The 85,920-nt window shown below is 62.7% G+C and carries 79 protein-coding genes, 9 tRNA genes and 2 pseudogenes; 39 read left to right on the top strand and 51 right to left on the bottom strand.

The window, feature by feature from the left end:
• Positions 1-340: 340 nt before the first annotated feature.
• Positions 341-724, bottom strand: a complete 384-nt coding sequence (locus tag AC19YT_RS17150; RefSeq protein WP_011077871.1) for a YfeK family protein — start codon at positions 722-724, stop codon at positions 341-343.
• Between the two features lie 239 nt (positions 725-963).
• Here AC19YT_RS17150 and AC19YT_RS17145 point away from each other — a divergent pair, with 239 nt between their 5' ends.
• From AC19YT_RS17145 to AC19YT_RS17120, 6 genes are read left to right on the top strand one after another with little or no spacing between them, the layout of a single operon-like run.
• On the top strand, positions 964-1,908 hold the full coding sequence (locus AC19YT_RS17145) for a PDR/VanB family oxidoreductase (protein ID WP_500610680.1): 945 nt from the start codon (positions 964-966) through the stop codon (positions 1,906-1,908).
• Between the two features lie 50 nt (positions 1,909-1,958).
• Positions 1,959-3,290: an aromatic ring-hydroxylating dioxygenase subunit alpha gene (locus AC19YT_RS17140; protein WP_500610679.1), complete on the top strand. Its 1,332-nt coding sequence runs from the start codon at positions 1,959-1,961 to the stop codon at positions 3,288-3,290.
• Positions 3,280-3,813, top strand: coding sequence for an aromatic-ring-hydroxylating dioxygenase subunit beta (locus AC19YT_RS17135; protein WP_500610678.1), 534 nt, complete (start codon positions 3,280-3,282; stop codon positions 3,811-3,813). The genes AC19YT_RS17140 and AC19YT_RS17135 overlap by 11 nt, the downstream gene beginning before the upstream one ends.
• Positions 3,813-4,406: a cysteine hydrolase family protein gene (locus AC19YT_RS17130; protein WP_095111092.1), complete on the top strand. Its 594-nt coding sequence runs from the start codon at positions 3,813-3,815 to the stop codon at positions 4,404-4,406. The genes AC19YT_RS17135 and AC19YT_RS17130 overlap by 1 nt, the downstream gene beginning before the upstream one ends.
• The gene (locus tag AC19YT_RS17125) at positions 4,403-5,212 is read left to right on the top strand and encodes an SDR family oxidoreductase (RefSeq protein ID WP_011077867.1); all 810 of its coding nucleotides are present in this window, start codon (positions 4,403-4,405) and stop codon (positions 5,210-5,212) included. Before AC19YT_RS17130 ends, AC19YT_RS17125 begins: the two co-directional genes overlap by 4 nt.
• Before the next feature lie 46 nt (positions 5,213-5,258).
• Positions 5,259-6,494: a dienelactone hydrolase family protein gene (locus AC19YT_RS17120; RefSeq protein WP_011077866.1), complete on the top strand. Its 1,236-nt coding sequence runs from the start codon at positions 5,259-5,261 to the stop codon at positions 6,492-6,494.
• A 293-nt stretch (positions 6,495-6,787) separates the two neighbouring features.
• Here AC19YT_RS17120 and AC19YT_RS17115 read toward each other — a convergent pair whose 3' ends face one another.
• From AC19YT_RS17115 to AC19YT_RS17105, 3 genes are all read right to left on the bottom strand, one after another.
• Positions 6,788-7,780 carry an AraC family transcriptional regulator gene (locus AC19YT_RS17115; protein WP_011077865.1) on the bottom strand — a complete coding sequence of 331 codons (993 nt, stop codon included), beginning with the start codon at positions 7,778-7,780 and terminating at the stop codon, positions 6,788-6,790.
• Between the two features lie 3 nt (positions 7,781-7,783).
• On the bottom strand, positions 7,784-8,797 hold the full coding sequence (locus AC19YT_RS17110) for an AraC family transcriptional regulator (protein ID WP_176465174.1): 1,014 nt from the start codon (positions 8,795-8,797) through the stop codon (positions 7,784-7,786).
• Between the two features lie 323 nt (positions 8,798-9,120).
• Entirely contained in the window at positions 9,121-10,377 is a 1,257-nt protein-coding gene (locus AC19YT_RS17105; RefSeq protein ID WP_011077863.1) for an OprD family porin, read from the bottom strand.
• Between the two features lie 378 nt (positions 10,378-10,755).
• Here AC19YT_RS17105 and antA point away from each other — a divergent pair, with 378 nt between their 5' ends.
• From antA to AC19YT_RS17065, 8 genes are all read left to right on the top strand, one after another.
• Positions 10,756-12,159 carry an anthranilate 1,2-dioxygenase large subunit gene (gene antA, locus AC19YT_RS17100; RefSeq protein ID WP_500610677.1) on the top strand — a complete coding sequence of 468 codons (1,404 nt, stop codon included), beginning with the start codon at positions 10,756-10,758 and terminating at the stop codon, positions 12,157-12,159.
• A gap of 2 nt (positions 12,160-12,161) precedes the next feature.
• Positions 12,162-12,653, top strand: a complete 492-nt coding sequence (gene antB / locus AC19YT_RS17095; protein ID WP_011077860.1) for an anthranilate 1,2-dioxygenase small subunit — start codon at positions 12,162-12,164, stop codon at positions 12,651-12,653.
• A gap of 18 nt (positions 12,654-12,671) precedes the next feature.
• A complete protein-coding gene (gene antC / locus AC19YT_RS17090; RefSeq protein ID WP_011077859.1) occupies positions 12,672-13,697 on the top strand; it encodes an anthranilate 1,2-dioxygenase electron transfer component AntC in 1,026 nt (341 codons plus the stop codon).
• Positions 13,698-13,802: 105 nt separating this feature from the next.
• Positions 13,803-14,963 carry an ABC transporter substrate-binding protein gene (locus AC19YT_RS17085; RefSeq protein WP_095111087.1) on the top strand — a complete coding sequence of 387 codons (1,161 nt, stop codon included), beginning with the start codon at positions 13,803-13,805 and terminating at the stop codon, positions 14,961-14,963.
• Between the two features lie 64 nt (positions 14,964-15,027).
• Positions 15,028-15,939 (top strand): branched-chain amino acid ABC transporter permease, encoded by a 912-nt coding sequence (locus AC19YT_RS17080; RefSeq protein ID WP_016502303.1) that lies wholly within the window; start codon positions 15,028-15,030, stop codon positions 15,937-15,939.
• 10 nt (positions 15,940-15,949) lie between these two features.
• The gene (locus AC19YT_RS17075; RefSeq protein WP_500610676.1) at positions 15,950-16,969 is read left to right on the top strand and encodes a branched-chain amino acid ABC transporter permease; all 1,020 of its coding nucleotides are present in this window, start codon (positions 15,950-15,952) and stop codon (positions 16,967-16,969) included.
• Positions 16,966-17,715, top strand: coding sequence for an ABC transporter ATP-binding protein (locus AC19YT_RS17070; RefSeq protein WP_500610675.1), 750 nt, complete (start codon positions 16,966-16,968; stop codon positions 17,713-17,715). The genes AC19YT_RS17075 and AC19YT_RS17070 overlap by 4 nt, the downstream gene beginning before the upstream one ends.
• Positions 17,708-18,394: an ABC transporter ATP-binding protein gene (locus AC19YT_RS17065; protein ID WP_011078047.1), complete on the top strand. Its 687-nt coding sequence runs from the start codon at positions 17,708-17,710 to the stop codon at positions 18,392-18,394. The genes AC19YT_RS17070 and AC19YT_RS17065 overlap by 8 nt, the downstream gene beginning before the upstream one ends.
• 188 nt (positions 18,395-18,582) lie before the next feature.
• Here AC19YT_RS17065 and AC19YT_RS17060 read toward each other — a convergent pair whose 3' ends face one another.
• The 13 genes from AC19YT_RS17060 to AC19YT_RS17000 form a co-directional block, all read right to left on the bottom strand.
• Positions 18,583-19,200, bottom strand: coding sequence for an NIPSNAP family protein (locus AC19YT_RS17060; RefSeq protein WP_095111085.1), 618 nt, complete (start codon positions 19,198-19,200; stop codon positions 18,583-18,585).
• A gap of 2 nt (positions 19,201-19,202) precedes the next feature.
• Positions 19,203-20,381, bottom strand: a complete 1,179-nt coding sequence (locus AC19YT_RS17055; RefSeq protein WP_500610674.1) for an alpha-hydroxy acid oxidase — start codon at positions 20,379-20,381, stop codon at positions 19,203-19,205.
• 118 nt (positions 20,382-20,499) lie between these two features.
• Positions 20,500-21,777 carry an OprD family porin gene (locus AC19YT_RS17050; RefSeq protein WP_500610673.1) on the bottom strand — a complete coding sequence of 426 codons (1,278 nt, stop codon included), beginning with the start codon at positions 21,775-21,777 and terminating at the stop codon, positions 20,500-20,502.
• 216 nt (positions 21,778-21,993) lie between these two features.
• Positions 21,994-22,494 (bottom strand): flavin reductase, encoded by a 501-nt coding sequence (locus AC19YT_RS17045; RefSeq protein WP_095111082.1) that lies wholly within the window; start codon positions 22,492-22,494, stop codon positions 21,994-21,996.
• Positions 22,495-22,513: 19 nt separating this feature from the next.
• Entirely contained in the window at positions 22,514-23,473 is a 960-nt protein-coding gene (locus AC19YT_RS17040) for a PDR/VanB family oxidoreductase (RefSeq protein ID WP_095111081.1), read from the bottom strand.
• Between the two features lie 79 nt (positions 23,474-23,552).
• The gene (locus AC19YT_RS17035) at positions 23,553-24,293 is read right to left on the bottom strand and encodes an SDR family NAD(P)-dependent oxidoreductase (protein ID WP_500610672.1); all 741 of its coding nucleotides are present in this window, start codon (positions 24,291-24,293) and stop codon (positions 23,553-23,555) included.
• A 10-nt stretch (positions 24,294-24,303) separates the two neighbouring features.
• Positions 24,304-24,783, bottom strand: coding sequence for an aromatic-ring-hydroxylating dioxygenase subunit beta (locus tag AC19YT_RS17030; protein ID WP_095111079.1), 480 nt, complete (start codon positions 24,781-24,783; stop codon positions 24,304-24,306).
• Positions 24,784-24,794: 11 nt separating this feature from the next.
• Positions 24,795-26,072, bottom strand: coding sequence for an aromatic ring-hydroxylating oxygenase subunit alpha (locus AC19YT_RS17025; RefSeq protein WP_095111078.1), 1,278 nt, complete (start codon positions 26,070-26,072; stop codon positions 24,795-24,797).
• Between the two features lie 47 nt (positions 26,073-26,119).
• Positions 26,120-26,650 carry a nuclear transport factor 2 family protein gene (locus AC19YT_RS17020; RefSeq protein WP_095111077.1) on the bottom strand — a complete coding sequence of 177 codons (531 nt, stop codon included), beginning with the start codon at positions 26,648-26,650 and terminating at the stop codon, positions 26,120-26,122.
• A gap of 15 nt (positions 26,651-26,665) precedes the next feature.
• Positions 26,666-27,025 carry an IacB protein gene (locus tag AC19YT_RS17015; RefSeq protein ID WP_095111076.1) on the bottom strand — a complete coding sequence of 120 codons (360 nt, stop codon included), beginning with the start codon at positions 27,023-27,025 and terminating at the stop codon, positions 26,666-26,668.
• A gap of 28 nt (positions 27,026-27,053) precedes the next feature.
• On the bottom strand, positions 27,054-28,226 hold the full coding sequence (locus tag AC19YT_RS17010) for an acyl-CoA dehydrogenase family protein (protein WP_500610671.1): 1,173 nt from the start codon (positions 28,224-28,226) through the stop codon (positions 27,054-27,056).
• A gap of 27 nt (positions 28,227-28,253) precedes the next feature.
• Complete coding sequence (locus tag AC19YT_RS17005; protein ID WP_500610670.1) at positions 28,254-29,366, bottom strand: amidase; 1,113 nt, start codon at positions 29,364-29,366, stop codon at positions 28,254-28,256.
• A 274-nt stretch (positions 29,367-29,640) separates the two neighbouring features.
• On the bottom strand, positions 29,641-29,955 hold the full coding sequence (locus AC19YT_RS17000; protein ID WP_500610669.1) for a hypothetical protein: 315 nt from the start codon (positions 29,953-29,955) through the stop codon (positions 29,641-29,643).
• 202 nt (positions 29,956-30,157) lie between these two features.
• Between AC19YT_RS17000 and AC19YT_RS16995 the strand changes: the two genes are divergently transcribed.
• The 8 genes from AC19YT_RS16995 (at position 30,158) to AC19YT_RS16960 (ending at position 39,036) form a co-directional block, all read left to right on the top strand.
• On the top strand, positions 30,158-31,309 hold the full coding sequence (locus AC19YT_RS16995) for an ABC transporter substrate-binding protein (protein WP_500598295.1): 1,152 nt from the start codon (positions 30,158-30,160) through the stop codon (positions 31,307-31,309).
• A gap of 89 nt (positions 31,310-31,398) precedes the next feature.
• A complete protein-coding gene (locus tag AC19YT_RS16990) occupies positions 31,399-32,436 on the top strand; it encodes a branched-chain amino acid ABC transporter permease (RefSeq protein WP_095111072.1) in 1,038 nt (345 codons plus the stop codon).
• Positions 32,433-34,235, top strand: a complete 1,803-nt coding sequence (locus AC19YT_RS16985) for a branched-chain amino acid ABC transporter ATP-binding protein/permease (protein WP_095111071.1) — start codon at positions 32,433-32,435, stop codon at positions 34,233-34,235. The genes AC19YT_RS16990 and AC19YT_RS16985 overlap by 4 nt, the downstream gene beginning before the upstream one ends.
• Positions 34,235-35,026 (top strand): ABC transporter ATP-binding protein, encoded by a 792-nt coding sequence (locus AC19YT_RS16980; protein ID WP_095111070.1) that lies wholly within the window; start codon positions 34,235-34,237, stop codon positions 35,024-35,026. The genes AC19YT_RS16985 and AC19YT_RS16980 overlap by 1 nt, the downstream gene beginning before the upstream one ends.
• A 57-nt stretch (positions 35,027-35,083) precedes the next feature.
• Complete coding sequence (locus AC19YT_RS16975) at positions 35,084-36,070, top strand: ketopantoate reductase family protein (RefSeq protein ID WP_500598298.1); 987 nt, start codon at positions 35,084-35,086, stop codon at positions 36,068-36,070.
• A 23-nt stretch (positions 36,071-36,093) separates the two neighbouring features.
• The gene (locus AC19YT_RS16970; protein ID WP_500598299.1) at positions 36,094-36,858 is read left to right on the top strand and encodes a class II aldolase/adducin family protein; all 765 of its coding nucleotides are present in this window, start codon (positions 36,094-36,096) and stop codon (positions 36,856-36,858) included.
• A 15-nt stretch (positions 36,859-36,873) separates the two neighbouring features.
• The gene (locus AC19YT_RS16965; protein WP_500610668.1) at positions 36,874-38,445 is read left to right on the top strand and encodes a methyl-accepting chemotaxis protein; all 1,572 of its coding nucleotides are present in this window, start codon (positions 36,874-36,876) and stop codon (positions 38,443-38,445) included.
• 114 nt (positions 38,446-38,559) lie between these two features.
• The gene (locus AC19YT_RS16960) at positions 38,560-39,036 is read left to right on the top strand and encodes a MarR family winged helix-turn-helix transcriptional regulator (protein WP_095111067.1); all 477 of its coding nucleotides are present in this window, start codon (positions 38,560-38,562) and stop codon (positions 39,034-39,036) included.
• 7 nt (positions 39,037-39,043) lie between these two features.
• On the opposite strand, the gene AC19YT_RS16955 is transcribed toward AC19YT_RS16960, so the two are convergent.
• Positions 39,044-39,925 (bottom strand): EamA family transporter, encoded by an 882-nt coding sequence (locus AC19YT_RS16955; RefSeq protein WP_500610667.1) that lies wholly within the window; start codon positions 39,923-39,925, stop codon positions 39,044-39,046.
• A gap of 115 nt (positions 39,926-40,040) precedes the next feature.
• Here AC19YT_RS16955 and AC19YT_RS16950 point away from each other — a divergent pair, with 115 nt between their 5' ends.
• The 5 genes and pseudogenes from AC19YT_RS16950 (at position 40,041) to AC19YT_RS16930 (ending at position 44,299) form a co-directional block, all read left to right on the top strand.
• A complete protein-coding gene (locus tag AC19YT_RS16950; protein WP_095111065.1) occupies positions 40,041-40,823 on the top strand; it encodes an AraC family transcriptional regulator in 783 nt (260 codons plus the stop codon).
• Positions 40,824-41,074: 251 nt separating this feature from the next.
• On the top strand, positions 41,075-42,082 hold the full coding sequence (locus tag AC19YT_RS16945; RefSeq protein WP_500610666.1) for an acyltransferase family protein: 1,008 nt from the start codon (positions 41,075-41,077) through the stop codon (positions 42,080-42,082).
• Between the two features lie 334 nt (positions 42,083-42,416).
• Positions 42,417-42,515, top strand: a pseudogene (locus AC19YT_RS16940) (hypothetical protein); the annotation flags it as partial.
• Positions 42,512-43,426 carry a hypothetical protein gene (locus AC19YT_RS16935; RefSeq protein ID WP_500610665.1) on the top strand — a complete coding sequence of 305 codons (915 nt, stop codon included), beginning with the start codon at positions 42,512-42,514 and terminating at the stop codon, positions 43,424-43,426. The pseudogene AC19YT_RS16940 and the gene AC19YT_RS16935, both read left to right, overlap by 4 nt.
• A gap of 171 nt (positions 43,427-43,597) precedes the next feature.
• On the top strand, positions 43,598-44,299 hold the full coding sequence (locus AC19YT_RS16930; protein WP_500610664.1) for a hypothetical protein: 702 nt from the start codon (positions 43,598-43,600) through the stop codon (positions 44,297-44,299).
• Between the two features lie 151 nt (positions 44,300-44,450).
• Here AC19YT_RS16930 and AC19YT_RS16925 read toward each other — a convergent pair.
• Positions 44,451-44,527, bottom strand: a tRNA-Val gene (locus tag AC19YT_RS16925).
• A gap of 183 nt (positions 44,528-44,710) precedes the next feature.
• Here AC19YT_RS16925 and AC19YT_RS16920 point away from each other — a divergent pair.
• Positions 44,711-45,994: an NAD(P)/FAD-dependent oxidoreductase gene (locus AC19YT_RS16920; RefSeq protein WP_500598302.1), complete on the top strand. Its 1,284-nt coding sequence runs from the start codon at positions 44,711-44,713 to the stop codon at positions 45,992-45,994.
• A 191-nt stretch (positions 45,995-46,185) separates the two neighbouring features.
• Here AC19YT_RS16920 and AC19YT_RS16915 read toward each other — a convergent pair.
• From AC19YT_RS16915 to truA, 12 genes are all read right to left on the bottom strand, one after another.
• Positions 46,186-46,262: transfer RNA gene (locus tag AC19YT_RS16915), tRNA-Asp, on the bottom strand.
• Between the two features lie 99 nt (positions 46,263-46,361).
• Positions 46,362-46,438: transfer RNA gene (locus tag AC19YT_RS16910), tRNA-Asp, on the bottom strand.
• 52 nt (positions 46,439-46,490) lie between these two features.
• Positions 46,491-46,566 (bottom strand) — tRNA-Val (locus tag AC19YT_RS16905).
• A gap of 122 nt (positions 46,567-46,688) precedes the next feature.
• Positions 46,689-47,453: an SDR family oxidoreductase gene (locus tag AC19YT_RS16900; protein ID WP_500598304.1), complete on the bottom strand. Its 765-nt coding sequence runs from the start codon at positions 47,451-47,453 to the stop codon at positions 46,689-46,691.
• Positions 47,450-48,661 (bottom strand): O-succinylhomoserine sulfhydrylase, encoded by a 1,212-nt coding sequence (locus tag AC19YT_RS16895; protein ID WP_500598306.1) that lies wholly within the window; start codon positions 48,659-48,661, stop codon positions 47,450-47,452. The genes AC19YT_RS16900 and AC19YT_RS16895 overlap by 4 nt, the downstream gene beginning before the upstream one ends.
• 66 nt (positions 48,662-48,727) lie before the next feature.
• Positions 48,728-50,233, bottom strand: coding sequence for an amidophosphoribosyltransferase (purF, locus tag AC19YT_RS16890; RefSeq protein ID WP_095107703.1), 1,506 nt, complete (start codon positions 50,231-50,233; stop codon positions 48,728-48,730).
• A 41-nt stretch (positions 50,234-50,274) separates the two neighbouring features.
• Positions 50,275-50,832, bottom strand: coding sequence for a CvpA family protein (locus tag AC19YT_RS16885; protein WP_095107702.1), 558 nt, complete (start codon positions 50,830-50,832; stop codon positions 50,275-50,277).
• A 99-nt stretch (positions 50,833-50,931) separates the two neighbouring features.
• Complete coding sequence (locus AC19YT_RS16880) at positions 50,932-51,561, bottom strand: SPOR domain-containing protein (protein WP_095107701.1); 630 nt, start codon at positions 51,559-51,561, stop codon at positions 50,932-50,934.
• Positions 51,545-52,852, bottom strand: a complete 1,308-nt coding sequence (folC, locus tag AC19YT_RS16875) for a bifunctional tetrahydrofolate synthase/dihydrofolate synthase (RefSeq protein ID WP_500610663.1) — start codon at positions 52,850-52,852, stop codon at positions 51,545-51,547. Before folC ends, AC19YT_RS16880 begins: the two co-directional genes overlap by 17 nt.
• Positions 52,849-53,769, bottom strand: a complete 921-nt coding sequence (accD, locus tag AC19YT_RS16870; RefSeq protein WP_095107699.1) for an acetyl-CoA carboxylase, carboxyltransferase subunit beta — start codon at positions 53,767-53,769, stop codon at positions 52,849-52,851. The genes folC and accD overlap by 4 nt, the downstream gene beginning before the upstream one ends.
• A 266-nt stretch (positions 53,770-54,035) precedes the next feature.
• Entirely contained in the window at positions 54,036-54,659 is a 624-nt protein-coding gene (locus AC19YT_RS16865) for a phosphoribosylanthranilate isomerase (protein ID WP_095107698.1), read from the bottom strand.
• 63 nt (positions 54,660-54,722) lie between these two features.
• Positions 54,723-55,547 carry a tRNA pseudouridine(38-40) synthase TruA gene (gene truA / locus AC19YT_RS16860; protein ID WP_095107697.1) on the bottom strand — a complete coding sequence of 275 codons (825 nt, stop codon included), beginning with the start codon at positions 55,545-55,547 and terminating at the stop codon, positions 54,723-54,725.
• Positions 55,548-55,754: 207 nt separating this feature from the next.
• Between truA and AC19YT_RS16855 the strand changes: the two genes are divergently transcribed.
• Positions 55,755-56,414: a M24 family metallopeptidase gene (locus AC19YT_RS16855; protein WP_500598311.1), complete on the top strand. Its 660-nt coding sequence runs from the start codon at positions 55,755-55,757 to the stop codon at positions 56,412-56,414.
• 60 nt (positions 56,415-56,474) lie between these two features.
• Here the strand turns inward: AC19YT_RS16855 and AC19YT_RS16850 are convergent, their stop codons facing one another.
• The 7 genes from AC19YT_RS16850 to leuC form a co-directional block, all read right to left on the bottom strand.
• A complete protein-coding gene (locus AC19YT_RS16850; protein WP_500610662.1) occupies positions 56,475-59,030 on the bottom strand; it encodes a FimV/HubP family polar landmark protein in 2,556 nt (851 codons plus the stop codon).
• 193 nt (positions 59,031-59,223) lie between these two features.
• Positions 59,224-60,234 carry an aspartate-semialdehyde dehydrogenase gene (locus AC19YT_RS16845; protein WP_095107694.1) on the bottom strand — a complete coding sequence of 337 codons (1,011 nt, stop codon included), beginning with the start codon at positions 60,232-60,234 and terminating at the stop codon, positions 59,224-59,226.
• 148 nt (positions 60,235-60,382) lie between these two features.
• A complete protein-coding gene (asd, locus tag AC19YT_RS16840) occupies positions 60,383-61,495 on the bottom strand; it encodes an aspartate-semialdehyde dehydrogenase (protein WP_095107693.1) in 1,113 nt (370 codons plus the stop codon).
• A 66-nt stretch (positions 61,496-61,561) separates the two neighbouring features.
• Complete coding sequence (gene leuB / locus AC19YT_RS16835; protein ID WP_095107692.1) at positions 61,562-62,644, bottom strand: 3-isopropylmalate dehydrogenase; 1,083 nt, start codon at positions 62,642-62,644, stop codon at positions 61,562-61,564.
• A 62-nt stretch (positions 62,645-62,706) separates the two neighbouring features.
• Entirely contained in the window at positions 62,707-63,468 is a 762-nt protein-coding gene (locus AC19YT_RS16830; protein ID WP_500610661.1) for a class I SAM-dependent methyltransferase, read from the bottom strand.
• 134 nt (positions 63,469-63,602) lie between these two features.
• Entirely contained in the window at positions 63,603-64,247 is a 645-nt protein-coding gene (gene leuD, locus AC19YT_RS16825; protein ID WP_095107690.1) for a 3-isopropylmalate dehydratase small subunit, read from the bottom strand.
• A 10-nt stretch (positions 64,248-64,257) separates the two neighbouring features.
• Entirely contained in the window at positions 64,258-65,676 is a 1,419-nt protein-coding gene (leuC, locus tag AC19YT_RS16820) for a 3-isopropylmalate dehydratase large subunit (protein WP_500610660.1), read from the bottom strand.
• Positions 65,677-65,830: 154 nt separating this feature from the next.
• On the opposite strand from leuC, the gene AC19YT_RS16815 reads away from it, so the two are divergent.
• Positions 65,831-66,730, top strand: coding sequence for a LysR family transcriptional regulator (locus tag AC19YT_RS16815; RefSeq protein WP_500598316.1), 900 nt, complete (start codon positions 65,831-65,833; stop codon positions 66,728-66,730).
• Between the two features lie 56 nt (positions 66,731-66,786).
• A complete protein-coding gene (locus tag AC19YT_RS16810; RefSeq protein ID WP_500610659.1) occupies positions 66,787-70,065 on the top strand; it encodes a PAS domain S-box protein in 3,279 nt (1,092 codons plus the stop codon).
• Positions 70,066-70,217: 152 nt separating this feature from the next.
• On the opposite strand, the gene AC19YT_RS16805 is transcribed toward AC19YT_RS16810, so the two are convergent.
• The 10 genes from AC19YT_RS16805 to gltX all read right to left on the bottom strand — a co-directional run bounded on the left by AC19YT_RS16805 (position 70,218) and on the right by gltX (position 76,055).
• Positions 70,218-70,664, bottom strand: a complete 447-nt coding sequence (locus AC19YT_RS16805) for an Hsp20 family protein (RefSeq protein WP_095107686.1) — start codon at positions 70,662-70,664, stop codon at positions 70,218-70,220.
• Between the two features lie 116 nt (positions 70,665-70,780).
• Positions 70,781-71,740 (bottom strand): tRNA dihydrouridine synthase, encoded by a 960-nt coding sequence (locus tag AC19YT_RS16800; RefSeq protein ID WP_095107685.1) that lies wholly within the window; start codon positions 71,738-71,740, stop codon positions 70,781-70,783.
• 31 nt (positions 71,741-71,771) lie between these two features.
• Positions 71,772-72,248 (bottom strand): acyl-CoA thioesterase, encoded by a 477-nt coding sequence (locus AC19YT_RS16795; RefSeq protein WP_500598321.1) that lies wholly within the window; start codon positions 72,246-72,248, stop codon positions 71,772-71,774.
• 49 nt (positions 72,249-72,297) lie between these two features.
• Positions 72,298-73,131: an alpha/beta fold hydrolase gene (locus AC19YT_RS16790; protein WP_500598323.1), complete on the bottom strand. Its 834-nt coding sequence runs from the start codon at positions 73,129-73,131 to the stop codon at positions 72,298-72,300.
• Positions 73,132-73,160: 29 nt separating this feature from the next.
• The gene (locus AC19YT_RS16785) at positions 73,161-73,700 is read right to left on the bottom strand and encodes a TetR/AcrR family transcriptional regulator (RefSeq protein ID WP_095107682.1); all 540 of its coding nucleotides are present in this window, start codon (positions 73,698-73,700) and stop codon (positions 73,161-73,163) included.
• 179 nt (positions 73,701-73,879) lie between these two features.
• Positions 73,880-73,955: transfer RNA gene (locus AC19YT_RS16780), tRNA-Glu, on the bottom strand.
• 79 nt (positions 73,956-74,034) lie between these two features.
• Positions 74,035-74,110, bottom strand: a tRNA-Ala gene (locus AC19YT_RS16775).
• A gap of 53 nt (positions 74,111-74,163) precedes the next feature.
• Positions 74,164-74,239: transfer RNA gene (locus AC19YT_RS16770), tRNA-Glu, on the bottom strand.
• Between the two features lie 78 nt (positions 74,240-74,317).
• Positions 74,318-74,393, bottom strand: a tRNA-Ala gene (locus AC19YT_RS16765).
• A gap of 180 nt (positions 74,394-74,573) precedes the next feature.
• A complete protein-coding gene (gene gltX / locus AC19YT_RS16760) occupies positions 74,574-76,055 on the bottom strand; it encodes a glutamate--tRNA ligase (RefSeq protein ID WP_095107681.1) in 1,482 nt (493 codons plus the stop codon).
• Between the two features lie 232 nt (positions 76,056-76,287).
• On the opposite strand from gltX, the gene AC19YT_RS16755 reads away from it, so the two are divergent.
• Both AC19YT_RS16755 and AC19YT_RS16750 read left to right on the top strand, forming a co-directional pair.
• On the top strand, positions 76,288-77,337 hold the full coding sequence (locus AC19YT_RS16755; RefSeq protein ID WP_500610658.1) for an HlyD family secretion protein: 1,050 nt from the start codon (positions 76,288-76,290) through the stop codon (positions 77,335-77,337).
• On the top strand, positions 77,327-78,877 hold the full coding sequence (locus AC19YT_RS16750; protein WP_095107679.1) for an MDR family MFS transporter: 1,551 nt from the start codon (positions 77,327-77,329) through the stop codon (positions 78,875-78,877). Before AC19YT_RS16755 ends, AC19YT_RS16750 begins: the two co-directional genes overlap by 11 nt.
• A gap of 115 nt (positions 78,878-78,992) precedes the next feature.
• On the opposite strand, the gene uvrB is transcribed toward AC19YT_RS16750, so the two are convergent.
• Positions 78,993-81,008, bottom strand: a complete 2,016-nt coding sequence (gene uvrB, locus AC19YT_RS16745) for an excinuclease ABC subunit UvrB (protein WP_500610657.1) — start codon at positions 81,006-81,008, stop codon at positions 78,993-78,995.
• Positions 81,009-81,322: 314 nt separating this feature from the next.
• Here uvrB and AC19YT_RS16740 point away from each other — a divergent pair, with 314 nt between their 5' ends.
• Positions 81,323-82,519 carry an amino acid aminotransferase gene (locus AC19YT_RS16740; RefSeq protein ID WP_095107677.1) on the top strand — a complete coding sequence of 399 codons (1,197 nt, stop codon included), beginning with the start codon at positions 81,323-81,325 and terminating at the stop codon, positions 82,517-82,519.
• A 57-nt stretch (positions 82,520-82,576) separates the two neighbouring features.
• Here the strand turns inward: AC19YT_RS16740 and AC19YT_RS16735 are convergent, their stop codons facing one another.
• Positions 82,577-82,810 carry a hypothetical protein gene (locus tag AC19YT_RS16735; protein WP_500610656.1) on the bottom strand — a complete coding sequence of 78 codons (234 nt, stop codon included), beginning with the start codon at positions 82,808-82,810 and terminating at the stop codon, positions 82,577-82,579.
• Positions 82,811-83,056: 246 nt separating this feature from the next.
• On the opposite strand from AC19YT_RS16735, the gene AC19YT_RS16730 reads away from it, so the two are divergent.
• From AC19YT_RS16730 to AC19YT_RS16710, 5 genes and pseudogenes are all read left to right on the top strand, one after another.
• A tRNA-Asn gene (locus AC19YT_RS16730) sits at positions 83,057-83,132 on the top strand.
• A gap of 87 nt (positions 83,133-83,219) precedes the next feature.
• Positions 83,220-84,107 carry a ParA family protein gene (locus AC19YT_RS16725; protein ID WP_500610655.1) on the top strand — a complete coding sequence of 296 codons (888 nt, stop codon included), beginning with the start codon at positions 83,220-83,222 and terminating at the stop codon, positions 84,105-84,107.
• Positions 84,104-84,359, top strand: a pseudogene (locus AC19YT_RS16720) (DnaB-like helicase N-terminal domain-containing protein); the annotation flags it as partial. The gene AC19YT_RS16725 and the pseudogene AC19YT_RS16720, both read left to right, overlap by 4 nt.
• Before the next feature lie 153 nt (positions 84,360-84,512).
• The gene (locus AC19YT_RS16715) at positions 84,513-85,151 is read left to right on the top strand and encodes a replicative DNA helicase (RefSeq protein ID WP_500610681.1); all 639 of its coding nucleotides are present in this window, start codon (positions 84,513-84,515) and stop codon (positions 85,149-85,151) included.
• Positions 85,148-85,669 (top strand): hypothetical protein, encoded by a 522-nt coding sequence (locus tag AC19YT_RS16710; RefSeq protein ID WP_500610654.1) that lies wholly within the window; start codon positions 85,148-85,150, stop codon positions 85,667-85,669. Before AC19YT_RS16715 ends, AC19YT_RS16710 begins: the two co-directional genes overlap by 4 nt.
• A gap of 19 nt (positions 85,670-85,688) precedes the next feature.
• Here AC19YT_RS16710 and AC19YT_RS16705 read toward each other — a convergent pair.
• Positions 85,689-85,920, bottom strand: a 232-nt coding sequence (locus AC19YT_RS16705; protein WP_500610653.1) for a hypothetical protein, incomplete at its 5' end; no start/stop codon positions are given.

Genomic DNA, 85,920 nt, shown 5'->3' with positions numbered 1-85,920 from the left:
AGCGTTGGGATGTGAAACGCGCCAGGCAGCGGGGCGCGGCGGCATTGTGCCTAGTTGCGGGGGAGGATTGAGGGGGGGTGGAGCGTTTAAATATGAGGCCTACATAAATTAGAGAAACGCCCTACACGACCTGTTAGTTAGGTGTTGTAACCGCCAGCACTTCCCCGCCTAAGTGCCCAGGCCTAGGCGGTTAGCAAGGGACCTGTAAATACCCAGCGTGCGTAGGTGTTGGGTAAAGGCTGCTGGTAGCAAACGGGCTCTCCCGCGCGGGGGTACGCAGCCGCCCCACTAGGTGTTGCGCCCGGCACCCTTTACGGCCGAGCGCGGGTCAACCCGCTGGCTACTGAGCGCGCTGCCTGTGCAACTCGGTGTTCAACCAGGTGCCCGCTGGTTGCGAGCCCGTTGGGCAACGCACTTGGTAAGGCTTGCCGCTCATGCTGCTTTGGGTGGCGGCCAGTTCAATAAAATCCTCGGCGCTGTTGATCCGTTTCTTGCCTTCCAGGTAGGTCAGTTTTTTTTGCAAATGCTCGCGCGCCTGCGGGGCCGGGTAGGCGGTGCCGTTGCGCACGAACTGGCAGCCGCTGTGCTCGACAAAGTCCAGCAAGCCTGTGATCTCGGCGCGCACCGGCGGCGCCACCTCGGCCTGGGCGGCGCCCATAACGAGCAGAAGCCCGGCAGCGGCCCCCAGCCGCCATTGTCCCCAGCCACTGTTGAATGCCTGCATGTTCGTTCCTCCGTCAAAAAAATGCCGACTTTAGCCGCTGCATAGCCGCCCGCCAATACCTCCCCCCTATGGGCACCTGGGCCAGCTCCCACAGTGATGAGTGCCCCCAGCCCTGGCGCGCATTTACGCAAAATGCGGCTAACGACTTGCCGATATCGGCTTTTTCGCCCCGCGCGCCGTGCCTACAGTGAGGGCGACTTCAACGGCGGGCCCTGCTCGCCCCGTTTCAGGAATCGTGCATGCCCAGCCTGTCCTTGCGTATCGAACGAATCGACCCGCTCACCCCGCGCATTCGCCGCCTGATCCTGGTGGCGGATGCCCAGCAGCCCCTGCCCGGCTTCACTCCAGGGGCGCACATCGAGATCCAGATTGCGGGCAGCAAGCCCCAATGGCGCGCCTATTCCCTGGTCAACCTGCCGGGCCGCGCCCACTACGAGATCGCCGTACAACTGGAAGAACAGAGCAGCGGCGGTTCGCGCTGGATCCACCAATTGCAGGTCGGCCAGCCGCTACAGGTGCGGGCACCGAAGAATCATTTCCCCTTGGTGACGCAGGCGAGCGACTACCTGTTGATCGCCGGCGGCATTGGCATCACCCCGATGCTGGGCATGGCCCGTGCGCTTGCCGCCGGCCAGCAGCCCTTCACGCTGCACTACGCCGGGCGCGAGGCCCAGGGCATGGCGTACCTGGAAGAAGTCCGGGCCCTGGGCAGCGCCCACTGCTGGATCAGCGGCGGCGACCCGGCGCGGCGCCTGCCCCTGGCCAGCCTACTGGCCACCCCCCACAACGGCCGCCAGCTCTATGTGTGCGGGCCCAAAGCCCTGATCGCCAACGTGCTGCACAGCGCCCGTGAGTTGGGCTGGGACGACAGCCACGTACACAGCGAATTGTTCACCGGCAGCCTCGACGCCACGGGCGATACCGGGTTTGAAGTGGAACTGCGCAGCAGCGGCATCACCCTCCAGGTGCCTGCGGGCAAGAGTGTGCTGGAGGCCATGCTCGACGCCGACCTGGACCCGCTGTTCGATTGCCGCCGTGGCGACTGCGGGGTCTGCGTGGCCCAGGTGCTCGAAGGCAGCGCCGAGCACCGCGACATCTGCCTGTCAGTGCGCGAGCGCAGCGACGGCCGTTTCTGCACCTGTGTCTCGCGCGCCTCCAGCGCTCGGCTGGTGCTCGACTTGTAAGTGCGTGGCCACCCCACGCGCCTGTTTATGGCTGGTTAAAAGGAGACACCATGATTCCCACGAACGAACAGATCGCCGCCCTGGTGCGCGATGACAGCGTGCACAAAAGCGTCTACACCGACCCTCAGTTGTTTGCCCTGGAAATGCAGCGTATCTACGGCCAGGCCTGGATCTACGTGGGTCACGAGAGCCAGGTGAAAAACCCCGGCGACTACCACGCCACCCGCATCGGCGATCAGGACGTGATCCTGGTGCGTGGCGCCGACAAGCGCGTCAACGTGCTGTACAACCGCTGCCCGCACAAGGGCGCCAAGCTGGTAGCCGAAGGCGACGGCAACGTCGGCAAGTTCTTCCGCTGCCCGTACCACGCCTGGACCTTCAAGCTCGACGGCCAGCACCTCTCGGCACCGCTGAAAAACGCCTTCGAGGGCACCTGCTTCAACCCCAGCCACCCGGATTTCTCCATGGTGGGCCTGGCACGGGTCGACAGCTATCGCGGCTTCGTGTTCGCCAGCCAAAGCCCCCATGGGCCGGACCTCAAGGGCTTTCTCGGCGGCGTCATCACCTCCATCGACAATCTCTGCGACCGCTCGCCGGTGGGTGAAGTGGAAGTGGCCGGCGGCATTTTCCGGGTGGTGCAGCGCTCCAACTGGAAGGTCTTCTACGAGAACCTGCACGACACCATGCACGCCCGCGTCACCCACGAATCCTCGGTGGACGCGGCCCGCAGCGAGGCGCAGAGCCTGGGCGAGATGCCGTTCGAGCTGCTCATCATGGACGGCAACGGCGAGCCCTACGACTTCTGGGAAAAACTCGAACTGCGCGCTTACCACAACGGCCATGGCTACATGGAAGCGATCTTCGACCCAGCCGCCGCCGAGCGCGACGAGGTGTCCAAGGCCCACTTCGAGTGCCTGAGCGCGGCCTATGGCGAAGAACGCGCCCGTGCCATCCTGGGCATGAACCGCCACAACACGGTGATCTACGGCAGCGGCTCGCCCCATACCGTGTTCATGCAGTTTCGGATCATCCGCCCGATGGCCGTGGACCAGACCCTGGTGGAAATCCAGACGTTCCGCTGCAAAGGCGCGCCGGATGCGGTGTTCGACCGGGCGCTGACCTACGCCAACGTCATCAACTCACCCTCCTCCAACGTCATGCCCGATGACGTGGAGGTCTACGCCCGTTGCCAGGAAGGCAACATGACCCGCGGCGGCGAATGGATCAGCCAGCATCGTTATGCCGGCACCGACCAGGGGCTGCCCGACGGCGCAATCTCCACCAACGGCACCAGCGAGCTGCCCATGCGCAACCAGTTCGCCGCGTGGAAGCACTACATGACCGCCACCCTGATCGCCAAGGAGAGCACCCATGCTGTTTGATCGCACCTTCGACGTCGCCACGGACAACCTGGCCCCGGCCCACGTGCCCGGCGACACCCTGCGTGAGCTGGAACAGTTCCTCTACCGCGAAGCGCGCCTGCTGGACGAGCGGCGCTTCTGGGAATGGGACCGCTTGTTCACCGACAGCGGCATGTACTGGGCGCCGCAGCAGCACGGCCAGGCCAACCCGTTCGAGCATATTTCGCTGTTCTGGGAAAACCGCATGCTGCGCGAGGTGCGCATCCGCCGCGTGGAAAACCCGCGCAACTGGTCGCAACAACCGCCCACCCGCACCGCCCACCTGGTGGGCAACGTGATGGTCGAAGGCCTCGACCGCCAGGGCCTGCTGGTGGTGAGCGCCTCCTTCCAGGTCAGCGAATGGCGCCTGGTGCAACGCCAATTGGCCGGGCGCTATACCTACAAACTGGCCAGCCAGGAGGGGGGCGGCTGGAAGATCCAGCTCAAGCGCGTCGACCTCATCAACTGCAACGACGTGTTCGCCAACCTGGAGGTATTTGTCTGATGGGGCGCCCGACCGTTCTTGCCCTGCACTACCAGAACGACGTGCTGCACCCCGACGGGCGCATCCGCGTCGGCCTGGCCGCCGACGACCCGGCCCGCGCCACCGTGCTGGACGCGGCCATGCGCCTGCAACACGGCGCCCGCGCCCGGGGCTGGCCGATCATTCATGTGCGCGTGGCCTATCGCCCGGACTACGCCGACCTGGTGCAGAACGCGCCGATCCTGCGCGCCGTGGCGGCCAGCGGTGCGGTGCGCGAAGGCACCTGGGGCGCGCAGTTCCACGACGCCCTGCAACCCTTGGCCAGCGCCACCGAGTTTGTCGTCACCCACACCCGCATCAACGCCTTCTACGGCACGCCCCTGGACACCCTGCTGCGCCAGCTCGACGCACGCCAATTGCTGGTGGCGGGCGTAGCCACCCATTCGGTGGTGGAAAGCACCGTGCGCCATGCCGTCGATTGCGGTTTCGAGGTCACGGTCCTGGCCGATGCCTGCGCCGCCGCCAACCCTGAAACCCACCGCGCAGCGCTGCAGAGCATGAGCCTGATCGCCACCCTCAGCGATGTCGCCAGCACCCTGGGGGATCGGCCATGAAGCCCCTGCCGACTGCCGACCTGCAAGGCCAGGTGGCGATCGTCACCGGCAGCACCCAGGGCCTGGGCACCGACATTGCCCGCCAACTGCTGCGTGCCGGCGCCAGCGTCACCTTGGTGGGACGCAACCGCGACACGGGCGCGGCCCTGGCCGAGGCATTGGGTGAACGCTGCCGTTTTGCAGCCTGCGACGTCGAGCGCGACGACGATATCGATGCCTGCATCGCCGCCACCCTGGCCGCGTTCGGCCGCCTCGACATCCTGGTCAACAACGCCTGCGTGTATGACGACCAGGGGCTGCTGTCGGACCGTGCGCAATGGCTCAAGACCCTCAACGTCAACCTGGTGTCGGCGGCGATCTTCGTGCAAAAAGCCGCGCCCCACATGACGGGCGGCGGCACGGTCATCAACATCGGCAGCACCGGCGGCAAGTTCGGCGCCGCTGGCCGCGCCCTGTACCCAGCGTCCAAGGCCGGGCTCCTGCAACTGACCCGCAACCTCGCGGTGAGCCTGGCGCCGGCGGCGATCCGGGTCATCAGCGTATCGCCGGCCTGGACCTGGTCGCCCTCGGTGGCCAGCCTCAGTGGCGGCGATGTGGCCGTGGCCGACCGGATCGGTGCTACCTTTCACCCGCTCGGGCGCGTGGGCCGCGGCGAGGAAATCGGCCAGGTAGTGGCCTTCCTGTGCAGCCAGGGTGCGTCCTGGATCACCGGCGTCGATATCCCGGTGGACGGCGGTTTCTCGATCCTCGGCCCCGACCAGGGCCTGTCGCCACGCACCTGGTTCGAGCGTTTGCGTGACCAGTAGGCAACTAAAACAACAACACCTGATGAGTCGAAAACGAGGTAACACCATGGGCAAGATGATGAAGGTACAGGCCAGCGACGGCAGCGGCAGTTTCAGCGGTTACCTGGCGCTCCCCGCCAGCGGCAAGGGGCCGGGGGTGGTGATCGGCCAGGAGATTTTCGGCATCAATGCCAACATGCGCGAAGTGGCCGACCTCTACGCCGAAGAAGGCTACGTCGCCTTGGTGCCAGACCTGTTCTGGCGCCTGGAACCCGGGGTGGACCTGGGCTACACCGAAGCCGACTTCGCCCGCGCCATCGACCTGTTCCAGCGCCTGGACATAGACAAGGCCGTCGAGGACATCGACGCCAGCTTCAAAGCCCTGCGTGAGCTGCCCGAGGTCGAAGCCAGCGGCCTGGGCTACGTGGGTTTCTGCATGGGCGGCAAGCTCGCCTACCTGACCGCGACCCGCACCGACGTGGCCTGCGCGGTGGGCTACTACGGCATGGGCATCGAGCACCTGCTGGACGAAGCCGAGCGCATCAAGGGCCACCTGGTGCTGCACTTCGCCGAACAGGACGGCTACTGCGACGCCAATGCCCGCGCCCTCATCAGCCAACGCCTGGGCGCGCGGCCCAACGTCGAGATCTACACCTACCCCGAGGTGGACCACGCCTTCGCCCGCCACGGCGGCATGCACTACAACAAACCCGCCGCCCTGATGGCGCACCAACGCAGCATCGCCGCGCTGAGGCAGGCCATCGGCCCGCACTACAACCTGTCCGCACTGTGGGAAAAACACATCGAGTTTGAATTCGCCGTGCGCGATGTTCCGGCGACCATGGCGACCATGGTCGCCGAGCCCTACGTCAACCACATTCCCACCATGACCGGGGGCGTGGGCTACCGCGAACTGAGCCGCTTCTATCAGAACCATTTTGTCCACGCCAACCCGCCGGACATGAAACTGGTGCCCATCTCCCGCACCGTGGGGGCCACGCAGATAGTCGATGAATTCGTCATGTGCTTTACCCACACCAGCGAAATCGACTGGATGCTGCCCAACGTCGCCCCCACCGGCAAATACGTGGAAATCCCCATGCTGGGGGTCATCAAGTTCCGCGGCGACAAGCTGTGCCATGAGCACATCTACTGGGACCAGGCCAGCGTCCTCGTGCAAATCGGCCTCCTCGACCCCACCGGCCTGCCGGTGGCCGGGGTAGAAACGGCGAGGAAACTGCTCGACGAACAACTGCCCTCCAACACCCTGATGGGCAAATGGGCGGACAGCGCCGAACGCTAGCGCCAGCCTTCCCCGTAAAGGCTGGCAAACGCTGTGGGAGCGGGCCTGCCCGCGATGGGTCCAGTAGCGGCAATACATTTGCTGCGGCTGATAGGCCGCCATCGCGGGCAGGCCCGCTCCCACAATTGAACGGTGCGGTGGCTGGGATTTAATTTTTCCTCTGTGGGAGCGAGCCTGCTCGCGATGGGCGGCACTGAGTAGCGGTGACGAATGATCGGTGTAAGACCGTTGCTCCCACAATTCAGTGAGGGTGATAGCGCAATGTGCGGCCAGGCCACCGCGCCCCCGGTCACTTACTGGGCAATAGTCTGGTGCGGCAGCTCGCCGAAGCGTTCGCGGTAGTAGCGGGCGAAGCGGCCGAGGTGGGCGAAGCCGTGTTCCAGGGCGACTTCGGTGATGCTCAGCTCGCGGCCATCGCGCAAGCGCTCGCGCACGGCTTCGAGCCGCAGGTTGCGCAGGCGCTCCATGGGGGTTTGCCCGTAGCAGCGCTGGCACAGGGTGTTGAGGCTGCGCACGCTCATCCCCGCCGTGGCCGCCAGCTCGGTGAGGGACAGCGCTTCCCCCAGGCGGCTGCGCATCAAGCCTTCGATCTTGTGCAACTGGCGCAACGCCTGGCGCTGGGCCGGGGACCCGGCCAAGGCCAAACCTTCGACTTTCGGCGGGTGGGTGAGCAAAAACAGCGGCAGGCTTTCTTCCAGGTGCCGCAGCCAGTGGCCATGGGCCGGTTCGCCGGCGCTGGCCCCCAGTTGTTCCAGCAGGTCATCCACCAAACGTAGCCAGCCACGGGCCTGGCCCGTGTCGAGCCGGTAGGCTGGCGGCAGGCTGAAATCGGCGGCCAGCCCACCTTCGTCCACCAGCCGTTCCTGCATCAGGCGCAACAACGCGCGCGGCACCTTGAGCAATAGCTGTTCGCAACCGCGGTGCCACACCAGCCGCGCCTGGCGGTTGGGCGAGAGCACCGCCACCTGCCCCGCTTCCAGCTCCAGGGCCAAGCCGTCGCATTCGATACTGGCGCGCCCGCGCAGGGGCATTTGCATCAGCACGAAATCGGTGAACGGCCGGGGCCGCACCTCAACCTCCGCGCCATAACGCAACACAAACAGTTGGCAGCGCCCCACTTGCGCGCGAAAGAACGCCGTATCGACCGTGCCTGCGCGCCAACTCAGGTCGTGCTCGACCAACTCACGGGCCAGCAGCCGATGGCTTTCCTGGCGCGATTGGCTGGTGAACACCGGCGTTTGGCACAGCCGCGACAGGTCGAGCCCCGCCCCCGCTAACCCGGCCATGGCTCAAAGCGACCGGTTGCGGCGGGCTTCGTTGCGTTGCAGGGTGCTGCTGGGCGTCTCGTCGAACAACTTGCGGTACTCGCTGGAGAAACGGCCCAGGTGGTTGAAGCCCCAGCCCATGGCGATCACCGAAATATTGCGCGCCGAGTTGTCTTCGAGGATTTCCTGGCGTACGGCGTCGAGGCGGTACTTTTTCAGGTAGGCCATGGGCGACATGCCGAAGTATTTCTTGAAGCCTTCGAACAGCTTGAACCGCGACACCCCGGAGATCGCCTCGATGTCCTCCAGGTGCAGCACCTCGCGGGCGTTATCGTGGATGTACTGCTTGGCGCGGATCAGGTAGTGCGGCAGCTTCACGCCGAGCACGTCGCGCAATTCGTCGGAGTAGTTGTTGGGCTGGGCGAGGATCAAGCCCTTGATAAGCGAACTTTCGATATCACGGGTGAAAAAGGTCTGGTCGTACAGCTCGCGGCTGCGCTCCAGTTCGCCGATGAAATAGCGCGCCATGCGCCACCAGGACGCAGACGCGCCGTTGACCGCGTCCATCACCGGCTCGAACCGCAGGGGCGTTTCCAGGGGCCGTTGCAGCATGTCTTCCAGGGATTTGCGCATGGCCGCGCGGGTGATAACCACCTGCACCTTGCGGCAATCGCCATTGATGGTCAGTTCCTGGTTTTCGTGGGGCGAGACGATGATTGCGCTGTCGCGGTCGGAGGTCACCTGGCAGCCGTCCTTGCTCAGGTGCTGCTCGCCCACCAGGGGCAGGCTGAGGCTGTAGCTGTTGAGGTGTTCGACGTCTTCGATGCCCACCGTCACGTCCGTGCCGTACTCGATCACCCCCAGGGTGGTGGACATCGACTTGAGCACATTGGCGCTGTGATGGAACTGGATGCGGTTGGGGTACTGGGTCTTGAGCAGGTGCGGCCCGCAGATCCCGGCCATCCACTGTCGCGCGCCATTGAGGTCATAGCGCTCTATACGAATGTCTCGAACATGCACATCAAGGCTTGTACTCATCACGGGGCACCCACGGCTGTTTGCTGTTTTTTTGTACGCGCTCTGACGGCACGTCTTACGGTCAAACAGCAATCTTCATGCCGCGTGGGGCGCCGCGGGGCCCTTGCGAAATATGCGGATATCATTCAGCGACTAATCGGCCAGCGATAGCACAACGCCAGGAATTCCCGCTTCCCCACGCGCCCCAAACCACACAGTGGCGCTGCAAAAATGCACACAGATGAGCCGCCGGTGCGCCGGGCAGGTATCCCCCAGCGGCGGGGTTGGGTATTACCTGCCCAGATCGGCCGGCGGGTGTTACCCCACCGGCCGGCGGCACCGGTTTACCAGAATTTCCAGGTGTAGGTGGTAATCAGGCGGTTTTCGTCGAAGTCATTGCCGTGGCGGAACTTGACGTTGATGTTGCGCAGCTCTACGCCGAGGTTCTTCAGCGGCCCCTCCTGGACCACGTAGGAGAGGTAGATATTGCGCTCCGACTCGCTGTTGTCGCTCAGGGCGCCGCGGTCGATATCGCTGCCACGCATGTACCGCGTCATCAGGCGCAGGCCCGGCAGGCCGAGGCCGGCGAAGTCGTAGTCATAGCGCGCCTGCCAGGATTTTTCGTTGGGCTTGACGAAGGCAACCGCCGACCAGTTCACCAGGTACGGCTGCGGGGCGTAGCCATTGAGGGTGGGGAACGTGCTGTCGCCGAGCATGCGCTGGTAGCCCAGGCCAAAGGAGTGGGCGCCCTTGCGTAGGGTGGTCATGGCGCCGTAGGAGCGGTTGTCGATGCGCCCATAAAGGGCATCGCCGTCTTCCTTGTTATTGAAATAGCGCAGGTCGGTCTTGAGCGCATAGCCACTGCCCAGGTCGGCCAGGTAGGTGGCGCCCAGGTAATGCTGGCGGTAGATGTCTTCCAGTTGCCCGTAAAAGTAGGTGCCGGTCAGGGCCGGCGTGAAGGCGTAACTGGCGCCACCGAAGTTCAAGCCGTCACTGCGCCGCTGCACATCGGGGCCGTTGAACAGGTACATTTTTTCGCTGTTGGAGGATTCGCGGCCGCTGATTTCGGTGAAGCGCCCGCCGGTCAGGGTGAGTTTGTCCACCTCCTTGGATTCGATCAGCGTGCCGTGGTAGGTGGTCACCAATTGCCGCGAATCGTCGGTGTAGGCCACCGGCAGCGTGGGCCGGTGTTCGCCGTATTTGAGCTCGGTCTTGGAATAGCGCACTTTCGCCGTGTAGCCGCCGCGCCCGTAGTCGGTGGCCTGCTCCTGGCGGCGGGTGCTGTAGGGGATGATGCTGTCCGGGCCGCGGCCGCCACCGCCGTCGAGCCGGTAGGCGTATTGCATCGAGGCGTCGAGGGCAAATTGCAGGGTGCCTTCGGTGTAGCCGGAGTTGAAGCGCAGGTCAAAACCCTGGGTCCAACTGCCGACCCGGGAGTTCTTCGGGTTGTCACCCTTGAAGTCGCGGTCGATATAAAAGTTACGCAACCCCAGGGCCAACTGGCTGTCTTCAACGAAGTCCGCCTGGGCCAGCATCGGGGTCATTAATGCCGCCAGGCTGGCCGTTTGCATACCACGGGTAAACCAACTCGCTTGAAACATAACTTATCCCTCTCTTTTAATGTGCGGGCACATTAAGTAGCGGTGCGACCAAAGTAGCCGCCCCAATAGTTGGCAGTTGTTTCTTTATTAAATTTTTAAGCATGAGTCGTTCGGGTCGATGCCGGGCCGGCCACTGGGCAAACCCGCATCGCCAGTGATTAAGCGCCAATGGCGCCAGACTCTCTAGCCTGTTAATTCGAGACTCGTATCCAGTTACTTGGCGTTATCGCCCACGGCCAGGGCCGCGCCGGGCGGCCAATTTTATGGCCTGTGTTCACCGATAAAGCGGATAGACCCAACCCCCCGCAACTTATTTAATGCAGGCACAGCGTATTTATTGAATGCACGAATTAGCCCGATGCAACGAGGTATCGATTAATGAGCAGTGCAAGAAGCGTCGAACAATGGAAAAACTTTATTGAAGGCTGCCTGGACTTTCGCCCCGCCGACGGCGTCTTCCGGATTGCCCGGGATATATTCACCGAGGCGGACTTGTTTGATCTGGAAATGGAGTTGATCTTCGAGAAGAACTGGATCTACGCCTGCCACGAAAGCGAAATCGCCAACAAGCATGACTTCATGACGATGCGCGCCGGGCGCCAGCCGATGATTATTACCCGCGACGGCGAGGGCCAGCTCAATGCCCTCATCAACGCCTGCCAGCACCGCGGCACCACCCTGACCCGCGTCGGCAAGGGCAACCAGTCCACCTTCACCTGCCCGTTCCACGCCTGGTGCTACAAAAGCGACGGCCGCCTGGTCAAGGTCAAAGCCCCCGGCGAGTACCCCGAAGGGTTCGACAAGGCCACCCGTGGCCTGAAAAAAGCGCGCATCGAGAGCTACAAGGGCTTTGTGTTCATCAGCCTCGACGTCGACGGCCAGGACAGCCTCCAGGAATTTTTGGGCGACGCCAAAGTGTTCTTCGACATGATGGTCGCCCAATCACCCACCGGTGAGCTGGAGGTGCTGCCGGGCAAATCGGCCTACACCTACGACGGCAACTGGAAGCTGCAAAACGAAAACGGCCTGGACGGTTATCACGTCAGCACCGTGCACTACAACTACGTGGCCACCGTGCAGCACCGCCAGCAGGTCAACAACGAAAAAGGCCTGACCAGCGCCGACACCCTGGACTACAGCAAGCTCGGCGCCGGCGACAAGGAAACCGACGACGGCTGGTTCGCCTTCCACAACGGCCACAGCGTGCTGTTCAGCGACATGCCCAACCCCAGCGTGCGCCCCGGCTACGCCACCATCATGCCGCGCCTGCTCCAAGAGTACGGCCAGGGCAAGGCGCAGTGGATGATGCACCGCCTGCGCAACCTGAACATCTACCCCAGCATGTTCTTTCTCGACCAGATCAGCTCGCAGTTGCGCATCATCCGCCCGATTGCCTGGAACAAGACCGAGATCAACAGCTTCTGCCTGGGCGTGGTGGGCGAGTCGGATGCCGACCGGGAAAACCGCATCCGCCAGTTCGAGGACTTCTTCAACGTCTCCGGCATGGGCACCCCCGATGACCTGGTGGAGTTCCGCGAAGCCCAGCGCGGCTTCCAGGCACGCCTGGAGCGCTGGAGCGACATCTCCCGGGGCGTGGGCAAATGGGTCGAAGGCCCCACGGCCAACAGCGAAACCATCGGCATCTCGCCGGCGTTGACCGGCACCGAGTTCACCCACGAGGGCCTCTACGTCAACCAACACGGCAACTGGCAGCGCTTTTTGCTCGAAGGCCTGGCCCGCAAGGCCGAGCAAGAGCAACCGTTGAAACTGCGTGAGGTGTGAACATGAATTCGCAACTGCAATACCGCGTCGAGCAATTTCTCTATCGCAACGCCGAGGCCTGCGACGCCCAGGACTGGGACACCTACCTGTCGATGTTCAGCGACGACAGCGAATTCCACCTGCCGCAATGGGACTCGGAGCACGAGTACACCCGCGACCCGAAACGGGCCATGTCGCTGATCTACTACCCCAACCGGGGCGGCCTGGAAGACCGGGTGTTCCGCATCCGCACCGGCAAATCCGCCTCCACCGTGCCCATGCCGCGCACCCTGCACCTGCTCAGCAACGTGCGCATCGCGCCGCTGGCCGACGATGAGTTGGAGGTGCAAGTCAACTGGCACACCCTCTACTACCGCCTGCAAACCGCCGAGCAGTTCTTCGGCCGCGCCACCTACCGCCTGCGGCCCGATGGCGAGAGCTGGAAGATCGCCCGCAAGCACGTGCTGCTGCTCAACGACACCATCAATTCGGTGCTCGATTTCTATCACCTCTGACTGGCGGAAGTCTGGATCATGAGCCACAAGGTCGCCTTCAGTTTTGCCGACGGCAAAACCCTGTTCTTCCCGGTACAGAGCCACGAAATCCTGCTCGATGCGGCGTTGCGCAACGGCATCAACATCCCCCTGGACTGCCGCGAGGGCGTGTGCGGCACCTGCCAGGGGCGCTGCGAATCGGGCCAGTACAGCCAGGACTATGTCGACGACGAAGCGCTGTCGGCCGAAGACCTGCGCCAACGCAAGATGCTCACCTGCCAGACCCGGGTCAGCTCCGACGCCGCGTTCTACTTCGACTTCGCCTCCAGCCTGTGCAATGCCCCAGGGCCAGGCCGGCTCAAGGGCATCGTGCGCGCGGTGGAGCAGGTTTCGCCCAACACCGCGATCCTGCACCTGGACGCCGGCGCCGATGGCCAGCAACTGGATTTCCTGCCCGGCCAATACGCCCGCCTGCAAATACCCGGCACCCACGGCCAGCGCTCGTACTCCTTCGCCAACCGCCCTAACAGCGGCAACCAGTTGCAGTTCTTGATCCGTTTGCTGCCCGACGGGCTGATGAGCAACTACATCCGCGAACGCAGCCTGATCGGCGACGAAATCCTGCTGGAAGCGCCCCTGGGGGCCTTCTACCTGCGCCACGTCGACAAGCCGCTGGTGTTCGTCGCCGGCGGCACCGGCCTGTCGGCCTTTTTGGGCATGCTCGACGAAATCGCCGAGCGCGGCGGTTGCGGCCACCCGGTGCACCTGTACTACGGCGTGCGCAACGCCGCGGACCTGTGCGAAACCCAGCGCATCGCGGCCTACGCCGAACGCATCCCGGGCTTTCGCTTCACCCCGGTCATCAGCGACCCCAGCCCGGACTGGCACGGCAAGCGCGGCTACATCACCGAGCACTTCGACCTGGCCGAGTTCCGCGACCAGGCCCTGGACATGTACCTGTGCGGGCCGCCGCCGATGGTCGAGTCGATCAAGCAATGGCTCGACACCCAGGCCCTGGACCAGACCCGCCTGTACTACGAGAAATTCACCCAGAGCAACACCTGACACGGGAAGCCACCCCCACAACACATTCCAGGCGCCCGAAATTTTTTACTGCCCTCCACTAATAACTACAGCCCGTGCGATGCGGGCTTCACTAAAGGCGGCACTATGAAAAAACAACTCGTGGGTACACTCCTGGCGGCCAGTTGCCTGGCCAGCCTTGCGGCCCAGGCCCAAGACCCGGTGCGCATCGGCTTCATCACCACCCTCTCCACCCCGGCCGGTTACCTGGGGGAAGACTCGCGCGATGGCTTTCAACTGGCCATCGACCAGGAGGGCGGCAAGCTCGGCGGCGTACCGGTGAGCCTGCTGGTGGAGGACGATGGCCTGCAACCGGCGCGCGCCAAGCAGATCATCGACCGCATGAGCCTGGACGGCATCTCGCTGTACACCGGGGTGATCTTCTCCAACGTGCTGGCGGCGGTGGTCAACACCGCGACCAAGGACGGCTTCTACATCAGCAACAACACCGGCCCCTCCAGCCTGGCCGGCAAACAGTGCAAGCCCCACTACTTCGTGGCCTCGTACCAGAACGACACCATCCACGAAATGGCCGGCGTCGCCGCCAACGACCTGGGCTACAAGAAAATGGTCATCCTCGCCCCCAACTACCAGGGTGGCCGCGATGCCCTGGAAGGCTTCAAGCGCACCTTCAAGGGTGAAGTCACCGAGATCTACACCAAGCTCAACCAACTGGATTTCTCGGTGGAGCTGGCCCGGGTGCGCTCCTTGGCGCCTGACGCGATTTTCCAGTTCCACCCTGGTGGTGCCGGCATCAACTTCGCCAAGCAGTACGGCAGCTCGGGCCTGAACAAGAGCATCCCGATGGTGGTGCCGGTGTTCTCCATGGACGAACGCATGCTCGCCGCCACCGGTGATGTGGCCAAGGGCATGAACATCGTCACCCTGTGGAACCCCGGCTCCACCAACCCGGCCAACCAGGCCTTCGTCAAGGCCTTCAACGATAAGTACAAGCGCGTGCCCACCGTGTACGCCGCGCAAACCTACGACACCGCCCGCCTGATCGGCGCCGCCCTGAAAACCGTGGACGGCAACCTCAAAGACCCCGAGGCCTTGCGCAGTGCTCTGCGCAACGTCACGTTCGACTCGATCCGTGGCGACTTCGCCTTCGGCAAAAACCAGCACGCGGTCATCGACTGGTATTTGCTGCGGGTAGAGGCCGATGCCAACGGCAAGTTGGTCCAGGTGCCGGTGCAGACCATCGCCAAGGCGCAAGTGGACAGCTTCGCCGCCGAGTGCGCGCTGTAAGCCGACCTTCCGGTCCCGTGCCTGGCGGCCTTACCCGCCAGGCACCTTGCGTAGGATTCCCCGCATGCTGCTACTCGAACAAATCCTCAATGGCCTGCAATACAGCGCCCTGCTGTTTTTGCTGGCCTCCGGCCTGACGCTGATCTTCGGCATCATGGGCGTCATCAACCTGGCCCACGGCGCCTTCTACATGGTCGGCGCGTTCTGCGCGGCCTACACCGCGTCGCTGAGCGGCTCGTTCTGGCTCGCCGGGTTGGCGGCGGTGATCGGCTCGGCCCTGTACGGGCTGCTGATCGAAACCAGCATCATGCGCCGCCTCTACAACCGCGATCACCTCGACCAGGTACTGGCCACCCTGGCGGTGGTGTTCTTCACCAACGAGTTAATCACCGTGCTGTTCGGCCGCAGCCCACCGGCCATGCCCACGCCCGAGTGGTATTCGAGCTTCGTCGAAGTGCTGCCGGGGTTGATGTACCCGGTCAGCCGCTTGCTGTTCATCGCCGCCGGGGCCGTGGTGGCGATCGCCATGTGGCTGCTGATAAACCACACGCGCCTGGGCATGCTGATCCGCGCCGGGGCCGACGACCACGAAATGGTCGGCGCCCTGGGGGTGAACATCGCACGCCTGTACACCCTGGTGTTCGTGTTCGGCTGCGTGCTTTGCGGCCTCGCCGGGTTCATGGCCGCACCCTTGCTGTCGGTGGAAATCGGCATGGGTGAAAAGGTCTTGATTACCACCTTCGTGGTCATCGTGGTCGGCGGTGTCGGCTCGGTGCGCGGCGCCCTGGCCGGGGCCTTGCTGATCGGTATGGTCGATGGCCTGGGGCGCGCGTACATCCCGCAATTGCTGGACCAACTGTTGCCCGCCGAAGTCAGCGGCACCCTGAGCGGCGGGCTGATTTCCGCCAGCGCCTACATCGTCATGGCCGTGGTGTTGCTGGTCCGCCCCCGCGGCCTGCTGCCCGCCCGTGCCTGAGGAGAACCCCATGTCCCGTCGAGTCCTGATCGACCTGCTTTGCCTGGCGACGTTCGCCCTCCTGCCGCTGCTGGCCTCGCTGCTGCACGAACCCTTTCTGGTCAGCCTGTTTACGCGCCTGGCGATCTACGGCATGGCCGCCGCCAGCCTGGACCTGCTGATCGGCTATGGCGCGATGATTAGCTTCGGCCACGCGGCTTTCTTCGGCCTGGGCGGCTACGTGGTGGGGGTGATCGGTTTTCACACCTCCCAGGCCTTGCCGCTGTGGGGCTGGGACGGTTCCAACAGCGCGCTGCTCGTTTGGCCGCTGTCGCTGCTGGTGTGCGCGCTGTTTGCCGTGGTGGTGGGCTACCTGTCGCTGCGTACCAGCGGGGTGCAATTCATCATGATTACCCTGGCGTTCGGCCAAATGCTCTATTTCGTCCTCAGTTCGCTGTCGTTGTATGGCGGCGACGACGGCATTTTGCTCAGCGAGCGCAACACCCTGCCGGGCATCGACCTGGATAACCCGGTGCAGTTCTACTACCTGTGCCTGGGCCTGTTGGTGGCTTGGCTGCTGTTCTGCCGGCGCCTGGTCAATTCGCGTTTCGGCTACGTGCTGCGCGGCCTCAAGCAAAGCGAACGGCGCAGCATCAGCCTGGGCCTGCACCCGCTGCGCTATCGCCTCGGGGCGTTTGTCATCGCCGGTGTCGGGGGGGGCCTGGCGGGCATTCTCTGGGCCAACTACGCGATGTTCGTCAGCCCGAACATGGGCGCCTGGCACAAGTCCGGCGAACTGATGGCGATGGTCATCCTCGGCGGCGTCGGCACCCTGCTGGGGCCGGTCCTCGGCGCCGCCGTGTACCTGGGCCTGGAACAGGTGCTCAGCCTGTGGACCGAGCACTGGCTGCTGATCTTCGGCCCGTTGCTGCTGGTGGTGGTGCTGTTCGGCAAAAAAGGCCTCTACGGCTTGCTGCTCAGCCCCTGGCCATGGCGGCGCAAGCCGTCGGCCGCGCCAACCGCAATCGCCCAACACGAGGTACGCCCATGAACCCGCAACTGTCGGTCCAGGCCCTGGAAAAAACCTTTGGCGCGGTCAAGGCCACCAACGGTGCGAGCTTCGATATCGCCCCGGGAGAACTACACGCCATCATCGGCCCCAATGGCGCCGGCAAATCGACCCTGATCGCGCAGATCGCCGGGGAGATCCGCCCGGACAAGGGGCGCATTTTCCTCAACGGCCAGGACATCACCGACGTACCCGCCCACCAGCGCCCGCGCCTGGGCCTGGCGCGAGCCTTCCAGGTCAGCCAGCTGTACCCGGAATTCACCCTGCTGGAAAACGTCGCGGTGGCGATCGCCGCCCGCGACGGCCAGACCTTCGGCCTATGGAAGCCGCTGGCCAGCGACCAGAGCCTGCTGGCCCCCGCCGCCGACTACCTGGCGCGGGTGGGCCTGGTGGCCCGCGGCCATGCGCAAGTCAGCGCGTTGTCCCACGGCGAGCGCCGGCAACTGGAAATCGCCCTGGCCCTGGCCCAGGAAGCCTCGGTGCTGTTGCTGGACGAACCGATGGCAGGCATGGGCGCCCAGGAGTCGGCGCGCATGACCCAACTGTTGCTCGAACTCAAGGGCCGCTACGCGATCCTGCTGGTGGAGCACGACATGGACGCCGTGTTTGCGTTGGCCGACCGTATCACCGTGCTCGTCTATGGCCAGACCATCCTCACCGGCAGCGTCGAGCAGGTGCGCAACGACCCGCACGTACGCGCCGCCTACCTGGGAGAAGAACATGCTTGAAGTCAGGGGTTTGCAGGCCGGCTACGGCCTGAGCCAAGTGTTGTTCGACATGCACTTGAGCATCGAACAAGGCCAGGTGGTGTCGCTGATCGGCCGTAATGGCATGGGCAAAACCACCACTGTCAAATCGATCATGGGCCTGCTCAAGCCCAGCGCTGGCAGCGTGCTGATCCACGGCCGGGAAATGCGCGGCGCGCCGTCCTACCGCATCGCCCAGGCCGGGTTGGGGCTGGTGCCCGAAGGCCGGCGCGGCTTCGCCAGCCTGAGCGTGCGGGAAAACCTGCTGGCCACCGCCACACGGGGCAAGTGGGACCTGGCGCGGGTCTACCAGTTGTTTCCGCGTTTGCAGGAGCGCCAGGACCAGTTGTCCAAGACCCTTTCCGGCGGCGAGCAGCAAATGATGGTGGTGGCCCGCGCCCTGCTGACCAACCCGCAGTTGCTGATCCTCGACGAAGCCACCGAAGGCCTGGCGCCGATCATCCGCGAAACCATCTGGAGTTGCCTGGCCAGCCTCAAGGCCGAAGGCGAAACCATTTTGGTGATCGACAAGAACCTCAAGGAAATGGCCCGCGTGGTGGACTGCCACCACATCATCGAGAAAGGCCGCCAGGTGTGGAGCGGCACCCCCGCCCAACTGGCCCAGGCGCCGCAGTTGTCACAGCGCTACCTGGGGGTGTGAACAGGGAGGCGGTGCCAAACATCACTCTTGAACTGTGGGGGGCTTGTGTGGGAGCGGGCCGGCCCGCGATGGCGGCTTCTAAGTTGCAAGAAACGTATCGCCTGTACCGGCCCCATCGCGGGCAGGGCCCGCTCCCACTGGGGATGGCCAGCCCCTTCTCCCACCGAGCACCGCGCCTGCCAGGGTGTTTATTGCAACGGCGAAAACGGCGCCGGCAGGTACACGGCCGAGTGCATGTCGCGCAGTTGCGGGCCTGAGTTTTCCGGGGGCCAGACGCCGTCCTGCACCGCGCGGGTACGCACGTCCAGGCGTTGTTCCAAGGAGGCATAAGGCCAGATGTGCAGGTAGCGCGGCAAGCGGCCATCGGTGGCATAAAACGCGGCGTACACCGGCGAGTAGCCAGGCCCGGTGCGTGGCCCCACGGCGTTTTCCCAGCCCTTGAGCGTCGGCGCCAGGCCGGCGGGCACCAGGTCGTAGACGCGCAATTCATAGAACGGCCCATGGCGCCCGGCAGGCAACGGTTGCAGGAAGGGAAACAGCGAATAGTTCTCCACCCGCATATCGGTGAGGTAAGCGTCGATGCCAAAGGCGTCGGCTGTGGCCAGGTAACGCTCGCGCTCGGCCTGGCGTGCGCCTTCGTCGGCAAAGCCGCGCAGCACCGTGATCTGGTTCAGCGGGCCGATTTCCGAGGCCCAGCAGCCCATCAGCGTGCCCCCGGCCTGGGCCAAGCGCGGCTCAAGGCAGGCCATGGCCGAGGTGACGGTGCGCACGCGCACGGTAAAGGTCATCAATTCGTAAAGTTTCATCATTACCTCCTGCGCTCCCACAGGTTGTCGCGGCCCAAGAGGCTGAGGTGGGTGCAGCCCATCAGGTTGAGGGTTTGCACCAGTTCCTGGGTCAACAGATCCAGGGCCCGCCCGGCGCCCGCTTCGCCAGCCACGGCGACGCCGTAGAGGGTGGCGCGGCCCAGCAGCACGGCATCGGCGCCCAGGGCCAGGGCCTTGACGATGTCGCTGCCCCGGCGAATGCCGCCGTCCAGCAGCAGGCTGAGCCGGCCGCGGGCCTGGGGGGCGATGGCGGCCAGGGCGGCGAGGCTGCTCGGGGCGCCATCCAATTGCCGGCCGCCGTGGTTGGACACCACCACCCCATCGAGCCCCAGGGCAATGGCGCGCTCGACGTCCGCCGGGTGCAGCACGCCTTTGAGCAGCAGGCGTTCACCCCATTGGTCGCGTAGGCGCGCCAGTTTGTCCCAGTCGAGCAAGCTGTCCATCTGCCGGCCGATAAACGCCATCGAACCCAAGGCATTGCGTTCGTTGAGCGGCAGGTAAGGCTCCAGGTTGCCCATGCCCGGCAGCCCGGCCGGCCACATCACTTGCTGCAGCCAGCGCGGGTGGCGCAGCACGTCGAGCGTGTTGCGCCACGCCAACTGGCGCGGCTTGGCGAAATTGCGCCGGTCCCACTCGCGGTTGCCCAGCACCATGGCATCGCAGGTCAACAGCAGGGTGCGGCTGCCCACGGCAGCGGCGCGGCGCAGCAGGTCGTTTTGCACACGGTGGTCGCCCATGGCGTAGAGCTGGAACCACAGGTTCACTTCTGGCACCGCCGCCACCAATGCCTCAAGGGAAGTATTGGCAGCGGTGCTCAGGCAAAACGGCAAGCCTCGGGCCGTGGCCGCCCGGGCCAGGTGAATGTCGGCATCGCGGTGCAGCAAGCCGTTGTAGCCGGTCGGCCCGATCAGCAGGGGCACGGGCAACACCCGCCCCAGCACGGCCCGCGCCGTGGCGGGCGGATGGCACGGCACCATGGCGCGGGCGTGCAGGCCATAGGCGCTGAACCCATCGAGGTTGTCGGTGAGGGTCAGTTCATCCTGCGCCCCGCCGCTCAGGTATTCCCAGGCGAAATACGGCAGGCGCCGGCGGGCCATGTCGGCCAGTTCGGCAACGCTGTGGACCCGACTCAAGTCGCGGCCCCGGTAAAAACGACGCATAGGTAATCCTTGGAGGGCGGCGTAAACGCGCCGCGAAAAAAAGCCCGGCAAGAGTGGCCCGGGCGAAGGAAACCGGTGAAGCGCGAGGCTGCCCGATGCGCGGGCAGCACCGGAGCTGTCAGAACTTCCAGGTGTAGGTGGTAATCAGGCGGTTTTCCTCATAGTCCGCGCCCGAGGCCTTGCCGTTGCCGTAGCGGGTTTTCACGTCGATGCGCCGCCATTCAAACCCCACGTCCTTGAGTGGCCCGCTTTGCACCACATAACCAAGGACGATGTTGCGTTCACTCTCGACGTTTTGGTCCAGGTCGTTGCGGCCACGGTCCACGCCGCTGCCACGCAGGTAGCGGGTCATGAATTTGAGCCCCGGCAAGCCCATGCCGGCGAAGTTGTAGTCATAGCGCAATTGCCAGGAACTCTCGTTGGGCTTGACGAACGCCACCGTGGACCAGTTGACCAGGTACGGCTGCGGCGCGTAGCCGTTGAGGGTCGGGAAGGAGGAGTCGCCGAGCATGCGCTGATAGCCGACACCCAGGGCATGGGCGCCCTTTTTCAGGGTGGTCATGACGCCGTAGGACTGGTTGTCGATATCTCCATATAGGGCCTTGCCGTCTTCACTGTTATTGAAGTAACGCAAGTCCGTCTTCAGGCCATAACCGCCGCCCAAGTCATGGTTATAGGTCAAGCCCAGGTAATGTTGCTTATAGATATCTTCCAACTGCCCAAAAAAGTAAGTAGCCGACAAGTTCGGGGTAAATGCATAGGTCGCGCCACCAAAGTTCAAGCCGTCACTGCGCCGCTGCACATTGGGGCCGTTGAACAAGTACATCTTCTCGGTGTTGGAGGATTCGCGCGAACTGATTTCGGTAAAGCGCCCGGCGGTGAGGGTCAGGTTGTCCACGTCCTTGGATTCAAGTTGTACGCCGTGATAGGTGGTAATCAACTGCCGCGAATCGTCCATGTAGGCCACGGGCAACGTGGGCCTTAGTTCACCGATTTTCAGTTCCGTCTTGTTGTAGCGCACCTTGGCGGTGAGCGCCGCGCGGCCGTAGTCACGCACTTGCACGCCCTTGCTGGCGTCATACGGGATGATCGTGTCTGGGCCCCGGCCACCGCCGCCGTCCAGGCGATAGGCGTACTGCGCCGAGAGGTCCAGGCCGAACTGCAGCGTGCCTTCGGTGTAGCCGGAGATCGCGCGAAAGTCGAAGCCTTGGGTCCAGCTGCCAATACGCGATTGCGGCGCGTCATGTTGTTTGTAGTCGCGGTCGATATAAAAGTTGCGCATCCCCAGGCTGACTTGGCTGTCATCAACGAAGTCGGCCTGTGCAACCACAGGTGTGAAGATCCCCATCACGGCCGCAGTGGTGACGCCACGGCTTACCCAGCTCTTCTGGAACATTGAACTTTCCTTCTTTTTTACATGCACACAGGCACGGCTAGTGGAAGCAGATTAATTCAGCAAAAGTGAAACTTCGGCAGTCAATCCGCAGTATTGTTTTTATAACCACTTACTGCAAAAAAGTCGTAACACAGCCATTCGCCATAACAGCGACAACCGCTTTTTTATTTATTCTTGAAACACAACGAACAGGAAAACTCTTATCAACTTACTGCATCAGGAAGTCGCTTTGGAGGCATCTCCCAAACGGTGGTAGGCGCGGTTGAAATACACCAGGCCTTCCTGGCTTTCGCCATTGCGGATACCCAATACCTCGCAATAGAAAATCGTGTGGGAACCCACTTCATGGGCCTGGGCAATGCGGCAGTCGAAACTCACCAGCGCCTCGTCCAGCAGCGGCGCGCCGCTTTCCAGGGTGCTCCAGGAGGCGCAGGAAAACCGTTGCTCGGTGTCCAGGTGACGGTTGGAAAACGCCCCCGAGACTTCCTGGTGCCCGGGCGTCAGCACGTTCACGCTGAGCACACCGTTGCTCTTGAAATGCACGTTGGAAAACGACGAGCGATTCATGCACACCAGCAAGGTCGGCGGCTGGTCGGTGACGCTGCACACCGCCGAGGCGGTGAAGCCGAAACGCCCGGCGGGACCGTCGGTGGTGATGACCGACACCGCGCCACCGAGCATTGCCATTGAGTTACGAAATCCAGTTGTATCGACCATGGTCTTACCCTCCGGTCTATCAGATATCCAGCACCAGTTTCTTGGACTTGGCCCGGGAACAGCACACCAGAATCTGGTCATTGGCGCTTTTTTCGTCGTCGGTGAGGTAGACGTCGCGGTGGTCCGGCTCGCCTTCAATCACGTCGCACAGGCAAGTGCCGCACACGCCCTGCTCACAGGACACTTCAATCTTGATACCCACCGCCGTCAGGGCCTCGACGATGCTTTGGCCTTCGGCCACTTGCACGGTCTTGCCGCTGCGCTGGGCCACCACTTCAAAGCCTGCGCCCGAGGCGTCGACTTCGACCTGGAAGTATTCGCGGTGCACATGGTCGTCCGCGTAGCCCGCGCCCAGGGCCTGGGCGATGACCCAGTCCATGAACCCGGCCGGCCCGCAGACGTACACATGCACCCCGGCCTGGGGCGTGCCCAGCACGCTGCGCAGGTCCAGCTTCTGGGCCTCGCCCTCGTCGTCGAAGTGGGTGTGCACCCGGGCCGCGAACGCCGCGTTGCCCAGTTCATCGAGGAAGGCGCTGCGGCCCCGGGAACGGCCGCAGTAATGCAGCTCGAAATCGCTGTCGCGGGCGTTCAGGGCGTAGGCCATGGCCACCATCGGCGTGATGCCGATACCGCCGCCGATCAGGATCGAGCGCCGCGCCTCGCCCGCCAGGGGGAAGTGGTTGCGCGGCAGGCTGATGTCGATTTCCCGCCCTACTTGCATAAGCTCATGCACCGCCAGGGAACCGCCGCGCGAGGCCGGGTCCTTGAGCACGCCCAAGCGATAGGCGCCGGCGTTGGCCGGGTCGCCGCACAGGGAATACTGGCGCACCAGCCCGGCCTTGAGGTGGATATCGACATGGGCGCCCGCTTCGAAGGCGGGCAAGGCCTGCCCCGACGGGTCGCCCAGGTCGAGGACGACGACACCTTCGCCCTGCTCCTCGCGCTTGCGCACGACGACTTTCAATAATTGATCGCTCATACAGGACCATCCTGAATTCGTTGTCGGGCCGCGCACCTGGGCGCGCCCCGCTGTGGTTGCAAACCTGCAGCCGGCACGCTTAACGCATGAACAGCCCGCCGTTCACGTCCCAGGTCGCCCCGGTGGTGAAGTAGGCGTCTTCGCCGGCCAGTTGCACGACCAGTTTGCCAATGAACGCGGCGTCCCCCAGGCGCTTGACCGGGATGCCCTCGATCAGTTTTTCCAAGCGCTCGGGCGGCACGGCGGCGCGCACCGCCGGCGACTCGATGGGCCCCGGGGCGATGGCGTTGACCGTGACCCCGCTCGCCGCCAGCTCTTTGGCGAAGATCTTGGTCAGGGTGATGATCGCGCCCTTGGACGCCGCGTAATGGGCGCCCGTGGCCGTGCCGCCGTTCTGCCCCGCCAGGGAGGCCATGTTGATGATCCGCCCGTAGCCCTGCGCGGCGAGGTAGCTGCCCAGCACCTGGCAGCCGACAAAGGTGCCGCGCTGGTTGACGCTGACCACCCGGTCGAATTCCTCCGGGCTGATCTGCATCACAGGCGTGGTCATGGTCATGGCCGCGTTGTTGACCAGTACATGCAGTTGGCCCCAATGGGCCACTACTTGCGCCAGCGCCCCTTCAAAATCGGCCTTGTCGGCCACGTCGAGTTTGAGCGCCAGCACCCGCTCGCCGCTGGCGTCCAGTTGCGCGGCGCAGGCTTGCGCCGCCGCCAGCGAGCGGTCGCTTATCACTACCCGGTAACCGGCGCCCAGCAGTTGCTCGGCGATACTCTTGCCCAGCCCCTGGCCGGCGCCGGTGACCAATGCGACCTGTGTCATGGCGTAGCCCTCAGAGGATGTAGCCGATACCCGCCAGGGTGTCGGTGGAGTTGATGAGCTGGATCAGCTTGCGCTGGATCTTGAAGCTGTCGCCGCTGCGCACCAGCTCGAAGGTGACGTCGGCGGTGTACTGCTTGAGCACGTCCTTGCGGAACTCGCGCAGGTTCTGCGCGCACCGCACGGTGACCACGCCCTGCTCGTCGCTGAGCACGCGAAAGCGCGACTGGCTACGCACGGTGCGCGCCCGTGGCGTGGTGGAGATCGACTCGCCGCTGGTCAGGCGCGTGACGCGCAACTGGCGCATGTGGTGGTCGTCGTAGGCGTAGTTGAGGGTGTTCTCGAAATCGGTTTCCAACGGGTCGATGGGGATGATGTAGGTCGCCGTCTCGGTCCACAGCTCCAGCCACGCGGCGAATTCGCCGTGGTCGAGCATGTCCGCTTCCTGCCAGATGAAAGCGCTGACTTGGTTGAGCAATTGCAGGTTGTTCATGGGGTTCTCCGTCACTTGGCCGACATCATCTTTTTCCACTGCTGGTAGCCCGCCCGCATACCGGTTTCGGCGCTCACGTCGCTCACCCGGCCATCGGCGGAGGCTTTCTCGCCCGGCAAACCACGGTTGAGCATGATCCACAGGTCGCTGCCGGCGCTGGCGCCGCGCTGTACGCGCTCCCAGGCTTCGGAGTCGTCCGGGGTGCCAAAGCCCATCGGGCCCTGGAAGTGTTCGTGCAGGCGCAGGCGATAACGGTTGGCCACGGCCGGGCCGCCGTCCATGGTGATGACGGCGTGGTGGATCTCGGTTTCGTTCACCGCGATCGGTTGCAGCACCCGGAAGAACGCCATGGAGCAAGCGATGTTGGGGAACAGGTTGAGGTTGAAGCCCGAACCGCCCACCGCGCGCACGATGCGCCGCACCGCCGCCTCCTCGTGGCCTTCGGCGCGCAGTTGCGCGGCGAGGTCTTCGAAGCGCTCCGGGATCGGCAGCTCGAGGTTGGCTTCAAGGTCCACCAGGTCGGGGATCATCACCATCACGCTGTGGCCGTTGCCCAGGTCTTCGACGTAGCCCGGCCCTTGCACGAAGTCGAACAACTCCAGGGTCTGCTCGTCCACCGAGGACAGGAACGACTTATGCACCAACGGGAAGTGGTAGGCGTCGGTGGTGTTTTCCAACTGGATTTTCCAGTTGCCGGGGAAGCGGAAGCGGTGCTCACCGCCGACTTTCACCGGGTAGCCGGCGCCCTGCTTCATGAACAGGTCGATCCATTTTTTCGCCGCCCCCAGGTAGTCGGCCAACGGCTCGATATCGTCCTTGAAGGTGGCGAAGATCATGCCGTTGTATTGCTCCACCCGCAGGCTGACCAGGGGCAGTTCGGCCTTGTCCAGGCAATCGGCGTAGCTTTCCGGGTGTGGCACACCGCGCAGGCTGCCGTCCAGGGCGTAGCTCCAGCCGTGGTACGGGCAGACGAAGCTGTTGGTCTTGCCCTTTTTGTGTTCGCACACTGTGGCCCCGCGGTGGCGGCAGCGGTTAAGCAGCACGTGCACGTCTTTTTTGCGGTCGCGCACCACGATCACCGGTTGCTTGCCGATGTAGGTGCTCTTGTAGCTGCCGGACTCGGGAATTTCGCTGGCGTGGGCCACCCAGATCCAGGTGCTGTAGAAGATCTTTTCCAGTTCCTCGTCGAACAGCTTGGCGTCGGTGTACAGCGACGTGTGCACGCGGTCGCTCTGGACCAGGTCGGACGGGCAAGCGTCCAGGGTTACGGTGTTTATCAGGTTATTCACGGTCACTCCTCGTCGGCTCGGTTCGCCGACTCTAAGAATTCTGGGGGTCACTGGCCGGGCTTGCCGGGCACGGGCAGGTGCGCGGCGCTGTTCCAGGTGCTCACGGGGCGGCTGAACAGGTTCTCGGTCTGGAAGTGCGCCATGCGCCACTGCCCTTGCTCCCGGGTAAAACGCACCGTCAGGCGGGCGCTGTTGAGGTGCGAGGCCCCCGAGGCGAAGGTCGAGGCCTGCAACATCACCCAACTGGCCTGGGCGCTGTCACCGCTGACCTGGATCAGCTCCGAGGTCAGGAAGTGCACGTTCAGCGAAAAATGCGCAGGCTCCACCATATAAGTGGCGAACATCGCCTTGATCGCCGCGCGCCCCTGATAGCCGCCGAAGCTGTTCTGGTACTTGGCACCCTTGCCTTCCCAGACCGCGTCTTCGGTGAACAGCCCGGCCAGTTCGTCGAGGGGCGAAGCCACGCCCAACTCGTCGCACAGGAACATGTAGCGGTTCATGCAGGCGCGGATCGCGTTCTCGCTTTCCAGTTGCTCCAGGCGCAGCTCCAGCGCGCGAATGTGCTCGTGTGACGACATGGCGACCTCGCAGGCTTAGCGCTGGATAATCAGTTCACGCCCGGTGCGGGCCTCGACCTTGCAGTACTTCCACAGTTTGTACGGGCCATCACCCACCGCCGTGGTACGGAACAGGTTGCAGGCGGCGTGGACGGTTTCGATGTCCGGCACGTCGGCCAGCAGGTAGGTGGTCCAGGGCCAGCCGGCGGACGGGCCGACCATGCTCTGGTCGTCGTCCATGTTGCCCAGCACGGTCACGCCCGGCAGGTCGGCGATGCCGTTCCACATGGCGCCGAACGCCGCCCAGACTTCCAGGGCTTCGGGGCGCGGGGCATCGAAGAAGTTTTGGTTGATGCCGATGCAAAACAGCACACGCAGGGCTTTTTTATCGCTCATGGGGTTCACCGATTCGAGTTGAGAAAAATTACAGGTAGCCGGGCAGCGGCTTGTTGCCGAAGAAAATCGCGCCGGCGTTCTGGTAGGTCATGTCGCCCATGAAGGCGTGCTGGGTAATGACCTGGGTGTCGTTGACAAAGCGCGACAGCGGGCTGGTGCGGTAGACCCCGCTCATGCCCGAGAGCATTTGCGCGGTGCGCGCCACCTCGGCTGCCACGCGGGTGGCGTGGGTCGAGGACAGGCGCAGCATGTTGGTCTGCTCGACGCTCACCGGGTCGCCCGCCAGGACACTGGCCCAGGCATCGTCGATGGCTTGGTAGAACCACGAACGCGCCGCCCGCAGGGAGGCTTCGGCCTTGGCCATTTCGACCTGGGCCAGGGGCCGGTCGGACAACGACGGCGCGCCGGTTACCGAGATGCGCCCGCTGGCCATGCCGCTCAACTCGTCCAGGGCCGCACGGGCCACGCCCAGGCCCACCACCGACAACACCTGAGTGGCAAAAGACAGCGACGGGTAGCGGAAGAACGGCTCGTCCAGGTTGGCCGGGCCGCCGCGCACGAAGGTCCACTCCTCCGGTACCACCACACCTTCGACCACCACGTCGTGGCTGCCGGTGCCGACCAGGCCCAAGACGTTCCAGGTTTCCTCGATGCGCACTTTTTCCCGTGGCATCACCGCCAGGCGTGGCAGGCCAAGCATCTCGCCGTTTTTCGGGCTGATGCCGACGCCGATCAGCGAGGCGCCCATGCAGCCGCTGGAGAACTTCCAGCGCCCGTTGACCTCCAACCCGCCCTCGACAAAAGCCGCAGGTTGGGGTGGAAAGATGCCGCCGGCGAAGACCACGTCGGGCGAGTCGGCGTAAATCTTCTTGATGGTTTCCAGGGGCAGCGCCGCCAGGTACACCGGGCTCATGCCGAAGCTTGCGACCCAACCGGCCGAGCCGTCGGCCACCGAGATGTCTTCGACCATTTGGCAGAACTCGGCGGGCGAGCGCTCGTCACCGCCAAAGCGCTTGGGCACCAGGGCACGGTACACACCGAGCGTGCGAAAGCGCTCGATGATGTCCTGGGAGATGAATTTCTGTTGGTCGAACTCTTCGCTGCGGGCGCGGGTACGGATCTCGGCCAGCAACTGTTGAAACGCTTCATTGGCCGTGATCGGCACGCAACGCTGTTGATTCAGCTCGCTTGGCGCGTTCATGGGTTTCTCCATAGTCAGCATCACGATTTACTCTTCCAGGCGCCGGGCCAGTTCGCGGGCGACTGCGCACAGCAGTTCGTCCGCGCCATGGGCGGCAATGAGTTGAAGGCCTACCGGCAGCCCCGAAGCGCTGTGCAACGGGATGCTCAGGGCCGGGTGGCCGGACAGATTGAAAGCGCGCACCAGGGACGTCATACCCAGGGCGGCGCGGGTGTCGGCCGCATCGGCGACCAGCAAGGGCAAATCGGGCATGGTCGGCAGGGCCAGGATCGGCGTGACGGCCAGGGCTGCGTCCACTTCCGCGGTAAAGGCGCGGCGGATAATGTCGGCATCGGCCAAGGCTTGAGGCGAGGTCAGGCTGGCGGCGCGCAGGCGCTCGGCGACGTCGTTGCCGACATGGCCGGTTGCCAGGAGATGGCCGCAAGCGGCCCAGGTTTCGCCGTTGATGACCGCCATTGCCGCGCCATAAGCAGCGGCCATGCCCGGCAGTGATTGCGCCACCAACGGCCAGCCGCAGCGGGCCAGGGCCTGGCTCACGGCCACCTGAACCGGGGCACAGGCCGCTACGCCGACCACGCCAATGGTCAGGCTGTGGGGCAACTTGGGTGTGGTGAAGGTGGGGTCGATGGCGTGCATCGCCGCGATCAGGCTGTCCATGTCCCGCGCCAGCGGACCCACGCAATCGAGGCTGCTGCGGGCGGGCATCACACCCTGGCGGCTGACACGGCCGAAGGTGGGTTTAAGGCCAAACACACCGCAGCAGGCCGCCGGTATGCGCACCGAGCCGCCAGTGTCGGTGCCCAGGGCCACATCGCACAGCCCCGCCGCCACCGCCGCCGCCGAACCACTGGAAGAACCGCCCGGGATGTAGCCCAGATAACGCGGGTTGGCCGGGGTGCCGGTCCAGGCGTTGAGGCCGGTGGTGCCGAAGGCCAGTTCATGCAGGCTGGTTTTGCCGGTGACCCGCCAGCCCGCCGCCAGCAATGCCGCCACCACCTGGGCATGTTCTGCCGCGGCCGGGGCATCGGCCAATGCACGGCTTGAAGCACGGGTCGGGTAACCGGCGATGTCGATGGTGTCTTTGACCATGACCGACAGGCCGTTTGCTCCTAAGGCTAAATCCTCGACAACGATCGACATGCGTTTGTACCTGTTTGTTAGGTGCCGCCAGAACGGACGACCTGAGCGTGGGGCCCGGGTAATCGCTTAAATCTAAAATCATAATATTTACGTGAATTGTCAATTGAATTTTACCAAATAAAAGAGTGTGTATTTTCGGTGCAAATTTTGCTGTTTCGCACCATCCGCGTGCAGTTTGGTAACACCGGAAAAAGGCCGTAAATCCCCGTAAAATAATATTTTTATTCATATAAATCAGTATGTTAAATAATAAACCATGACCGTTACCGCGCAATTATTCGGAAAAATCCCTAGGGTCTAATTTCGGAAAAAGTTGCCGAACAAAAAAATAATTCAGGGCAAAAACAGGCGTAAAAAACACATAAAAAACAGGCATTTTTTGCCCGTTAAAAAACCCGTTTCCGCGGCCCTCGGCCGCTTTCTTGATCCAGATCAAAGCCTTGTTCGGCCTGGTGTGCTGCCGGTTTTTCAGCGTCCGATGATGGCCTTCCAGTAGCCCTTTTCCGGCCCCTGGCCGCAGGGTCGTCGAGGCGGTGTTACCCCGGTCGCGGTAACAGCCTTTTGCCATGCACCAGGAAATTTCTGGCATGCAATCTGCTTTTGCCCTCAACGCCTTCGACCGATCACCCAGGGTCGCTGGCAGCCTCGCGGCTCGGTAACAGAGCCTGGGCACAGCAACCGTTCACCAAAAAAACAAATAGGGCCGCACCTTGGGCCGTGCTCGCACCCCGAGTGGTCGAGGCGGCTGGCCAATTAGCCTTTTGCAGCGTTGCAACTCTTCGGAGAAAGTCATGTTTTTCAGAAAAGCCGTGTCCACGTTGTTGTTGAGTGCCGCCTGCGCCACCGCTGCGCAAGCCGAAGTGAAAATCGGTGTCATCACCTCCTCCACCGGGCCGATTGCGTTGGTTGGCCTGCCGCAGAAAAACACTGTGCCGCTGCTGCCCACCCAGGCAGGCGACCAAGCAGTGAAGTACATCTCGCTGGATGACGGCAGCGACCCAACGGCCACGGTGAAGGCCCTGAAGAAGCTGATCGACGAAGAAAATGTCGATGCCATCATCGGCCCAAGCGGCTCGCCCAATGCCATGGGGGTGATCCAGTTCGTCGCCGAGGCCGGCGTGCCACTGCTGGCGCCGGTGGGCACCGCCGCTGTGGTGCTGCCCATGACCGAGCAGAAGAAATGGGTGTTCAAGACCACGCAAAACGATGACCTGATCGCCACCGCGCTGTTCGAGCACATGGCCAAGAAAGGCGTGAAGACCCTCGGTTTCATCGGCACCGCCGACCCCTACGGCGAGAACTGGGCCAAGGTCATGGCCGGCCTGGCCGCGCAGCAGAACATCAAGGTCGTGGCCAACGAGCGCTTCCAGCGCCAGGACACGTCGGTGACGGGCCAAAGCCTGAAAATTCTCGCCACCCGCCCCGACGCGGTACTGGTGGCCGCGCCGGGCAGCTCGGCGGTGATGCCGCAGACCACCCTGTTCGACCAGGGCTATCGCGGCCAGGTCTACCAGACCCACGGCGCGGCGCTGCCGGACTTCCTCAAGCTGGGCGGCAAGAAGGTCGAAGGCACCATCCTCGCCGCGAGCCTGATGCTGGTGCTCGATGAGATCCCCGACAGCCATCCGTCCAAGACCATCGCCCGCGACTACACCCAGGCCTACGAAAAACTCAACGGTAGCCAACCGGCGACCTTCGGCGGCAACACCTTCGACGCCGGCCTGCTGCTCAAGCAAGCGATCCCGATTGCCGCGAGCAAGGCCGCCCCCGGCACCCCGCAGTTTCGCGCGGCCCTGCGCGATGCCCTGGAACAAAGCCATGAAGTGGCCGGCACCCAAGGGGTCTACAACATGACGCCGCAAGACCACAGCGGCTTCGACCAGCGCGGCCGCGAGCTGATCGTGGTGAAAAACGGCACCTGGAAGTTGCTGCGCGACAACTAATCGACACCGGTCGCCCTGCCCGCGTGCCGACGCCTGACCCGGGTCGGCCTGCGGGCCTGATATTCAATCGGTAGAAAGAGCTCTCATTTATGAATTTCCAGATAGCCATGCTGCTGGGCCAGGACGGCATGACCAATGGCGCGATCTACGCGCTGCTGGCCCTGTCGATCCTCCTGGTGTTCACCGTGACCCGGATCCTGCTGATCCCCCAAGGTGAGTTCGTGACCTACGGCGCCTTGACCATGGCCACCTTGCAGAGCGGCCACCCCACCGCCCTGGTCTGGTTGCTGCTGGGCCTGACGTTGCTCGACTGCGCCCTCGACCTGTGGGGTGCGGCGCGTTCGAGCCAGGCCTTTCGTTTCCCCCGGCGCGTTGTTTTCAAGCTTGCCTACGCCGCCCTGCTGGCGGTGCTGATCCATACCTTGCCCCTGGCCGAATTGCCGATGGCAGTGCAAGCGCTGCTGACCCTGGCGCTGGTGGTGCCTTTGGGGCCACAGATCTATCGCCTGGTGTTCCAGCCGATTGCCTCGGCCAGCTCCCTGGTGCTGCTGATCGTCTCCATCGCGGTGCACGTGAGCATGGTCGGCATCGCCCTGCTGCTGTTCGGCCCCGAAGGCGCACGCACCCGGCCGTTCTCCGAGGCCGGGCTGGAGTTGGGCCCGGTGACGTTCAACAGCCAGACGCTGTGGGTGCTGGCGGTGTCGCTGGGGTTGATCGTGGGCCTCTACCTGTTCTTCGAGCGCACGCTCTACGGCAAGGCTTTGCGCGCCACGGCGGTAAACCGCATGGGCGCGCGGCTGATGGGTATTTCGCCGACCCTGGCGGGCAAGTCCACCTTCCTGCTGGCCGCCCTGATTGGCACGCTGTCGGGGATTTTGATCGCGCCAATCACCACCCTCTATTTCGATTCCGGCTTCGTCATCAGCCTCAAGGGCTTCGTCGGCGCCATCATCGGCGGCTTGGTCAGTTACCCGGTGGCCGCCGTCGGCGCCCTGGCGGTGGGGTTGATCGAAGCGTTCTCGATGTTCTGGGCCAGTACCTATAAAGAGATCATCGTGTTCACCCTGATTATTCCGTTCCTGCTGTGGCGTTCGTTCACCAGCCGTCATGTGGAGGAAGAAGAATGAACCCACGCTATCTGTTACTCGCCCTGTTGCTGGTGGTGGGCGTCGCGCCGCTGCTGTTGCCGCCCTACTACGTGACCTTGCTCAACTACATCGGCATGTACGCCCTGGTGGTGCTGGGCCTGGTGCTGCTCACCGGCGTCGGCGGCATGACCAGTTTCGGCCAGGCTGCGTTCGTCGGCCTGGGCGCCTACACCTCGGCCTACCTGACCACCGCCGAGCAATTGCCGGGTTGGCTGGCCTGGGCCGCGGTGTCGCCCTGGCTGACCCTGTTGGTGGGCGTGGCGCTCACCGCCTCGGTGGCCCTGGTGCTGGGTGCGCTGACCCTGAAACTGTCCGGGCACTACCTGCCGCTGGGCACCATTGCCTGGGGCCTGTCGCTGTATTACCTGTTCGGCACCCTCGAATCCCTCGGCGGGCACACCGGCGTCGGCGGCTTGCCGTCGGTTTCCCTGTTCGGCCTGAAGCTGGATAAGGGCGAGAACATGTTCTACCTGATCTGGGCCCTGCTGCTGCTCGCCATCGTCATCACCCAGAACCTCCTGAACTCGCGCGAAGGCCGCGCCATCCGCGCCCTCAAGGGCGGCCAGGTGATGGCCGAGGCGATGGGGGTGAACACCTTTCGCTCCAAAATGGTGATCTTCGTCATCTCGGCAGTATTCGCCGCCGTTTCCGGCTGGCTGTATGCCCACACCCAACGCTTCGTCAACCCCACGCCCTTTGGCCTGAACATGGGCATCGATTACCTGTTCATGGCCCTGATCGGCGGCGTGGGCAGCGTGTGGGGCGCACTGCTCGGCGCGGGCATCCTGACCCTGCTCAAGCAATGGTTGCAGGACTGGCTGCCGCACCTGCTGGGCAACACCGGCAACTACGAAATCATCGTGTTCGGCATCCTCATCGTGGTGCTGATGCAGCGCGCACCGGGAGGCTTGTGGCCGTTGCTGATGCGCCTGGTGCCCGCCCGCTTGAAGGTGCGTAACAAGGTGCAGACGGTCGATACCGACGCCGCGCCGCTGACGTGCCGGGAGCTGCCCAAGCACGGCGAGCTGATCCTGGAGGCACGCCACGTGACCAAGCGCTTTGGCGGGTTGGTGGCCAACAACGACATGAGCCTGGAGATCCACTCGGGGGAAATCCTCGCCCTGATCGGCCCCAACGGCGCCGGCAAAAGCACCTTGTTCAACCAGCTCTCGGGTGTCGATACACCGAGCAGCGGCGAGGTGCTGTTCAGGGGCCAGAAGATCAACGGCCTCAACTCGCGGCAAGTGGCGCGCATGGGCATGAGCCGCACCTTCCAGCACGTAAAACTGCTGGGCAACATGAGTGTGCTGGAGAACGTCGCCATCGGCGCCCACCTGCGCGGCCAGCAAGGCGTGATGTCCGCGGCCCTGCACCTGGAGCGGCGCGAAGAAGCGGCCCTGCTCGGCGAAGCCAAGCGCCAGCTCGAGCGCGTAGGCCTGGGCGACTACTTGTATGAAGAGGCCGGCAGCCTGGCCCTGGGCCAACAGCGCATTTTGGAAATCGCCCGCGCCCTGTGCGCCGACCCGTGCCTGCTGCTGCTCGACGAACCCGCCGCGGGCCTGCGCCTGAAAGAAAAAGAAGCCCTCGGCCTGCTGCTCAGCCGCCTGCGCAGCGAAGGCATGGCGATTTTGCTGGTGGAACACGACATGGACTTCGTCATGGGCCTGGTGGACCGCGTGGTGGTCATGGAATTCGGCCAACGCATCGCCCAAGGCTTGCCCGAAGACGTACAGAAGGACCCGGCCGTGTTGGAAGCCTATTTGGGAGGAGTGGAATGATGAACATGCCAGTGCAACCGCAACTCGCGCCGCGCAACCGGGTGGACGATGCCGTGCTCGACATCAAGGGCCTGAGCGTGGCCTACGGCAAGGTCGAAGCCCTGAGTGACGCCAGCCTGACCGTGGGCAAGGGCCAGATCGTCACCGTGATCGGCCCCAACGGCGCGGGTAAAACCACCTTGCTGTCGGCGATCATGGGCGTGCTCGGCTCACGCGGCCAGGTGCATTTCGACGGCAGCCTGCAAACCCTGCCCGAAGTGGAGGTGATGGTTTCCCGTGGCCTGGGCCTGGTGCCGGAAAAACGCGAGCTGTTCACCAGCATGAGCGTGGCCGACAACCTGCTACTGGGCGCCTTCCAGCGCCATCGCCGGGGCGAGCGGAACTACAGCCAGACCCTGGGGGAAATCTACGAACTGTTCCCGCGCCTGTGGGAACGCCGCGAACAACTGGCCGCGACCCTCTCCGGCGGCGAGCGGCAGATGCTTGCCGTGGGCCGGGCGTTGATGGCCAAGCCCAAACTGCTGATGCTCGACGAACCGAGCCTGGGCCTGGCGCCGCTGATTACCCGGGAGATTTTCCGCATCATCACCGCCCTGCGCGAGCAAGGGGTGTCGATCCTGCTGGTGGAGCAGAACGCCCGCGCCGCCCTGCGGGTGGCCGACTACGCCTACGTGCTGGAAACCGGCCAGATCGCCATGCAGGGCCCGGCCCGGCAACTGGCCGACGACCCACGGGTGATCGAGGCCTACCTGGGCCTGGCCAGCAAGCACCAGGAAATGCTCGCCACCTGAGCCACGCCCTACCCCGGCGCCGGCAATGGCGCCGCCTTGTGAACACCCGGAGTCGCGATGAACCCTTCCCCCCTGCGCATCGGCATTGCCGGTGCCGGTGCCATCGGCTGCACCCTCGCCGCCCGCCTGGCGGGCCATGGCCACACGGTCAAAGTCCTGGCCCGTGGCGAAACCCTGGCCGCAATCCAGCGCGACGGCATCCACCTGACCGACCTGGACGGCCACCACCACGTGCAGGTCGAGGCCAGCGACGACGCCGCCAGCCTGGGCGAGCAGGACCTGATTTTTGTCTGCGCCAAGGCCCAGGCCCTGGGCGTGCTGCTGGCGCAACTGCAACCGATGATCGGCGCCGAGACGGTGGTGGTGCCGGTGGTCAACGGGGTGCCCTGGTGGTACTTCCACGGCGAGGGCGGGCGCTTCGACGGGCAGCGGGTCAACGCGGTCGATCCCGACTCGGCGCTCAGCCAGGCCCTGGACCTGCGCCACGTCATCGGTTGCGTGGTGTTCATCACCGCCCACTGCCCGGCCAGCGCCGTGGCCGAGTCCCACACCCCGCACCTGATGATTTTCGGCGAGCCCGACAACCGCCTCAGCCCCCGCCTGGAGCGAGTGCGCGCGCTGGTGGAAAGCGTGGGCATCGAGGCGCGGGCCACCGAGCGCATCCGCGACAACCTGTGGACCAAGATCATCGCCAACCTCACCTCCAACCCGCTCTCGGTGATTACCGGCGCCACCCTGGAACAGCTCTACAGCCTGCCGCAATTGCGTGACCTGGTGAGCAGTTGCCTGCACGAAGCGCTGCTCACGGCCGCTGCCTACGGCGCCCGGGTGAGCATCGACCCGCAGACCTTCCTGGAACTGGGCGCCGCCATGGGCGCGGTGCGCACCTCGATGCTGCAAGACTACGAAAAAGGCCGGGGCCTGGAGCTGGCCGCCATCGGCGACGCCGTCCTGGAACTGGCCGACAGCATGGCCATCCCCATGCCCGTCACCCGGCACCTCATCACCCTGGCCCGCTTTCGCGGCGAACAGGCCCACCCCTGACTCACTGCCACAAGGACTGCGACATGAACCCATCGCCATTGGCCCAACCCCTCACCTGCGACGACGCCGAATGGGCGCTGCGCGTGCAACTTGCGCAGTGCTACCACCTGGTGGATTTCTTCGGCTGGACCGAAACCATTTTCAACCACATCTCCGCGCGCCTGCCCGGCCCGGCCCACCATTACCTGGTCAACCCGTTCGGCCTCAACTACACCGAGGTGACGCCGGCCAACCTGCTCAAGGTCGACCTGCACGGCAAGAAACTCGAAGACTCGCCCTACGACGCCAACCCCGCCGGTTTCGCCCTGCACAGTGCGGTGCACGGCGCGCGGGAGGACATCCAGTGTCTGATCCACACCCACACCACACCTATCTCGGCCATCGTCATGAAAAAGGCCGGTTTCGCCCACCATGACTTCTACGGCGCACAGCTCTACGGGCGCATCGGCTACCACACGTTCGAGGGCATCACCCTGTTCGATGACGAAAAGGCGCGGATGATCGACAGCCTCGGCGACAAGCACATCCTGGTGCTGCGCAACCACGGCATCGCGGTGGGCGAAAGCAGCATCGCCAAGGCGTTCTTCCTGCTGTGGACGGTGCAGCGTGCCGCCGAGATCCAATGCCAGGCCGGCGCCCTGGGCGGTGAGGACAACCCGCTGCCCGAGGCCATCAGCGAAAAATGCGCCGAGCTCACCGCCATGCTTATCCGCGACAGCGGTTTTGCGGTGAAGTTCTTCGACGCCATGGTGCGCAAAATGCGCGCCGAACGCGGCCAGTGCTGGTAATCGCAGGAGCATCGCGTGGCTAACCCAAAGGAACATACCGCACCGGCCCTCGTGGCCGCGCCAGCGGAACTGCCGATTTCGCGCCTGGACACCCGCGGCCACCTGCTGGCCTGCAACGAAGCCTACCTGGCGCTCAGCGGCTACACCCGGGAGGAGTTGCTCAACCAGCCCCACGAACTCATCAACCACCCGCAAATGCCCGCGCTCGTCATCGAGCGCATGTGGCAAACCCTGCACAGTGGCGTGCCCTGGACGGCGCCGGTGATGGGCCGCGACAAACAGGGCCTGAGCTTCTGGCGCACCCTCTATGTGGTGCCGTTGTTCGAGGACGGCCAGTTGAATGCGTTGGGCACGGTGTACCACCCACTGGACCCGGCCACGAGCCTGCGGGCGCACCGCCTCTACCGCCGGCTGAACGACGGCCACGGCCCGCTGAGCGTTGCCCGGCAAGTGCGCGAACACGCCAGCAGCCACGGCATCGCCTGGCTGCTGGGGTTGGCGGTGAGCGGCGCCCTGCTGGGTGGGCAGATCGACCTGGTACCGGGCCTGCTGGTGCTGGGCGGCGTGTTCGCGGCGGCCTGCCAGGGCCGCGCCAAACTGCACGCCGATGGCCGCCGGGTCATGGCCCGGCACGCGCAGGTCTACAGCGATGCCTTGCTGGCGCCGCTGCACGATGACAGCAACGGCATCGCCAGCTGTTTCGACATGGCCCTCAACAGCCAGAACACGCGGATGCGCACGGTCATGGCGCGCATCCAGATCAACGGCGAAACCGTGCGCCAACGGGCACAGGAATCGTCCCACCTGGTGCAAGCCCAGTCGGGCCACCTGCAACGGCAACTCGAAGAAGCCGAGCAATCCGCCGCCGCGGTGGAGCAAATGAGCGCAACCATCCAGGAACTGTCGCGCAACCTGCAACACACGGCCCAGGCCACGCAGGCCGTGGATCGCCTGGCCCGCGACGGTGATGGCCTGTCCGGGCAGAGCCAGCGCTCGATGACCGGGTTGTGCACCTCAGTGGAGGAAATTGGCGAGGCCGTGGACCACTTGGCCGAATCCATCGAGTCCATCAGCGGCGTGGCCCATGTGATCCGCAGCATCGCCGAACAGACCAACCTGCTGGCGCTCAATGCCGCCATCGAAGCGGCCCGCGCCGGTGAGAGCGGCCGTGGCTTTGCGGTGGTCGCCGACGAAGTACGCACCCTCGCCACCCGCACTCGCGAATCCACCGAGCAGATCCAGCGCTCCATCGAGCAGCTACGTGACGGCAGCGCCCTGGCCCTGGCCACGGCACAACGGGGCGAGTCGGCCGCGCGGCAATCGCGCGAGGACGTGACCCAGGTGCAAGCCGCCCTGCGGCGCATCTGCGACGAGGTCGGGCAGATTTCCGGGATGAGTTTACAGATGGCCTCGGCCATCGAAGAGCAAGGCCAGGTGGCCCAGGACATCAACGGGCAGATCGCCCAGATCGTTAGCCTGGCGCAGACCAGCAGCGACCAATCCCGGCGCAGTACCCAGATCGGCGATGAGCTGCATCAACTGGCCAACTCCCAACTCGACCTGGCCCAGCGGTTTCTCCAGGGCTGAGGCGCTCCGCCGCAGTGCCCCAGGCCTGGCGTGCGCTGGTCTTTTGCCGCGGGCAGCGCGACAATGGCGCCCGCGACTCCACCCAAGCTCACCAGAAAGACTACGCCAACCTTTATGACCACCCCGAAAAAGCGCCTGAGCCGATACAACCCCGCCAGTGAGGACTTCAAGAAAGAAGAGTTCCCCTTCTACTGGCTGGCTCGCCTGCATGGACGCTACTCCATGGCCATGGAGAAAGCGCTGAAGAAAATCGACATGGACATCCCGCGCTGGCGGATCCTGTTCATCCTCAAGGAAAACGGCGAATCGAGCATTTCGGAAATCTCCATCCACGCCATCGCCAAGCTCTCGACCATCACCAAAATCGTCTACCGCATGAAAGCCGATGGCCTGGTCGAAACCAACACCTGCGCCAGCGACGGCCGGGTGACCCAGGTTTCCCTCACCGAAACCGGGCGCCATACCATCGAAGAGATCCAGCACGGCACCAGCGACATCTTCCGCACCAGCTTCAAGGGCCTGACCGAAGCACAGATCACCAAGCTCAACGCCACGCTGGAAAAAATCTTCAACAACCTGCCGCAAGACTAAAGCCTGCTCACCCTAGCCTGGGCCGCGCCCACAGCACCCGCCCGGGCCGCGAGCCGATGAACAGCGCCAGCAAAATCAGCCCCATCGAAGCCCAACCCGCAGCACTGGGGCGCTGGCCGAGCATCAGCAGGGAACTGACGATGCCGAACACCGGAATCAGCAGCGACAGCGGCGCCACCCGCGACACCGGGTATTCGCGCAACAACAGGTTCCAACCCCAGTAGCACAGGTGCGTGGCGCCATACACCTGGAAGGCCAGGGAAAACAGCGTGACCCCGTGCAACTGCCCCGGCAGCGCCGTAAAGGGCGCCGCACCGTGCAGCCACCACGTCAGCAGGAACAGCGGCACAGGGGCAAACAGGCTGGCCCACACCACAAACGCAAAAATCTCCCGCACCTTCGACACCTTGATGACCACATTGCCCAGGCTCCAGGCCAAGGCACTGGCCAGCACCAGGGCAAAACCCAGGGCCGTGCCTGGCCCGGCGCCGTCCAGCACGACGCCCACCAGCCCCACCGCCGCCAGCAGCATGCCGAACACCTGGGGCAGTGTGAGGCTTTCGTGGAACAGCAAAACGCCCCACCCCAAGGTGAAGAACGCGCTGAACTGGATCAAGAGCGACGCGCTGCCCGGCGGCACCCCGAGGGCGATCCCCAGGTTAATCAGGGCCCACATAGCGACGCCAAAAATCAACCCATAAGCCGCCAACCAGCGCAGGGCAACCTGCGGCCGCTTGATGAAAAACACCCAGGGCAACGCGGCCAGGGTGAAGCGCAGCGCGGTCAATAGCAGTGGGTCGATGCCGGCAAGGTCGAGCTTGGTGATGGGGAAATTCAGCCCCCAAACGGCCGTCACCAGGACGGCGAGTAGGATGTGTTTTTTCTGCATGGTGGCCTGTGTTTCCCCCGATAGCGAAGCGCAATGGCGCGATACGGCGGGGAATATGCCGTACCAGGAAATGGCCCGCTTTCAGGCCAGGGACAAATACTATTAAAATCAGGCCATGAACAATGCCACCCTCGACCCTGACCAGAACGTAGAGCGCGACGCCGTTGTGACCGCTTGCGAGTACGCCGACGCTCAGTTGTTCGCCGCGCACACCCATCAACGTGGGCAATTCGCCTACGCCGCACGCGGCGTCATCACGGTGTTCACCGACGAAGGCAACTGGGTCGTCCCGCCCCAGCGCGGCATCTGGGTGCCGGCCCAAGTGCAGCACTCCATGCACATGCGCGGGCCGGTCACCATGCTCAACACTTACATTCACCCACAGGCCGGGCAACGCCTCGGGCTCGCGGCGCACTGCCAGGTCGTCGAGGTATCGCCCCTGTTGCGCCAGTTGCTGATGAAAGCCATCCACGTCCCCACGCACTACAGCCCCACGAGCCACGATGGCCACCTGATGGGCTTGCTGCTGCATGAAATTGCCGCGATGCCCGCGCTCTCCCTCAACGCCCCGCTGCCTAAAGAACCTCGCCTGGCGCAGGCCTGCCGGGAGTTCCTCGCCCACCCTTCCCAGGAAATCAGCATCGACGCCATGGCCCAACGCAGCGCCATGAGCCGACGCACCTTCACCCGCCTCTTCAGACTGCACACCGGCATCAGCTACCTGCAATGGCGCCAACAGGCCTGCCTGCTGGCCGCAGTGGCCCGGCTGGGAAACGGCGAGCCGGTGACGCAGGTGGCCCTAGAACTCGGTTACAGCAGCTCCAGCGCCTTCGCCACCGTATTCAAACGGGTCTTGGGGGAGGTGCCGAGTCGGTATGTCGTCGGCCAACCGCTCTAAGCACCCGCAGGCTTTCGGCTCGCATTACCAGCCCTTTCCCACACGCGCCCTCTTTAATTACGCGAGATCTACAGGGATACTGCCATCACGTTGACATCGCGCAACGGGGGAGGGCCACGGACGAAACAATAAGAATCGCCAGTGAGGCTGTATGGTGTTTGTTGAAAAGCCGTTGAAGTAAAGCCATGGGCGCAAGGGCCACAGGCCGATAGCCCGGCTGCCCTCTAATAAATATAAAAAAGGAGTTTAGTGTGGGTGCTTATCGACTATTGCTGGCGCTGCTGGTGGCGCTGTCCCATATGGGCGTGAAGTTCTGGGGAGTCAACTTAGGTGTGGTCGCCGTTATATCGTTCTTTATCATCAGCGGCTTTGTGATGACGTCGCTGATTGAGCGTCATTACCGCAGCCTGGATAAAGTAGGGCTGTTCTACCTTGACCGCCTCTTGAGGCTGTACCCGCAGTTCATCGTCTATTTCGTCATGTCCTGCCTGGTGATTTACTTCATGTTGCCCGGCACGCCCCAAGCGGCCACCCTCACGGCTAAGAACATCCTGACCAGCCTGCCGATCCTGCCACTTGGCTTCTACATGTACGGCATCACCCTGCCGCAAATCCTGCCCCCGGCCTGGTCCCTTGGGCTTGAAATGTGCTTCTACCTGTTGATTCCGTTCCTGCTGATTTACAAGGTACGCGGCGGTTTTTTTCTCGCGTCGCTATTGGTTTTTTCCGTTGCCTTCATCGGCAAGATCGACAACGACATCTATGGCTATCGGTTGCTGCCGGGAGTTTTGTTCATCTTTCTGTGCGGCAGTTACCTGTACCAGGCTAAAACAAAAGAGTTGTTCATCGTGGCGACCACCACCCTGGTGGCTGCCCTCTTGTTCCTAGCCATCATGTCCGGCGCTATAACGCGCCTCATACTCAATGCCGAATTCACCCTAGGTATCGCCGTGGGCATTCCAGCGGTGTACCTGCTGAGCAAACTCAAGTACCACCCCATTGACGAGTTCTTCGGGAACATCAGTTATGGCGTGTTTCTCAACCACTTTGTGGTGATGTATGCACTGCGCCACTTCTGGCCTGTTGAATACAGCGTCCCGATTATTTGTGCGGTGCTGGTGCTGTCTTTCTTGTTAAGTGGGGTGACCTACTACTGTGTTGAAAAACCGGCGCTGAAACTTCGGCATACACTGCGTGCGCGCTCAAACGCCCGGCCACAAGCCATGGAGCCGGTTGCACCTGGGCTGAGCAAGGCTTGAGAACGTGCGTGCACCCAACAGAGTGGCGCTCAATCGCGAGGGCATTGCAGCACCGGAGAAGATGGAGAGGCTCACGGCATTGGCGCACGCCAATTCGCACTACACCCGCCCTCAGTGCGACACCTCCCTACGCGGAATTGGCCGCGATCCTCTTGCGACGATGTTGCAATGGTATGAGGGCACTCAAGCAGGTCTTCAATCGAACAGGGGCAAAACCCGCAGCGGTATGACTCACCGCGGCGATTCGGCCGCACAGATTACCTAGAGGCTGCAACAGCAGCATCGACGCGATGCGCGCTCTTTAGGGACCTTCGGCTTCTAGGCGCCATGGGACAAAGAACTGCGTGCAGCAATGGACACACGAGGGCTCGCCCTACCAGAGGAGGCGGTTGCCGGCGCTCTCTTGGGCGATCTGCGCGAAGGAGCAAATTGAGTCCTGCTCCTCCTTTCCTGCCGATTTCAGATAACAAAATCATTTACAATCGCCGGCCTTACCGCCCAGAAACTGATATCGGCATTGACTCGCGCACAATGGTTGGCATTGCACACAAGTCAAATTCGATGGAAAAAAACATAACGAGGGACTGCATGATTCATCCGACAGCAATAATCAGTGAGAAAGCCCGTCTTGGAAGTAACGTAAGCATCGGCGCATATACGATCGTTCACGAGAATGTACTGATCGGTGACGATACAGAGATAGGCTCTCACTGTGAAATCGGTATCCCTTCGTCACTTTCTGACGGTTCTGCGCTGATTATCGGTAAATCATCACTTATCCGGTCTCACAGCGTGTTTTATGCCGGATCTGTTTTTGGCGATAACTTGACGACGGGTCATCGGGTGACGGTTAGAGAAAGAACTGAAGCCGGCCAAGCATTCCAAATTGGAACCCTTAGCGATATTCAGGGGCACTGCAAAATTGGCGACTACGTCAAGCTCCATAGCAACGTCCATATTGGCCAGCATTCGACAGTTGGCAACTATGTGTGGATCTTCCCCTATGTCGTGCTGACCAATGACCCTCACCCGCCAAGCAATGTAATGATGGGCGTGACCATTGATGACTTCGTAGCGATCGCCACTATGTCTATCGTCTTGCCCGGGGTGAGGGTCCGCGAGGGCGCACTCGTTGGTGCTCATAGCTCGGTCAGTAGAGATGTCGAGCCTGATACTGTTGTTGCAGGAACTCCTGCAAAGTACATCTGTGACACGAGTGCAATTAAGCTCAAGGATGGCTCCGGTGAAAGCGCTTATCCGTGGAGACGTCATTTCCATCGAGGCTATCCAGAGGCGGCGGTGGCTGCATGGGTGGCGGAGTTTGCAACCGGAAAGGTCAGTTGATTGCCGGCAGCCCATCCTAGGTACTTTCTCAGGTCTCCCTCCCGATAGGTGGATCAGGCGAGTCCAGCTGTGCCAAGGCAAGCACTGGACTCGCACAGGACCAGGTCAGGGAAGACGGCCGAACATCTGCAGGAACGGTCCTGCCAGTCGATTTAAAGAGAAGAGGCCATCGTGCGAAGCAGATGGAATTTACCTGCACTAAAGGAACATATTCGCACCATCGAGCCCGACAGGAAGTGGCTGCTCGGTACGGTAGATTCTGTTTATCAATACCTGCGCATCTATGAATACCACAAGAGCCTGGCTCGTGAAGCGTTTGCCGCCTATCACGCCAAGCACGATCCGCACGGAATTAAAATGTTTGCCGCTGAACTAATGGCTGGGACCGATGAGGAGTTTGAGGTATTCGCAGTTGCCAAGATCGCCAGCGAAGCAAACCTTATTGCCGCAATCAATATCACCCGCAATACATTTGACATCTTTGCTCAGATAGTTAACGAGCTCGCAGTACCCAAACCATTACACATAAAGGATTGCACCATCGGCAAGGTGCGTGATGGCCTTCCCGAAGGCAAACTGAGAACGGAACTAACACGAGTGACCAAGCTTCATTGGTTTCAATATCTCGCTGGATTCAGCAACACCATCAAACACCGTCAACTCATCTCGCACCAGCCATCACAGAAGTACGAAGAAGGTACTGGCGAATATCTTGGAGGTGGAGCGCAGGTAGCGGCTTTCAAATATCACAGCAGGGAATTTAAGAGCTACTGGGTAAAGGAGGTGCTGGAAGGCACAGTCGAAATGCACAATGAAATTGTCATTCTCGGCATCACTCTCAATGAACATTGCCTGACTCCAGCTCTGCCCTGACCGCAACAACACCAGCGTGCAACCAACGTTCACATTGTCCAGTGTGAACGAACCCGATACTTTGTGAACGTTCTGCAAGAAATCCGAAGCACAAAAAAGGGCCCACCTTTCGGTGAGCCCTTCTAGACCGCCCAGCAGAGCGGATTTTGTTTGGTAGGCGCGATTGGACTCGAACCAACGACCCCCACCATGTCAAGGTGGTGCTCTAACCAACTGAGCTACGTGCCTGCTGTGAGGCGGCATTCTACGGAATTACCGGAGCGTGTCAACAGCTTTTTTTCACCTAAGCCTATGAATATGCGAAATATTTAAATTCGCCCCAGCAATGAAGCTTTTGCTGTGGCTGGCAGCCAAATTTCAACTCAGGTAGCATCGGGGCACTCGTAAAAAATATAAAACAGAGATTTCAGGATGACGAACACTTCTTACCCACAATCCTATTACGCGGCCTCAGCCAATGCAGCGCCCACACGGGCAGCCTTGCAGGAAGACACTGAAACCGACGTCTGCGTGATCGGCGCCGGTTACACCGGACTTTCCAGCGCCCTCTTCCTGCTGGAAAGCGGCTTTCGGGTCACCGTCCTTGAAGCGGCAAAAGTCGGTTTTGGCGCTTCCGGGCGCAACGGTGGGCAAATCGTCAACAGCTACAGCCGTGATATCGATGTGATCGAACGCAGTGTCGGGCCGCAGCAGGCGCAGTTGTTGGGGCAAATGGCGTTCGAGGGCGGTCGGATCATTCGCGAGCGCGTGGCCAAGTACCAGATCCAATGCGACTTGAAGGACGGCGGCGTCTTCGCGGCCATCACCGCCAAGCAGATGGATCACCTGGAGGCGCAGAAGCGCTTGTGGGAGCGTTACGGCCATACCCAACTGGAATTGCTGGACCAACGCCGCATCCGCGAGGTAGTGGGCTCTGACCTGTACACGGGCGGCATGCTGGACATGAGCGGCGGGCACGTCCACCCACTCAACCTCGCCTTGGGCGAAGCCGCCGCGGTGGAGTCCCTAGGCGGCGTCATCTATGAGCAGTCTCCCGCGATACGCATCGAACGCGGCACCCATCCCGTGGTGCATACGCCACAAGGGAAAGTCAGAGCCAAATTCGTCATCGTCGCCGGTAACGCCTACCTGGGAAACCTTGTCCCGGAGCTGGCCGCCAAGTCGATGCCGTGCGGCACCCAAGTCATCACCACAGCACCCTTGAGCGAAGAATTGGCCCAAAGCCTGTTACCTCAGGATTACTGCGTCGAAGACTGCAATTACCTGCTCGACTACTATCGTCTTTCCGGCGACCGGCGCCTGATCTTTGGCGGCGGCGTGGTGTATGGCGCACGCGACCCAGCCAACATCGAGGCGATCATTCGGCCGAAGATGCTCAAGGCCTTCCCGCAACTCAAGGATGTGAAGGTCGACTACGCCTGGACCGGTAATTTCCTGCTGACGCTGTCGCGCCTCCCCCAGGTCGGGCGCCTGGGCGACAACATCTATTACTCCCAGGGCTGCAGCGGCCACGGCGTGACCTACACCCACCTCGCCGGCAAGGTGCTGGCCGAGGCCTTGCGCGGTCAGGCAGAGCGCTTTGACGCCTTTGCCGACCTACCGCACTACCCTTTCCCCGGCGGCCAATTGCTGCGCACACCCTTCGCGGCGCTGGGCGCCTGGTATTACGGTCTGCGGGATAAGTACGGGATTTGAAGCCAGAAGCCCCAAGCTGCAAGAAAGATCCCATGCTTTTATCTTGCAGCTTAAAGCTCGCCGCTAAAGGCTGCTTTTATCGCAGACACAAAAAACCCCGGTCTTTCGACCAGGGTCTTTGCTATCGGATACGAATCAGCCGTAGGCTTTCTTCGTTGCTGCAAGGCGTTCAGTGGGCCTTGAAGCAGATATGGCGCAGCGGACGGGACTCGAACCCGCGACCCCCGGCGTGACAGGCCGGTATTCTAACCGACTGAACTACCGCTGCGTATCGCTTGGACTTGCGTCCATGTGAACCGTTTAAATCGTCGGACTGGAAAGCTGCGAAGCTTTTCAATCTCAGAACGGAAAACCGATCTGGAAAATATGGCGCAGCGGACGGGACTCGAACCCGCGACCCCCGGCGTGACAGGCCGGTATTCTAACCGACTGAACTACCGCTGCGCGTCGGTGGAGGCTTTTCAGCTTCCATCCTGCCTAAGCAGGACTCTCGAAGTGGTGGGTGATGACGGGATCGAACCGCCGACATTCTGCTTGTAAGGCAGACGCTCTCCCAGCTGAGCTAATCACCCGTTGCATCTCCGAGGCCGCGAAATTTACGCAGATAGAGATGCTAAGTCAATAGCAGGGTTGAAGTTTTTTCAAAACAGCTGCAAGTCATCAGCTTCAGGCCACAAGCGAAAGCCATACAGCGCTATGCGTAGACCATCTTCTTGGTCATGCCGCCATCAACCACGAATTCCTGCCCGGTGATAAACCCGGCATTACGCGACAGCAGCCAGGCCACTATCGCCGCCACGTCCTCGACCGTCCCCACGCGCCCTGCCGGATGTTGGGCATGGTCGACATCACTGAGCGGTTCAGCGCGGCGCACTGAGGGGTCGCGAGCATCGATCCAGCCAGGGCTAACCGCGTTGACGCGAATCTCGGGCCCCAAGCTGATAGCCAACGCGTGGGTCAGGGCCAGCAAGCCGCCCTTGCTCGCCGCGTAGGCCTCGGTATCGGGTTCGGATTGCCCCGCCCGGGTTGATGTCAGATTGACGATCGCCCCGCCGTGGGCCCGCAGGTAAGGCGCGCAATGCTTGGCCAGCAGCATCGGCCCACTGAGATTGACCGCCAACACCCGGTTCCAGTAGGCCAGATCGAGGGCTTCGAGCGTGATGTTGTGCGGGTCCGCCACGGCGGCATTGCACACCAACGCATCGAGCCGCCCGAACTGGCCCAGAACCTGGGCAACGCCCAGGGTGACCTGCTCTTCATCGGCCACATCCATGGTGACGAACCAGGCCCCCTCCCCCAACGCCTTGGCCACCCTGGAGCCGCGTTCGCGGTCCAGATCAGCCAACACCACTTGCCAGCCTTCACATACCAGCCAAGCCGCAATACCCAGGCCAATCCCCCGCGCCGCGCCGGTAACCAACGCGACCCGGCCATTGGCCGTTGCAGACAGCTCGATCACAAGGCCGCCAGCCCACGCGCCAGATCAGCTTGCAGGTCCGCCACATCCTCAAGGCCCACTGCCACGCGAATCAGGCTGTCGCGAATACCGGCCGCCTCGCGCTCTTGCGGGGCGAGGCGGCCGTGGGACGTCGTGCTGGGGTGGGTAATGGTGGTCTTGCTATCACCCAGGTTCGCGGTGATGGAAATCAGCCGCGTGGCGTCGATAAAGCGCCACGCGCCTGCCTTGCCGCCCTTGACCTCAAAACTCACCACCGCCCCGAACCCACGCTGCTGGAGCTGGGCCAGGGCATGCTGTGGATGGCTCTTGAGACCCGCGTAGTGGACTTTCTCGATACCCTCCTGCTGCTCCAGCCACTCGGCCAGGACCTGGGCGCTGGCGCAATGGGCACGCATGCGCAAGCTCAGGGTTTCCAGGCCTTTGAGGAAGATCCAGGCGTTGAACGGGCTCAGTGTCGGCCCCGCAGTACGCAAGAAGCCCACCACTTCCTTCATCTGCTCGCTACGGCCGGCCACCACGCCGCCCATGCAGCGCCCCTGGCCGTCGATGAACTTGGTCGCCGAATGCACCACCACATCCGCGCCCAGCTTCAGCGGCTGTTGCAACGCCGGGGTACAGAAGCAGTTATCGACCACCAGCATCGCGCCTTTGGCGTGGGCGATCTTGGCCAGCGCCGCGATGTCCACCAATTCAGCCAGTGGGTTGGAGGGCGATTCGACGAACAGCAAGCGGGTATTGGCCTTGATCGCCTCGCCCCAGCCCGACAGATCCGCCAGGGGCACGTAGTCGACTTCGATACCGAAACGCTTGAAGTACTTCTCGAACAGGCTGATGGTCGAACCAAATACGCTGCGCGACACCAGCACATGATCGCCAGCACTGCACAGGCTCATCACCACCGCCAGGATGGCCGCCATGCCGGTGGCGGTCGCCACGGCCTGCTCTGCGCCTTCCAGCGCCGCGATACGCTCCTCGAACGCCCGCACGGTCGGGTTGGTGTAGCGCGAGTAGACGTTCCCCGGCACATCGCCGGCAAAACGCGCTGCCGCGTCCGCCGCCGAGCGAAAAACATAGCTGGAGGTGAAGAACATCGGGTCGCCGTGCTCACCTTCCGGGGTGCGGTGTTGGCCGGCACGTACCGCCAGGGTATCGAACGCTACGCCCTCAAGGTCGCTATCCAGCCGACCGGCATCCCAATCCTGACTCATGCTGCCCACTCCTTGCTCTGTTCTGTAGATATAAACGCAAACCGGCCCCTAAGGGCCGGTGTTCAATCAGTTGTTGTACAGATCGATGATCGCGCTCACCGCCTGGGTCTTGACCTTGGAGGCATCGTTGCGTGCCTGCTCGATCTTGTTCAGGTAGGCCTCGTCAACGTCGCCGGTGACGTACTTGCCGTCGAACACCGCACAGTCGAAGTTTTCGATCTTGATCTTGCCGCCACCAACCGCCTCGATCAGATCAGGTAGGTCCTGGTAGATCAGCCAGTCGGCGCCGATCAGGTCGGCCACATCCTGGGTTGAGCGATTGTGGGCGATCAATTCATGGGCACTGGGCATGTCGATGCCATAGACGTTGGGGTAGCGAACGGCCGGCGCCGCCGAGCAGAAGTACACGTTCTTGGCACCTGCTTCGCGGGCCATCTGGATGATCTGCTTGCACGTGGTGCCGCGCACGATGGAGTCGTCCACCAGCATCACGTTCTTGCCGCGGAACTCCAGCTCGATGGCATTGAGCTTCTGGCGCACGGATTTCTTGCGCGCAGCCTGGCCCGGCATGATGAAGGTCCGACCGATGTAGCGGTTCTTTACGAAGCCTTCACGGAATTTCACGCCCAGGTGGTTGGCCAGCTCCAGCGCCGCGGTGCGGCTGGTGTCGGGAATCGGGATGACCACATCGATATCGTGGTCAGGACGCTCGCGCAGGATCTTCTCGGCCAGCTTCTCGCCCATGCGCAGACGCGCCTTGTAGACCGAAACACCATCGATGATCGAGTCCGGACGGGCCAGGTAAACGTGCTCGAAGATGCACGGGCTGAGCTTCGGGTTGACCGCACACTGACGGGTGTGCAGCTTGCCTTCTTCGGTGATGTAGACCGCTTCGCCCGGCGCCAGGTCGCGGATCAGGGTGAAGCCCAGCACATCCAGCGAAACGCTTTCGGAGGCAATCATGTACTCGACGCCTTCGTCGGTATGACGCTGGCCGAAGACGATCGGGCGGATGCCGTTAGGGTCGCGGAAACCGACAATGCCGTAACCGGTGACCATCGCCACCACGGCGTAGCCGCCCACGCAACGGTTGTGCACGTCGGTGACAGCGGCGAAAACGTCTTCTTCGGTCGGCTGCAACTTGCCGCGCTGGGCCAGTTCGTGGGCAAACACGTTGAGCAGCACTTCGGAGTCCGAATTGGTGTTGACGTGGCGCAGGTCCGACTCGTAGATCTCCTTGGCCAACTGCTCGACGTTGGTCAAGTTGCCGTTGTGTGCCAGGGTGATGCCATAAGGCGAGTTGACGTAAAACGGTTGAGCTTCGGCCGAGGTCGAGCTGCCCGCGGTCGGGTAGCGCACATGGCCGATGCCCATATGGCCGACCAGGCGCTGCATGTGACGCTGATGGAACACGTCACGGACCAGGCCGTTGTCCTTGCGCAGGAATAACCGGCCATCGTGGCTGGTTACGATACCGGCAGCGTCCTGGCCGCGGTGCTGGAGGACGGTTAGCGCGTCATACAGCGCCTGATTGACGTTCGACTTACCGACGATACCGACGATGCCACACATGCGACGCAACCCCTACTTAATGAAACTGAACTGAACACCACTCACGGGGCCGTGTTGACCGGCAAGAGGTGCTCCTTGAACGGTATTTCAGCGGGTACGCTGATACCGCTGGCCAGCCACTGACTGCTCCACCCCAGAATGAGGTTTTTTGACCAGTCCGCGACCAATAGAAATTGTGGCACGAGCCTTGACTCCTGCCACCACGAATCCTGCTGTACCGGCCCCAGGCTCAACAGCCCGACAGCGATGACCACCAGCAGTGCGCCACGCGCAGCGCCGAACGCCATGCCCAGGAAACGATCGGTCCCGGAAAGCCCGGTGACGCGAATCAATTCGCCGATAAGAAAGTTGACCATTGCGCCGACCAGCAAGGTGGCGACAAACATGATTGCGCAGCCCGCGATCACGCGGGCCGAGGGTGTTTCGATATAACCGCCGAGGTACTCGGACAATGAGCCACCAAACATCCAGGCAACGACTCCTGCGACGATCCAGGTGAGCAACGACAACGCTTCTTTGACGAAGCCGCGACTCAAACTAATCAAAGCAGAGATGGCGATGATGGCAACGATCGCCCAGTCAACCCAGGTAAATGGCACAGTGCAGCCTACAGACGGATAAGGCGGCGCATTTTAGCAGAGCCCATGCCGGTCGGTAAGCCGCGATTACGCGCCCATTTCAAATCAATTGCGCGGTTTTCAGCTGCGTTCCGGCTGAAAGCGCACGACAAAACCCTTGAGGTTGTGTTGACGACCGAGCAAGTCACGCAGGCGATCGGCTTCGGCACGTTCGATCAATGGCCCGACGAACACCCGGTTCTTGCCATCCGCAGAACGGATGTAGGCGTTGTAGCCCTGGCTACGCAGGGTTTTCTGCAGGCTTTCGGCGCCTTCGCGGCTCGCCAGGCTGGCCAGTTGCACCGACCAGCTCACCGACAACCCATTGGCATCGACGCGGCTTTGGCTGACATCCGGGCGCACCGCAGGCTGCACCGCCGCAGGCTTGGGCGGCGTAGGTGGGGCGACAGGCTTGCTGGCGGCAATGGGCGCTGTCGGCGGGGTCGCCGGAACGCTAGGCGCAATCGACTCGGCGATCTCTTCATCGCTCGGTACCGGCTCCTGGGGCAGGGCCTCGGGCTCGGGTACCACCACCGGTTCAACCTCAATCTGCGCCATGGCCGGGGCGGCGGGCGCCGCCGGCGCCTCGACCACAACCTGCCGCTGTTCATCCTGGCGGGAGAACAACATCGGCAAGAAAATCACCGCCAGCGCCACCAGGACCAGGGCCCCGACCATGCGCTGCTTATAAGCGTTATCCAGCAAAGCCATTTGCCACTTCCTCCGTGGAGCGCCGGGCCAGCCATTGAAGGGCCTCGGCGACACAATAAAATGATCCGAACAACAGGATCTCGTCCTCTTCCGTCGCTTGTGCGCACTGCCCTTGCAGAGCCTCACTCACACTGCCATAGGACGTCACCGCGGCACCAAGGTTCTGTAGCGCCGCTTGCAGGTCCACCGCCGAGCGAGTGCGAGCCGTATCCAGTGGCGCGACCGCCCAATGCCGGACGCTGGCACTCAACGGCGCCAACACGCCCTGTAGATCCTTGTCCGCCAGCAGGCCGAACACCGCGAGGCGCTTACCCGCCACCGGCCGCAGGGCCAAGCGATGAGCCAGGTACTGCGCGGCGTGGGGGTTGTGGCCGACGTCCAGCAGCAGGTTCAGGCGCTTGCCCTGCCAGTTGAATTGGCGCCGGTCCAGGCGCCCGACCACCCGGGTGTCGCGCAGCGCCGCGGCGATCTGCCCAGCCTCCCAGGGCAAGCCCAGCAGCAAATAGGCCTGCAAGGCCAGCGCGGCGTTTTCCATGGGCAGGTCGAGCAACGGCAAGTCGCGCAATTGCACCTCTTGGCCCCGCCGATCCAGCCCACGCCATTGCCAGAATTGCTCAGTCACCCCCAGATCGAAATCGCGGCCGCGCAAAAACAGCGGGCAACCCAGTTCACGGGCCTTGTCCAGCAGGGGTTGCGGAGGATTGAGGTCGCCACACAGCGCAGGCGCGCCCGGGCGGAAGATGCCGGCCTTCTCGAAGGCTACCGATTCGCGGGTATCACCCAGGTACTCGACGTGATCGACACCGATGCTGGTGACCAGCGCCACATCGGCGTCTACCAAGTTGACGGTGTCCAGGCGCCCGCCCAGGCCGACTTCCAGCACCACAGCGTCCAGTGCCGAACGCTGGAACAGCCAGAATGCCGCCAGCGTGCCCATCTCAAAGTAAGTCAGGGTGGTTGCGCCGCGCCCGGCCTCGACCGCCTCGAAGGCTTCGCACAGCTGGGCGTCTGTGGCTTCGCGCCCGTCGAGCTGCACCCGCTCGTTGTAGCGCAGCAGGTGCGGCGAATTGTAGACGCCAACCTTAAGCCCCTGCGCCCGTAGCAATGACGCCACGAAAGCACAGGTCGAACCCTTGCCATTGGTCCCCGTCACGGTGACCACCCGTGGCGCCGGCTTGCCCAGCCCCATTCTCGCGGCTACCTCTTGCGAGCGTGCCAGCCCCATATCGATGGCCGACGGGTGCAACTGCTCAAGGTAGGCGAGCCATTCGCCAAGGGTGCGCTGGGTCATAGGTTGGCAGGCACCGGCGGCACGACGATCGGCTCAATCGGCGCGGCCACGTACTCAGGCGTCGGTAGGCCCATCAGTTGCGCCAGCAGGTTACCCAGGCGCGGGCGCAGTTCCTGACGGGCAATAATCATGTCGATGGCGCCGTGTTCCAGCAAGAATTCACTGCGCTGGAAACCTTCGGGCAGCTTTTCGCGCACGGTCTGCTCAATCACACGTGGGCCGGCGAAACCGATCAGGGCCTTGGGTTCGGCGACAATCACATCACCAAGCATCGCCAGGCTGGCGGAAACACCGCCGTAGACCGGGTCGGTCAGCACGGAGATGAACGGAATGCCTTCTTCACGCAGGCGCGCCAGCACGGCCGAGGTCTTGGCCATCTGCATCAGCGAGATCAGGGCTTCTTGCATCCGCGCACCACCGGAGGCGGCGAAGCAAATCATTGGGCAGCGATGTTCCAGGGCATGGTTGGCAGCGCGCACGAAGCGCTCGCCAACAATGGCACCCATCGAACCGCCCATGAAGGAGAACTCGAACGCCGACACCACCACTGGCATGCCCAGCAGAGTACCGCTCATGGAGATCAATGCATCTTTCTCGCCGGTCTGCTTTTGGGCAGCGGTGAGGCGGTCCTTGTACTTCTTGCCGTCGCGGAACTTCAGGCGATCGACCGGCTCCAGATCGGCGCCCAGTTCAACGCGGCCATCGAGGTCAAGGAAGATATCGATACGGGCGCGCGCGCCGATCCGCATGTGGTGGTTGCACTTAGGGCAAACATCCAGGGTTTTTTCCAGTTCGGGGCGATACAGCACCGCCTCGCAGGACGGACATTTGTGCCACAGACCTTCAGGCACCGAGCTTTTCTTCACCTCGGAACGCATGATCGAAGGGATCAGTTTGTCTACTAACCAGTTGCTCATGCTTTCTTTCTCCAGTACCGGCGGCCCGAACCCTTGAGGTTCGAGGCCCCGCGTATGCCCTTGAGCTAAATTCATGTGTGCGGCGATGATCGGTTCGCTAGCGCGGTCAGCGCCAGGCTTGACCTGCGGGCGCGAGCCCATCCTCAGCCATCAAGGCGCCCGCCCTTGAGCAGTCGCCACTTCGATTCGGACCGTCCAGCGACGGCGCCGGCCTGCTTTGTACAGTGGTGTTATGGACGGCAGTCAACTGCACGTCGTCACATCCTCTACGCGCAACCGCGAACGGCCTGCATGAAGGCGCGAACCTTGGCGTGGTCCTTGATGCCCTTGCCCTGCTCCACCCCGCCACTGACATCCACTGCGTAAGGGCGAACCCGGGCAATGGCGTCGGCCACGTTTTCGGCGCACAAGCCGCCGGCAAGGATAATCGGTTTGCACAAACCTTTGGGCACCAGCGCCCAATCGAACGCCTCGCCCGTGCCGCCGGGGACACCTTCGACATAGGTGTCGAGCAACATCCCGCTGGCCCCGGCATATGCCTGGCAACTGGCGGTGATGTCATCCCCGGCCTTGACCCGCAGCGCCTTAATATAGGGGCGACGGTAGCCTTCACAATCGGCCGGGGTTTCGTCGCCGTGGAACTGCAACAGATCCAGGGGCACCGCATCGAGAATCTCGCCCAACTCGCAGCGGCTGGCGTTGACGAACAACCCCACGGTGCTCACGAATGGCGGCAGCGCGGCAATGATGGCCCGCGCCTGCTGCACCGTGACCGCCCGCGGGCTCTGGGCGTAGAACACCAGGCCAATGGCATCCGCCCCAGCCTCGACCGCCGCCAACGCATCGTCTATGCGGGTAATACCGCAAATTTTGCTGCGAACGGCTGCCATATCGCGAAAACTCCAAGGCTTGTCCGGGAAAGCCCCGGATGGTAGCAAATGCTTTTCCAGGCGTCAGCCGTCAAGTTCCGCGAACCCGGTAAGGAAGTGCGGGCCGATAAAACGCTCGGGCAACTCAAATTCGTCGTGGTACTCGACCTGCACCAAATACAGGCCATAGGGGTGGGCCGTTACCCCGCCGGTACGGCGGATGCGGCTCTGCAGCACTTCCCGGGCCCATTCCACCGGGCGCTCGCCGGCACCGATGGTCATCAGCACCCCAGCGATGTTGCGCACCATATGGTGCAGGAACGAACCGGCGCGGATATCCAGCACGATCATCTTGCCGTGCTGGGTAACCCGCAGGTGGTGGAGCTTCTTGATCGGCGACTTGGCCTGGCATTGCCCCGCGCGAAAGGCACTGAAGTCATGGGTGCCCACCAGGTGGCTGGCGGCCTCGGCCATGCGCTGTACGTCCAGCGGGCGGTGGTTCCAGGTGATTTCCTGGTTCAAATGCGCCGGGCGGATCTGATCGTTGTAGATCACGTAGCGGTAACGCCGGGCAATGGCCTTGAACCGCGCATGAAAGTGCGCCGGCATGACCTTGGCCCAACTGACGCTGATGTCATGGGGCAGGTTGATATTGGCGCCCATCACCCACGCCTTCATCGAGCGCTCGGCCTGGGTGTCGAAGTGCACCACTTGCCCGCACGCGTGCACTCCGGCATCGGTACGCCCGGCACACATCAGCGACACCGGCGAGTTGGCGACTTTGGACAGCGCGTTCTCAAGGGTTTCCTGCACGGTCAGCACGCCCGAGGCCTGGCGTTGCCAGCCGCAATAGCGCGAGCCCTTGTATTCCACACCCAGTGCGATTCGGGAAAAGCCTGCGGCCGCCATTTCGGCGGCCGCGTTATCTATATTTGCCAAGGACTTACAGCCTGCTGAGGGACGCAAAGGCGGCCATTATAAGGCCGCTACCGGCCGACGCCATGTTCCGCCGTGTTTTTGTTGGCGGATAGGCTGAGCCAGGGTGATTGCAGCGGGCCACATGCTTTCGCTATATATACATATATATAACGACAACCACCGCCGAGACCTGATGCAATGAACGCGATACCGAAAGAAGCCGTGGGCACGGCTTATAGCCTGGAAGGCATGCTGCATGCCAAACGCAAGACCTGGGAAGCCATCGATGAAATGGCCCGGCGCATTCACCCCGGCATGCTCGAGTCCGCGGCCCGCACCATGGGCTTTGAGGTACTGGAAGAACTGGGCATGGACCGCATCTGGCACCCACTGCTGATCCGTTTCGGTACCAACACCCTAAAAACCTTCAAGCAGCGTTCCGACGGTGACCCGCGCCTGGGTGAGGACGATATTTTCCTGATTGACCTGGGTGTGGTCTGGGACCGCCACGAAGGCGACTGCGGCGCTACCTTCACCACCGGCAGCGACCCCGAAATGCAGGCCTGTGCAGTGGCGGCCAAGACGTTGTTCGATGAGGTTTACCGCTACTGGCGCGACGAACACGTCGCCGGCCCGGCGCTCTACGCCTACGCCGCCGAACGGGCGAGCGCCATGGGCTGGGTGCTTAATCTGGATATCAAGGGCCACCGGGTCAGCGACTTCCCCCATGCCATCTATCGCGCGGGTGACCTGGGCGATTTCCAGGCCTGCCCGAACGTAGGCCTGTGGATCCTGGAAATCCAGATCGCCCACCCGACCCGAGCGTTTGGCGCGTTTTATGAAGATTTGCTGACCTGAAAAAACTGTGGGGGAGCGCCGCTCAGGCGCTCCCCCACAGAGGCTGTACCTGCATCAGGATCAGGCCAGGCGATCGAGCATTGCCTTGGCTTCGCCGCGCTGGCCATCGTCGCCCTCGGTGAGCACTTCGGCCAGGATGTCCCGGGCACCGGCACTGTCGCCCATGTCGATATACGCCTGGGCTAAGTCGAGTTTGGTGGCTACTTCATCTGTGCCGGAGAGGAAGTCGAACTCCGAATCGTCACCCATGGCTGCGTCGTCGGCTGTGAAGGTCGGCTCGGCCATGCTCTGGGACAAGCGATCCAGCTCGGCGTTGACGTCATCCAACTCAGCGGAGAAGGCATCCGGCTCCGCCTGAACGTCCAGCTCGTCGGACAGGGACAGGTCAAAGTCGGCGGGTAAATCCAAATCATCCAGAGCGGCTTGGGTGACCGTCGGCACCTCGGCGGCCGACAGGTCTTTGAACTCGTCATCCAGGCTCAGCAGGTCTTCGTCGGCCAGGGCTTCCTCAGGCAGGTCGGCACCCAGGTCGAAGTCAAAATCCGACAGGTCGTCCAGGCTTTCCTTGGCTTCGGTCTGCTGCGCCAGCACCGACTCGAAACTCAGGTCGTCGTCCAGCGGGAAGGCTTCCAGCTCCGGCACCGAGGCGACAGTAGCGGGCGATGCCGCTTCCAGGTCATCCAGGCTCAGGTCGAAGTCAGCGTCCAGCTCATCCGAAGAAGCCACGGCAGGCGCCGGGGCCGCTGCGGGCTCATCTTGCAGCAGCTCCTTGACGTACTGGGCGTCGAGCTCAGCCGCCACTGCCGCCGCACCGAGCGCCGCCACTGCCATGGCCGGGAAACGGGCCTTGAGCTGTTCGACTTCGGCAAAGTTCTTACCGTTAGCCACCAACTGGCGCTCTTGCACCACGAACGCGTCGCGGTCGCCCTGCTCGCCGTAGACTTCCATCAGTTTCAGGCGCAGGTCGCTGCGTTGCGGCTCTTGCTTGATGGCTTCTTCAAGCAACTCGGCAGCCTGGTTCAGGCGACCGTTGGCGATATGGGATTGGGCCTGGGCCAGCACGTCGTCGGAACGCTCGGCGGCCGGCGCCACCAGGGGCGCGGCAATCGGCGCCTGCACCACCACCGGCGCGATCACCGGAGCTGGAGCTGGAGCTGGAGCTGGAGCTGGAGCTGGAGCTGGAGCTGGAGCTGGAGCGAGGTTGACGCTCGGCGGGGGAACGTCAAGGCCTTCGAAGCTGCTTTGCGGCAGGTCCATGTCCGAGGACAGGTCGGACTCTTCGGCCAGGGCACGGGCCATGCGCAGGTGCTTTTCCGCTTCTTGCTGCGCCTTGCGGCGACGGGCCAGCAACAACAACAGCAGAAGCAGGATCACCGCGCCGCCACCCACCAGGCCCAACAGCAACGGATTGGTCAGCAAATCGTTGTACTTCGCCTCCTCGCTCGCCGCTGGGGCTACCGGTTCAGGGGCCGGCGCCACAGTGGCCACAGGGGCAGGCTGAGCAACCAGTTCGGCCGGCATTGCCGGATTGCCTGGGCTCGGGGCGCTGGCCACGGCCGCTGTCGCTGGGGCGGAACCTTCGGCCTGCAACTTGGCCAATTGGTCGTTTTTCAGTTCAATCAGGCGCTGGAGCTTGTCCAGTTGACTTTGCAGGTCGGCCATGCGGCTTTTCAGCTCGGCATTGTCGCGGCGGCTGGCATCGAGGCTTTCCTGGGTCACCGCAAGCTTGTCGCTCAACGCCTTGCTGTCGTTGCCGCCCTTGCCGGAGTTGGCCGAAACCAAACTCAGCTTGTCCGTCTTCGGCCCTTGGCTGGGGGCGACGGTGGCCCGCGCACGCTTGGTGGCGTCCAGCGGTTGCGCCCGCGCCGCGCGGCGGCCCTGACGCCAGGCCACATATTGGGCATTCACCTCGGCGACGGCGGCCGGTTGCGCCAGGGCAGTGCTTTGGGTGGTATCCGGCAGGCGCAAGACCTGGCCGGTTTTCAGGCGATTGATGTTGCCATCGACGAAGGCATCGGGGTTCAGCGCCTGGATCGCCAGCATGGTTTGCTGGATCGAACCGCCATTGCGCGCCTTGGCCGCGATTTCCCAGAGGGTGTCGCGGGCGCGGGTGGTGTGCTGCGCCGGTTTGCCGGGCGCGGTGACTGGGGCCGCCGTCGGGTTGACCGCTTGCGCTGGTGCAGGCTGGGCCGCAGCATCGGCGGCTTGCGGGGAGAACTTGGACGGGTCGAGCAGCACGCTGTAATCACGCAGCAAGCGGCCGTTGGGCCACATCACTTGCACCAGGAACTTGACCATGGGCTCGGTGAGCGGTTTGCTCGACGTCACCCGCAGCACGCTTTTGCCGCCAGGGTTGAGCACCGTGGTGAAACGCAGTTCATCAAGAAAGGCCTGGCGGTCGACACCGGCCTTGCTGAAGTCTTGCGGCGAGGCGAGGCTGGGCACCACTTCGGCGGCGGTGAGGTCCTTGACGTCCAGCAGTTCGATCTCTGCCACCAGCGGTTGGGCCGGGGCTGACTTGAGGGTCAGCTCACCCAGGCCAAGGGCCTGCGCCACGCCAGAGGACAGCGCCGAGGCGGCCGCAATTGCCAGCACCAGTTTGCGAACTTGAACCATAGCCTCATCCTTTGTTGAACATTCCTCGGCCAGCGAGAAGGTTTAGTAGCCGCTGCCGTAAGGCACTGCGCGCAGCCTTGTAGGGAACGTGCGCGCGATTAATTCCGTGAAGCTGCGGGCCCCGCGGGAGGCCCGGTTCGGCCAAGCATAGCGCCTGGTCAGAAACATTCGGTAAATTGGCGCCAAGTATCTTTTACAGCAGGTCTTTTATCAACAACTCAGCCACTTGCACGGCGTTGAGCGCCGCGCCTTTGCGCACGTTGTCGCAGGTCAGCCACAGGTTGAGTTCCGTCGCGTCGTCCACACCGTGGCGAACCCGGCCAACGTAGACCACGTCCTGCCCTACCGCATCGCCCACCGCGGTCGGATAATCGCCGGCCTCCACCAGTTCGATGCCCGGTGCGTTTTCCAGGGCCTGGTTGACCTTGCCCAGGTCCACCGCCGCCGCACATTGCAGGCTGACAGTAAAGCTATCGCCAAAAAACACCGGCGCTTGAACGCAAGTCACGGAAATCTTCAATAAAGGCTGCGCCAGAACGTCGCGCAGTTCGCGCACCAGGCGTTTTTCCAGGAGGGTGTGGCCCTGGGCGTCCGGCTTGCCAACCTGGGCCAGCAGGTTGAACGCCATCTGCCGGTCAAAGAACTTGGGCTCCAACGGGCGGACATTGAGCAACTCGGCGGTTTGCCGGGCCAACTCCTTCACCGCGTCGCGCCCCTGGGCAGAGACCGCGAGGCTGGCCGTCAGGCTGACCCGCTGGATGTCGAGCACGCTCTGCAAGGGTGCCAGCACCACGGCCAGGCTGGTGGCCGAAGGGCTGGGGCTGCTGACTTGAAGCGGCTTGGCCAGGCTCGCCAGTACCTGGCCATTGACCTCCGGCACCACCTGGGGTGCCTGCTCGGCGGGCAAGGCGCCGGACAGGTCGATCACTGCGCATCCCGCTGCGGTCGCACGCGGCGCGAAGCTCAGGGTGACGGCCGGGCCGGCGGCGAAGAACACCAGTTGCACCTTGGCGAAATCGAACTCATCCACTTCCCGCACCCGCAGGTTTTTCCCACGAAACGGCAGCGAGTGCCCCGCCGACTCGCTGCTGGCCAGCAAATGCAGGTCGCCCACCGGGAAGTCGCGCTCTTCGAGGATCTGCACCAGGGTTTCGCCGACCGTGCCGGTGGCGCCGATCACGGCGATATCAAAGGACTGGCTCATGGGGTTTACCTCAGGCGAAACGGGGGGAGCGGCACTTTACCGGGTGGGTGGCATGCAGGCAATTAAAGGCCATCGCGGGCAAACCCATTGCGCCATAAAAAAACCCGCGCTTCTTGCAAGGCGCGGGTTCTTCTACAACACGAAAGGATCAACGCTCCAGTAGGATCCGCAGCATGCGCCGCAGCGGTTCCGCCGCGCCCCACAACAACTGGTCGCCGACGGTGAACGCGCCCAGGTACTGAGTGCCCATGTTCAGTTTGCGCAAGCGGCCCACGGGTACATTCAGGGTGCCGGTGACCTTGGTCGGGCTCAGCTCCTGCATGCTGATATCGCGTTGGTTCGGCACCAGTTTGACCCACGGGTTGTGCTGGCTGATAAGCCCTTCGATATCGGCGATCGGCACGTCTTTGTTGAGCTTGATGGTCAGCGCCTGGCTGTGGCAGCGCATCGCGCCGATGCGCACGCAGATGCCGTCCACCGGGATCGGGCTCTTGAAGCGGCCCAGGATCTTGTTGGTTTCGGCCTGGGCCTTCCACTCTTCGCGGCTCTGGCCGTTAGGCAGTTCCTTGTCGATCCACGGAATCAGGCTGCCCGCCAGCGGTACGCCGAAGTTTTCGGTCGGGTAGGCTTCGCTGCGCATGGCTTCGGCCACACGCCGGTCGATATCGAGGATGGCGCTGGCCGGGTCGGCCAGTTGATCGGCGACCGCAGCGTGGGTCGCGCCCATCTGCTTAATCAGTTCGCGCATGTTCTGCGCGCCGGCACCGGAGGCCGCCTGATAGGTCATGGCGCTCATCCATTCCACCAGGCCAGCCTCGAACAGGCCGCCCAGGCCCATGAGCATCAGGCTGACGGTGCAGTTGCCGCCGATATAGTTCTTGGTGCCCGCGTCGAGTTGCTGGTCGATGACCTTGCGGTTCACCGGGTCCAGCACGATCACGGCGTCGTCCTGCATGCGCAGGCTGGACGCGGCGTCGATCCAGTAGCCCTGCCAGCCCGCTTCGCGCAGCTTGGGGAAGACTTCGCTGGTGTAGTCGCCGCCCTGGCAGGTCAGGATCACGTCGAGGGTTTTCAGCTCTTCAATGCTGTACGCGTCCTTGAGCGGGGCAATGTCCTTGCCCACGGACGGGCCTTGGCCACCGACATTGGAAGTGGTGAAAAACACCGGTTCGATAAGATCGAAGTCCTGCTCTTCCAGCATCCGCTGCATGAGCACGGAACCGACCATGCCGCGCCAACCGATCAGACCTACACGTTTCATCGCAACTACACCTTGTTAAAAAGTGGGCTCGCTCGCCGCCATCGGCGCCAAGCGCGGCCCGAGAGATTACAGATTCCGCAGCGCGGCGACTACTGCGTCGCCCATTTCCTGCGTCCCGACTTTAGTGCAACCGGCCGACCAGATATCTCCGGTGCGCAAGCCCTGGTCCAGCACCTGGCTGACGGCCTGCTCGATGGCATCGGCGGCGGCGTTCAGATTGAAGCTGTAACGCAACATCATCGACACCGACAAAATGGTTGCCAGCGGGTTGGCAATGCCCTGGCCCGCGATATCCGGCGCCGAACCGTGGCACGGCTCGTACATGCCCTTGTTGTTGGCATCCAGGGAGGCCGAGGGCAGCATGCCGATGGAGCCGGTGAGCATTGACGCCTGGTCAGACAGAATGTCGCCGAACAGGTTGTCGGTGACGATCACGTCGAACTGCTTGGGCGCGCGCACCAGTTGCATGGCGGCGTTGTCCACGTACATGTGGCTCAGTTCGACGTCCGGGTAGTCCTGGGCCACTTGCTCGACGATTTCGCGCCACAGTTGGCTGGAGGCCAGCACGTTGGCCTTGTCCACCGAGCAGACTTTCTTGCCGCGCACCCGGGCCATGTCAAAGCCCACGCGGGCGATGCGGCGGATCTCGCTTTCGCTGTACGGCAGGGTGTCGTAGGCCTGGCGCTCGCCGTTTTCCAGGGTGCGGGTGCCACGGGGCGCGCCGAAGTAGATGCCGCCGGTCAGCTCGCGGACGATAAGGATGTCCAGGCCCGAGACGATTTCCGGTTTCAGGCTTGAGGCGTCGGCCAGTTGCGGGTAAAGGATCGCCGGGCGCAGGTTGCCGAACAGGCCCAGTTGCGCACGGATTTTCAGCAGACCGCGCTCAGGGCGGATGTCGCGCTCGATCTTGTCCCATTTCGGCCCACCCACGGCACCCAGCAGGACCGCGTCAGCGGCGCGGGCGCGGTCCAGGGTTTCGTCGGCCAGGGGCACGCCGTGCTTGTCGATGGCCGCGCCACCGATCACGTCGTGGCTCAGCTCGAAGCCCAAGGCATACTTGTGGTTGGCCAGTTCCAGGACTTTGACCGCTTCGGCCATGATTTCCGGACCAATGCCGTCACCCGGGAGAATCAGAATCTGCTTGCTCATGCTTTCCTCTTGTTATCTAGCGACCGGCCCGCGGGCCCGTCCGGAAAAATTTAGGTGTGTGCCTAGCGCTCGGCCCACAGCACCAGCACGTCGGTACTGAAGGAGCCGTCGGCCTCGATCTCGAAGTAGTCGCGCACTTCCTGGCCCATGGCCTGCTGCAACTGGCGGATCGCTACGCACAAGGCCTCGGGCGTGCGCATCCGCGCCACCCAGGAGCTGTACTCCAACCGCAGGCGCTGGCGCGAGGTGCTGCGCACATGCAGGCCGGCGTCGCTGACCTGGCGCAGCCACTGGCCAGCATCGTAATCGCGCACGTGGCTGGTGTCGCGCAGTACCTCGACGCTTTGCAGGTAGGTGTCGAGCAACGGGCTGCCCGGCGACAACACATCGACGAATGCCGCCACGCCACCGGGCTTGAGCACCCGGCGCACTTCCCGCAGCGCCAGGCCCAGGTCGCTCCAGTGGTGGGCCGAATAGCGGCTGAACACGAAATCGAACTCGCCATCGGCAAACGGCAAGCGCTCGGCAGCGCCCTGTACGGTGCCGATGTTGCCCAGGCCACGATCTACTGCGGCGGCGGCCACCACGTCGAGCATCTGCTGGGAGAGGTCGTAGGCGACCACTTCCTTGACCAACGGCGCCACATGGAAGCTCACATGCCCGGCACCGCAGCCCAGGTCCAGCAAGCGCGCCTCGCCCTGCCCGGCCAGTTCGGCCTGGAGCAGCGCGAATTCAGTGCCCTGGGCGTGAACTGCGCTGCTCAGGTAGGCCGAGGCCTGTTCGCCGAACTGCTTTTGCACGACTTGGGTGTGGGCGGTGGTCATGATGAGTTCCTTGGGTTTGTGGCATGGATACTGGCGCTATCGCGGGCAAGCCCGCTCCCCCACTTGACTGCATTCGCGCATCGGCCGGTGGGAGCGGGCCTGCCCGCGAAGGCGTCAGGGCGATCTACCGCACATCAAGCATCGCGAAACAGCCACGGCTGGCTCGCCCGGTGCTTGGCCTCGAACGCGGCAATGGCGTCGCCGTCCTGCAAGGTCAGGCCGATGTCGTCCAGGCCATTAATCAAGCAGTGCTTGCGAAACGCATCGAGCTCGAAGTGGTAGACCTTGCCGTCCGGGCGGGTCACGGTTTGCGCGGCCAGGTCGATGGTCAACTGGTAGCCGGGGTTGGCCTCGACTTGCTGGAACAACTCATCGACTTCGGCGTCGCTGAGGATGATCGGCAGCAAGCCGTTCTTGAAGCTGTTGTTGAAGAAGATATCGGCGTAGCTGGGCGCGATGATGCTGCGAAAACCGTACTCTTCCAGGGCCCAGGGCGCGTGTTCGCGGCTGGAGCCGCAGCCGAAGTTCTCCCGGGCCAACAGGACGCTGGCGCCCTGGTAACGCTCGGCGTTGAGCACGAAATCCTTGTTCAGCGGGCGCTTGGAGTTGTCCTGGTAGGCGTAGCCCACGTCCAGGTAGCGCCACTCATCGAACAGGTTGGGGCCGAAACCGGTGCGCTTGATCGACTTGAGAAATTGCTTGGGAATGATCTGGTCGGTATCGACGTTGGCCCGATCCAATGGCGCGACCAAACCTGTGTGCTGGGTAAAAGCTCTCATCGGTAACTCCTCAGATCAATTCACGAACGTCGATGAAACGACCGTTCACTGCCGCCGCCGCAGCCATGGCCGGGCTGACGAGGTGGGTGCGGCCACCGGCGCCTTGGCGCCCCTCGAAGTTGCGGTTGGAGGTCGAGGCGCAATGCTCGCCTGATTCCAAGCGGTCCGGGTTCATCGCCAGGCACATGGAGCAACCCGGCTCGCGCCATTCAAAACCGGCGTCGAGGAAAATCTTGTCCAGGCCTTCGGCTTCGGCCTGGGCCTTCACCAAGCCGGAACCCGGGACCACGATGGCCTGCTTGATGGTGGACGCCACTTTGCGGCCCTTGGCGATGACCGCTGCGGCGCGCAAGTCTTCGATCCGCGAGTTGGTGCACGAACCGATGAACACGCGATCGAGCTGGATATCGGTGATCGCCTGGTTGGCCGACAGGCCCATGTACTTCAAGGCGCGCTCGATGGAACCGCGCTTGACCAGGTCCGGTTCGCGGGCCGGATCGGGCACGTTCTGGTCCACTGCCAACACCATCTCCGGCGAGGTGCCCCAACTGACTTGCGGCTTGATCTGCGTTGCGTCGAGTTCGACCACCGTGTCGAACACCGCATCGGCGTCAGACACCAGGTCTTTCCAGGCTTCTACCGCCAGGTCCCATTCCGCGCCCTTGGGCGAGAACGGGCGGACCTTAACGTAGGCCACGGTTTTTTCGTCCGCCGCCACCAGGCCCACGCGGGCACCGGCCTCGATGGACATGTTGCAGATGGTCATGCGGCCTTCGACCGACAGGTCGCGAATCGCGCTGCCGGCGAACTCGATGGCGTGGCCATTGCCGCCGGCGGTGCCGATCTTGCCGATCACCGCGAGGACAATGTCCTTGGCGGTGACGCCGAACGGCAATTGCCCTTCGACGCGCACCAGCATGTTCTTCATCTTTTTCGCCACCAGGCACTGGGTAGCGAACACATGCTCCACCTCGGAGGTGCCGATGCCGTGGGCCAGCGCACCGAAGGCGCCGTGGGTGGAGGTGTGGGAGTCACCGCAGACCACGGTCATACCCGGCAAGGTTGCGCCCTGCTCCGGGCCGATGACGTGGACGATGCCCTGGCGCACGTCGTTCATCTTGAACTCGGTGATGCCGTACTCGTCGCAGTAGTCGTCCAGGGTCTGCACTTGCAGGCGCGACACCTGGTCGGTAATGGCCTCGATCCCGCCCTTGCGGTCCGGGGTGGTCGGCACGTTGTGATCGGGGGTGGCGATGATCGAGTCAACGCGCCAAGGCTTGCGCCCGGCCAGGCGCAGGCCTTCGAAAGCTTGGGGCGAGGTCACTTCGTGGATGATGTGACGATCGATGTAGATCAGCGACGAACCGTCGTCGCGTCGTTTCACTTCGTGGGAATCCCAGAGCTTGTCGTAAAGCGTCTTGCCAGCCATCAGACGGTCCTCATCAGCGCGTATCTATCTTCTATGCCCCAGGCCTTGAAGCGGCTCAATAACCCTTTGGCTTGTGAGGTCGATCCTATGGCGTTACATTGAATAACTCAAATTCATATTTTTTATGCTTTGGATAACCATCTGGAATACAACCATGGACCTGGCCAACCTCAATGCCTTTATCGCCATCGCCGAAACCGGCAGCTTCTCCGGCGCCGGCGAACACCTGCACCTGACCCAACCGGCCATCAGCAAACGCATCGCAGGCCTTGAGCAGCAATTGAATGTGCGCCTGTTCGATCGCCTGGGCCGCGAAGTGAGCCTGACCGAAGCCGGGCGCGCCTTGCTGCCACGGGCCTACCAGATCCTCAATGTGCTGGACGACACCCGCCGCGCCCTGACCAACCTGACCGGCGAAGTGACCGGGCGCCTGACCTTGGCCACCAGCCATCACATCGGCCTGCATCGCTTGCCACCCTTGCTGCGGGCCTTCACCCGGCAATACCCACAGGTGGCACTGGATATTCAGTTTCTCGATTCGGAAGTGGCCTACGAGGAAATTCTCCACGGCCGTGCGGAACTGGCGGTCATCACCCTGGCCCCGGAGCCTCACTCGCTGGTGCGCGCCACGCCGGTGTGGGACGACCCACTGGATTTCGTCGCTGCCCCCGAGCACTCGCTGGCGAGCAACGGTGCGGTCAGCCTGACGGATATCGCCTCGCACCCGGCGGTGTTTCCCGGCGGCAACACCTTTACCCACCATATTGTCCATCGCCTGTTTGAAACCCAGGGCTTGACGCCGAACATCGCCATGAGCACTAACTATCTGGAAACCATAAAAATGATGGTCTCCATTGGCTTGGCCTGGAGTGTGCTGCCGCGGACCATGCTGGACGACCAAGTGGCGCGCATTCCGTTGCCGGGCATACAGCTTACGCGCCAGCTAGGCTATATCCTGCACACCGAAAGGACGCTGTCGAATGCTGCGCGGGCTTTCATGGCCTTACTGGATGCCCAGATCGATCTGCCACGCAAGCCGGCATCCATCGCCTGAGCCATGCCCTGAAACCCTTGCGCTAAACGCTTTATTCAGCCTAAGGCCTGCTCTCAATGCACACACCCGCTGACCGTGTTCCGCCCATGCCACGCATCCAGGCCCTCGACCCGCATACCTCGGAGCAGAGCTGGGAAAGTGCGCCGCAGTTGCTCGCCGCGCTCAATGGCGCCCGCTTGGGCGCCTGGTATTGGGACATCGAGAGTGGGCAGATCAGTTGGTCGCGGGGCACCCAGGCGCTGTTCGGCTTCGACCCCAAGCAACCCTTACCGGCCGACCTCAACTACCTGGACCTGCTCCCCCCGCAGGATCGCGCCAAAACCCTGCGCGCCATTCACGCCGTGCTGGCCGGCGCGCCGCTGGAGCAAGCCATGCACCACCGCATCTGCTGGCCGGACGGCAGCCTGCACTGGCTGGAAATCAACGGCAGCCTGCTCCCGGATAAAAACGGCAAACCGCGCATGATCGGCGTGATCCGCGAAGTCACCCACCAACGCCAACGCGAACAGGCCTTGAGCAGCTCGGAAAAGCGTTTCGCGACCCTGTTCCAACTGTCCCCCAACATGGTGCTGCTGACCCGCCAGGAAGACGGCCTGATAAGCGAAGCCAACCAGTATTTCGAGAGCCTGTTCGGCTGGCCCGCCAAGGATGTGATTGGCCGCACGACCCTGGAACTGGGCCTGTGGGTTCATCCCGAGCAACGCGCGCACCTGATCCACGCTACCCACGCCAAGGGCGAGCTGGTCAGCATGGAAGTGCAGTTCCGCGCCCGCAGCGGGCAACTGCACGACGGCATCCTCAGTGCGCAAAAAGTCGAGTTGGAAGGCCAGCCTTACCTGCTCAGTACCTTTCTCGACACCAGCGAACGCAAGAACGCCGAGCACGCCCTCAAGGACAGCCAGGAACGCTTGGACCTGGCCCTGGAATCGGCGCAATTGGGCACCTGGGACTGGCACATTCCCAGCGGCATGCTCTACGGTTCGGCCCGCGCCGCGCAGTTGCATGGCCTGGACCCGATCCCCTTCCACGAATCCTTCGACGCCTTTTTCGAGGGCGTGCCCGGCGAAGAACGCGACAGCATGCGCAACGCCTATCGCAGCCTACGCGAGGGCCCGGCCGGCAACTACCAACTGACCTACCGCGTGCAACTGGCCGACGGCAGCTCGCGCTACCTGGAAAGCCGCGCCCGCCTCTACCGCGACGAACACGGCGCGCCGCTGCGCATGGCGGGCACCCTGCTGGACATCACCGACCAGGTCGAGCGCGAACAACGCCTGGTGGCTTCCGAGGAGAAATTCGCCAGCCTGTTCCAGGTCAGCCCGGACCCGATTTGCGTCACCCGCCAGGACACCGGCCAATTCATCGAAATCAACTCCGCGTTCACCCAGACCTTCGGCTGGACCGCCGCCGACGTGATGGCACGCAGCGCCGACCAGATCGGCCTGTGGGGCAACACCGGGCAACGTCAGCAACGCATCGAGCAAGTGATCCGCGAGCAAGCACTGACCAATGTCGCCATTGTCGTTCACCACAAGGACGGCCGGGCCCTGACGTGCGTGATCTCCAGCCGCCAGATAAGCGTCGGTAACCAGCCGTGCAGCGTCACCACCCTGCGCGACATCACCCAGCAACAACGCTCCGAAGCCGCGCTCAAGGCCAGCGAAGAGAAATTCGCCAAGGCCTTTCACTCCAGCCCCGACGCCATCACCATTACCGAGCGCGACAGCGGCCGCTACCTGGAAGTCAACGATGGCTTCTGCCGCCTCACCGGCTACCGCGCCGACGAGGTGATCGGCCGTACCGCTTACCAAGTGGGTATCTGGGCAGAAGAAAAACAACGCGCCGACCTGTTGGCAGAACTACGGGCCAAGGGCCGGGTACATCATCAGGAGATGCTCGGGCGCAACAAGCGCGGCGAACCCCTTATCGTGGAAGTCTCGGTGGAGCCCATCACTCTCAACGAGGTGCCGTGCCTGCTACTGACCGCGCGGGACGTCAGCCTGTTGAAGAATGCCGAAGCGCAGATCCGCCACCTGGCCTACCACGACCCGCTGACCAACCTGCCCAACCGCGCCCTGCTGATGGATCGCCTGAGCCAGCAGATCGCCCTGCTCAAGCGCCATAACCTGCGCGGCGCCCTGCTGTTCCTCGACCTGGACCACTTCAAGCACATCAACGATTCCCTCGGCCACCCGGTGGGCGACACCGTGCTGAAAATCGTCACCGCGCGCCTGGAAGCCAGCGTGCGCATGGAAGACACTGTGGCGCGCTTAGGGGGAGACGAGTTCGTGGTGCTGCTCAGTGGCCTGGAAGGTTCACGCGGCGAGGTCAGCGCCCAGGTGCGGCAAGTGGCCGACACCCTGCGCGAATTGCTGTCTGAGCCTATGTTCCTTGACGGCCAGCGCCTACAGGTCACCCCCAGCATCGGTATCGCCCTGATCCCCGACCACGGCTCCACCCCGGCCGACCTGCTCAAACGCGCCGACATCGCCCTGTACCGCGCCAAAGATTCGGGGCGCAACACCACGCAGATGTTCCACACCACCATGCAAAAAGCCGCCAGCGAACGCCTGCGCATGGAAACCGACCTGCGCCTGGCCCTGGCCCGGGGCGAATTCAGCCTGCACTACCAGCCGCAGATAGACGCCCGCGGCCACCGCATCGTCGGCGCCGAAGCCCTGCTGCGCTGGCAACACCCACAACTGGGCGCGCAGTCGCCGAACGAATTCATCAAGGTCCTGGAAGACAGCGGCCTGATACTCGAAGTCGGCACCTGGATCCTCGACGAGGCCTGCCGGGCCTTCCGCCACCTAATCGACCAACACCTGATCGACCCACAGGATTTCAGCCTGTGCGTGAACATCAGCCCGCGCCAGTTCCGCCAGAACGACTTTGTCGAACGCATCGAACACAGCCTGCGCAGCCACCAATTGCCCTTCGGCCTGCTGAAACTGGAAATCACCGAAGGCATCGTGATCCAGAACCTGGACGACACCATCAACAAAATGCGCCGCTTGAAAAAACTGGGCGTCAGCTTTGCCATGGACGACTTCGGCACCGGTTACTCCTCCCTGACCTACCTCAAGCGCCTGCCGGTGGACGCGCTGAAAATCGACCAGTCCTTCGTGCGCGATGCCACCCACGACCCCAACGACGCAGAAATCATCCGCGCCATCGTCGCCATGGCCCTGAGCCTGCACCTGGCGGTGATCGCCGAAGGCGTGGAAACCCAGGAACAACTGGACTTCCTCCAGGGCCTGGGCTGTCACCTCTACCAAGGCTACCTGCACAGCCGGCCGCTGCCGTTGGCGGCGTTTGAGTTGTTGCTCAAGTAAGGGCGTCATGGGCTACACCGCCCCCAATGGATCAGGGTGGGCTCATCGACATGCATCCGACTGCACCCTGGTGAACGAGGGCCCAAAAAAAATGCCAGCCAGCTTACTCGCTGACTGGCATTACGCTAACGACGCCCTTTATGGGCTTGGGCTTAGTGCTGCAGCGCCCGGTTTTGCGCGCCATTGATGGGGATGCGCTTGGCTTTGGCTTCTTCCGGCACGACGCGCAGCAAGTCGATGCTCAACAGACCGTTGCTCAGGTCGGCCGCCTTGATCTCGATGTGGTCGGCCAGGCGGAACGACAGTTTGAACGCACGCTGGGCGATGCCTTGGTGCAGGTAGGTGACATCTTCGTTGGCGTCACGCTTGCCACCACTGACGGTCAGTACGCCTTTTTCGACTTGCAGCTCCAAGTCTTGCTCCTGGAAGCCTGCGGCAGCGATCACGATGCGGTATTGGTCGTCACCGTGTTTTTCCACGTTGTAGGGTGGGTAGCTGCTGCCGGGCTCGTTGCGCAACGCGGTCTCGAACAGGTCGTTGAAGCGATCGAAACCCACCGAGGAACGAAACAGGGGGGCCAGGGAAAATGCAGTACTCATGGTTCAAGTCTCCTGAAATATCAGCAAGGTTTTTAGCAGGGCGACCCGACTTCGGCATCGCCTAACCCCTAGATAAGGACCACTGATGGCATTTCAAGCGTCTTTTTTTATTTTTTTCAGGCCGCCTTGGGCACGGGTAAACCGAGCAGACGCGAGACCTGATCGAGCTCGGTTTCGCGCCGCAACAGGGTGAACAATGCCACTGCCTCGGGGTAATTACGGGTCAGCATCGCCAGCCACTGCTTGAGGCGCCCCGGCGATTGGCGCGCAGTCATCTGCGCCTTGGCTTGCAGCCAGAAGTCCTGGAGCAGCGGCAAGAGTTCGGCCCAGGTCATCTCGACCACTTCTTCGCCGGCCCGCGCCGCCGCGATTTGCCGCGCCAGGTCCGGGCGCGAGACCAGGCCACGGCCCAGCATGATGTCCTCCACGCCGCTGATTTCGCGGCAGCGGCGCCAGTCCTCGACGCTCCAGATATCGCCATTGGCGAACACCGGCACCTTGACCACCTCCTGCACGCGGGGAATCCACTCCCAGTGGGCGGGCGGCTTGTAGCCGTCGGTCTTGGTCCGCGCGTGCACCACGATATGCTCGGCCCCGCCCTCGGCCAGCGCAGTGGCGCAGACCAGGGAACCGTCCGGGCTGTCAAAACCCAGGCGCATCTTGGCGGTCACCGGGATATGGGCCGGCACCGAGCGACGCACCTGCTCGACGATGCGGTTGAGCAATTCCGGCTCCTTGAGCAGCACCGCGCCACCCCGGGACTTGTTGACAGTCTTGGCCGGGCAGCCAAAGTTCAGGTCGATCACCTCGCTACCCAACTCGCACGCCAACGCGGCGTTTTCCGCCAGGCACACCGGGTCGGAGCCGAGCAACTGTACGCGCAACGGCACGCCCGAAGCGGTCTTGGCGCCGTTCAGCAGTTCCGGTCCGAATTTGTGGAAGTAGGCGGGGGTGAGCAACTGGTCGTTGATCCGGATGAACTCGGTCACGCACCAGTCGATGCCGCCGACCCGGGTCAAGACATCGCGCAGGATGTTGTCGACCAACCCCTCCATGGGCGCTAGAGCAATTTGCATGGAAAACACTCAACGAAAAACGTGCGGCAGTTTACGGGTTTCGGCGCATGGCGGGTATTTCCCCGGACGGGACGGCCTCATCCCGCACGGCCGGGCCATAGCCTGCGATGAACTCGGCAGGCATGCGCTTGGGCTTGCCCGTGGACAATTCGATGCAGACAAAAGTGGTTTGCGCCCGCAGCAGGGTCGCGTTGTCACGCGGGCGCACCAGTTGGAAACGCCGGGTCATTTTCAGGCGCTGATCCCAGTCGATGATCCAGGTGGCCAGTTGCAGCTCATCGTCTTCATAGGCTGCGGCGAGGTAGTCGATCTCATGGCGCACCACCGCCATGGCACGGTCCAGACGCCGATACTCCACCAGGTCCAGCCCCAGGCGTTGGGAATGGCGCCAGGCGCAGCGTTCGAGCCACGTCACGTAAACGGCGTTGTTGGCATGCCCGAGGCCGTCAATGTCCTCGGCGGCCACCTGTAGATCAATGATAAAAGGCGTTGCCAGATCCCAGCCCATGGGTCACTCCCCGGTCGATTCAATTGGACCGGGGCAGTGTACCGGATGCTCAGGCCGATTGGCGTTCGGCCGTGTTGCGGTTGGCCAGCAGGGCCAGCACGCCCTCGATCAGCCGCGGATCGGCCAACACGCGCTGATGGCCCCCTTCGGGCAGGCGTAGCAACCGGCTGTCAAACCAGGCCTCGTGGATCAACTGCGACTCGGCCACCGGGACGAACAGGTCATCTTCGGCGTGCACGATCAGCCCGGGCATGGCCAATTGGTAGTGCGCCACGTCCAGCTTCGCGGCGGGGACGCCCACATCCCGCTCCACATGGCGGATAAACGCCGAACGCGCCTTGGGTGGCAAGCCGACATAGCGGGCAAAACCACGCAGCACTGCGAGAATCCGCGCCGGCGCGGAAATACACACCAGGGTTTGCGTGCGCAGGCCCAATTGCGCCGCGAGCATGGCGCTGGCACCTCCCATCGAGTGACCGATCACCGCTTGCAGCGGCGGCAACTCGGCAGAGGCCTCGACTATGGCGCGGGCAAACAGCATCACGTTAGCTTCATGGCCGGGCGAACGGCCGTGGGCCGGGCCGTCCAGCGCGACCACCGAATACCCGGCCGCGACCAGCGCATCGATCAGGCTGGCGAACTGGGTCGGCCGCCCTTCCCAACCGTGCATCAACAACACCGTAGGCCCTTCCCCCCAGCGCAGGGCCGACAGCCCGAAGCGCAAGGTGATCCGCTCGGCACTCGCCAGCAGCGGCAGCTCCCAGTCACGGGGTGGCATGTCCCGGGGCTTCATGAACGCCAGGCGCATTTTCTTCGCCATAAACCCCGGAGCGAACCAACCCAGGGTGCTGTTAACGCCTCTAACCCAGCTCAACGTGCTCATTGCTCACATCCTCAGGCTGACCCTTGAAATCACACCACCGCCGATTTGGCGGCCCGCAGCATCCGATCGGATAACTCCCCCGGCCCCAAAGCACGCGCCAGAGCCAAGCCGCCTACCATCAGCGCGATATCGGCCAAGGCCTTGTCGGTGTCTTCCGGGCTGTCCGCCAATTGCGCCAGCATCAACTCCATGTGTTCGGCCAAGGCTTGGCGAAAGTCATCCGGCAAGCGCCCCATTTCACCGATGGAGGCTGGAATCGGGCAGGCATGCTCGGCGCTGTCGCGGTGCTTGCGCGACAGGTAGAACGCAGCCACCAACGCGCGACGCTCTTCACCGCTGAGGCCGGCATCGAGCTGGGCGATCAGCGCACGGCGCTGGGCGAGCAACTGGGTGAACGCCTCCAGCATCAACGCGTCCTTGCTTTCAAAGTGCGCGTAGAAGCCACCCACGGTCAGCCCCGCCCCGCCCATGACCTCCCCCACGCTGGGCTCGGCCGGCCCGCGCTGCACAAGGGCGGCGCTGGCGGCTTGCAGAATGCGTTCGCGGGTATGTGCTTTTTTGTCGTTCATGACAATCTCCAAATATTACGAACGAAATATTATTCTCATAATAAAATTTCGCAAGCTTTAAATTAACCGCCAGTCAGAAGAACACAATTGAGGAAAGACAGAATCGGCGAACGCCAGACAAACAAAAGGGCCATTCAATAATTGAATGACCCTTATAAATCCCGCAGAGCGGGTAATCGTGGCGTCCCCTAGGGGACTCGAACCCCTGTTACCGCCGTGAAAGGGCGGTGTCCTAGGCCACTAGACGAAGGGGACGCAAAACCTTCTATACAACTGACCGGTGCTGAGAGCCGGTCGATTCAAGGCCGGTGTGGCCAAACCTTGAATTGTAAATTGGTGGAGCTAAGCGGGATCGAACCGCTGACCTCCTGCATGCCATGCAGGCGCTCTCCCAGCTGAGCTATAGCCCCAGATTTTTCGCCTCGCGGCGGAGCAACATCTGACGACACTGCTTCTGTAATACTGGCGTCCCCTAGGGGACTCGAACCCCTGTTACCGCCGTGAAAGGGCGGTGTCCTAGGCCACTAGACGAAGGGGACGCAAACCCTTCTAACAACAGATCAGCGCTGAGAACTGATCGATTCAAGGTCGGTGTGGCCAGGCCTTGAACCTGTAATTGGTGGAGCTAGACGGGATCGAACCGTCGACCTCTTGCATGCCATGCAAGCGCTCTCCCAGCTGAGCTATAGCCCCTCATCGGTGAGGACGGGGCGAATCTTAAGGGCGTATCGAAAGGCTGTCAAACTTATTTTTAAAAATAATCAAAAATTTTTGCCGACATAACAATCACTTACCGCCCTCCCCTCGAAAATCCGGGGCTTAACCCACTCCTGCGACCGCCGCCCATGTCGGTGTCGGCGGCCGCACACCGCTTCAGGCAATCGCGCCCAACAGTTTTTCCCATTCTTTGTTTTCTTTCTTCGACACGCCACCGAGCAAATCAATGGCCTGGCGCAGACGGAAACGGGTCAAATCCGGGCCGAGGATTTCCATGGCATCGAGCACCGACACCGAACTGGCCTGCCCGGTAATGGCGGCGAACATCAGCGGCATGGCGTCGCGCAGTTTCAACTCCAGGGATTCGACCACAGCCTGAATGGTCGCGGTGATGCTGTCCTTCTCCCACTGACGCAGGCTTTCCAGTTTCCACAGAATCAACTGCATCAACTGGCGCACTTGGTCGCCGGACAGCTTCTTGGACTCGAACAGCTTCGCATCCGGGTTGACCCCGCCAGCGAAGAAGAACCCCGCCAACGGCGCGATCTGGCTGAAGGTTTCGACCCGGCCCTGTACATGAGGGGCGATTTTCATCATGTATTCAGGGTTCAGCGCCCAGTTCTGTACGCGGCTGGCGAACTCTTGCACCGGCAGGTCGCGCAGCCACTGGCCGTTGAGCCACGACAGTTTCTCGACGTCGAAGATCGGCCCGCCCAGGGACACACGCTTAAGGTCGAAATGATCGACCATCTCCTGCAACGAGAACTTCTCGCGCTCGTCCGGCATCGACCAGCCCATGCGGCCCAGGTAGTTGAGCATCGCCTCAGGCATGAAACCCATGCGCTCGTAGAAGGTCACCGAGGTCGGGTTCTTGCGCTTGGACAGCTTGCTCTTATCCGGGTTACGCAGCAGCGGCATGTAGCACAGTTCCGGTTGGTCCCAGCCGAAGTACTCGTACAAGAGGATCAGCTTGGGCGCCGACGGCAGCCACTCTTCGCCGCGCAGCACGTGGGTGATGCCCATTAGGTGGTCATCCACCACGTTGGCCAGGAAGTAGGTCGGCAAGCCGTCGGTCTTCATCAACACCTGCATGTCCATGCGATCCCACGGGATCTCGACATCGCCGCGCAGCATGTCCGGCACCACGCAGACGCCCTCGCTCGGTACTTTCATGCGGATCACGTGGGGCTCGCCGGCCGCCAGGCGCCGGGCCACTTCTTCGGCCGGCAGCAGCAAGGCACGGCCGTCATAGCGTGGTGTTTCACCGCGCGCCATCTGCTCGGCACGCATCTGGTCAAGCTCTTCGGCGGTGCAAAAGCACGGGAACGCGTGGCCCATCTCCACCAGTTGCTGGGTGTACTGCTTGTAGATGTCGCCGCGCTCGCTCTGCCGGTAAGGGCCGTGTGGGCCGCCCACGTCCGGGCCTTCGCTCCAGTTGATGCCCAGCCAGCGCAAGGCATCGAAAATCTGCTGCTCGGACTCACGGGTCGAACGCAACTGATCGGTATCTTCGATACGCAGGATGAACTCGCCGCCGTGCTGCTTGGCGAAGCAGTAGTTGAACAAAGCGATGTAGGCGGTGCCGACGTGGGGATCGCCGGTGGGCGATGGCGCGATGCGAGTGCGGACGGTGGTCATGGCATGTCTCGAAAAGAATATAAAAAGCGGAGATGAAACAAGGGCCGAATGGTAACAGGCCAACGTAACCGCGCTCCAGTGAACAGGGCATTTAAGCCAAGGTTGGGCCTGCAATTCACCGCCAGAGCCCTGAATGACTGAATATCAGCGCAGGGCATTTACCACTGGTCGGCTATCTGCCAGATTCGCCGCCTGTTAAATTTACTTACACTTTTTCGATTACAGCCTGCCCATGCCTGCCCAACTCAAGCGTCGTCTGTCCATTTTCCTGTTGCTCGTCCTGCTGGTGGCCGGGGGCCTGTTCGCCCACTGGTTCTTCAAGGGGCGGTTTTTCGAGAGCACCGATAACGCCTACGTCCAAGGCGAAATCACCCGCGTGTCCAGCCAATTGGGCGCGCGTGTTGAACAAGTGCTGGTGCGCGACAACCAACATGTGGAAAAAGGCCAGTTATTGGTGCGCCTTGAAGGCGATGACTTTCAACTGGCCATCGAACGCGCCCAAGCCGCCCTCGCCACCCGCGAGGCCGAACGCTTGCAAGCACAAAGCAAACTGACCCAGCAGGCCAGCCTGATCGCCGCGAGCGAAGCGCAAGTGGCCTCCAGCCAGGCCAGCTTGGGCCGCTCGCAGATCGACCTGTCCCGGGCACAGACCTTGCGCAAACCCGGTTATGTCTCCGAGGAACGGGTGACCACCCTGTCCGCCGACAACCACATCGCCCGCTCGCAAGTGGCCAAAGCCCAAGCAGATTCCCAGGGACAGCGCCAGCAGGTCAACGCGCTGAACGCCGAGATCAAGCGCCTCGACGCGCAAATCGCCAACGCCCGCGCCGACCTGGCCCAGGCCGAACTGAACCTGACCCGTAGCGAGATCCACTCGCCCATCAGCGGGCTGATTGGCCAGCGCGCGGCACGCAATGGCCAGTACGTGCAGGCCGGCGCCTATTTGCTGTCGATCGTGCCCGACCAGGACATCTGGATTCAGGCCAATTTCAAAGAAACCCAAATCGGCCACATGCAGCCCGGGCAACAGGCCGAGCTGATATTCGATGCCTACGGCGACACACCAATCCAGGCCCGGGTTGACAGCCTGTTCGCCGCCTCGGGCGCGCAGTTCAGCCTGCTGCCCCCAGACAATGCCACCGGCAACTTCACCAAGGTCGTACAACGGATTCCGGTAAAACTGACTTTCGACGCCAACAACCCGCTCAAGGGCAAGATACGCCCGGGCATGTCCGTGACCGTCAAGGTGAACATCCACGACGCCCCAGCAGATGGCCGGTGATGCCCTGATCCGCCCGGTCGGCGAACCGACCCGGCGCGACTGGATCGCAGTGATGAGCGTGATGCTCGGCGCCTTTATGGCGGTGCTGGACATCCAGATCACCAACTCTTCGCTCAAGGACATCCAAGGCGCGCTGTCGGCGACCCTGGAAGAAGGCTCGTGGATTTCCACCTCCTACCTGGTGGCGGAAATCATCATGATCCCCCTCACCGCGTGGCTGGTGCAGTTACTGTCGGCGCGGCGCCTGGCGGTGTGGGTGTCGGTGGGGTTTCTCTTCGCATCCCTGCTGTGCTCCATGGCCTGGAGCCTGGAGAGCATGATCGTATTCCGCGCCCTGCAAGGCTTCACCGGCGGCGCGCTGATCCCCCTGGCGTTCACCCTGACCCTCATCAAGCTGCCCGAGCACCACCGCGCCAAAGGCATGGCGATGTTCGCCATGACGGCCACGTTTGCGCCGTCCATAGGCCCGACCATCGGCGGCTGGCTCACGGAAAACTGGGGCTGGGAATACATCTTCTATATCAACGTGCCACCCGGCCTACTGATGATCGCCGGGTTGCTCTATGGCCTGGAAAAGAAAGCGGCGCACTGGGAGTTGCTCAAGCGCACCGACTACAGTGGCATCCTCACCCTGGGCGTGGGCCTGGGCTGCTTGCAGGTGTTCCTCGAAGAGGGCCACCGCAAGGACTGGCTGGAGTCGAGCCTGATCGTCAGCCTGGGCAGCATTGCCCTGCTCTGCCTGATCGCTTTTGTCATCATCCAGGTGTCCAAACCCCAACCGCTGATAAACCTGGGCATCCTGCGCAACCGCAACTTTGGCCTGGCAAGCATTTCCAGCCTGGGCATGGGGGTGGGGCTCTATGGCTCGATCTACCTGCTACCGCTGTACCTGGCGCAGATCCAGAACTACAACGCCCTGCAGATCGGCGAAGTCATCATGTGGATGGGCGTGCCGCAGCTGTTCCTGATCCCGCTGGTGCCCAAGCTGATGAAGTTCGTCTCGCCCAAATGGCTGTGCACCCTGGGGTTCGGCCTGTTCGGGCTGGCGAGTTTTTCTTCTGGTGTGCTCAACCCGGACTTCGCCGGGCCGCAGTTCAACCAGATCCAGATCATCCGCGCCCTCGGCCAGCCGCTGATTATGGTGACCATCTCGCTGATCGCCACTGCCTACATCCTGCCCGAGGATGCGGGGTCGGCGTCGAGCCTGTTCAACATCCTGCGCAACCTCGGCGGTGCCATCGGCATCGCCCTGCTCGCCACGTTGCTGGATGCGCGGACCAAGACCTACTTCGATTACCTGCGCGAAGCCATCGTGCCCGGCAACCCGCAAGTGGCCGAGCGCATGGCTAGCCTGACCACGACCCTGGGCAACGAAACAGCTGCTTTGGGCAAACTCAGCGAGATCGCCCACCAACAGGCGCAGATCATGGCCTACAACGATGCGTTTCACTTTGTGGGGGTTGCGTTGGGGGTCAGCATGCTGGCGATTCTGCTAACCCGGGCATTGCCGCAGGGGATCAAGGCTGGGGAGGCGCATTAACCCGAGGGGGCGGCGTGCCGGCGGCGCCCTTATCGCGAGCCTGCCCCCACAGGTTGGCTGGTGCCATGCCCTTGTGGGAGCGAGCCTGCTCGCGATAGGCCCCGTAAATAGAAGATCAAACCGCCAACAGCCGCTCGCGCAATTTGCCGATTTCGTCGCGCATTTGCGCAGCGGCCTCGAACTCCAGGTCGCGGGCCAACTGGTACATCTTTTCCTCCAGTTGGCGGATGCGCTTGGTGATTTCGCTCGGCGAACGCAGTTCAGCCTCGTAGCGCGCACTTTCCTCGGCAGCCTTGGCCATGCCTTTGCGCTTCTTGCTGCGCGAGCCCGGCACAGTGGCGCCTTCCATGATGTCGGCCACGTCCTTGAACACGCCTTTTGGGGTAATGCCGTTGGCCAGGTTGAAGGCAATCTGCTTCTCGCGACGGCGCTCGGTTTCGCCGATCGCCCGCTCCATGGAGCCGGTGATGCGGTCTGCGTAGAGAATCGCCCGGCCGTTGAGGTTACGTGCCGCGCGGCCGATGGTCTGGATCAGCGAACGCTCGGAGCGTAGGAAACCTTCCTTGTCGGCATCGAGAATCGCCACCAGAGACACTTCCGGCATGTCCAGGCCTTCGCGCAGCAGGTTAATCCCCACCAGCACATCGAAAGTGCCCAGGCGCAGGTCGCGGATGATCTCCACCCGCTCCACCGTGTCGATGTCCGAGTGCAGGTAGCGCACACGCACACCGTGGTCGGCGAGGTAATCGGTGAGGTCTTCGGACATGCGCTTGGTCAGGGTCGTCACCAGCACGCGCTCTTCGAGGGCTACGCGCTTGGAAATTTCCGAGAGCAGGTCGTCGACCTGGGTCAGCGCCGGGCGGATTTCGATCTGCGGGTCCACCAGGCCAGTGGGCCGCACCAGTTGTTCGATCACCCGGCCGGCGTGCTCAGCCTCGTAGTTGCCCGGTGTGGCAGAGACGAAAATCGTCTGCGGGCTGATGTTCTCCCATTCGTCGAAGCGCATGGGCCGGTTGTCCAGCGCCGAAGGCAAGCGGAAGCCGTATTCCACCAGGGTTTCCTTACGCGAACGGTCGCCTTTATACATGGCGCCGACCTGGGGCACGCTGACGTGGGATTCGTCGATCACCAACAGGGCATCGGCAGGTAGATAGTCGAAGAGCGTGGGCGGCGCAGCCCCGCAGTCACGGCCCGAGAGGTAGCGCGAGTAGTTCTCGATGCCGTTGCAATAGCCCAGTTCCAGGATCATCTCCAGGTCGAAACGAGTGCGCTGCTCCAGGCGCTGGGCCTCCACCAGTTTGTTGTTCGAGCGCAGGTAGTCGAGGCGCTCCTGGAGCTCGACCTTGATTCCCTCAACGGCCCCGAGCAAGGTTTCCCGCGGGGTAACGTAGTGGCTCTTGGGGTAGAAGGTGAAGCGCGGCAAGCGGCGGATGACTTCGCCGGTCAACGGATCGAAAGCGCTGATACTTTCCACCTCGTCATCGAACAGTTCGATGCGAATCGCCTCCAAGTCCGATTCCGCCGGGTAGATATCGATCACATCACCGCGCACCCGGAAGGTAGCGCGGGCAAAGTCCATGTCATTGCGGGTGTATTGCAAGTCGGCGAGGCGGCGCAGCAAAGCACGCTGGTCGAGTTTGTCGCCACGGTCCACGTGCAGGACCATTTTCAGGTAGGTTTCCGGGCTGCCCAGGCCATAGATGCAGGACACCGTGGTAACGATGATGGTGTCCTTGCGCTCCAACAACGCCTTGGTCGCGGACAGGCGCATCTGCTCGATGTGGTCGTTAACCGAAGCGTCCTTCTCGATAAAGGTGTCGGACGAAGGCACATAGGCTTCGGGTTGGTAGTAGTCGTAGTAGGAAACGAAGTACTCCACCGCGTTGTTCGGGAAAAACGCCTTGAACTCGCCGTAGAGCTGGGCCGCCAAGGTTTTGTTCGGCGCCAGCACCAACGTCGGGCGGTTCACCTGGGCGATGACGTTGGCGATGCTGAAGGTCTTGCCCGAGCCAGTCACGCCGAGCAGGGTCTGGTGCGCCAACCCGGCCTCGATACCCTCAACCATCAGGCGAATGGCTTCTGGCTGATCGCCAGCGGGCTGGAAACGGGTGACGAGCTGGAAATCAGACATGCATGAACCTCGTATTCATGGTTGCGAGGCGCGGCCGGGCAACCATGAGTGCGACCTGAAGCGGTCGGGAAAGACTAGATGTTGCGCCAAATACTGCGGTTTTCAAGGCAAACGTCCTACACAGCGCAAAGGCTTTGATCTGGCAACCCGACTAAAGGTCGAAAAATAAAGCGAAATTCTTCCGGCAAAAGGCCAATCGCCTGTCGCAGCGGCGCCAGATGGCCTCTATACTTGCTCCCCGTTTGTGCACCGCTCTAGTGCATTCGGCTGGAGCGCTACACGTCCCTCCTCTTCCATTCAGAGCCGCCGCAAAAATGAGCCTGTTCTCCGCTGTCGAAATGGCACCACGCGATCCAATCCTGGGCCTCAACGAAGCATTCAACGCCGATACCCGTACCCACAAGGTGAACCTGGGGGTCGGTGTGTACTGCAACGAGGAGGGGAAAATTCCACTCTTGCGTGCCGTTGCCGAAGCCGAGACGATCCGCGTCGCTCAACATGCCGCCCGCGGCTACCTGCCCATCGATGGCATCGCCGCCTATGACCAGGCTGTGCAAAAGCTGCTGTTCGGCGCTGACTCGCCGCTCATCAGCGCAGGCCGGGTCATCACCACCCAGGCCATCGGCGGCACCGGCGCACTGAAAATCGGTGCCGACTTCCTCAAGCAACTGCGCCCCGACGCCGTCGTCGCCATCAGCGACCCGAGCTGGGAAAACCACCGCGCGCTGTTCGAGACTGCCGGTTTCCCGGTGCAGAACTATCGCTACTACGACGCCGCTACCCATGACGTCAACCGCGCCGGCCTGATCGAAGACCTCAGCGCCCTGCCCGCCGGTTCCATCGTCGTGCTGCACGCCTGCTGCCACAACCCGACCGGCGTCGACCTGAGCCCGGCGGACTGGAACAACGTGCTGGACGTGGTCAAGGCGAACAAACTGATCCCGTTCCTGGACATGGCCTACCAGGGTTTTGGCGATGGCATCGAAGAAGACGCCGCCGCCGTGCGCCTGTTCGCCGAGTCGGGGCTGACCTTCTTCGTCTCCAGCTCCTTCTCCAAATCCTTCTCGCTGTACGGCGAGCGCGTGGGCGCGCTGTCGATCATCAGCGAATCGAAGGAAGAAAGCGCGCGCGTGCTGTCCCAGGTCAAACGCGTGATCCGCACCAACTACTCCAACCCGCCAACCCATGGCGCGACCATCGTCGCCGCCGTGCTCAACAGCCCAGAGCTGCGCGCGCAGTGGGAGCAGGAACTGGCCGAAATGCGCCTGCGCATCCGTGGCATGCGCCAGCAAATGGTCGAGTTGCTGGCGAAAAAGGCCCCAGGCCGCGACTTCAGCTTCGTCGGCCGCCAGCGCGGCATGTTCTCCTACTCCGGCCTGACCGTTGAGCAAGCCGTGCGCCTGCGCACCGACTTCGGCATCTACGCTCTGGACACCGGCCGCATCTGCGTCGCCGCGCTGAACCAGAACAACATCGAAGTCGTCACCGACGCCATCGTCCAAGTGATCTAAACCGCAAGCACCACAAAAAAGGGAGAAGCCAATCGGCTTCCCCCGTTTTTGTGGGTTTCAGCCCGCCAACTGCGCAGCCCGCGCACTCGCCGCGTCATCGAAGGCAACGTACAGCGCCTCGGCAACCTGGCTCTTGATCGCCTTGGTGCTTTCCAGCCCCAACACAAAACCTTCGGCCTTGCCGCCGGCCCGGTTCAAATCCTCGGCATTGCTGGCCTGGGTAATAGCGTCGAATAACTTGCCAGCATGGGTACCAACGCCCTTGGGCAGGCTGATCTGCTCGATACTCATGGCGTCACCCGCGACACACAGGCGATGGAAGAGATAAATAAGGTCATGGCACGTTTACCTTTGCGACTGGAGGCCGACCGCGCGTGAAACCACCGCCGGGGCGCCATGGTAGACCGGTGGCGCGGTTCTGGTAACCGGCAACCGCGGATAAAGCCTTCCAGCCGCCCATCAGAACACCGAACGGAATTCACAAAAAACTCACTTCACGCTTGACTTGTCCTTTTCAATCAGTAACATACGGCGCATTCCGCGATAGCTCAGTTGGTAGAGCAAGTGACTGTTAATCACTGGGTCCCTGGTTCGAGTCCAGGTCGTGGAGCCATCTTTCTGCCAGGTGACCGAACCCAGTCATCCGCGCATCGTGACATCAAAGGCCGTCTCTCAATCTATACCCCCAGAGACCCGTGCCATGAACATCGCAGCTGTACTCTCCACCAAAGGCGGACCCGGTAAAACCACGGTCACTGCCAGCCTTGGCGCGTTCTGCGCCGACTCAGGTCTTCGCACCTTGCTCATCGACCTGGACAACCAACCCTCGCTGTCGTCGTTTTATGCCCTGGCCCACGAAGCCCCGGGCGGCGTCTTCGAGCTGATTGCCCACAACGAGACGCGGTACGAACAGATCCTCTCCCAGACCTGTATCCCCAACCTCTCCCTGATTCACTCCAACGACCCCTTCAACCAACTCGGCACCCTGCTCCTGCACGCCGCAGACGGGCGCCTGCGCCTGAAAAACCTGATGCCCGCCTTCGCCGCGGACTTCGACCTGGTGCTGATCGACACCCAGGGCGCCCGCTCGATCCTGCTGGAAATGGCCCTCCTGAGCGCCGACATGGCCATTTCCCCCATCACGCCGGACATGCTCACCGCCCGGGAATTTCATCGCGGCATGCTCCAGCTCTATCGCGACCTCCAGCCCCTCGCGGCCCTGGGCGCCCGCACCCCGCCCTTGAACGTCGTCATCAACAAACTCGACGCCACCCGCGACGCGCGCCTGATTCACCAGTCCCTGGCCGAAACCTTCGCCGACCACCCCCAAGCGCGCATGCGCCACACCACCCTGCCTGCTGCGGTGAATTTCCGCCGTGCCGCCACAGAGGGCATCCCCGCCCATCGCCTGGAATACAGGCTCCCTTCCAACCGACAGGCGCCTACTGCGTTCAAGGTCATCAAGGCGCTCTGCCTGGAACTTTTTCCTGAGTGGCGCGTGAAATTCGAGGCCCTCACCGAAGAACAACTGAGCCTTCGCCACCCTGCCTCGATCAGGCCCTCAACCGTGGAAGGGGCCAGCAAATGACCGTAGCTGATTGGCTTGCACCTCATTCGATCGAGGCCGAACAAGGGGTCATCGGCGGGTTAATGCTCGATAACGCTGCCTGGGATCTTGTTTCAGAAAATCTCGCGGCGAAGACTTTTCCGCCGTGAACATCGCCTGATATTTCAGGCCATGGAGCAGTTGGCTTGCCGCAACTGCCCCATAGATGTCGTAACCGTGCTGGAGTCGCTGAACACTCCAGAGGAAGTCGGAGGGCTGGCTTACCTCGGGGAGCTGGCCAAGAACACCCCATCCGTCGCCAACATTAAGACTTACGCAGAGATCGTCCGCGAACGCGCCCATTTAAGGCGCTTGGTCACCCTGGGTTATGAGTGCAGCCGCGAGGCCTCTTCCAACCAGGCCAAAAGCGCTGAAGTTCAGGACCGCATGGAGCAAAGGCTATTCGCCCTGGGGCAGAGCAACCCACACAACGACTTCGTCAACCTCAAGCACAAGCTGATGGAGGTGGTCGAGCGGATTGATTTCCACTTCAACGAAGGCGACAGCATCACCGGTGTACCCAGCGGCCTGAATGCGATGGACCAAGTGACCGGGGGCTTTCAGGACGCCGACCTGATCGTCATCGCGGCCAGGCCTTCCATGGGTAAAACCAGCCTGGCCCTGAGCGTGGTGGATGCCGTCCTCCAGCAAAAACCCGGCAATAGCGTGCAGATATACAGCCAGGAGATGCCGGCTCATGCCCTGGTTTTCCGGCTGATCGCAATCCTGGGCAAGCTCAATCTCGCCAACCTGATGCGTGGCCAATTGGAAGACGATGATTGGCCACGGATCATGGCGGCGGTGGCCCGCATCAATAATTACGGTGATCGCCTGGTCATTGATGAGACGGCCAGCCTCACCCCTTGCGAACTGCGCTCCAAGGTGCGCCGCGCCGCCCGTCGCTTTGGGATGCCGCGGTTAATCATGGTTGACCACCTCAGGCGTTTCCCACCCATGCGCAGCACGTGTAAGCGCACGATTTACAGAACTCTCGCATCAAGCCAGCCGAGCACTGATAGTGCGTGACTGTTCTGGCGTCCGGTTGCAACACTACCCCCCTGGACAGGGCAACCATCTACTACGACCGAGCGCAGTTTACGACTCAAGTCAGCAAAGACTTTCCGGATATCAAGGGTCCGATCCTGCAACACGGTCGCTGTTCGTTACTAATCTCTACCCCAGGTTCTACCACTGGTGCCTACCACTTCTGCACCTTCGCTCTGACCCAAGAAGAAATCTATGTGCAGGGCTGGAACGCTTCGGCGCTGAAGTACACAGAACTCCTACGGATCAATCTGTCGACCCTGAGTAAGGTCGCCTTGGATTCGTACTTCCGGACTAACCAAGTGCAACTTATAGAAGGGCGCCGCCAAAGCGCATTGAGCGTGATGATCGATGACGGTGGCTATCACGACACGGCGGCGACGGAGCGAGTGTACGAAACCATCAAGAAGGGTGGAGTGAATGTGGTGAAAAGCGATGGAATGATGATGCCACCGGCTCCGCCGACACCGATATTCGTTCCTATTGTTGTGCCCCGATAATGACGCATGGCCACCGCGATTAATGATCATCCGACCATTGGCTCCGCTGACTGGGAATGAGTGCCTGGGTGTTAGGAAACGGCCGCATTGGGTCGACAGCAGCCGCCCACCAACGGCTGCTTTTGGCCCAGAGTGTGTAAAAACACTTTCGCATCTTGGGTGCCTCAGCCCAGTGTTCCTGGGCGAGGCGGTTTCCCAAGCAAATAGCCGCGATCAGCGCCAATAGCGCGTCAGAGCGTTTATGAAGCGCT

Source organism: Pseudomonas sp. MF08875 (assembly GCF_059862525.1).
Note: the sequence above shows the minus strand (reverse complement) of the source record. Positions and strands in the feature narration are given on the sequence as shown.

Coding starts and splice junctions, on each gene's coding strand:
- AC19YT_RS17150 (WP_011077871.1), bottom strand. CDS start 724: ATGCAGGCATTCAACAGTGGCTGGGGACAATGGCGGCTGGGGGCCGCT.
- AC19YT_RS17145 (WP_500610680.1), top strand. CDS start 964: ATGCCCAGCCTGTCCTTGCGTATCGAACGAATCGACCCGCTCACCCCG.
- AC19YT_RS17140 (WP_500610679.1), top strand. CDS start 1,959: ATGATTCCCACGAACGAACAGATCGCCGCCCTGGTGCGCGATGACAGC.
- AC19YT_RS17135 (WP_500610678.1), top strand. CDS start 3,280: ATGCTGTTTGATCGCACCTTCGACGTCGCCACGGACAACCTGGCCCCG.
- AC19YT_RS17130 (WP_095111092.1), top strand. CDS start 3,813: ATGGGGCGCCCGACCGTTCTTGCCCTGCACTACCAGAACGACGTGCTG.
- AC19YT_RS17125 (WP_011077867.1), top strand. CDS start 4,403: ATGAAGCCCCTGCCGACTGCCGACCTGCAAGGCCAGGTGGCGATCGTC.
- AC19YT_RS17120 (WP_011077866.1), top strand. CDS start 5,259: ATGGGCAAGATGATGAAGGTACAGGCCAGCGACGGCAGCGGCAGTTTC.
- AC19YT_RS17115 (WP_011077865.1), bottom strand. CDS start 7,780: ATGGCCGGGTTAGCGGGGGCGGGGCTCGACCTGTCGCGGCTGTGCCAA.
- AC19YT_RS17110 (WP_176465174.1), bottom strand. CDS start 8,797: ATGAGTACAAGCCTTGATGTGCATGTTCGAGACATTCGTATAGAGCGC.
- AC19YT_RS17105 (WP_011077863.1), bottom strand. CDS start 10,377: ATGTTTCAAGCGAGTTGGTTTACCCGTGGTATGCAAACGGCCAGCCTG.
- antA (WP_500610677.1), top strand. CDS start 10,756: ATGAGCAGTGCAAGAAGCGTCGAACAATGGAAAAACTTTATTGAAGGC.
- antB (WP_011077860.1), top strand. CDS start 12,162: ATGAATTCGCAACTGCAATACCGCGTCGAGCAATTTCTCTATCGCAAC.
- antC (WP_011077859.1), top strand. CDS start 12,672: ATGAGCCACAAGGTCGCCTTCAGTTTTGCCGACGGCAAAACCCTGTTC.
- AC19YT_RS17085 (WP_095111087.1), top strand. CDS start 13,803: ATGAAAAAACAACTCGTGGGTACACTCCTGGCGGCCAGTTGCCTGGCC.
- AC19YT_RS17080 (WP_016502303.1), top strand. CDS start 15,028: ATGCTGCTACTCGAACAAATCCTCAATGGCCTGCAATACAGCGCCCTG.
- AC19YT_RS17075 (WP_500610676.1), top strand. CDS start 15,950: ATGTCCCGTCGAGTCCTGATCGACCTGCTTTGCCTGGCGACGTTCGCC.
- AC19YT_RS17070 (WP_500610675.1), top strand. CDS start 16,966: ATGAACCCGCAACTGTCGGTCCAGGCCCTGGAAAAAACCTTTGGCGCG.
- AC19YT_RS17065 (WP_011078047.1), top strand. CDS start 17,708: ATGCTTGAAGTCAGGGGTTTGCAGGCCGGCTACGGCCTGAGCCAAGTG.
- AC19YT_RS17060 (WP_095111085.1), bottom strand. CDS start 19,200: ATGAAACTTTACGAATTGATGACCTTTACCGTGCGCGTGCGCACCGTC.
- AC19YT_RS17055 (WP_500610674.1), bottom strand. CDS start 20,381: ATGCGTCGTTTTTACCGGGGCCGCGACTTGAGTCGGGTCCACAGCGTT.
- AC19YT_RS17050 (WP_500610673.1), bottom strand. CDS start 21,777: ATGTTCCAGAAGAGCTGGGTAAGCCGTGGCGTCACCACTGCGGCCGTG.
- AC19YT_RS17045 (WP_095111082.1), bottom strand. CDS start 22,494: ATGGTCGATACAACTGGATTTCGTAACTCAATGGCAATGCTCGGTGGC.
- AC19YT_RS17040 (WP_095111081.1), bottom strand. CDS start 23,473: ATGAGCGATCAATTATTGAAAGTCGTCGTGCGCAAGCGCGAGGAGCAG.
- AC19YT_RS17035 (WP_500610672.1), bottom strand. CDS start 24,293: ATGACACAGGTCGCATTGGTCACCGGCGCCGGCCAGGGGCTGGGCAAG.
- AC19YT_RS17030 (WP_095111079.1), bottom strand. CDS start 24,783: ATGAACAACCTGCAATTGCTCAACCAAGTCAGCGCTTTCATCTGGCAG.
- AC19YT_RS17020 (WP_095111077.1), bottom strand. CDS start 26,650: ATGTCGTCACACGAGCACATTCGCGCGCTGGAGCTGCGCCTGGAGCAA.
- AC19YT_RS17015 (WP_095111076.1), bottom strand. CDS start 27,025: ATGAGCGATAAAAAAGCCCTGCGTGTGCTGTTTTGCATCGGCATCAAC.
- AC19YT_RS17010 (WP_500610671.1), bottom strand. CDS start 28,226: ATGAACGCGCCAAGCGAGCTGAATCAACAGCGTTGCGTGCCGATCACG.
- AC19YT_RS17005 (WP_500610670.1), bottom strand. CDS start 29,366: ATGTCGATCGTTGTCGAGGATTTAGCCTTAGGAGCAAACGGCCTGTCG.
- AC19YT_RS17000 (WP_500610669.1), bottom strand. CDS start 29,955: ATGCCAGAAATTTCCTGGTGCATGGCAAAAGGCTGTTACCGCGACCGG.
- AC19YT_RS16995 (WP_500598295.1), top strand. CDS start 30,158: ATGTTTTTCAGAAAAGCCGTGTCCACGTTGTTGTTGAGTGCCGCCTGC.
- AC19YT_RS16990 (WP_095111072.1), top strand. CDS start 31,399: ATGAATTTCCAGATAGCCATGCTGCTGGGCCAGGACGGCATGACCAAT.
- AC19YT_RS16985 (WP_095111071.1), top strand. CDS start 32,433: ATGAACCCACGCTATCTGTTACTCGCCCTGTTGCTGGTGGTGGGCGTC.
- AC19YT_RS16980 (WP_095111070.1), top strand. CDS start 34,235: ATGAACATGCCAGTGCAACCGCAACTCGCGCCGCGCAACCGGGTGGAC.
- AC19YT_RS16975 (WP_500598298.1), top strand. CDS start 35,084: ATGAACCCTTCCCCCCTGCGCATCGGCATTGCCGGTGCCGGTGCCATC.
- AC19YT_RS16970 (WP_500598299.1), top strand. CDS start 36,094: ATGAACCCATCGCCATTGGCCCAACCCCTCACCTGCGACGACGCCGAA.
- AC19YT_RS16960 (WP_095111067.1), top strand. CDS start 38,560: ATGACCACCCCGAAAAAGCGCCTGAGCCGATACAACCCCGCCAGTGAG.
- AC19YT_RS16955 (WP_500610667.1), bottom strand. CDS start 39,925: ATGCAGAAAAAACACATCCTACTCGCCGTCCTGGTGACGGCCGTTTGG.
- AC19YT_RS16950 (WP_095111065.1), top strand. CDS start 40,041: ATGAACAATGCCACCCTCGACCCTGACCAGAACGTAGAGCGCGACGCC.
- AC19YT_RS16920 (WP_500598302.1), top strand. CDS start 44,711: ATGACGAACACTTCTTACCCACAATCCTATTACGCGGCCTCAGCCAAT.
- AC19YT_RS16895 (WP_500598306.1), bottom strand. CDS start 48,661: ATGAGTCAGGATTGGGATGCCGGTCGGCTGGATAGCGACCTTGAGGGC.
- purF (WP_095107703.1), bottom strand. CDS start 50,233: ATGTGTGGCATCGTCGGTATCGTCGGTAAGTCGAACGTCAATCAGGCG.
- AC19YT_RS16880 (WP_095107701.1), bottom strand. CDS start 51,561: ATGGCTTTGCTGGATAACGCTTATAAGCAGCGCATGGTCGGGGCCCTG.
- folC (WP_500610663.1), bottom strand. CDS start 52,852: ATGACCCAGCGCACCCTTGGCGAATGGCTCGCCTACCTTGAGCAGTTG.
- accD (WP_095107699.1), bottom strand. CDS start 53,769: ATGAGCAACTGGTTAGTAGACAAACTGATCCCTTCGATCATGCGTTCC.
- AC19YT_RS16865 (WP_095107698.1), bottom strand. CDS start 54,659: ATGGCAGCCGTTCGCAGCAAAATTTGCGGTATTACCCGCATAGACGAT.
- truA (WP_095107697.1), bottom strand. CDS start 55,547: ATGGCGGCCGCAGGCTTTTCCCGAATCGCACTGGGTGTGGAATACAAG.
- AC19YT_RS16855 (WP_500598311.1), top strand. CDS start 55,755: ATGAACGCGATACCGAAAGAAGCCGTGGGCACGGCTTATAGCCTGGAA.
- AC19YT_RS16850 (WP_500610662.1), bottom strand. CDS start 59,030: ATGGTTCAAGTTCGCAAACTGGTGCTGGCAATTGCGGCCGCCTCGGCG.
- AC19YT_RS16845 (WP_095107694.1), bottom strand. CDS start 60,234: ATGAGCCAGTCCTTTGATATCGCCGTGATCGGCGCCACCGGCACGGTC.
- asd (WP_095107693.1), bottom strand. CDS start 61,495: ATGAAACGTGTAGGTCTGATCGGTTGGCGCGGCATGGTCGGTTCCGTG.
- leuB (WP_095107692.1), bottom strand. CDS start 62,644: ATGAGCAAGCAGATTCTGATTCTCCCGGGTGACGGCATTGGTCCGGAA.
- AC19YT_RS16830 (WP_500610661.1), bottom strand. CDS start 63,468: ATGACCACCGCCCACACCCAAGTCGTGCAAAAGCAGTTCGGCGAACAG.
- leuD (WP_095107690.1), bottom strand. CDS start 64,247: ATGAGAGCTTTTACCCAGCACACAGGTTTGGTCGCGCCATTGGATCGG.
- leuC (WP_500610660.1), bottom strand. CDS start 65,676: ATGGCTGGCAAGACGCTTTACGACAAGCTCTGGGATTCCCACGAAGTG.
- AC19YT_RS16815 (WP_500598316.1), top strand. CDS start 65,831: ATGGACCTGGCCAACCTCAATGCCTTTATCGCCATCGCCGAAACCGGC.
- AC19YT_RS16810 (WP_500610659.1), top strand. CDS start 66,787: ATGCACACACCCGCTGACCGTGTTCCGCCCATGCCACGCATCCAGGCC.
- AC19YT_RS16805 (WP_095107686.1), bottom strand. CDS start 70,664: ATGAGTACTGCATTTTCCCTGGCCCCCCTGTTTCGTTCCTCGGTGGGT.
- AC19YT_RS16800 (WP_095107685.1), bottom strand. CDS start 71,740: ATGCAAATTGCTCTAGCGCCCATGGAGGGGTTGGTCGACAACATCCTG.
- AC19YT_RS16795 (WP_500598321.1), bottom strand. CDS start 72,248: ATGGGCTGGGATCTGGCAACGCCTTTTATCATTGATCTACAGGTGGCC.
- AC19YT_RS16790 (WP_500598323.1), bottom strand. CDS start 73,131: ATGAGCACGTTGAGCTGGGTTAGAGGCGTTAACAGCACCCTGGGTTGG.
- AC19YT_RS16785 (WP_095107682.1), bottom strand. CDS start 73,700: ATGAACGACAAAAAAGCACATACCCGCGAACGCATTCTGCAAGCCGCC.
- gltX (WP_095107681.1), bottom strand. CDS start 76,055: ATGACCACCGTCCGCACTCGCATCGCGCCATCGCCCACCGGCGATCCC.
- AC19YT_RS16755 (WP_500610658.1), top strand. CDS start 76,288: ATGCCTGCCCAACTCAAGCGTCGTCTGTCCATTTTCCTGTTGCTCGTC.
- AC19YT_RS16750 (WP_095107679.1), top strand. CDS start 77,327: ATGGCCGGTGATGCCCTGATCCGCCCGGTCGGCGAACCGACCCGGCGC.
- uvrB (WP_500610657.1), bottom strand. CDS start 81,008: ATGTCTGATTTCCAGCTCGTCACCCGTTTCCAGCCCGCTGGCGATCAG.
- AC19YT_RS16740 (WP_095107677.1), top strand. CDS start 81,323: ATGAGCCTGTTCTCCGCTGTCGAAATGGCACCACGCGATCCAATCCTG.
- AC19YT_RS16735 (WP_500610656.1), bottom strand. CDS start 82,810: ATGAGTATCGAGCAGATCAGCCTGCCCAAGGGCGTTGGTACCCATGCT.
- AC19YT_RS16725 (WP_500610655.1), top strand. CDS start 83,220: ATGAACATCGCAGCTGTACTCTCCACCAAAGGCGGACCCGGTAAAACC.
- AC19YT_RS16715 (WP_500610681.1), top strand. CDS start 84,513: ATGGAGCAAAGGCTATTCGCCCTGGGGCAGAGCAACCCACACAACGAC.